Source organism: Variovorax sp. HW608 (assembly GCF_900090195.1).
Taxonomy (GTDB): Bacteria; Pseudomonadota; Gammaproteobacteria; order Burkholderiales; family Burkholderiaceae_C; genus Variovorax.
The window spans coordinates 2,773,406-2,885,874 of record NZ_LT607803.1 but is presented as its reverse complement, the minus strand read 5'-3'; the positions used below and the strand labels follow the sequence as shown (position 1 = coordinate 2,885,874).

98 protein-coding genes and 2 pseudogenes (2 of these 100 running past the window's edge) are annotated in these 112,469 nt (G+C 66.4%); 35 read left to right on the top strand and 65 right to left on the bottom strand.

Features of this window, described 5'->3' with window-relative positions; genetic code table 11:
• The 4 genes from VAR608DRAFT_RS13490 to VAR608DRAFT_RS13475 form a co-directional block, all read right to left on the bottom strand.
• A protein-coding gene (locus VAR608DRAFT_RS13490) for an AMP nucleosidase (protein WP_088954521.1) crosses the window boundary here: on the bottom strand, positions 1–1,067 show its 5' portion. The gene continues 451 nt to the left of window position 1, outside the view; only the first 1,067 of its 1,518 coding nucleotides appear in the window; the start codon lies at positions 1,065–1,067; the stop codon falls past the left edge of the window.
• Between the two features lie 29 nt (positions 1,068–1,096).
• Positions 1,097–2,452, bottom strand: a complete 1,356-nt coding sequence (gorA, locus tag VAR608DRAFT_RS13485) for a glutathione-disulfide reductase (RefSeq protein WP_088954520.1) — start codon at positions 2,450–2,452, stop codon at positions 1,097–1,099.
• A 63-nt stretch (positions 2,453–2,515) separates the two neighbouring features.
• Entirely contained in the window at positions 2,516–4,780 is a 2,265-nt protein-coding gene (locus VAR608DRAFT_RS13480) for a DUF6600 domain-containing protein (protein ID WP_088954519.1), read from the bottom strand.
• Between the two features lie 147 nt (positions 4,781–4,927).
• Positions 4,928–5,911: an extracellular catalytic domain type 1 short-chain-length polyhydroxyalkanoate depolymerase gene (locus tag VAR608DRAFT_RS13475; RefSeq protein ID WP_231973489.1), complete on the bottom strand. Its 984-nt coding sequence runs from the start codon at positions 5,909–5,911 to the stop codon at positions 4,928–4,930.
• A gap of 167 nt (positions 5,912–6,078) precedes the next feature.
• On the opposite strand from VAR608DRAFT_RS13475, the gene VAR608DRAFT_RS13470 reads away from it, so the two are divergent.
• Entirely contained in the window at positions 6,079–6,540 is a 462-nt protein-coding gene (locus tag VAR608DRAFT_RS13470; RefSeq protein WP_157730911.1) for a rhodanese-like domain-containing protein, read from the top strand.
• Here VAR608DRAFT_RS13470 and lysM read toward each other — a convergent pair.
• Positions 6,537–7,004, bottom strand: a complete 468-nt coding sequence (gene lysM, locus VAR608DRAFT_RS13465; RefSeq protein ID WP_088954518.1) for a peptidoglycan-binding protein LysM — start codon at positions 7,002–7,004, stop codon at positions 6,537–6,539. The genes VAR608DRAFT_RS13470 and lysM overlap by 4 nt on opposite strands.
• A 125-nt stretch (positions 7,005–7,129) precedes the next feature.
• Between lysM and VAR608DRAFT_RS13460 the strand changes: the two genes are divergently transcribed.
• Positions 7,130–7,903 (top strand): type III pantothenate kinase, encoded by a 774-nt coding sequence (locus VAR608DRAFT_RS13460; protein WP_088958772.1) that lies wholly within the window; start codon positions 7,130–7,132, stop codon positions 7,901–7,903.
• A 4-nt stretch (positions 7,904–7,907) separates the two neighbouring features.
• On the opposite strand, the gene VAR608DRAFT_RS13455 is transcribed toward VAR608DRAFT_RS13460, so the two are convergent.
• Genes VAR608DRAFT_RS13455 through VAR608DRAFT_RS13445 form a run of 3 tightly spaced genes read right to left on the bottom strand, consistent with a single transcriptional unit; the run spans position 7,908 to position 11,481 of the window.
• Positions 7,908–9,008, bottom strand: coding sequence for a M14 family metallopeptidase (locus VAR608DRAFT_RS13455; RefSeq protein WP_088954517.1), 1,101 nt, complete (start codon positions 9,006–9,008; stop codon positions 7,908–7,910).
• Positions 9,005–10,219, bottom strand: a complete 1,215-nt coding sequence (locus tag VAR608DRAFT_RS13450; RefSeq protein WP_088954516.1) for a M20 aminoacylase family protein — start codon at positions 10,217–10,219, stop codon at positions 9,005–9,007. The genes VAR608DRAFT_RS13455 and VAR608DRAFT_RS13450 overlap by 4 nt, the downstream gene beginning before the upstream one ends.
• Positions 10,220–10,272: 53 nt before the next feature.
• Positions 10,273–11,481 carry a glycerophosphodiester phosphodiesterase gene (locus VAR608DRAFT_RS13445; RefSeq protein WP_088954515.1) on the bottom strand — a complete coding sequence of 403 codons (1,209 nt, stop codon included), beginning with the start codon at positions 11,479–11,481 and terminating at the stop codon, positions 10,273–10,275.
• Between the two features lie 105 nt (positions 11,482–11,586).
• Between VAR608DRAFT_RS13445 and argE the strand changes: the two genes are divergently transcribed.
• Positions 11,587–12,795: an acetylornithine deacetylase gene (gene argE / locus VAR608DRAFT_RS13440; protein WP_088954514.1), complete on the top strand. Its 1,209-nt coding sequence runs from the start codon at positions 11,587–11,589 to the stop codon at positions 12,793–12,795.
• A gap of 13 nt (positions 12,796–12,808) precedes the next feature.
• Positions 12,809–14,032, top strand: a complete 1,224-nt coding sequence (locus tag VAR608DRAFT_RS13435; protein WP_088954513.1) for a DUF445 domain-containing protein — start codon at positions 12,809–12,811, stop codon at positions 14,030–14,032.
• Here the strand turns inward: VAR608DRAFT_RS13435 and VAR608DRAFT_RS13430 are convergent.
• Positions 14,029–15,150, bottom strand: a complete 1,122-nt coding sequence (locus tag VAR608DRAFT_RS13430) for an ABC transporter substrate-binding protein (protein ID WP_088954512.1) — start codon at positions 15,148–15,150, stop codon at positions 14,029–14,031. The genes VAR608DRAFT_RS13435 and VAR608DRAFT_RS13430 overlap by 4 nt on opposite strands.
• A gap of 74 nt (positions 15,151–15,224) precedes the next feature.
• Between VAR608DRAFT_RS13430 and VAR608DRAFT_RS13425 the strand changes: the two genes are divergently transcribed.
• Positions 15,225–17,258, top strand: a complete 2,034-nt coding sequence (locus VAR608DRAFT_RS13425) for a molybdopterin-containing oxidoreductase family protein (RefSeq protein ID WP_088954511.1) — start codon at positions 15,225–15,227, stop codon at positions 17,256–17,258.
• 1 nt (position 17,259) lies between these two features.
• Entirely contained in the window at positions 17,260–18,360 is a 1,101-nt protein-coding gene (locus VAR608DRAFT_RS13420) for an aminopeptidase (RefSeq protein WP_088954510.1), read from the top strand.
• A gap of 31 nt (positions 18,361–18,391) precedes the next feature.
• On the opposite strand, the gene VAR608DRAFT_RS13415 is transcribed toward VAR608DRAFT_RS13420, so the two are convergent.
• Positions 18,392–18,646 carry an acyl-CoA-binding protein gene (locus VAR608DRAFT_RS13415; RefSeq protein WP_088954509.1) on the bottom strand — a complete coding sequence of 85 codons (255 nt, stop codon included), beginning with the start codon at positions 18,644–18,646 and terminating at the stop codon, positions 18,392–18,394.
• A 96-nt stretch (positions 18,647–18,742) separates the two neighbouring features.
• Here VAR608DRAFT_RS13415 and VAR608DRAFT_RS13410 point away from each other — a divergent pair, with 96 nt between their 5' ends.
• Positions 18,743–20,038, top strand: a complete 1,296-nt coding sequence (locus tag VAR608DRAFT_RS13410) for an O-antigen ligase family protein (RefSeq protein ID WP_231973488.1) — start codon at positions 18,743–18,745, stop codon at positions 20,036–20,038.
• Between the two features lie 12 nt (positions 20,039–20,050).
• Here VAR608DRAFT_RS13410 and VAR608DRAFT_RS13405 read toward each other — a convergent pair whose 3' ends face one another.
• The 9 genes from VAR608DRAFT_RS13405 to VAR608DRAFT_RS13365 all read right to left on the bottom strand — a co-directional run bounded on the left by VAR608DRAFT_RS13405 (position 20,051) and on the right by VAR608DRAFT_RS13365 (position 29,183).
• Positions 20,051–20,968: a 4-deoxy-4-formamido-L-arabinose-phosphoundecaprenol deformylase gene (locus tag VAR608DRAFT_RS13405; protein ID WP_088954508.1), complete on the bottom strand. Its 918-nt coding sequence runs from the start codon at positions 20,966–20,968 to the stop codon at positions 20,051–20,053.
• A gap of 5 nt (positions 20,969–20,973) precedes the next feature.
• The gene (locus tag VAR608DRAFT_RS13400) at positions 20,974–22,014 is read right to left on the bottom strand and encodes a bifunctional UDP-4-keto-pentose/UDP-xylose synthase (RefSeq protein ID WP_088954507.1); all 1,041 of its coding nucleotides are present in this window, start codon (positions 22,012–22,014) and stop codon (positions 20,974–20,976) included.
• Positions 22,015–22,042: 28 nt separating this feature from the next.
• The gene (locus tag VAR608DRAFT_RS13395; RefSeq protein WP_088954506.1) at positions 22,043–22,990 is read right to left on the bottom strand and encodes a formyltransferase; all 948 of its coding nucleotides are present in this window, start codon (positions 22,988–22,990) and stop codon (positions 22,043–22,045) included.
• Positions 22,987–23,925: a glycosyltransferase gene (locus VAR608DRAFT_RS13390; RefSeq protein WP_088958770.1), complete on the bottom strand. Its 939-nt coding sequence runs from the start codon at positions 23,923–23,925 to the stop codon at positions 22,987–22,989. The genes VAR608DRAFT_RS13395 and VAR608DRAFT_RS13390 overlap by 4 nt, the downstream gene beginning before the upstream one ends.
• A gap of 63 nt (positions 23,926–23,988) precedes the next feature.
• Positions 23,989–25,119 (bottom strand): DegT/DnrJ/EryC1/StrS family aminotransferase, encoded by a 1,131-nt coding sequence (locus VAR608DRAFT_RS13385; protein WP_088954505.1) that lies wholly within the window; start codon positions 25,117–25,119, stop codon positions 23,989–23,991.
• A 25-nt stretch (positions 25,120–25,144) separates the two neighbouring features.
• Entirely contained in the window at positions 25,145–26,755 is a 1,611-nt protein-coding gene (locus VAR608DRAFT_RS13380) for an ArnT family glycosyltransferase (protein ID WP_157730909.1), read from the bottom strand.
• A 251-nt stretch (positions 26,756–27,006) separates the two neighbouring features.
• Complete coding sequence (locus tag VAR608DRAFT_RS13375; protein WP_231973487.1) at positions 27,007–27,807, bottom strand: hypothetical protein; 801 nt, start codon at positions 27,805–27,807, stop codon at positions 27,007–27,009.
• 47 nt (positions 27,808–27,854) lie between these two features.
• Positions 27,855–28,532, bottom strand: coding sequence for a TetR/AcrR family transcriptional regulator (locus tag VAR608DRAFT_RS13370; RefSeq protein ID WP_088954503.1), 678 nt, complete (start codon positions 28,530–28,532; stop codon positions 27,855–27,857).
• A gap of 138 nt (positions 28,533–28,670) precedes the next feature.
• The gene (locus VAR608DRAFT_RS13365) at positions 28,671–29,183 is read right to left on the bottom strand and encodes a phasin family protein (protein WP_088954502.1); all 513 of its coding nucleotides are present in this window, start codon (positions 29,181–29,183) and stop codon (positions 28,671–28,673) included.
• Positions 29,184–29,418: 235 nt separating this feature from the next.
• On the opposite strand from VAR608DRAFT_RS13365, the gene VAR608DRAFT_RS13360 reads away from it, so the two are divergent.
• Entirely contained in the window at positions 29,419–31,101 is a 1,683-nt protein-coding gene (locus VAR608DRAFT_RS13360; protein WP_157730907.1) for a hypothetical protein, read from the top strand.
• 308 nt (positions 31,102–31,409) lie between these two features.
• Here the strand turns inward: VAR608DRAFT_RS13360 and VAR608DRAFT_RS13355 are convergent, their stop codons facing one another.
• Positions 31,410–32,555, bottom strand: coding sequence for an IS110 family transposase (locus VAR608DRAFT_RS13355; protein ID WP_088954500.1), 1,146 nt, complete (start codon positions 32,553–32,555; stop codon positions 31,410–31,412).
• A gap of 385 nt (positions 32,556–32,940) precedes the next feature.
• Here VAR608DRAFT_RS13355 and VAR608DRAFT_RS13350 point away from each other — a divergent pair, with 385 nt between their 5' ends.
• Positions 32,941–34,680: an IS1634 family transposase gene (locus tag VAR608DRAFT_RS13350; protein ID WP_088954499.1), complete on the top strand. Its 1,740-nt coding sequence runs from the start codon at positions 32,941–32,943 to the stop codon at positions 34,678–34,680.
• 102 nt (positions 34,681–34,782) lie between these two features.
• Here VAR608DRAFT_RS13350 and VAR608DRAFT_RS13345 read toward each other — a convergent pair whose 3' ends face one another.
• Genes VAR608DRAFT_RS13345 through VAR608DRAFT_RS13330 form a run of 4 tightly spaced genes read right to left on the bottom strand, consistent with a single transcriptional unit; the run spans position 34,783 to position 38,841 of the window.
• Positions 34,783–36,843, bottom strand: a complete 2,061-nt coding sequence (locus VAR608DRAFT_RS13345) for a hypothetical protein (protein ID WP_088954498.1) — start codon at positions 36,841–36,843, stop codon at positions 34,783–34,785.
• Between the two features lie 8 nt (positions 36,844–36,851).
• Positions 36,852–37,448 carry a hypothetical protein gene (locus VAR608DRAFT_RS13340; protein WP_088954497.1) on the bottom strand — a complete coding sequence of 199 codons (597 nt, stop codon included), beginning with the start codon at positions 37,446–37,448 and terminating at the stop codon, positions 36,852–36,854.
• On the bottom strand, positions 37,445–37,855 hold the full coding sequence (locus tag VAR608DRAFT_RS13335; RefSeq protein WP_088954496.1) for a GtrA family protein: 411 nt from the start codon (positions 37,853–37,855) through the stop codon (positions 37,445–37,447). The genes VAR608DRAFT_RS13340 and VAR608DRAFT_RS13335 overlap by 4 nt, the downstream gene beginning before the upstream one ends.
• Positions 37,852–38,841 carry a glycosyltransferase gene (locus VAR608DRAFT_RS13330; RefSeq protein ID WP_197700520.1) on the bottom strand — a complete coding sequence of 330 codons (990 nt, stop codon included), beginning with the start codon at positions 38,839–38,841 and terminating at the stop codon, positions 37,852–37,854. Before VAR608DRAFT_RS13330 ends, VAR608DRAFT_RS13335 begins: the two co-directional genes overlap by 4 nt.
• A gap of 289 nt (positions 38,842–39,130) precedes the next feature.
• On the opposite strand from VAR608DRAFT_RS13330, the gene rfbB reads away from it, so the two are divergent.
• The 8 genes from rfbB to VAR608DRAFT_RS13290 all read left to right on the top strand — a co-directional run bounded on the left by rfbB (position 39,131) and on the right by VAR608DRAFT_RS13290 (position 50,267).
• The gene (gene rfbB / locus VAR608DRAFT_RS13325; RefSeq protein WP_088954495.1) at positions 39,131–40,210 is read left to right on the top strand and encodes a dTDP-glucose 4,6-dehydratase; all 1,080 of its coding nucleotides are present in this window, start codon (positions 39,131–39,133) and stop codon (positions 40,208–40,210) included.
• Positions 40,207–41,097 (top strand): dTDP-4-dehydrorhamnose reductase, encoded by an 891-nt coding sequence (gene rfbD, locus VAR608DRAFT_RS13320; protein ID WP_088954494.1) that lies wholly within the window; start codon positions 40,207–40,209, stop codon positions 41,095–41,097. The genes rfbB and rfbD overlap by 4 nt, the downstream gene beginning before the upstream one ends.
• Positions 41,098–41,118: 21 nt before the next feature.
• Positions 41,119–42,006 (top strand): glucose-1-phosphate thymidylyltransferase RfbA, encoded by an 888-nt coding sequence (gene rfbA / locus VAR608DRAFT_RS13315; RefSeq protein WP_088954493.1) that lies wholly within the window; start codon positions 41,119–41,121, stop codon positions 42,004–42,006.
• Entirely contained in the window at positions 42,003–42,551 is a 549-nt protein-coding gene (gene rfbC, locus VAR608DRAFT_RS13310) for a dTDP-4-dehydrorhamnose 3,5-epimerase (RefSeq protein ID WP_088954492.1), read from the top strand. The genes rfbA and rfbC overlap by 4 nt, the downstream gene beginning before the upstream one ends.
• A gap of 291 nt (positions 42,552–42,842) precedes the next feature.
• Positions 42,843–44,234 carry a class I SAM-dependent methyltransferase gene (locus tag VAR608DRAFT_RS13305; protein WP_088958767.1) on the top strand — a complete coding sequence of 464 codons (1,392 nt, stop codon included), beginning with the start codon at positions 42,843–42,845 and terminating at the stop codon, positions 44,232–44,234.
• 3 nt (positions 44,235–44,237) lie between these two features.
• A complete protein-coding gene (locus VAR608DRAFT_RS13300) occupies positions 44,238–46,766 on the top strand; it encodes a glycosyltransferase family 4 protein (protein ID WP_088954491.1) in 2,529 nt (842 codons plus the stop codon).
• A gap of 16 nt (positions 46,767–46,782) precedes the next feature.
• Positions 46,783–48,027, top strand: coding sequence for a class I SAM-dependent methyltransferase (locus VAR608DRAFT_RS13295; protein ID WP_088954490.1), 1,245 nt, complete (start codon positions 46,783–46,785; stop codon positions 48,025–48,027).
• A 368-nt stretch (positions 48,028–48,395) separates the two neighbouring features.
• Positions 48,396–50,267 carry a hypothetical protein gene (locus VAR608DRAFT_RS13290; RefSeq protein WP_088954489.1) on the top strand — a complete coding sequence of 624 codons (1,872 nt, stop codon included), beginning with the start codon at positions 48,396–48,398 and terminating at the stop codon, positions 50,265–50,267.
• A gap of 260 nt (positions 50,268–50,527) precedes the next feature.
• Here the strand turns inward: VAR608DRAFT_RS13290 and VAR608DRAFT_RS13285 are convergent.
• Positions 50,528–51,532: pseudogene (locus VAR608DRAFT_RS13285) on the bottom strand (IS1634 family transposase); the annotation flags it as partial.
• A 271-nt stretch (positions 51,533–51,803) separates the two neighbouring features.
• On the opposite strand from VAR608DRAFT_RS13285, the gene VAR608DRAFT_RS13280 reads away from it, so the two are divergent.
• Positions 51,804–52,445: a hypothetical protein gene (locus VAR608DRAFT_RS13280; RefSeq protein ID WP_231973104.1), complete on the top strand. Its 642-nt coding sequence runs from the start codon at positions 51,804–51,806 to the stop codon at positions 52,443–52,445.
• Between the two features lie 64 nt (positions 52,446–52,509).
• Here the strand turns inward: VAR608DRAFT_RS13280 and VAR608DRAFT_RS13275 are convergent, their stop codons facing one another.
• Genes VAR608DRAFT_RS13275 through VAR608DRAFT_RS13265 form a run of 3 tightly spaced genes read right to left on the bottom strand, consistent with a single transcriptional unit; the run spans position 52,510 to position 56,140 of the window.
• Complete coding sequence (locus tag VAR608DRAFT_RS13275) at positions 52,510–53,511, bottom strand: tyrosine-type recombinase/integrase (protein WP_088952378.1); 1,002 nt, start codon at positions 53,509–53,511, stop codon at positions 52,510–52,512.
• Positions 53,508–54,875: a tyrosine-type recombinase/integrase gene (locus tag VAR608DRAFT_RS13270; protein WP_088952377.1), complete on the bottom strand. Its 1,368-nt coding sequence runs from the start codon at positions 54,873–54,875 to the stop codon at positions 53,508–53,510. The genes VAR608DRAFT_RS13275 and VAR608DRAFT_RS13270 overlap by 4 nt, the downstream gene beginning before the upstream one ends.
• Positions 54,872–56,140, bottom strand: a complete 1,269-nt coding sequence (locus VAR608DRAFT_RS13265; RefSeq protein ID WP_088952376.1) for a site-specific integrase — start codon at positions 56,138–56,140, stop codon at positions 54,872–54,874. Before VAR608DRAFT_RS13265 ends, VAR608DRAFT_RS13270 begins: the two co-directional genes overlap by 4 nt.
• Before the next feature lie 146 nt (positions 56,141–56,286).
• Here VAR608DRAFT_RS13265 and VAR608DRAFT_RS13260 point away from each other — a divergent pair.
• Positions 56,287–57,210 (top strand): annotated as a pseudogene (locus tag VAR608DRAFT_RS13260) (Mu transposase domain-containing protein); the annotation flags it as partial.
• 56 nt (positions 57,211–57,266) lie between these two features.
• Entirely contained in the window at positions 57,267–58,046 is a 780-nt protein-coding gene (gene istB / locus VAR608DRAFT_RS13255) for an IS21-like element helper ATPase IstB (RefSeq protein WP_088954487.1), read from the top strand.
• A 117-nt stretch (positions 58,047–58,163) separates the two neighbouring features.
• Here istB and VAR608DRAFT_RS13250 read toward each other — a convergent pair whose 3' ends face one another.
• Positions 58,164–58,577 carry a DJ-1/PfpI family protein gene (locus VAR608DRAFT_RS13250; RefSeq protein ID WP_157730905.1) on the bottom strand — a complete coding sequence of 138 codons (414 nt, stop codon included), beginning with the start codon at positions 58,575–58,577 and terminating at the stop codon, positions 58,164–58,166.
• Positions 58,578–59,177: 600 nt separating this feature from the next.
• Complete coding sequence (locus VAR608DRAFT_RS37010; RefSeq protein ID WP_157730903.1) at positions 59,178–60,242, bottom strand: hypothetical protein; 1,065 nt, start codon at positions 60,240–60,242, stop codon at positions 59,178–59,180.
• Positions 60,243–60,585: 343 nt separating this feature from the next.
• Between VAR608DRAFT_RS37010 and VAR608DRAFT_RS13240 the strand changes: the two genes are divergently transcribed.
• The 5 genes from VAR608DRAFT_RS13240 (at position 60,586) to VAR608DRAFT_RS13220 (ending at position 67,514) form a co-directional block, all read left to right on the top strand.
• Positions 60,586–62,043, top strand: coding sequence for a cytochrome P450 (locus VAR608DRAFT_RS13240; protein ID WP_088954485.1), 1,458 nt, complete (start codon positions 60,586–60,588; stop codon positions 62,041–62,043).
• 131 nt (positions 62,044–62,174) lie between these two features.
• A complete protein-coding gene (locus VAR608DRAFT_RS13235) occupies positions 62,175–64,073 on the top strand; it encodes an FAD-dependent oxidoreductase (RefSeq protein WP_088954484.1) in 1,899 nt (632 codons plus the stop codon).
• 58 nt (positions 64,074–64,131) lie between these two features.
• A complete protein-coding gene (locus tag VAR608DRAFT_RS13230) occupies positions 64,132–65,976 on the top strand; it encodes a 2-oxoacid:acceptor oxidoreductase subunit alpha (RefSeq protein ID WP_231973486.1) in 1,845 nt (614 codons plus the stop codon).
• Positions 65,973–67,028: a 2-oxoacid:ferredoxin oxidoreductase subunit beta gene (locus tag VAR608DRAFT_RS13225; protein ID WP_088954483.1), complete on the top strand. Its 1,056-nt coding sequence runs from the start codon at positions 65,973–65,975 to the stop codon at positions 67,026–67,028. Before VAR608DRAFT_RS13230 ends, VAR608DRAFT_RS13225 begins: the two co-directional genes overlap by 4 nt.
• A 45-nt stretch (positions 67,029–67,073) precedes the next feature.
• Positions 67,074–67,514, top strand: coding sequence for a CBS domain-containing protein (locus VAR608DRAFT_RS13220; RefSeq protein WP_088954482.1), 441 nt, complete (start codon positions 67,074–67,076; stop codon positions 67,512–67,514).
• 11 nt (positions 67,515–67,525) lie between these two features.
• Here the strand turns inward: VAR608DRAFT_RS13220 and VAR608DRAFT_RS13215 are convergent, their stop codons facing one another.
• From VAR608DRAFT_RS13215 to VAR608DRAFT_RS13190, 6 genes are all read right to left on the bottom strand, one after another.
• Positions 67,526–68,182, bottom strand: a complete 657-nt coding sequence (locus VAR608DRAFT_RS13215) for a zeta toxin family protein (protein ID WP_088954481.1) — start codon at positions 68,180–68,182, stop codon at positions 67,526–67,528.
• Between the two features lie 10 nt (positions 68,183–68,192).
• Positions 68,193–68,564, bottom strand: a complete 372-nt coding sequence (locus tag VAR608DRAFT_RS13210; protein ID WP_088954480.1) for a prevent-host-death family protein — start codon at positions 68,562–68,564, stop codon at positions 68,193–68,195.
• Positions 68,565–68,653: 89 nt separating this feature from the next.
• Positions 68,654–69,265 (bottom strand): LysE family translocator, encoded by a 612-nt coding sequence (locus VAR608DRAFT_RS13205; protein ID WP_088954479.1) that lies wholly within the window; start codon positions 69,263–69,265, stop codon positions 68,654–68,656.
• Positions 69,266–69,274: 9 nt separating this feature from the next.
• Complete coding sequence (aspA, locus tag VAR608DRAFT_RS13200) at positions 69,275–70,699, bottom strand: aspartate ammonia-lyase (RefSeq protein ID WP_088954478.1); 1,425 nt, start codon at positions 70,697–70,699, stop codon at positions 69,275–69,277.
• A 100-nt stretch (positions 70,700–70,799) separates the two neighbouring features.
• On the bottom strand, positions 70,800–72,410 hold the full coding sequence (locus VAR608DRAFT_RS13195; RefSeq protein ID WP_231973485.1) for an MFS transporter: 1,611 nt from the start codon (positions 72,408–72,410) through the stop codon (positions 70,800–70,802).
• A gap of 79 nt (positions 72,411–72,489) precedes the next feature.
• Positions 72,490–73,140 (bottom strand): dihydrofolate reductase family protein, encoded by a 651-nt coding sequence (locus VAR608DRAFT_RS13190; protein ID WP_088954477.1) that lies wholly within the window; start codon positions 73,138–73,140, stop codon positions 72,490–72,492.
• A gap of 117 nt (positions 73,141–73,257) precedes the next feature.
• On the opposite strand from VAR608DRAFT_RS13190, the gene VAR608DRAFT_RS13185 reads away from it, so the two are divergent.
• Entirely contained in the window at positions 73,258–74,718 is a 1,461-nt protein-coding gene (locus VAR608DRAFT_RS13185) for a metal-dependent hydrolase family protein (protein ID WP_231973484.1), read from the top strand.
• 1 nt (position 74,719) lies between these two features.
• On the opposite strand, the gene VAR608DRAFT_RS13180 is transcribed toward VAR608DRAFT_RS13185, so the two are convergent.
• From VAR608DRAFT_RS13180 to VAR608DRAFT_RS37595, 8 genes are all read right to left on the bottom strand, one after another.
• A complete protein-coding gene (locus tag VAR608DRAFT_RS13180) occupies positions 74,720–75,352 on the bottom strand; it encodes a DUF2894 domain-containing protein (RefSeq protein WP_231973482.1) in 633 nt (210 codons plus the stop codon).
• Positions 75,349–75,993 (bottom strand): OmpA family protein, encoded by a 645-nt coding sequence (locus VAR608DRAFT_RS13175; RefSeq protein ID WP_088954475.1) that lies wholly within the window; start codon positions 75,991–75,993, stop codon positions 75,349–75,351. The genes VAR608DRAFT_RS13180 and VAR608DRAFT_RS13175 overlap by 4 nt, the downstream gene beginning before the upstream one ends.
• Positions 75,993–78,083: a DUF802 domain-containing protein gene (locus tag VAR608DRAFT_RS13170; protein WP_088954474.1), complete on the bottom strand. Its 2,091-nt coding sequence runs from the start codon at positions 78,081–78,083 to the stop codon at positions 75,993–75,995. The genes VAR608DRAFT_RS13175 and VAR608DRAFT_RS13170 overlap by 1 nt, the downstream gene beginning before the upstream one ends.
• 9 nt (positions 78,084–78,092) lie before the next feature.
• Entirely contained in the window at positions 78,093–78,800 is a 708-nt protein-coding gene (locus tag VAR608DRAFT_RS13165; RefSeq protein WP_088954473.1) for a DUF3348 domain-containing protein, read from the bottom strand.
• 94 nt (positions 78,801–78,894) lie between these two features.
• Positions 78,895–79,329 (bottom strand): hypothetical protein, encoded by a 435-nt coding sequence (locus VAR608DRAFT_RS13160; protein WP_088954472.1) that lies wholly within the window; start codon positions 79,327–79,329, stop codon positions 78,895–78,897.
• 72 nt (positions 79,330–79,401) lie between these two features.
• Positions 79,402–80,580 (bottom strand): amylo-alpha-1,6-glucosidase, encoded by a 1,179-nt coding sequence (locus tag VAR608DRAFT_RS13155; protein ID WP_088954471.1) that lies wholly within the window; start codon positions 80,578–80,580, stop codon positions 79,402–79,404.
• Between the two features lie 80 nt (positions 80,581–80,660).
• Positions 80,661–80,831, bottom strand: coding sequence for a hypothetical protein (locus tag VAR608DRAFT_RS38525; RefSeq protein ID WP_443082950.1), 171 nt, complete (start codon positions 80,829–80,831; stop codon positions 80,661–80,663).
• Complete coding sequence (locus VAR608DRAFT_RS37595) at positions 80,771–81,196, bottom strand: putative Ig domain-containing protein (protein ID WP_443082949.1); 426 nt, start codon at positions 81,194–81,196, stop codon at positions 80,771–80,773. The genes VAR608DRAFT_RS38525 and VAR608DRAFT_RS37595 overlap by 61 nt, the downstream gene beginning before the upstream one ends.
• A gap of 314 nt (positions 81,197–81,510) precedes the next feature.
• Here VAR608DRAFT_RS37595 and VAR608DRAFT_RS13145 point away from each other — a divergent pair, with 314 nt between their 5' ends.
• Both VAR608DRAFT_RS13145 and VAR608DRAFT_RS13140 read left to right on the top strand, forming a co-directional pair.
• On the top strand, positions 81,511–81,783 hold the full coding sequence (locus tag VAR608DRAFT_RS13145; RefSeq protein WP_088954470.1) for a type II toxin-antitoxin system TacA family antitoxin: 273 nt from the start codon (positions 81,511–81,513) through the stop codon (positions 81,781–81,783).
• The gene (locus tag VAR608DRAFT_RS13140; protein WP_088954469.1) at positions 81,780–82,274 is read left to right on the top strand and encodes a GNAT family N-acetyltransferase; all 495 of its coding nucleotides are present in this window, start codon (positions 81,780–81,782) and stop codon (positions 82,272–82,274) included. The genes VAR608DRAFT_RS13145 and VAR608DRAFT_RS13140 overlap by 4 nt, the downstream gene beginning before the upstream one ends.
• Before the next feature lie 27 nt (positions 82,275–82,301).
• Here the strand turns inward: VAR608DRAFT_RS13140 and VAR608DRAFT_RS13135 are convergent, their stop codons facing one another.
• Genes VAR608DRAFT_RS13135 through VAR608DRAFT_RS13085 form a run of 11 tightly spaced genes read right to left on the bottom strand, consistent with a single transcriptional unit; the run spans position 82,302 to position 95,967 of the window.
• On the bottom strand, positions 82,302–84,086 hold the full coding sequence (locus VAR608DRAFT_RS13135) for an IlvD/Edd family dehydratase (protein ID WP_088954468.1): 1,785 nt from the start codon (positions 84,084–84,086) through the stop codon (positions 82,302–82,304).
• A complete protein-coding gene (locus tag VAR608DRAFT_RS13130) occupies positions 84,083–84,847 on the bottom strand; it encodes an SDR family NAD(P)-dependent oxidoreductase (protein ID WP_088954467.1) in 765 nt (254 codons plus the stop codon). The genes VAR608DRAFT_RS13135 and VAR608DRAFT_RS13130 overlap by 4 nt, the downstream gene beginning before the upstream one ends.
• A 32-nt stretch (positions 84,848–84,879) precedes the next feature.
• Positions 84,880–86,064, bottom strand: coding sequence for a fumarylacetoacetate hydrolase family protein (locus tag VAR608DRAFT_RS13125; RefSeq protein ID WP_088954466.1), 1,185 nt, complete (start codon positions 86,062–86,064; stop codon positions 84,880–84,882).
• Between the two features lie 8 nt (positions 86,065–86,072).
• Positions 86,073–88,487 (bottom strand): glycoside hydrolase family 3 N-terminal domain-containing protein, encoded by a 2,415-nt coding sequence (locus VAR608DRAFT_RS13120; RefSeq protein ID WP_088954465.1) that lies wholly within the window; start codon positions 88,485–88,487, stop codon positions 86,073–86,075.
• Between the two features lie 32 nt (positions 88,488–88,519).
• On the bottom strand, positions 88,520–89,161 hold the full coding sequence (locus VAR608DRAFT_RS13115; RefSeq protein ID WP_088954464.1) for a ThuA domain-containing protein: 642 nt from the start codon (positions 89,159–89,161) through the stop codon (positions 88,520–88,522).
• A 31-nt stretch (positions 89,162–89,192) separates the two neighbouring features.
• A complete protein-coding gene (locus tag VAR608DRAFT_RS13110; RefSeq protein ID WP_088954463.1) occupies positions 89,193–90,290 on the bottom strand; it encodes a Gfo/Idh/MocA family protein in 1,098 nt (365 codons plus the stop codon).
• An 11-nt stretch (positions 90,291–90,301) separates the two neighbouring features.
• Positions 90,302–91,762, bottom strand: a complete 1,461-nt coding sequence (locus tag VAR608DRAFT_RS13105; protein ID WP_088954462.1) for a glycoside hydrolase family 5 protein — start codon at positions 91,760–91,762, stop codon at positions 90,302–90,304.
• 18 nt (positions 91,763–91,780) lie between these two features.
• On the bottom strand, positions 91,781–92,842 hold the full coding sequence (locus tag VAR608DRAFT_RS13100) for an ABC transporter ATP-binding protein (RefSeq protein WP_088954461.1): 1,062 nt from the start codon (positions 92,840–92,842) through the stop codon (positions 91,781–91,783).
• A 13-nt stretch (positions 92,843–92,855) separates the two neighbouring features.
• A complete protein-coding gene (locus VAR608DRAFT_RS13095; RefSeq protein WP_197700519.1) occupies positions 92,856–93,668 on the bottom strand; it encodes a carbohydrate ABC transporter permease in 813 nt (270 codons plus the stop codon).
• A gap of 31 nt (positions 93,669–93,699) precedes the next feature.
• Positions 93,700–94,647 (bottom strand): carbohydrate ABC transporter permease, encoded by a 948-nt coding sequence (locus VAR608DRAFT_RS13090; protein WP_197700518.1) that lies wholly within the window; start codon positions 94,645–94,647, stop codon positions 93,700–93,702.
• 42 nt (positions 94,648–94,689) lie between these two features.
• Positions 94,690–95,967: an ABC transporter substrate-binding protein gene (locus tag VAR608DRAFT_RS13085; RefSeq protein ID WP_088954459.1), complete on the bottom strand. Its 1,278-nt coding sequence runs from the start codon at positions 95,965–95,967 to the stop codon at positions 94,690–94,692.
• 179 nt (positions 95,968–96,146) lie between these two features.
• On the opposite strand from VAR608DRAFT_RS13085, the gene VAR608DRAFT_RS13080 reads away from it, so the two are divergent.
• Positions 96,147–97,430 carry an ROK family transcriptional regulator gene (locus VAR608DRAFT_RS13080; RefSeq protein WP_231973478.1) on the top strand — a complete coding sequence of 428 codons (1,284 nt, stop codon included), beginning with the start codon at positions 96,147–96,149 and terminating at the stop codon, positions 97,428–97,430.
• Positions 97,431–97,452: 22 nt separating this feature from the next.
• On the opposite strand, the gene VAR608DRAFT_RS13075 is transcribed toward VAR608DRAFT_RS13080, so the two are convergent.
• The 6 genes from VAR608DRAFT_RS13075 to VAR608DRAFT_RS13050 all read right to left on the bottom strand — a co-directional run bounded on the left by VAR608DRAFT_RS13075 (position 97,453) and on the right by VAR608DRAFT_RS13050 (position 104,846).
• Positions 97,453–98,640: a phosphoglycerate dehydrogenase gene (locus VAR608DRAFT_RS13075; protein ID WP_088954457.1), complete on the bottom strand. Its 1,188-nt coding sequence runs from the start codon at positions 98,638–98,640 to the stop codon at positions 97,453–97,455.
• Positions 98,633–99,715 (bottom strand): 3-phosphoserine/phosphohydroxythreonine transaminase, encoded by a 1,083-nt coding sequence (gene serC, locus VAR608DRAFT_RS13070; protein ID WP_088954456.1) that lies wholly within the window; start codon positions 99,713–99,715, stop codon positions 98,633–98,635. Before serC ends, VAR608DRAFT_RS13075 begins: the two co-directional genes overlap by 8 nt.
• 91 nt (positions 99,716–99,806) lie before the next feature.
• Positions 99,807–101,492 (bottom strand): SulP family inorganic anion transporter, encoded by a 1,686-nt coding sequence (locus VAR608DRAFT_RS13065; RefSeq protein ID WP_088954455.1) that lies wholly within the window; start codon positions 101,490–101,492, stop codon positions 99,807–99,809.
• A 5-nt stretch (positions 101,493–101,497) separates the two neighbouring features.
• Positions 101,498–102,370: a polyphosphate kinase 2 gene (ppk2, locus tag VAR608DRAFT_RS13060; protein WP_088954454.1), complete on the bottom strand. Its 873-nt coding sequence runs from the start codon at positions 102,368–102,370 to the stop codon at positions 101,498–101,500.
• A gap of 23 nt (positions 102,371–102,393) precedes the next feature.
• On the bottom strand, positions 102,394–103,287 hold the full coding sequence (locus tag VAR608DRAFT_RS13055) for a DUF2950 domain-containing protein (RefSeq protein WP_088954453.1): 894 nt from the start codon (positions 103,285–103,287) through the stop codon (positions 102,394–102,396).
• 38 nt (positions 103,288–103,325) lie between these two features.
• Positions 103,326–104,846: a DUF3300 domain-containing protein gene (locus VAR608DRAFT_RS13050; RefSeq protein ID WP_088954452.1), complete on the bottom strand. Its 1,521-nt coding sequence runs from the start codon at positions 104,844–104,846 to the stop codon at positions 103,326–103,328.
• A 179-nt stretch (positions 104,847–105,025) separates the two neighbouring features.
• On the opposite strand from VAR608DRAFT_RS13050, the gene VAR608DRAFT_RS13045 reads away from it, so the two are divergent.
• Both VAR608DRAFT_RS13045 and VAR608DRAFT_RS13040 read left to right on the top strand, forming a co-directional pair.
• Positions 105,026–106,663: a 3-(methylthio)propionyl-CoA ligase gene (locus VAR608DRAFT_RS13045; RefSeq protein WP_172843847.1), complete on the top strand. Its 1,638-nt coding sequence runs from the start codon at positions 105,026–105,028 to the stop codon at positions 106,661–106,663.
• A 124-nt stretch (positions 106,664–106,787) separates the two neighbouring features.
• The gene (locus VAR608DRAFT_RS13040) at positions 106,788–107,141 is read left to right on the top strand and encodes a putative quinol monooxygenase (protein ID WP_088954451.1); all 354 of its coding nucleotides are present in this window, start codon (positions 106,788–106,790) and stop codon (positions 107,139–107,141) included.
• On the opposite strand, the gene VAR608DRAFT_RS13035 is transcribed toward VAR608DRAFT_RS13040, so the two are convergent.
• Positions 107,138–107,983 carry an oxidoreductase gene (locus VAR608DRAFT_RS13035; RefSeq protein ID WP_088954450.1) on the bottom strand — a complete coding sequence of 282 codons (846 nt, stop codon included), beginning with the start codon at positions 107,981–107,983 and terminating at the stop codon, positions 107,138–107,140. The two genes, VAR608DRAFT_RS13040 and VAR608DRAFT_RS13035, sit on opposite strands and share 4 nt — an antisense overlap.
• Positions 107,984–108,098: 115 nt before the next feature.
• On the opposite strand from VAR608DRAFT_RS13035, the gene VAR608DRAFT_RS13030 reads away from it, so the two are divergent.
• From VAR608DRAFT_RS13030 to VAR608DRAFT_RS13015, 4 genes are all read left to right on the top strand, one after another.
• Positions 108,099–109,040, top strand: coding sequence for a LysR family transcriptional regulator (locus tag VAR608DRAFT_RS13030; RefSeq protein ID WP_088954449.1), 942 nt, complete (start codon positions 108,099–108,101; stop codon positions 109,038–109,040).
• Complete coding sequence (gene trxC / locus VAR608DRAFT_RS13025; protein ID WP_088954448.1) at positions 109,037–109,474, top strand: thioredoxin TrxC; 438 nt, start codon at positions 109,037–109,039, stop codon at positions 109,472–109,474. The genes VAR608DRAFT_RS13030 and trxC overlap by 4 nt, the downstream gene beginning before the upstream one ends.
• Before the next feature lie 30 nt (positions 109,475–109,504).
• Entirely contained in the window at positions 109,505–110,053 is a 549-nt protein-coding gene (locus VAR608DRAFT_RS13020) for a nucleoside 2-deoxyribosyltransferase (RefSeq protein ID WP_088958760.1), read from the top strand.
• A 73-nt stretch (positions 110,054–110,126) separates the two neighbouring features.
• Positions 110,127–110,411 carry a hypothetical protein gene (locus VAR608DRAFT_RS13015; RefSeq protein WP_088954447.1) on the top strand — a complete coding sequence of 95 codons (285 nt, stop codon included), beginning with the start codon at positions 110,127–110,129 and terminating at the stop codon, positions 110,409–110,411.
• A 15-nt stretch (positions 110,412–110,426) separates the two neighbouring features.
• Here the strand turns inward: VAR608DRAFT_RS13015 and VAR608DRAFT_RS13010 are convergent, their stop codons facing one another.
• The 3 genes from VAR608DRAFT_RS13010 to VAR608DRAFT_RS13000 all read right to left on the bottom strand — a co-directional run.
• Positions 110,427–111,326, bottom strand: a complete 900-nt coding sequence (locus VAR608DRAFT_RS13010; protein WP_088958759.1) for a LysR family transcriptional regulator — start codon at positions 111,324–111,326, stop codon at positions 110,427–110,429.
• 101 nt (positions 111,327–111,427) lie between these two features.
• Positions 111,428–111,940 carry a polyketide cyclase gene (locus VAR608DRAFT_RS13005; RefSeq protein ID WP_088954446.1) on the bottom strand — a complete coding sequence of 171 codons (513 nt, stop codon included), beginning with the start codon at positions 111,938–111,940 and terminating at the stop codon, positions 111,428–111,430.
• 95 nt (positions 111,941–112,035) lie between these two features.
• Positions 112,036–112,469 carry the final stretch of an aldehyde dehydrogenase gene (locus tag VAR608DRAFT_RS13000; RefSeq protein ID WP_088954445.1) on the bottom strand. It continues 1,006 nt past the right edge of the window, so the window shows 434 of its 1,440 coding nt (coding positions 1,007–1,440); its start codon lies beyond the right edge, outside the window; it ends in the stop codon at positions 112,036–112,038.

The following is a 112,469-nucleotide window of genomic DNA, read 5'->3' as shown; positions in this document are numbered from 1 at the left end:
AGCGGCAGCTCTTCGTCCAGCACGTGATCCTCGCGCACGTAGGCATGCGCCAGCACGTAGTCGCCGAGCTGCTGCCCCTGCCGCAGTCCGGCGCAGTGGCCGAGCATCATCCAGGCGTGCGGGCGCAGCACCGCGACGTGGTCGGTGATGGTCTTGGCGTTGGCCGGGCCGACGCCGATGTTGACCATCGAGATGCCGGTGCAGTCCTCGCGCACGAGGTGGTAGCCGGGCATCTGCGGCAGGCGCGCGGGCGGCGTGCCCTGCGTGCCGTCCAGCAGGCTGCCGTAGAGCTCGCTCGCGCCGGCCGAGAGGCCCCGGCGGCGCGTGATCACGTTGCCGGGCTCGATGAAGGCGATGTATTCGCTGTTCGCGTCGGCCATCGCCTCGTGGCCGAGGCGCACGAATTCGTCGATGTAGAACTGGTAGTTGGTGAAGAGCACGAAATTCTGGAACCAGTCCGGCGCCGTGCCGCTGTAGTGGCGCAGGCGGTGCAGCGAGTAGTCGACCCGCGCGGCTGTGAAGAGAGACAGCGGCTGCGCCTCGCCGGGCCGGGCTTCGAAGGTGCCGTTGGCGATGCCGTCGTCCATCGCGCCCAGGTCCGGCAGGTCGAACACGTCGCGCATCAGGGCTCGGCGCTCGGCGCTCATCGTGCCTTCGATGTGGTCGTTCTCGGCAAAGGAGAAGTGGATCGGGATCGGCTGCGTGCTGGTGCCGATCTCGAGTTCGACCCGGTGGTTTTCGAGCAGCAGCCTGAACTGCTCGCGGTAGTAGCGCCGGAACAGGTCCGGCCGCGTGAGCGTCGTCTCGAAGCGGCCCGGCCCCGAGACGAAGCCGTAGCTCAGCCCCGCATTGGCCGCCGGGGTCTGCCGCGTGGCGGTGTGCGTGTGCACGCGCACGAAGGGGTAGCAGGCCCGCACACGCCCCGGCAGGGTCTCGCCGGCGACGAAGCGCTGCATCGCGTCGCGCAGATGCTGCAGGCCCCCGGCATAGATGAGGCGGACCTGTTCGAGGGCGGCGTCCGGGTCGGTGAAGCGGGAGGGCGCGATGAAGGCGGGCATGTACGGCATCGCTGCATTGTGCAGCGAGCCGATGACAGTCAGCCGGGCATCGGTTCGCGCATGGTGACGAATTCTTCGGCGACGGTCGGATGGATGCCGATCGTGCTGTCGAACATCGCCTTGGTGGCGCCGGCCCGCATCGCGACCGCGAAGCCCTGCACCACCTCGCCGGCCTCGGGGCCGACCATGTGCAGGCCCACCACGCGGTCGCTGGCGGTGTCGACGACCAGCTTCATGAAGGTGCGCTCCTTGCGGCCCGAAAGCGTGTGGCGCAGCGCGCGGAACTCGCTGGAGAAGATCGTGACATCGCCGAACTTCATGCGCGCGCCGGCCTCGGTGTAGCCGCAGGTGCCGACGTTGGGGTGCGTGAACACGGCGGTCGGCGTGAACTCGTAGTCGAGCTGCCGCTCGCCCTGGCCGAAGAGGGTGTCCACCACCACCATCGCCTCGGCCAGCGCCACCGGCGTGAGCTGCTGCCGGGTCGACACATCGCCGACCGCGAAGATCGAAGGCACCGAGCTTCGGTAGCGCGCGTCGACGAGCACGCCGCCGCGCGCGTCGAGCGCCACGCCCGCGGCTTCGAGGCCGAGGCCCTGCGTGTTGGGCACCCGGCCGGTCGCGAAGAGGATGGCGTCGGCTTCCACGCGCTGGCCGCGCGAGAGCAGGGCGCACAGGCCGCTCTCGAGCCGGCTGACCATCGTCACCTCGCTGTTGTAGCGGATGTCGATGCCGGAGCGCTCCATCTCCCGGCCGAGGAAATCGCGCACGTCCTCGTCGAAGCCGTTGAGCAGGTGCGCGCCGCGCTGCACCTGCGTGACCTCGGCGCCCAGGCCGTTGAAGATCGAGGCGAACTCGCACGCGATGTAGCCGCCGCCCACGACCAGGAGCCGCTTGGGAAAGGGGTCGAGGTCGAACATCGCGTCGGACACCAGCACATGCTCGCGCCCCGGCAGGTCGGGCACGAAGGGCATGCCGCCGGTGGCGATCAGCACGTGCTTCGCGGTGAATCGCTTTTCGCCGGCCTGCACGGTGTGCGCATCCGCGAGCTGCGCCCAGGCCTGGACCAGCGTCACGCCCGCGCCCTCGAGCAGGCTGCGGTAGACGCCGTTGAGCCGATGGATCTCCTGCACGCGGTTGGCCTTGAGGCGCGCCCAGTCGAAGCGTGTCTCGCCGACATGCCAGCCGTAGCCCGGCGCTTCCTCGAAGGATTCGGCATAGCCGGCCGCGTAGCTGTAGAGCTTCTTGGGAATGCAGCCGACGTTGACGCAGGTGCCGCCGAGCTCGGCGCATTCGGCGACTGCCACGCGGGCGCCGCGCTGGGCGGCCATGCGCGCCGCGCGCACACCGCCGCTGCCGCCGCCGATCACGAAAAGGTCGAAGTCGAAGGTGCGCATCGGGAACTCCTTGGGTAGCCGAGACTTTAGCCGGCACCAAGGAGAAGCCGATGAGCGCTGCGGTCAGGGCCTGTCCGGTTGACCCTGTTCCTGTCCGGGGCGGCCCATGCCGCGCTGCCGCGCTTCCTGCGCCTGCCGCATCGCCTGTTGCTGCTGCGCCTGGAGCATCTGCTGTGCCTGCTGTTGCTGGGCCCGCATCGCCGCCTGCTGTTGCTGTTGCTGCTGCTGCTGCTGCTGGAGCTGCTGCATCTGCTGGGCCTGCGCCTGTGCCGCGCGCTGCTGCATCTCCATCTGCTGGCGCTGCTGCTGCGCCTGCATGGCCTGTGCGGCGGCGCGTTGCTGCGCCTCCATCTGCTGGCGCTGCGCCTCCTGCTGCTGGCGCTGTGCCTGCTGCATCTGCTGCGCCTCCATCTGCTGGCGCTGCAGCTGAAGCTGTTGCGCTTGCTGGGCCTGGGCGGCTTGTGCGGCCGCACGCTGCTGGGCTTCCTGCTGCTGGCGCTGGGCCTGCATGGCCTGCGCGGCGCGCTCCTGTGCTTCCGCCTGCACGCGCTGCGCTTGCTGGACCTGCTGCGCCTGCTGGGCTTGCAAGGCCTGTGCGGCAGCGCGCTGCTGGGCTTCCTGCTGCTGGCGTTGGGCCTGCACGGCTTGCGCCGCGGCGCGTTGCTGGGCTTCCGCCTGCGCGCGCTGCGCTTGCTGGACTTGTTGGGCCTGCTGGGCCTGCAACGCCTGTGCGGCCGCACGTTGCTGCGCCTCCTGCTGCTGGCGCTGCGCCTGCTGGAGCTGCTGCGCCTGTACCGCCTGCGCGGCGGCGCGCTGCTGGGTTTCCAGTTGCTGCCGCTGGGCCTGCTGCATCTGCTGCGTCTGGGCCTGCATGGCCTGCGCGGCGGCGCGCTGCTGCATCTCGGTCTGCTGCCGCTGAAGCTGCTGCGCCTGCAAGGCCTGCTGGAACTGATGCTGCTGCGCCGCCTGGATCGCCGCGGGTGGCGGCGCGACCGGCCGGCCGAAGCCGCCGCGCTGCTCGCCGCTGCCACCTCCGCGCAGCGGAATCGGCGCGCCCATGCCGACCGGCACGCCCGTGAGCCGGTCCTGCGGAACCTGGACCAGGTCGCGCCGTCCGACCGGGCCACGCCCGAAGACATCCGCCGGCACGACCGTGACTGCGCCCGGCATCTGCCGGTTGGCGAACGCGACGTTGGTCGCCGGCACGCGCGATGCGAGCGCGGCGCGGTTGACAGCGTCGACATAGCGCTGGCTCGCGCGGTACCCCGGCCGCCAGGCTTCGCCCGGTGCAAGCGGGAACCAGCCCACGCCCTGCCGGCCGCCGCTGATCGCGATATTGGCGCCGGCGACGCCGCCGCCCACGAAGCCCACCAGCGCGGGCGCGTACACCGGCCGCGCATGGTGTCGGCCCGGCACCCAGCACCAGCGTGTGCCGATGCGCGCCCAGCGGCCGTAGTGCATGGGCGCGAAGCCCCACGGGGCGGCGTCGACCCAGGTCCAGCCCCAGGGGGCGATCTCGACCCACTGGCCGTACTGGTACGGTGCCCAGCTCGCATCCACGCCGCGCGGATACCAGACGTCGCCATAGGTCGGGTCGCTCTGCCAGTCGCCATAGGCGTCGAGCTGCTGGTAGCCGAGCATGTCGCGCGGCACGTAGCGCGCGGAAACCGATTGATCGTCGAGGCGGTCGCGCTCCGCGACCCAGCGATCGAAATCGCCCGAACCGCGCGGCGGCGCGCCGTTGTCCGCCGCCAGATTGCGGCCCGACACCGTCAGCTGCTGGTGTGCGTCCAGTGGCATCGATTCGCCGTTCTCGCCGAACAGCATGACGCTGCCCGCCGCGACGGCCACGCGCGTCGTGCCGGCGCCCGGATCGGTGTCGATACGGTAGTCGCCGGGGCCCTCGATGACCGCGGCCAGGTTCGCGGTGCCGACCTCGATGCGCTGGCCGGCGAGTTCATCGCGCACGCGCATCTGCAGGTCGCCCTGCGTGGCGGTGATGCGAAGCGTCTGGTCGTCGAGTTCGGACAGGGTGACGGCGGTCTGCTCGTCGAGCCGGACCGCGGTCGATCCGACGTAGATCTCGGCGCGCGAGCTGCGGTCGGTCCACAGCCGGTCGCCCGCGATCAGCGGACGGTTCGGGTCGGCCCGGTACCAGTTGTCGTCACCGGCCGGCGACACGCTCACGGTGCCCTGCTGGAAGTTGAGCCGGCCCACACGCCCCGGCGGGTCTTGCTGCGCTGCGGCATTCAGGCCGACGAAGAGCATCGACAGTCCCAGCAGCCAGCCGGCCGCGCGGCGTGGAAGGAGGGAATTGCGTGGATTCATGGGGGCTCCCTTGGTTGCTAGCCATTCAACGCGCCAGGTCCGCCCGGCGCTGTCGTCCGCGATGCAAACCAAGGTGAATATCCCACGCAGGAAGAAACCGGATGTAAGCGCAGCGCGCGCTCGTGCGTGGGCTGAGCGGCTCTCGTTTCAGGCCGCGTTCGCGGCCTGGCGATCGCTGCGCGGATGGGCCAGGAAGAAGCGCAGCATCTCCGCGCTCGCGTCGGGCCCCGCCGGATCGGTGAACGAGCCTTCCGGGCTCCCGCCGGCCCATGCATGGCCGCCGTCGTGCAGCATCCAGTGCTCGACGGTGGCGCGGCCGTGCGCGTCCGCGTAGGTGCGGCGTGTCACGCTGCGGCCATTGCGCGATTGCGTGCGCGATTCCCCGGCGCGCGATGCGCCCTCCTGGCCCGCGAGCGCCGCAGCGACCACATGCTCGCCGTTGCGCGGATGGACGGTCTTGTCGGCATCGCCATGGAACACGATGGTCGGCATCCGGGGGCGTTCGCCGGCGCCGGCGCGGCCGGCCTTCATCGCCGCCAGTGCCGACACGAGATCGCTCGCGGCGCCCGCGGGCACACCGGAATGGACGCCGACCGCGGCGAACAGATCAGGGTGCGTGCGCCCGAGGATGTCGGCCATCGCGCCGCCGGCCGAGAGACCCGCGACGTACACGCGCGCCGGGTCGACCTCGCGCTCCGACATCACGAATCGGGTGAGCGCCGCGAGCAGCGCCGGCTCGCCGCGATCGCGCTGCTGGTGCTGGGGCTTGAACCAGTTCCAGCAGCGATGCGCATTGGCATGCCGCGTCTGCGCCGGGTACAGCACCAGAAAGCCATGCGCGTGCGCGAGCCGGTTCATCCGCGTGCCGGTGGCGAAGTCCTCCGGATTCTGGTTGCAGCCGTGCAGCATGAGCACGAGCGGACGCCGCTGGCCCGTGTTCCTGCGCGGCACGAAGAGCTTGTAGGCGACGGAGCGGTGCTGGTGCGCGAAGAGCCCATCGACCCACTCGTCGGCGGCGGGTTCGTGCGCGGCGTGCGGCGTCTGCGCGAGGCCCATGCCGTGCAGCGCGCGCCCGGCACGCCAGGCGAGGCGGCGCGCGGTGCGCGCCAGTCGATCGAGAAGCGAATTCACTGCCCCATGCTAACGGGATTGCGTTGCACGATCCGGACGGCCGGACCCTGTCATCCCTGGAGGCGAACGTTCGCGAAAAGGAGGGTTTTCGCGAACCGAGGAGAATTTCAGCGAAGCGGCTGCGATCGCGCCTCTACCAACCCGAGGATCCAAAGGAACCCATCAAGATGACCCAACCGGAATCGAACTCGCCATCGGCCCATCCATCCGCTCAGGAGCGATTCGGCGTCAGGCCCGCGGCAGGCTATGCCGGCGACGTGACGCCCGAGCAGGCCGCGCAGTGGTTGACGAGCGGCGAGGGCGTGCTCGTCGATGTGCGCACCGACGCGGAACGCGAGTGGGTCGGCTACGTGCCGGGCGCCGTCGGGCTTGCGTGGAAGCAGTGGCCGGGGATGGCGCTCAACAGCGGCTTCGACGAAGGCGTGCGCGCTTCGGTGCCGGCAGGCAAGAAGGCGCTGATGCTGTGCCGCAGCGGCGTTCGCTCGATCGCGGCCGCCAGGCGCGCGACCGAACTCGGCATCGAGGCCTACAACATCCTCGAAGGCTTCGAGGGCGATGCCGATGAAGAGGGCCATCGCGGCCGCAAAGGCGGCTGGCGCCTGCGCGGCCTGCCCTGGAAGCAGAACTAGAGTTTTGGAATCCGCAGCTTCTGGCCCGGATAGATCTTGTCCGGGTTCGAGAGCATGGGCTTGTTGGCCTCGAAGATCGCGTTGTACTTGTTGGCGTCGCCGTAGTACTTCTTCGAGATGGCCGAGAGGGTGTCGCCCCTGACCACGTCATGGTATTGCGCCGGTTCGGCGGGCGGCGCGACGAGGTTGTTGTCGACCTGCGTCACGTTCGCCACGTTGCCCGCGGCGAGCGAGGCCTTCTCGCTCGCTTCCTGCGAAGGCGCGCTGCCCGACAGCGTCACCAGGCCGTTCGCGGCCGAATAGGTCACCCCGAGGTCCGTGAGCCCGAGATTCTGCGTCTCGATGTAGGTCTTGATCGCCGCAGCAGCGGCCTGCTCCGCATCCGGCGTCGCAGTGGCGGCCTCTGCCGCCGAAGCGCCGAACAGCTTTTCTCCTGCTTCCTTGATGAAACTCAGCAAACCCATGGTGCTCTCCTTTGCTGCAGTGATGAAAAAGGGGCACTTTACCGGCGGCGGATGACGGTGCGACGTAGGCCGGCGCCGGATGTGCAAGCGGCCGTAAACGCGGCTCGCAGTTAATAATGCCGCGCATGGCATTCCTCGCGATCGACATCGGCAACACCCGCCTCAAGTGGTCACTCTATGACGCGGCGCGACCCGGCGCCGGCCTGCTGGCGCATGGCGCGGAGTTCCTCGATCACATCGAGCGCCTCGCCGAAGGGCCCTGGGCCGATCTCCCGGCTCCCGCGTCGATGCTCGGCTGCGTGGTGGCCGGCGACGCGGTGCGGCGACGCGCCGAAGAGCAGGTGGTCGAGCGCTTCGATTGCTCGCCGCGCTGGGTGGTGTCGAGCGCCGCGGAAGCCGGCATCGTCAACGGCTACGACCATCCGACGCGCCTGGGCGCCGACCGCTGGGTCGCGATGATCGGCGCGCGGCATCGCATGCTGTCGCAGGGCCCGGCGCGGCCGATGGTGGTGGTGATGATCGGCACCGCGGTCACGGTCGAGGCCGTCGACATCAACGGCAAGTTCCTCGGCGGGCTGATCCTTCCGGGGCACGGGATCATGCTGCGTGCGCTCGAATCCGGCACCGCAGGCCTGCACGTGCCGACCGGCGAGGTGCGCGAGTTTCCGACCAACACCAGCGATGCGCTCACCAGCGGCGGCACGTACGCGATCGCGGGCGCGGTGGAGCGCATGGTCCAGCATGTGCGCGCGCACTGCCATGCGGAGCCGGCCTGTTACATGACCGGCGGCGCGGGATGGAAGATGGCGCCGAGCATGAACGGCGAGTTCGAGCTGGTCGACAGCCTCATCATGGATGGGCTGCTCGTGATCGCTGAAGAGCGCATGCTCCCCGGCTGAGCGCTCAAGCGCCTGCGGTCAACCCATCGACAGCCTGGAACATCGCCTGCCGCGCCTGGCTGACGATCTGGCCGCGCCACGCATCGGTGTCGGTGTAGAAGGCCTGCAGCATCGCGGCGCGGATCGAGGTCGCGAGTTCCTCGGGTGCATGAGGATGGTTGTGCAGCCAGTGGTCGCCGCGCAGCGCGGCCATGACTTCGAGCAGCGGCTCGGTGCCGTATTCGAGCGCCATGCCGGTGTATTCGGCCTTCGGACATTCTTCGTAGATCGCGCTCCAGTTGAGCCCGGTCAGGAAGGCGGAGGCCGACGAGCCGTCGTAGATCGAGGTCACCGGCGTGCCCGGCGAACCCCACCATGCATCGGCACGCGCGAAGGCCTGCTTGTCGTCGCGGCAGGCGAAGATGCGTTCGCCGATGCCGTTGGGCCCGAGTCCGGTGTGGATGTCGATCCAGGCGAGCCGGCGCGCGCGCTGGCCGTGCGTGCGCAGCACGTCGCGGAAGGTCTTGTTGCTCCACGTCGGTGCGTTGCCGCCGAAGAACAGGCCGTCCTCGAACTGGTACTGGCCGCGCGTGACCGCCGCCTGATAGGCCGCGGGGCCATGCTGCGCGATCCACGCCGCGATCGCCGCGTTGTTCTCTTCCGTCGGCGGCCACGCCTCGGGCAGCAGCAGCGGATGCAGGCTCGCATAGGCCTCGTTCACCGGCAGCGGCTGCTCGAAGTCGAAGAAGTTGCGGTTGAGGTCGACGTTCTCGTTGGTCACGCGCCGTCCGTGCGAAAACCCGTGCGGGTTGAGCGCATGCACATAGAGCACCGCGACACCCTGCGAGCGCGCCTTCTCGCGCCACTCGTCGTCGTGCAGCGCGAAGACCTGCACGCCGCTGCCGCAGTGGCCCTCGACGCCGTGGCAGCCGCTGGTCACGAGCAGCATGCGTTCGGCACTCGGATTGCCCTCGAGCGCCACGTCCATCGAAAGCTCCTCGCCGTCGCGGCCCTTCAGCGGATGCACATGCGAACGCACCGCGAGCCCCGCGCTCGCGCAGGCCTGCAGGAACTTCTGGCGCGCGAGGAAGTAGCGCGAAGAGAAGGCTTCGCCGATGCCGATCACGCCGGCTTCCCTCCAGGCGCCCTGGGTGTGTTGAGGTATTGCTCGGCCAGTTGCACCCACATCGTCGCGCCGAGCGGGATCAGGTTGTCGTTGAAGTCGTAGCTCGCGTTGTGCAAGGTGCAGGGGCCGGCGCCGTGGTGCATGTCGCGGTGCGTGCCGTCGCCGTTGCCGATGAAGGCATAGGCGCCCGGCCTGGCCTGCAGCATGAACGAGAAGTCCTCGGCGGTCATCGCGGGTTCCTGCACCAGCACGTTCTCGGCGCCGACGATGCCGGCCACCACGCGCCGCGCGAAGTCGGCTTCGGCCTTCGTGTTGATCGTGGGCGGGTAGGTGCGGATGAACTCGAAGTCCACCTCTGCGCCGTGCGCCGCGCAGATGCTCTCGGCGATCTGCCGCATGCGCGACTCGATGAGGTCCAGCACCTCGATCGTGAAGGTGCGCACCGTGCCGCGCAGCTCGGCATCGTTCGGCGTCACGGTCGGGGCTTCGCCCGCATGGAACATCGTGACCGAGATGACGCCCGCATCCACCGGCTTCATGTTGCGCGTGAGGATGGTCTGGAAGGCCTGCACCATCTCGCAGGCGATCGGCACCGGGTCGATGCTGGTGTGCGGCAGCGCCGCATGGCCGCCCTTGCCGCGCACGACGATGTGGAACTGGTTGCTCGACGCCATCACCGGCCCGGGGCTGACCGCGAACTGGCCGGCCTCCATGCCGGGCCAGTTGTGCATGCCGAAGACGGCCTCCATGGGGAACTGCTCGAACAGCCCCTCCTTGATCATCTCGCGCGCGCCGCCGCCGCCTTCCTCGGCCGGCTGGAAGATCAGGTAGACCGTGCCGTCGAAATTGCGGTGCTTGGCCAGATGCTGCGCCGCGGCGAGCAGCATCGTGGTGTGGCCGTCGTGACCGCAGGCGTGCATCTTGCCGTGGTGCTTGCTCGCATGCTCGAAGGTGTTGAGCTCGGTGACCGGCAATGCGTCCATGTCCGCGCGCAGCCCGACCGCGCGGTCGCTGGTGCCGTTCCTGACGATGCCGACGACGCCCGTGGTGCCGAGCCCGCGATGGATCGGGATGCCCCACTCGGTCAGCTTGGCCGCGACCACGTCGGAGGTGCGGACTTCCTGGAAGCAGAGTTCGGGGTGGGCGTGCAGGTCGCGCCGCACCGTGGCCATGCCGGGGGCCTGGGCGACGAGGGAATCGAGAAGTTTCATGGGCAGAGTCTAGGCTTTGCCGGACGTGCCCGCAAAGCCCGTGCCTGCCCGGATCAGCGGCCCGCTTCCTTCGCCCAGGCCGAGCGCGCGGCCAGCGCCGTATCGGTGAAATCGGTGAACACGCCGTCCACGCCCAGGCGGTAGAAGACGAGGTATTCGTTCGTGCCGTCGCCCTTGTAGTCGGACGCGAGCCTGCGCGACTCGTTGCGGAAGGTAAAGGGGTGCACGAAGAGCCCCGCCTTGTGCGCATCCGCGACCAGGCTGGTCGGGGCCATCGAGGTGGCGTCCGCGTCGTTGATCTTGCCGTCGTGGTTCACGTCCACCGGCTTGCCGTCCGGGCCGATCGTGCCCTTGACGCTCACGATGTAGCGCTTCCACGGGCCGATGCCATCGGCATAGGTCTTGATCTCGGCCAGGCCCGCCGGGGTGACCATGACGTCGAAGTTGCGCCTGTCGCCCGCCTTGGTCCATTCATAGGGCCGGTCGGCCGGCACCGCATAGGTCATCGCGCCGGTCTTCATGTCGATGCCGTCGCCGTCGATCAGCTGGACGACCTTGGTCTTCAGCCCCTTGCTGCGCATGTACTTTAGGCTGCCGGGCTCGAAGGACTGGACGAAAACCGGTGCGTTGCGGCTGTTCCAGCCGGCCGCCTCGAGCAGGGCGATCAGCTTGTCTTCCAGCGGCAGGCTCAGGTCGCGGAAATAGGTCGGGTTCTTGGTCTCGGGATAGACCGCGATGGTGCGGCCGGTCTCGCGCGACTTCGCCTTCGCGAGATCGATCGCTTCCTGGAAGGTCGCCACCTTGAAGCGTCCGTTGAACTGCTGCGGCCGCTCGGCGTCGGTCGAAATGGCGCCAAGCCGCTTGATCTCCTCGAGCGTGAAGTCGTTGCTGAACCAGCCGGTCTGTGTCTCGCCATCAACCTGGATGGTCTTCTTGCGTGCCGCGAATTCGGGCCGCGTGGCCACGTCGGTGCTGATGGCGAGATTGGGGTCATGACGCATGATGAGCACGCCGTCCTTGGTGGAGATCAGGTCCATCTCGATCACGTCGGCGCCCAGTTCGATGGCGCGGGTGTAGGCCTCGATCGTTTCCTCGGGCAGGTAGCCCGAAGCGCCGCGATGCGCCACCACCAGCGGCGGCTGGCCGTCGAGCGTGGCCAGCCGGGACGACGGCCCGGTGGCGGAGGTGCTGCAGGCAGCGAGGCCGAGGGCGGTGAAGGCAATCATTGCGGTTGCCGCCGCCGGGATCTGCAGTTTCGACATGGACTTCGACTCCTTTCGAGGCTGAAAAGGGCCGAGGCTACCGCACCGTCATGACAGTTTGGCGGCCACGGCGCGCGCCGCCGGACTTCCGGGACAATGGATCGCATGTCACATGTGCTTTCCACCCGCAGCCTCGAACTCGCGCAGACGCTCGTGCGCATGAACACGGTGAGCGCGAACAGCAACCTCGAACTCATCGATTTCGTGCGCGACCACCTGGCCGGTCTCGGCGTCCGCAGCCGGCTCACCTATAACGCCGACAGGACCAAGGCCAATCTCTTCGCCACGCTGGGTGCGGGCAAGAAGGCCGGCATGATCCTCTCGGGCCACACCGACACGGTGCCGTGGGACGGGCAGGCGTGGAGCGTGGACCCGCTCTCGGCCATCGTGCAGGACTGGCCGCAGACCGACGCCGATGCGGAGCGCGTCGTCGATGAACCGCGGCTCTACGGGCGGGGATCGGCCGACATGAAGAGCTTCATCGCGGTCGCGCTCGCCAATGCCGAGCGCTTCATCGAGAGCGAGTCGCCCTTCGCGGTGCACTTCGCCTTCACTTACGACGAGGAGATCGGCTGCTTCGGCGTGCGGGAGCTGATCGCCGACATGAAGGACCAGGGCATCAAGCCGCTGGCCTGCATCGTGGGCGAGCCGACGATGATGGTCCCGGCGATCGCGCACAAGGGCGTGTACCGCTTCAAGTGCTGCGTGCGCGGCAAGGAGGCGCATTCCTCGCTCACGCCGCAGTCCGTCAACGCGATCGAGATGGCGGCGCGCGTCGTCGGCAAGCTGCGCGACATGGCCGAGGGCTTCGAGCGCGACGAGCCGCGCTATGAAGGCTTCGACGTGCCTTTCAGCACCGCCAGCGTGGGCCAGTTCCACGGCGGCATCGCGGACAACGTGGTGCCGCGCGATGCGGAGTTCCGCTATGAATTCCGCAACCTGCCGACCGGCGACGTCGCCAGGATGCAGAAGGAGGTCGTCGCCTATGCGCAGCGCGCCGAGGCGGCGATGAAGAAGGTCGCGCCCGACGCGGGCTTTCGCTTCGAGCCGATCTGCGAGGTGCCGAGCTTCCTCGGCTCCGCCAGCGACGCGGTCACGCGCCTGGCCCAGCGGCTGGCCAGGGAGCCGCGCACCACGCTCGTGGGTTTCGGCACCGAGGCGGGCCTCTTCAAAAACGCCGGCATCCCCACAGTGGTGTGCGGCCCCGGCAGCATCACGCAGGCGCACCAGCCGGACGAATACGTGACGCTCGAACAGCTCGCGCGCTGCGAGGACTTCCTCTGCGGCCTGGCCGCCACGAAGGAGATCCGCTGAGTCCGCTGGCGCCATGAAGCGGATCGCGCTCGGACTGCTCTTAGCCGCCGCGCTGCTCTACGCAGTGGCGACGACGCTCGAGGCGCGGCATCCGGCCTGGGGCTACGTCGCTGCCTTCGCCGAGGCGGCGATGGTCGGCGCGATCGCGGACTGGTTCGCGGTCGTCGCGCTGTTCCGGCATCCGCTGGGGCTGCCGATTCCGCACACCGCGATCATTCCGGCGAACAAGGACCGCATCGGCGCGAAGCTCGCGGGCTTCATCTGCAACAACTTCCTGAGCACGCCGCAGGTGCTGGCGAAGCTGGAGGAATTCGATCCGTCCGCGCGGCTCGCCAACTGGCTCTCGAGGCCGGACCGTGCACAGAAGCTGGGCGAGCACCTCGTCGCCGCGGCGCGCTACGGGGTCAGCGCCTTCGATGACGAGCGGGTGCGCGACTTCCTCGGTCGCATGGCCTCGGCCGGGCTGGCGCAGATCGACATGTCGCGCCTCGCCGGCCAGGCGCTCGACGCATTGACCGCGGGCGGACGCCATCAGGCCCTGCTCGACGACGTGCTGGTGCAGGTCGCGCAGGTCGTCGAGGGCGACGAAGTGCAGGAGCGCATCACCGAAGCCATTGCGCGCGAGATCAAGGCGCTGCGCTACGTGGGGCTCGACCAGGTGGCGGCGCGGGTGGCGACCCGCAAGATCGTCGACGCGGTGGCGAGCACCATCGGCGAGCTGGCGGCGGACCCAGCGCATCCGCTGCGGCTGCGCTTCGACGGCTTCATGGCCGGCTTCATCGAGCGGCTCAAGGCCGACCCGGAATTCCGGCGGCGCGGCGAGGCCATCCGCGCCGAGCTGCAGGCGCATCCCGCGCTCGGCGATTACCTGCACGGCCTGTGGAGCGAACTGCTCGCCTGGCTGCACGGCGATCTCGCGCAGGACGATTCGAGCATCCGCCAGCGCATCGTCGCGATGGCCGGCACCCTGGGCGCAAGGCTGAGCGCGGACGGCGCGATGCGGCGCTGGATCAACGAACAGATCATGGATGCCGCCCCGCGCGCGATCGAGCGCTACCGCGAGGACATCCGCCGCTACATCATCGAACGCGTGGCCGAATGGAACGCCGACGAGATGACCGTCGAGCTCGAACGCCACATCGGCCGCGACCTGCAGTTCATCCGGGTGAACGGCACGCTGGTGGGCGGGCTGGTGGGGCTGGCCATCCACGCCGCCACCGAGCTGTTGAAGCCTTAGGTGCGAATCTTTCCTTCCGCCGTGATCATCGACAGCTCGACGAACTTCGACGCCACATGGTTCTTCGGCGAGAACGACACGTCGAAGCCGGCGAACTGCTGGCGCTCGATGCTTTCGAGCCCCGCGATCAGCCCTTCGCGCGAGGGCTTTCCGCTTGAACGCCGCAGGCCTTCGACCAGCACCTTCGCGGCCAGGTAGCCCTCGACGCTCGAGAAGTTGGCCTTGGTCGTGCTGTTGCTCTTGCGCACCGCCTCGTTGAACTCGCGCGTGATGCCGTTCGCCGCGTTGTAGGGCGAGGGCACGACCTGCGTGACCACCACGCCGGCGCCCTCCTTGCCGAGCTCGTCCGCGAGCGCCTGCGTGCCGACGAAAGACACATTGAAGAAGGTGCCGCCGTAGCCCGACTTGCGCGCCTCGCGGATGAAGGCCGCGCACGACTTGTAGGCGCTCACCTGGACCACCGCGTCCGGCTGCGCCGCCACGATGGTCTGGACCGCCGCCGACACGTTGACCGAGTTGCGCTCGACCGTGGCGAGCGCGACCGGCTTCAGGTCGAGCTGCGACAGCGCGAGCGTCACGCCGTCGAGGCCTGCCTTGCCGTAGGCGTCGTTCTGGTAGAAGACCGCGATCTTCTTGAGGCCGAGATGCGTGAGCTGCTTGACGATCACCGCGGTCTCGTCGTTGTACGAGGCGCGCAGGTGGAACACGTTGTGGTGGAGCGGCTCGCGCAGCGACATGGCGCCGGTGAAGGGCGCGATGAACGGCACCTTGGCATTCACTGCCTGCGGCAGCGCCGCCAGGCTCGTCGGTGTGCCGATGTAGCCGAAGAGCGCGAAGACGTCCTCGTCGATCAGCTTCCTGGTGTTCTCCGCGCAGCGATCCGGCTCGTAGCCGTCGTCCAGGTTCTTGATGACCACGTCGCGGCCGGGCTGGGCGTTGAATTGGTCGAGGAAGAGCTTGGCGCCCTCGTAGAACTGGATGCCCAGTTGCGCGGCCGGCCCGGTGAACGGCGCGGACTGGCCGAGCACCAGCGGCGTCTCGCTCTGGGCGCGCGCGAACTGGAAGCCGGCAAGCGCCGCGGCACCGGTGGCGATCGAAAACTGTCTGCGACTCAGCATCTTGAAAACCCCTCTGCGCGCTTTCCCGGCGCACAACTTAGACTCGACCGGTTCCTGCTGTCCCGGCTGATTTCATGACCTCCCCAACCCGCGTCCTCGGAGCCTGCCCGCACGACTGTCCTGATACCTGCGCGCTCGTCACCACCGTGCAGGACGGCGTCGCCGTCAAGCTGCAAGGCAACGAGGCGCATCGGCACACGGCCGGCGTTCTTTGCACCAAGGTCTCGCGCTACATCGAGCGCAACGAGCATCCGGAGCGTCTCGTCCAGCCGCTGAAGCGCTCCGGCCCCAAGGGGAGCGGCCGCTTCGAGCCCGTGAGCTGGGACGCCGCCCTCGACGACATCGCCGCGCGCCTGAATGTTCTGAGAAGTAACAATCCGGAAAAGATTGTGCCCTACAGTTACGCGGGCACGATGGGTCTGGTGCAGGGCGAGTCGATGGACCGTCGTTTTTTCCACAAGCTCGGTGCGTCGCTCCTGGACCGGACGATCTGCTCCACCGCCGGTGGCGAGGCCCTAGGTTTTACTTTGGGCGGCAAGGTCGGCATGCGGACCGAATTCTTCGCCGAATCCAGGCTGATCCTGATCTGGGGCAGCAACTCGATCGCGAGCAACCTGCATTTCTGGCGGCATGCGCAGGCGGCCAGGCGCGCCGGGGCGCGGCTGGTGTGCATCGACCCGCGCAAGACCGAGACGGCCGACAAGTGCGACGAGCACGTGGCGCTCTTGCCCGGCACCGATGCCGCGCTGGCCCTCGCCCTGATGCACGAGCTGATCGTCAACGACTGGCTCGATCACGACTACATCGAGCGCTACACCCTCGGCTGGCCGCAGTTGCGCGAGCGCGCGCTGCAGTGGCCGCCGTCGCGCGCGGCCGCGGTGTGCGGCGTGCCGGAGGAACAGATCGTCGCGCTGGCACGCGCCTACGGCACCACCAGGCCGGCGGCGATCCGCCTCAACTACGGCATGCAGCGCGTGCACGGCGGCGGCAACGCGGCGCGCGCGGTGGCCTGCCTGCCGGCGCTGGTCGGTGCCTGGCGCGAACGCGCCGGTGGCCTGCTGCTGAGCAGCTCGGGGCTCTTCCCGGTCGATCGCGCGGCCCTGCAGCGGCCCGACCTGCTTGCCGGCCGGCGGCCGCGCACCATCAACATGAGCACCATCGGCGATGCGCTGCTGGACAGCGCGAACCCGATCGAGGCGCTGATCGTCTACAACAGCAACCCGGTGGCGGTCGCGCCCGAGTCGGGCAAGGTGGTGGCCGGCTTCGCGCGCGAGGACCTCTTCACCGTGGTGCTCGAGCAGTTCCAGACCGACACCGCCGACTACGCCGACTACGTGCTGCCCGCCACCACGCAGCTCGAGCACTGGGACATCCATTTCAGCTACGGCCACACCGACGTGATGCTCAATCGACCGGCGGTCGCGCCGCGCGGCGAGGCGCGCAGCAACACCTGGGTCTTTCGCGAGCTCGCCAGGCGCATGGGCTTCGACGAGCCGTGTTTCTCCGATGACGACGAGGCCCTGTGCCGCACCGCCTTCCCCGCCGAAGCGGTCGATTTCGGGGAACTGGAGGCAAACGGCTTCGCCACGCTGAAGCTGCCGGATGCGCCGTATGCCGAGGGCAACTTCCCGACGCCATCGGGCCGCTGCGAATTCTTCAGTGCGCGGCTCGCGGCGCTGGGGCAGGACGGCTTGCCGGACCATGTGCCCAATCACGAAGCGGCGGGAAGCTCGCGTGAATTCCCGCTCGCGATGATCTCGCCGCCGGCGCGCAACTTCCTCAACTCCAGCTTCGTCAACGTGCGCAGCCTGCGCTCGATCGAAGGCGAACCTCTGCTGGAGATCAGCGAGGCCGATGCCAGCGCGCGCGGCATTGCCGACGGCGCGACGGTGCGCGTCTTCAACCAGCGCGGCGAATACCGCTGCCGCGCCGAAGTCTCGCGCCGCGCGCGGCCGGGCGTGGTGCATGGGCTCGGCATCTGGTGGCGCAAGCTCGGCCTGGACGGCACCAATGTCAACCAGCTGACCAGCCAGCGGCTGACCGACATCGGACGCGGCCCGACCTTCTATGACTGCCTGGTCGAGGTCGAGAGCGTGTTGGAGGGCTGACATGAAACGCGCGCGCTGGGCAATCGTGGCAGGCGCGGCCCTCGGCGGGCTGGCGCTGCTCGCGGGCTGCGCGGACATCCGCTACTACTGGCAATCGGCCAGCGGCCACATCGACCTGATGCGCGCCGCGCGTCCGGTGCCGGAATGGCTCGAAGACCCGGCCGCCCCCGAGGCGCTCAAGAGCAAGCTGGAGCTCACGCAGCGCATCCGCCGCTATGCGGTGTCCGAACTCGGCCTGCCCGACAACGACAGCTACAAGGCCTATGCCGACCTGCACCGGCCGGCCGCGCTCTGGAACGTGGTCGCGGCGCCGGCGCATTCGCTCACGCTCAAGACCTGGTGCTTCCCGGTCGCGGGCTGCGTCGGCTATCGCGGCTACTACGACGAGGCCGCCGCCCGGGCCGACGCCGCGGAGCTGACGGCCCAGGGCCTGGAGGTCGCGGTTTACCCGGTGCCGGCGTATTCGACGCTCGGGTGGATGAACTGGGCCGGCGGCGATCCGCTGCTGTCCACCTTCATCGGCTACCCCGAAGGCGAACTCGCACGCATCGTGTTCCACGAGCTCGCGCACCAGGTGCTGTACGTGCAGGGCGACACCATGTTCAACGAGTCCTTCGCGACGGCCGTGGAGCGCATTGGCGGCGCGCGCTGGCTGAAGTCGCAGGCGAGCGAGGCCGCGCGGCTCGAATACGCGCAGTTCGATGCGCGCCGCCAGCAATTCCGCGCGCTGGCGGCCGACACGCGGCGCGCGCTGCAGGAGATCTATGCCTCGGACGAGGCCAAGGCCCAGGACTGGAAGGCCGTCGATGCGAGGAAGGCCGCGGCGATGGACGAGTTCCGACTGCGCTATGCGGCGCTGCGCGCCACCTGGACCGGTCCGCGCCAGGGCGCCTACGACGCCTGGGTGGCACGCGCCAACAACGCGGCCTTCGGCGCGCAGGCAGCTTACGACGATCTGGTGCCCGGTTTCGAGGCGCTGTTCGAGCGTGAGGGCGAGGACTGGCCGCGCTTCTATGCGGCGGTCAAGGTGCTGGCCGCACAGCCCAAGGCGGGCCGCGACCAGGCCCTGCGCACGCCCGCGCCGGCGGCGGGCAATGCCTGACACCCGGAGCGCCGCCGGCGGTGCGCGCGTTTCAGCGCAGCGATTCGATCAGGTCGATGTATTGCTGCTTGGCTTCGTCGGCGCCGAGGCCCTTGCGCGAGGTCCAGGCGTCCCACTTGGCACGTGCGACGATGTCGCTGAAGCTGGGCTTCTTCTCGGTGTTGTCGCCCGCGGTGGCCTGCTTGAAGAGGCCGTAGATCTTCAGCAGCGTCGGATTGTCGGGGCGCTCGGCGAGCAGTTTGGAATTCGCCTGGGCGGCTTCGAAGAGGGCGTTGAGGTCGGACATTTCGACTGGGTTGGTATTAAAAGACGTCATATTAAGTGACGACGACGTTCAAATATCGCGCGGGGTCATGGTCCCGGGCGAGCAAAAGGTTCTTTCATGACGAGATCGATAGCCCATCCACCTGAAATCACGCGCGCGCTGACCGCCGCGGCGCCGCGAGCGCGATTCGTGCGCGCCGCCGCGCTGCTGTGGGGCTGCGTGGTCTTCATGCCGGTGGGGCTCAACTACGCGGCGGCGGGGCTGCTCGTCCTGGCGCTGCTGGCGTCGGGCGGCTTTCGCGAGCGCGCGGCGCGCTGGCAGGGCGACCCGCTGCGGTGGCCGATCCTGGCCTTCGTCGCCTGGGTGCTGGTGGTGCTGGCGCTGCGGCCGCACCATCCGGAGACCGGGCTGAGCCTCTGGCACGACGCGCGCATCGCGGTGACGCTGGCGCTCACGCTGCTGCTCTCGGTCGAGGAGACGGTGTGGGCGCTGCGCGGATTCGTGCTCGCGGCCGCGTTCGCGGTGCTGGTGATCATCCTCGGCCACACGGTGGGGCTGCCGACCCTGCCGATCTGGCACAACGTGCTGGTGATGAAGGGCAACAAGTCGATCAACGACGCGCTGCTGTTTGCCCTCATCGGCGCATCCGCCGCGGTCTGGGGGCTCGCCCATCTCAACGACACGCGCGACCGCTGGCACTGGGCCGGCCCGGCGTTCGCGGTCACCATCGTGACCGCGGCGATCGTGACCGTGACGCTGCCCAATCGCACCTCGCTGCTCGGACTGCTGCTGGCGGTGTTCGCGGCCTGCGTGCACCAGTGGCGCGGGCGCTTGCGGGTGCTGGCCGTGGCGCTGTGCGTCGGCGCGGTGGTGGCGGCCGGGCTGGTCTGGCAGGCGCCCTCGGTGCAGGAGAAATTCACGCTCGGCATTCAGGAACTCGAAGCCGCGCAGGCCGGCGCGGTCTCGGAAGGAAGCTGGGTGGTGCGCTTCCACATGTACCGCGAGACGACCGGGATGATGCTCGATGCGCCGCTGGCCGGCCTCGGGCTCGGAAGCTGGACGCCGGAATGGCACCGCCGCGGCCCGAAGCTGCTGTACGACTACAGCATGCCGCACAACGACTTCCTGTGGCTCGGCGCGGAGACCGGCGTGCCGGGGCTGCTGATCCTGGCTGCGCTGTTCGCCACCGGGCTGGTCATCGCCTGGCGGCGGCACGACATCACCGGCCGGCTGGCTTTCGCGGCGATGCTGATCCTGCTGGTGGCGACCTGCGTCAACTCGGCGATGCGCGATGCGGCGATCGGGCTCAGCCTGCCCTGGATCGCGTTCCTCTACCTGCACCTCGCGCGCGCACCCGGCAATCCGTGGGTCGGGGTGCTGCCGGGCGAGTGGGGCGCGGTGCTGCGCGGATAGGGCTCGCGAATCTCAGGCGGGGGCGTGCCAGGGCGCGCCCTGCACCGCGAGCAGGCCGGAGCGGCCCGGCACGCTGCCGAGCGCGATGCGATGCCGCGGCAGCGCCGCGTCGGGCGTGCCGTCGCGCAGCTCGCCGAGGTCCACCAATGAGTGGCCCTGCGCGCGCCAGCCGTCGATCAGCCGGCGGAACACCGGCAGCAGCTTCTGGCCTTCGAGCTCGGCATGCAGCGTGTAGACGTGGTCCTGCGTCGCGCCTTCGGTCAGCGCGAGCAGGTGCGTGTGCACGTTGTCGACGGTGAGTCCGTCGACGCCGATGAGTTCGTCCAGCGTCGGCAGCGTGGTCGGGTACTGCGCAGGGCCGAGCAGCGAACCGTTGTCGTCCACCGGCACGAAGGGATGGGTGCCGCGGGTGTCCGACGCATAGGTGATGCCGAGCAAGGCCTCGGCGCGCGCGGCGGCCGCGTTGAACTGCCAGCCCGCCGCGCCGTGCAGCCGCGGCGGCGTGCCGAAGATCTCGGCATGGCGCTCGGTGGCATTGCGCATTTCGCGCATCGCCCAGGCCTCGTCGCTTCCGATGAGATGGTCCTGCCAGCGCACGTGGTCCCAGCAGTGCACGCCGACCTCGAAGCCGGCGTCGCGAACGGCGCGTAGCTGGGCGGCTTCGCGCAGGCCGATATCGGGCCCGGGCAGCAGCACGCCGTACATCAGCGTCTTCAGGCCGTAGTGCTCGACCACCGAGGTGCGCGAGACCTTGCTGAGAAAGCCGGGCCGGAACACCCGCAGGATGGCGCGGCCGGTGTGGTCGGGGCCGAGGCTGAAGAGGAAGCTCGCACCGGCGTCCGAGCCGGTCAGGAGCTTCACCAGCGGCGGGACGCCTTCGCGCGTGCCGCGCAAGGTGTCGACGTCGACCTTCAGTGCGATGCGCGGCATCGCGCTCAGGCTTCCAGGTCGGCGGAGGCGACGTGGTCGCTGTAGTAGGCGAACAGCGCGCGCAGCGCTTCTTCCATGCCGACGGTGGGCTTCCAGCCCAGATCGGCCACCGTGTTGCGGATGTCCGGCACGCGCTGCAGCACGTCCTGGTAGCCGGCGCCGTAGTAGTCGGCGGCGGCGACGTCGATCAGCTCGACCTTGGCGGCCGCATCGCGGTACTCGGGCAGGGAGGCCGCCAGGCTCAGCATCATCTTGGCGAGCGCACGGATGGAATGGTTGTTGTCGGGGTTGCCGATGTTGTAGATCTTGCCGTCGGCGATGCCGTCCTTGTTGGCGATGATCTTCACCAGTGCCGAGATGCCGTCGTCCACGTAGGTGAAGGCGCGCTGCTGGCTGCCGCCGTCCACCAGGCGGATCGGCTCGCCGCGCACGATGTGGCCCAGGAACTGGGTGATCACGCGGCTCGAACCTTCCTTCGGCGCATGCAGGCTGTCGAGGCCGGGGCCGATCCAGTTGAAGGGGCGGAAGAGCGTGTACTGCAGCCCCTCCTGCTGGCCGTAGCCATGGATCACGCGGTCCATCAGCTGCTTGGCGCAGGCATAGATCCAGCGCGGCTTGTTGATCGGGCCGTACACCAGGTTGGAGGCCTCGGGGTCGAAGGCCGCGTCGCTGCACATGCCGTAGACCTCGCTGGTGGACGGGAAGACCACGCGCTTACCCCAGCGCACGCAGTGCCGGATGATCGGCAGGTTGGCCTCGAAGTCGAGCTCGAACACGCGCAGCGGCTCGCGCACGTAGGTGGAGGGCGTGGCGATCGCGACCAGCGGCAGCACCACGTCGCACTTCTTCACGTGGTATTCGATCCACTCCTTGTTGATCGTGATGTCGCCTTCGAAGAAGTGGAAGCGCGGGTTGTCGAGCCATGGTGCGACGCGGTCCGACTGCATGTCCATGCCGTGCACTTCCCAGTCGGTGGTTTCCATGATGTGGCGCGTCAGGTGATGGCCGACGAAGCCGTTGACGCCGAGGATCAGGACTTTGAGCATATTTTGGTTTCCTGGATAAATGGGAGATTCAGGCGTCGGCGGCAAGCCAGCTGCCCGAGGAAAGGGTTTCGAATGCATGGGCGTCGAGCGGCTGGCTGTCGCCATCGCGCCGCGCCGCCAGCACGCGCAGCGCGTGGCCGTCGTCCGCGATCAGCCACAGCGCCGCGCCGTCGTGCCACAGGCGCAGGCCGCGGCCGGGGGCGTCGGGCAGCGTGTCGGTGCGCAGGGTGCGCTCGATGTAGATGCGCTGCCCTCCGAACGACGCGAACGCGGGCGGGTAGGGCGGCGCGAGCGCGCGCACCAGGTCGTGGATCTGGCGAGCGCTCGCATGCGGCGGGATGCGCCCGTCTTCGGGCCGCCGACCGCCGAAGTAGCGGCCCTGCGAGAGGTCCTGCGGCCGCTCGACCGCGCTGCCGTCGAGCATCGCGGGCAAGGTGCGCGCGAGCACGATTTCCGCTGCCAGGGTCACCTTGCCGAAGACCTCGTGCGAAGTGTCGTCGGAGAGGATCGGCACCGCGAACTGGTCGACGATCGCGCCGTTGTCGGGCTTCTCGGTCATGCGGTGCAGGGTGGCGCCGGTTTCGCGCTCGCCGTGCAGGACCGCCCAGTTCACCGGCGCCCGGCCGCGATAGCGCGGCAGCAGCGAGCCGTGCATGTTGAAGGCGCCGCGCTTTGGCAGATCGAGCCAGTCGCGCTTCAGCATCTGCCGGTAGTAGAACGAGAAGAGGAAATCGGGCTGCAGCGCGCGCGTGGACTGCAGCAGCTCCGGATCGTGCGGGTCCGCGGGCGTGATGCAGCGCAGGCCGCGCTCCGCCGCCACCGTGGCCACGCTGCGGAACCAGATCGTCTCGCCGGGCGAGTCGGTGTGGGTCACCACCAGCGGCACGTCGACGCCGGCGTCGAGCAGCACGCGCAGGCAGCGCACGCCCACGTCGTGGTAGGCGAAGACGATCGCGCTCGGCCGGGCGGCGCTCATCGGCGCCGCTCCAGGACGGCGTTCACCTGGTAGCGCGGCCGGGCCCGGACCTCCTGGTAGATGCGGCCGATGTATTCGCCGAGCAGCCCGATGCCGAACAGCGCCAGGCCGACCAGCAGGAACACCAAGGCGAACAGCGTGAACACACCGCCCACTTCAGGCCCGAGGAAAAGCCGGCGGCCGGCCAGGATCACGAACAGCACGCCCGACAGCAGCGAAACGATGATGCCCAGCATCGAGAAGGCCTGCAGCGGCACCAGCGAGAAGCCGGTGACGAGGTCGAAGTTCAGGCGGATCAGGCTGTACAGCGAATACTTCGATTCGCCGGCGTGGCGCGCTTCGTGGCCGACTTCCACTTCGGTCGGATTCTTCGAGAACTGATAGGCCAGCGCCGGGATGAAGGTGTTCATCTCCTCGCACTGGTTGATGAGCTGCACGATGTCGCGGCTGTAGGCACGCATCATCGAGCCCTGGTCGTTCATCACGATGCCGGTCAGGCGAAAGCGCAGCCGGTTCATGGCGCGCGAGGCCCAGCGGCGCCAGGCCACGTCCTGCCGGTTGCGGCGGATGGTGCCGACGCAGTCGAAGCCCTGGTCCATGGCGGCCAGAAGCAGGCCGATGTCCTCGGGCGGGTTCTGCAGGTCGGCGTCGAGCGTGAGCACGCGATCGCCGCGGCAATGCTCGAAGCCCGCCAGGATCGCGCGGTGCTGGCCGAAGTTGCCGTTGAGCAGCACGACGCGCGTGACGTCGGGCCGAAGCTCGAACTGCTGCGCCAGCAGCGAGGCCGAGCGGTCGCGGCTGCCGTCGTCGATGAAGACGATCTCGTAGTCGATGGCCAGCGCGTCGAGCGCCGGATAGAGCCGGTCGAAGAGCGCGGCCAGGCCGAGCTCCTCGTTGTAGACCGGGATCACGACGCTCAGTATGGGGCGGTCCAGCGCGGGACTGCGCGGGGCGATGGCGGGGTGGGCTGCGTCGTACATGGTGGTCGTCGCCTCCTGTCAGGACAGTGCGGCGGTCACCGTGGCCACCGCGTCGCATACACGGTCGACGTCGGCGTCGGTCATCGCCGGAAAGAGCGGCAGCGTGATCGTGCGCGCGCCGATGTCCTCGGCCACCGGGAAGTCGCCGGCGGCATGGCCGCGCTGCCGGAACAGCGAAAACAGATGCATCGCCGGGTAGTGCACGCCGACGCCGATGCCCTGCGCCTTCATGCCGGCGATGAATTCGCCGCGGCGCGGTGCGAGCCGGGCCGGCAGCAGCGGCTGGAACATGTGCCAGTTGCCGTGCCCCTCGAGGTCCCGCGGCGGCAGCGTGAAGCCGAGCGCCGGGTCCCAGCGGGCGAAATAGCGCTCGGCGAGCTGGCGCCGCCGGCGGTTGAACTCATCGAGGTGGCGAAGCTGCCCGAGGCCGATGGCGGCGGCCACGTCGGTGAGGTTCGCCTTGCCGCCCCAGGCCTCGACCTCCATGCCGCCGTCCGGCAGGCGCGTCACGCCCTGCAGGCGCAGCTTCTCGAAGCGCCGCGCCTCTTCCTCGTTGTTCAGGACCAGGCAGCCGCCCTCGGAGGTCGTGAAGTTCTTGTTCGCATGGAAGCTGAACGAGACCAGGTCGCCGAAGCTGCCGATCTCGCGACCGCCCCAGTGCGCACCGAAGGACTGCGCCGCGTCCTCGATCACCCGCAGCCCGTGCTTCTTCGCGAGCGCGTAGAGCCGGTCGCGGTCGACCGGCAGGCCGGCCAGGTCGACCGGAATCAGCGCGCGGGTGCGCGGCGTGATGGCGCGCTCCACCTGGTTCAGGTCGATGTTGCGCGTGACCGGGTCGGCGTCGACGAACACCGGCGTCGCGCCGACCGCCAGCACCACGTTGGCGGTCGCCACCCAGCTCAGCGGCGTGGTGATGACTTCGTCGCCGGGCCCGATGCCGCACAGGCGCAAGCCGAACTCCAGCGAGACGGTGCCGGAGTTGACGAGGCGCACGGGCCGGCCGCCCAGCCGCTGCGACAGCGCGGCTTCGAGTTCGGCGCATTTCGGGCCGGTCGTGATCCAGCCCGAGCGCAGCACCTCGCCGACCTCGGCGATCGTGCGCTCGTCGATCGACGGGCGGGTGAAGGGGAGGAAGGGTCGCGTGCTCATGCACGGCTCCCGGTTGATTGACTTTTCATTTCTTGATGACGACGACGCGTCGCTGGTCCTCGAAGACGGTATGCATCGGCAGGCCGCGCTGCTGAAGCTCCAGCCAGGTCGGCTTCTCCATGTAGGCGGCGGCCTGGGGCAACGACTGCCACTTGGCGGCGAACTCGTCGAGCGTCTTGATCCACCGCTGCGGTTCCAGCGATTCTCCCAGGGCGAACTCGTCCGTGTACTCGACCAGCACCACATTGCGCCCCAGGTAGAACGGAAGCGTCTGATCGTACGCCCGGATGGCGAAGACCGGCGTTTCCGGCGTGATGTGCGGCTGCAGCGCGGCGGCCAGCGGCGCGGCGCTCTTGAGCTGTCCGTAGGTGTTGTGCGCCTGGATGACCGCCAGGGTAGCGACGAGATGGGCGAACGCGAGGCTCACCACGGCCGCCGTGAGTGCACGCCGTCCGAGCAACCACCACGCGGCCAGTGCACCCGCGAGGAAGATCACCGCGCCCAGCCGCACCGCGCCGGCGAGCGGCTCCAGCACCGCGACCGGCGTGCTGGCCGACGCGAAGCGCGCCGGATCGATGGCGAGGGCGAACAGGAGCACCCATGCGAGCACCGGCAGCAGCAGGTGCCAGCGCAGGGCCGAAGGGGCGGTGCGGCGCAGCTGCACGGTCACCAGCAGGGCCAGCGCCGGGAACATCGGCAGGATGTAGGACGGCAGCTTGGAGCCCGACGCGCTGAAGAACAGGAAGACGAAGACGCACCAGACGAGCAGCACGTCGCGCACCGTGATCCGCGAGCTGCCTTGCGTTGCGGGGTCCTTGCGCAGCAGCCAGGGGAGCGCGCCGGTCCAGGGCAGCATTCCGCCGATCAGGAGCGGCACGTAGTACCACCATGCGCCCTCGCGCTGGTGCACCTGCGTCAGATAGCGCGCGAAGTGCTCGTGGATGAAGAAGAATTCGGCGAAGGCCGGATTCCGCATCGAGACCAGCACGAACCACGGCGCCGCGAGCGCAAGGAAGATCACCAGGCCCGAAGCCCAGTGCATGCCGCGGCACAACCCCATGTCGCGCCGCCACAGGCTGACGAAGACCAGCACCGCGCCGGGGATGGCGAGGCCCACCAGCCCCTTGGACAGCACCGCCCCGGCCATGGCGGCCCAGGCCAGCCAGATCCAGCGGCGGCGCGCGCGGGGATCGGGGGTTTCAAGGGCCAGCAGCACGCCGCAGAGCGCCAGGGTCAGGAACAGCGTCAGGCCGCTGTCGAGCGTCAGGAAATGGCTGTTGCCGATGAGCCAGGTCATCGATGCCGCGACGGCCAGCGCCTGGACGCCGGCTTCGCGCCCCCAGAGGCGGCCCGCGGTGAAGCCGACGGCCAGCAGCGTCAGGAAGCCCGCCAGGCCCGGCCAGAGCCGCGCGCTGAACTCCGACACGCCGAGGCCGAGGAAGGCCAGCGCGCCGATCCAGTACTGCAGGATCGGCTTCTCGAAATAGAAGAGGCCGTTCAGCCGCGGCGTCACCCAGTCGCCGCTGCGCGCCATCTCGAGCGCCAGCGCGGCGTAGCGGCCTTCGTCGGGGCTCACCAGGGCCCGGGTGCCGAGCGTGGCGAACCAGACGAGGCCCAGCACGGCGAGAACCGCCACGAGGCCCAGCGAGGTCCGTGCGAAGACACTGCGTGAAGCCGGCGTGGCCGGAGAATTCCGTCGGGAGTCAGTCTCGGCGGCAGTTGCGCCCAAACCCTGATGGGCTATCGTTTTCATGAATCGTTGGCAGGCAGGAAATCAAAAGTGGCGTATCGAGACGGGACCTTGCCCTGCGAAGCCGCCCCGAAGGTGCCAAATCGGGATGAATCTCAGGTGAACACGCCCGCGGACGGGCGGAAATGGGCTGTCAGTCAGTCCGACAGCCCTGCGCGCGCCAGCTCCACGTCCAGGCGCTCGCGCGCATCTGCCGGTTCCAGACCCGCCGCCTTCTCGTAGAGCCGCGTCGCTTCGGCCATGCGCGAATCGCCGTCCAGCATCAACAGCCCGCGAGCATATTCCATCAGCGCGGCGGCCGAATTCGGATTGAGCTGCAGGCCGCGCTCGAACAGCTCCACGGACGTTTCCGCGCGCACCCCGTAGGTCATGCGGCCGACCAGGCTGCCGACCTTGTCGATCACCTCGGCATGGAAGGCCGCCAGCGCGATGTGGGCATCGGCATGGCGCGGTTCCAGCTCGATCACGCGCTCGAGCGCGCCCTTGACCTTCGAGCCCAGGCCCTGCGCCAGCGCGCGCGCCACGCTGATGCCCTGGCTGTAGCGGCCCAGCGCGTAGGCCTGCCAGTAGAGCGCCTGGCAGTTGTCCGGCTCGGCGGACGCCTGCGCCGCGGCGCGTTCGGTCACCTGCTTGAAGAGCGCGAGCCGCACCGACTCGCGCGGCTCGAGATAGTTGGCGTAGACCGCGGTGGCCTGGTTCGCGAGCGCCAACCCGTCGACACCCAGCTTCAGGGCCAGCGCCACCGCCTGCTCGAATTCCCCGCTGTGATAGAGCGCCCAGCCCTCCGTCATCGGACCCGTCGCGGGTGGCTTCACCCACTGGCCCGCATGCAGCCGGTCCCATTTCGCGAGCAGGCTGGCGCGATCGAAGCGCGGGCAGTCCCGGTAAGGAAGCCGGGTCCACGGTCCGGCGACATTGACGCCGCTGGGGACCTGCACTGTGGTGGGATGGAGATCCGAGGGCGTCATTCTTGGGGGGAGTGAGGTCAGATCGTGGCGGGTTGATGATCTTCGCCCGAATATGCGTTGCTGAGTGTCAGCAAATGCCTACGCTGCTCGGGGGCGAGATAGGGCGCGAGCAGGTGCAGCGTATGGTGTGCGCCGCGCAGCAGCGCCCCCTGCGCGTGCGCCGGCTCCAGCGCCTCGCGGGGATTGCGCACGTACTCGTAGCTGAGCCAGTAGGTCAGCACCACCACCATGCTCTGCGCGAGCGTGTCGACCTCTGGCGGGGCGATGCAGAGGTGTCCCGCGCGGCTCAGGCCGGCCAGAAGGGTGCGGATCGCGCGCGCTTTATTCTTTAGTACTACCTGGAACTGGGTTTCGAGATGCCGGTTCTTGCTCAGCAGATCGTTCAGGTCGCGGTAGAGAAAGCGGTAGCGCCAGATCAGCTCGAACAGGCTGTGCATGAAGAACCAGGCATCCTCGACATCGTGCACGCCCTCGCTGGCATGCAGCAGCTCGTTGAGCTCGCATTCATAGCCTTCGTAGAGCCGGTTGATCAGCTCGTCCTTGGCGGGGTAGTGGTAGTAGAGGTTGCCGGGGCTGATGTTGAGCTCGCCGGCCACGAGCGTCGTCGAAACGTTCGGCTCCCCGAAGCGATTGAACAGTTCAAGCGCTGCTTCGAGGATCCGTTGTGCAGTGCGGCGTGGCGCTTTCTTGGCCATGTCGTAGCCCCGGGGTGTGTCTCCGGCGGACACTCTAGCGCAAGTCCTCGAAAACGGGTGGATTCGCGCGCGACTCCGCGCGACTGTGCGCGACTGTGCGCGACTGGGCGGGGCCGAGGCAACGCCGCGCCGGGTCAGTCAGGCGCCGCCGGTGGACTTGTGGCGCTGCGAGGGCTTGGATGCCGTGTCGGCGGAGGCCTTGCGCGTCGTCGTCGTCTTGCGCGCTGCGGCACGTGCCGGCTTGGCCGCGCCGCCCTGCCGCCGCAATTCCGCTTCGAGCGCCTCGACGCGCGCCTGCAGCGCCGCGACCTCCTGCGCCGACGGCATGCCCAGCTTTTCGAGCGCGCGCGCGACGCGGTCCTCGAAGATGTTCTCGAGCTTGCCCCAGCCGCCGGCGGCCCGGTTGCTGAACTCGCTGGCGAAGCCCGCCATGCGCGCCTGGGCCTGCGCCAGCGTTTCCTCGGCCGCCTGCTGCGTCCGCTTCTGCACGCTGACGCCGTCCTTCACCAGCGCCTCGAATGCCTTGCTGCCCTCCTGCTGCATCTTGGCGAAGGCGCCGAGGCCGGCGAGCCAGATTTGCTGGGCGGAGTCCTTGATGCGGTCGCTTGCGGCGGAAGACGCGTCTTCACTGCTTTGGGATGGCTTTTCCATGGACGGATCTCCGAGTGTGAATGCTTCGAATGTAGACCACTGCCCGCCCTGGTTTTAGGGCTGCGCATCCAGAGCTCACTGGCGGTCTTGGTAAATGTCCTACACGACTCGGGTAATTCGGCTGACGATAATCAAGCCTGACTATGGTCTGACCAGGGCTGCGATATGCACGCCGTTCAATAAAAAAGTACTCATAGGCCGTCGCCCGTAGTCCTTCCCCACGCAATAAGAATTCATGAGCTTTCGTTTTCGCCGGGTCGTTTTCATGGACGACTTTTTTCGCTCCCCCGACAACGGGCTGCCTTCCAACCCTGTCAATCGGCGGTTCCTTCGCAAACTGTTCGAATCGGCCGCGACGCGACTGGGACTCGCCTGCGATGAAGCCTTTGCTTCCAGCGACGGCGGCTTGATGGACGTGGCGGCCGCGATGGAGGCACTGTCGTTGCCGTGTTCCGTCGAGGGCTGGGCGCAGTCGACGATCGCCGACATTTCGGCGGTCAGCGGGGCGGGCCGATTCCCCGATCTGGATTCGCGATGCCTCGTCATCGGCTGGGGGATGCCGCCCTCGCTGCTGAACTACATCGATGGAAGCGGGGCCGTGTTCATCGATCTCGAAATCGATCCGATCCGCTTCACGGCGCACCTGAAGTTTTGCGCGCGGACCAATGACCGTTCCACGGAAGAAGCGTTGCGCAAGCTTCGCATCGACGATGCGCACTCCTGGAATGACGCCGCGGCCCTGATGGGCTATTTCGCGCGTCGTGGCGGGCGGAGCCTGTTCGACGCCAGTGTCAGTGTGGGCCTCTTCGTTGGCCAGACCTCGGTGGACCTGGCGCTTGTCGAGAATGGAAGGCTGGTACGCCCCGTCGATGCAATCGACCGTGTCCGGGATCTTGCGAGCAGCGTCGATCTGCTGGTCGTCAAGCGACACCCGTACGAGCCTGGTGGTGCGCATCTGGCCGAGCTTGTGCGCGATATTCCAAACGCGCTGTGGACAAACGAGAACATCTACGCATTGCTGTGTGCCGACAACCTAAGTTTTGTCTCGGGCCTGTCTTCGGGCACCCTGCGGGAGGCAGAGTTTTTCCTGAAGCCCGCCCATCACTTGATCGAGGCAGATCGGAACAATCCGCGGCGACTGCCGCGAAGCTGTTCCCCGTGGTATTCCATGCCGGCCACGATTGCCTCGATCGAGACGATGACGGAGGTTTGCGTGTCGCAGGGATTCCTCGATCGCGCGGTTCGTGTCTTCTTCCCCAGGCGAGCCGACCTTGCACCGCCGAGCGACGGTTTCAGGGAGGATGCACTGGATCATGCCTTTGGCTTCCGCTGGGGCCTGGATGGCGCCCAGCAGGGGCTCCCGGTCCTGCCGCGTCTCGAACTCGATCGCGGCCTCGGTGCCTCCGAAAGCGTGCCGGCGACCGCATGGCTTGGCGAAGGCTGGTCGACCCCGGAGCCGTGGGGTGTCTGGTCACAGGGTGAGCTTGCCTCCGTCATCGTGCTGCTCGAGTCGCAGGCAGGCGCTTTGGCTGCTTCTGAAATTCAGCTGACAGGTCAGCTGTTCACACCTCAGGGACATCTTCCCGAGCTTCTGGTGAGCATTGATGGAGGCCCTGCCTGGCGCCCCGAGGTTCGAAGGACTGCGGAGGACGAAGGAGCAGTCACCTTGAGCGTGCCTTGGCCGAAGGCCAGCGATCGGAGCGTGCTGGTGGTCAATCTGCATATCCGGAATCCGATCAGTCCGTTGGATGCAGGGATGAGCGAAGACAGCCGGCGCCTGGGGTTCGGGTTGCGGCGACTGGGTATTGAGAAGCTCGCCGTTAATCGAGCCGCACGCGTTGGAGCGGGCGGGTCTTGCCGGGCGCAGTCCTTACAGCACATGGAGACCCATTGCAACTCAACGGCTGATATGGCTTGATCCTGTCAAGAGGACGAACCGATCTCTCCGGCTTGCGGATTGCAGAGTGGTTCGCGATGCCGGATAGGGAACGCGACGGAGCCGGGTGCGTAAGCGACGGTTGATCATGCTGATATGCGTGGATTGGCTACCGACACTTCATGTGTTCGTCGCGGGGCTGCCTGCTTTCTAGGGTCTGCGGTTGGTCACTTGAATGGCTGCGCAATAGCCGTGCCGAGGATTCCCCTGTGGCCGTGGCTGCGCCGCGTTCCCGATCCGGCCTCAAGAGGGGATGTTCGATAGGCGCCTCCTTGGCGGTGTCTGCCATGTCATCGCGGCTTCACGTAGGGTGCCGCAGGCGGCGTCACCTCGCACGCAATGGCCCACACGAAGCCCGAGAGTTCGCGCGCGATGGCCACGACGATCTTGTTGTGCGGCATGTGCCGCGCCCTCAGCCGCTTGAAGCGCGCACACAGCCGCAGCTGCGCCGTCCAGGCGATGTCGGTCACGGCCTTGGGCAGTTCCGACTGGCGCTTGGCGATGTCTGCGCTGACGCGAGCCGAATAGCGGTACAGGTGCGCCACCTCCACCAGCATGCGTCGTGCGGCCGAGTTGCCGGCCTTGGTGATGGCCCCCTGGCGGCGGCGCTGGCCGCTGGAGTCCTCGCTGGGCACCAGGCCCAGGTAGGCCATCAACCGGCGCGGATTGTCGAAGCGGTGGAAGTCCTGGATCTCGGCCACCAGCGTGACCGCGGCGACGAGCTGCACACCGCGCAGCGCCTGCAGCGCAGCCACCACCGGTGCCAGAGACCAGTCCACCAACGCATCGCGCAGCGATTGCTCCAGCCGTGCGATGCGTGCCCCCGACTCGCTCACCGCGTGCAGGTACTCCTGGAAGGCGATCTGCTGCGCGGCGTGCGGCAGCGCCAGGCCGGCCAGCCAGCGCAGATGCGCCGCCGTCCATGCACTCTTGCCCGCGTACACCACGCCGCTGCGCAACAGCAGTGCCTTCAGCCGGTGGCGCGCGTTGCGCTGCTCGCGCACGGCGTCCTCGCGCGCTCGCACCAGGTCGCGCAGCGCCTCGTCCACGGCGTCGGGCACTCGCACAGCATTGAGTTCACCCGCGCGCGCCAAGCGCGCCAGCATCAACGCATCGCGGCGGTCGGTCTTCACCCGGTCGCCTGAACGCTTGGGGATGGACGAGGGCGCCACCACCTCACAGTGGTAGCCCAGCGCGGCGAGGTGGCGCTGCAGCACAAAGCCGCAGGGGCCCGCTTCGTAGACCACCTGCACACAATGGCCCCGGCTGACCAGGCGGCGCAGCGCCTTGCTCACGGCAACGAGGCCGCCGGCGACCGCACCCAGATGGCGCACTTCACCGTCACGACCGGCCTCGGCCAAGGCAATGTCGATGCTGTCCTTGTGGACGTCCAGGCCAACGTAAACGGTGGCCGCAGTGGTGGTAGATTGACTCATGGCCCGTCTCCTTGCACGTTGCAGGCTGTCCGCCCCTCGGGGTACAGCCTTGTGGCTCGGCGCACCCCACGGTGCGCAACCCACGGTAGTCCCGGAGACGGGCCTCCTCAACGGCTCAAGCCATTCTGTCTAGGCGTGGCGCTGTTGAAAGAGGGTCTGAGGGTCGCCACGAAGCGTGCTGACGCCAATGGAAAGGGCCGAGGCGTGGGCCTCCTCCTTCGCGCGCTATCCCATTGAGCCATGCGCTAACCCGAGCTTTGAAGACTGAAGCTCGGCAGAGCGAGCATTGGCGCGGGTTCGCGCCTTTTTTTGGGCCGATTGTGTTCCCATGTAAATGGTGTATGTTTTCCTTGTAAATACGGCTTCATTGAATACCATGTAACGCATGTACATCGAGACCGTCCCCAACCGCAACTCCCCGCCCGCCGTGCTGCTGCGCGAGGGCTATCGCGAAGGCGGCAAGATCGTCAAGCGCACCCTGGCCAACCTGTCGCACTGGGATGCGCAACTGGTCGAGCACTTTCGCCTCCTGCTCAAGGGCGGCGTGGCCGTCGAGTCGCTCGACGCGGTCATGACCATCGAGCGCAGCTTGCCCCACGGCCATGTGGCCGCCGTGCTCGGCGCGGCGCGCGCCTGTGGGGCCGAGAAGTGGTTTGCCAGCGCGCCCGAGCAGTTGCGATCGGTGCTGCTGGCCATGCTGTGCGCACGCGTGCTGGGACCCGCTTCCAAGCTCGCCACGCATCGCATGCTGCACGACGACACCGCCACCAGCTCGCTGGGCCGCGTGCTGGGCGTGGGTCAATGCCAGGCCGATGACCTGTACCGCGCCCTGGACTGGCTGCACGAGGCGCAGCCCACCCTGGAGCGGGCCTTGGCGCGCAAGCACCTGGTGGGCAGCACGCTGGTGCTGTACGACCTCACCTCGACCTGGCTGACGGGACACTGCTGCGAGCTGGCCGCCCGGGGCCATTCACGCGACGGCAAGCGTGACGATCCGCAGATCGTCTTCGGGCTGGTGTGCACGAGCGAAGGCTGCCCGATCGCGGTGGAGGTGTTCAAGGGCAACACGGCTGACCCGGCCACGGTGGCCTCACAGGTGGCCAAGCTCAAGGAGCGCTTCGGCATCCAGCGCCTGGCCTGGGTGGGCGATCGCGGCATGCTCACCAGCGCACGCATCGAGCAGGTGCTCAAGCCCCAGGACATGGACTGGGTCAGCAGCCTGCGCGCGCCGCAGATCGCGCTGCTGGCCGCCGAGCAGGGCCCCTTCCAGCCATCCCTGTTCGACCAGCGCAACCTCATCGAGCTCACGAGCGAGCACTTCCCCGGCGAGCGGCTGATCGTGTGTCGCAACCCCGCACTGGCCGAGGAGCGTGCGCGCAAGCGCGGCGAGTTGCTTGCCGCCACCGAGGCCGATCTCGGCAAGATTGCCGCGGCCACGCAACGGGCGCGCAACCCGTTGCGCGGCGAACAGGCCATCGCCCTGCGCGTGGGGCGCGTCATCGAGCGCTTCCACATGGCCAAGCACTTGGAGCTGACCATCACCGACACCGCGCTGAGGTGGACGCGCAAGACCGACGCCATTGCCGCCGAGGCCGCGCTGGACGGCCTGTACGTGATCCGCACGAGCTTGGCCGCCACACAACTCGATGGCCCCGCCGCAGTCGCCGCCTACAAGAGCCTGGCCCATGTCGAGCGGGCCTTCCGCTGCATGAAGACCATCGACCTGCATGTGCGCCCGGTCTTTCACTACAACACCGAGCGCGTGCGCGCCCACGTCTTGCTATGCATGCTGGCCTACTACGTGGAGTGGCACATGCGCGAGTGCCTCAAGCCCATGCTATTCGATGACGAGTTCATCGAGCAGGCCCAGGCCGCTCGCGCCTCACCCGTGAACAAGGCGCTGCGCAGCGAACACGCCAAGGCCAAGGACGCCACCAAGCGAGGCGACGACGGCTCGCCCCTGCACAGCTTTCGAACGCTGGTGCAGGACCTGGCCACCGTGGCCTACAACATCACCTCCACCAGCCTCAACCCCAACGCCAAGATCGTCATCACCACGCGCCCCACGCCAGTCCAGGCCAAGGCCTTCAAGCTGCTCGGCGTGAACCCCGTCTGTTCCCAGTAGCACACCCACACATTTCAAGAATGTCTCGATGAATCATGGACTTGCGTGCGGCTGTCTTCAAAGCTCGGGCTAACGGTGGGCGAGCATAACTTTACCGCTGCTTCATCTTCCGCCGGCGGCTCCTTGTGTTTCGGGCACTTCGATGCGCGCGATAGGCATGTGAAGATCGTGAAGCCACGTGTCGCCCTCTGCAACCAGCGAGAACTGCAATTCGCGAGGGCCGGGGTCGCGTGGGACGTGAATGACCACCGGAACCGATGCCTCCTCGCCCGGCGGAATTGACAGGTAAATGTCCTGGCGACCGTCCCAGGGCGGGTCGGCGAGATCATCGGATGCTGGCATTCGTACGAAACGCCAGGCGATGCGCAGCGGATTCCCTGTACGCGAGAGCGTGTGAATCGTCGAGCTTCCGCCGTTATGGATCTTCAGCACGGCGTTGAGCGCGTCAGGCGCAGTAGCGGTCACGAGCGCGTCGAGCTCGATCGCCCGGGCCTGTTGCTCATCGGGCGGCGCGGCCGCGGCATCCGTCGCGACATGTCTGTCCGGACACTCTTCGAGCGGAATCCAGCGCGTGCGCGCCAGAACTTCTTCTGGCGTGGTACCGAACCGAATGAAGTGCAACCGGGGCATCGAATACAAGCGCACCGCAGGCGAGACGCACGGAAACGCATATCTGTAACCCGGCGGCTCGTACCCTGAATAGCCGTTGAGCGTCGGAACACGGTGGTCCTGGGCGAAGATCATTGCATCCAGTTCGGCCATCATGTATGGCTCTTCAGAGCGTCCGGTCACATATACGATGGATCCGCTCTTTAGCGACGCACCGGCGACGGCCTGCTCAAGGGGCGCGATGCGACTGCGCCATTGCTCGATGGACGCATTGCCCGGGCGGTACGCCAACGTTTCCAGCAGCAGTCCCAAGACCACGGCCGCGGCCGCGGCCGTGCTCGCAGGGGCCGGATTTCGACGCAAGCCTTCGGCACCGATGGCAGCCATGATGGCCACTGGCAGCATCATCACCAGGCCGATCCGGCTGACGGCCCGAATCGACGAAATCCCGGGCACCTTCAGAAGCATCGCGTAGAACGAGTGACCGTCCACATAGAGCGTCGCCGCGACCAGAATCGCGAGAGTCGCGAAGGAGAATGCCAGGAGGCGCCGCCGATGCAGAGGAGCCTTATTGTTGGCCGTCAGCAGCGCGCAAAGAACGAGCAGGATCGGGATGAACCCAAAAAACAGTTGATGCTCTCCGCGGGCCGGGATTTGCGCCCCCGTTTCCAGAATCTGGCGGTAGACCTCGGCGCGATCCGCCACCAAGTAGCTTTGCGGCCGGGGCAGCATGGACATGATTTCCGCGATCGACCGGCTGATTCCGTAGGAATGGCTGATCCGCAGATACCGCAGAAGCAACACGGCGACTGCGACGGCCGCCATGAGCGCCAGGACCAGGGGGCGCATGATGCCGCCGCGCATAGCCGGCATGCTGATTGAACTGGCCGGAAATGGCCTCAGGGCGGGCACGAGCATCGCCACCGCCGATGCCACCAGGAGGTAGCCGGTGAACACGCCCAGATATATCGAGCAGAAGAACTGAACCGCGACCCACGCCACCAGTCGGGCCAGATCCTGCGCGCTTCGCGTCTCGCTGAACTGGATGAACGCGAGGTAGGCGAACGGCAGGGCAAAGCGGTAGGTCAGTTGCGCATGTACTTCCTGCGCGAGGAGAGGTGGGGCGAATGTATAGACGAAGGCGCCTACGGCGGCAGCAAAGGAGTCGAACCGGAGCCGCCGTAAGACGACGTACATTGCGCCAAAGTTCAAGGCGAATCCGACAGCGAACCAGGCATCGAAAGCATGCTCCCGGCTCAGACCCAGGAAGCGGAACAGCACGTAGACCGGGCCGGTGCCGAAGTGGTTGTCGCTGAACGCAAGCGTGCCCCGCGCGGGATAGAAGAAGGTCGGCGACCACAGGGAGGCCGTGTCGCCGCGCACCCACTGGTACAGGTGCTCGAGGATGACGCTGTTGAAGCGCGCGTCGCCTATGTCGCCCGGCACGGCCCGGAACCAGTCCGTCGCCCGCAAGAGATAGCAGAAGACGCCGATGAGAAACAGCAGGAGGGCAGTGCCGGGCCAGTTCGAAGATTGCTTGCGGGTGGCGGTCATCGAACGGATCATTTGCAGAGGTAGTCCACCTGAGCGGTGCTATGGCGGAACGGGTCCGTCAAGTCATCGCTGTATTGGCCCATCAAGAGCCGCCGCTTGGGCAGCAGGTGCGTCCGAAAGAACCGGCTGAAGGTCGCCAGCCGATCTCCCTTGGCCGTGAGGCGAACGCACCCGTTGTCTATCTCGATGGTCCCCGACTCCATCTGCTCGGTCAGGCGCACGTCGACAAGCCGATGCTCCTTGACATATTCCTGCGTGAAGACCTCGGCGAATCGGGCTTGCTGGATGCCGCCGCCGCGCTGCTGAAGCTTTTCCAGAATGTAGAAGGAAAGCGATCGATCCAGCACCGCTGGCACCGAGATGGCGAGCGAATAGGCCGTGAGGACCCAGATGATCAGCATCTGGCACTTCTCGAACGAATTGAAGATCGCGAAGGACTCGACGCGCCACACAAGGGCAGCGGTGATGATGGCCGCCAGAACGCCGTCCACGATGGCGCTGTAGAAGACCACGTTGACTCGAAAGAACGCGATGTGCCCCCAGTAGATCAGGCAGGCAAGCACGACGAAGAACGTCGAGGCGGCGAGGAATTTGACTGCTTTCATGACGCGGAAAAGACCAGTAACTTGTTGCCCAGATAGCTCAATGCGGTCTGAAGAACCGTCGCAATCGCGAAGCCCACGGTGTAGTTCAGGTGGAACGTGTCGGTCCAGACGAAGAGCATCAGACCGTGGAGGCATGCAATGGAGGCGTAGAGCGCCAGAAATCTCGCCGCCTGGCGCAGCAACGGGGCTTCCTTGCGACGGAAGACAAAGAATCGGCTTCCGATGAAAGAGGCGGTGATGCCAAACCATGCTGCGATGAAGTTCGCCACGCCTGCCGACGGAATCCCGAGCACCTTGAGGTTGAAGCTCAGCACGCCGTAGTGGATGGCCGTGGCCGCCACACCGTTGACGACGAAGCGCCCGAGCTCCGCGACGTGGGGAGCGATGGGCTTGCGCCTGAGGGTCATGCCGGCACGCAGTCGGTGCGCTCGACCGATTCGACGAACAGTTCGTACGCGGCTTGCGCCGGTGCGCCCGACTTGCTGACACCCGTGAGCATGAGGCTCATCAGCGCGAGAGACCCGGTCTGCAAGAACACCAAGAGCAGGATGCCGAGAGCGACCGAAAACCAGCCCGGCGTGGCAAACCCCGACAGCTTCAGGACGACGGAAGCCAGCCCGGCGACGATGGCGAGCGCGCCCATCAGCGTGGAAGCAATGCCGACGCGGACGAGCACGTCCTCAGCGAACACCATGACGCCTCGAAAGCCGTGCAATGCGAGTCCGACGAAATTCATCTTGCTCTTGCCCGCGTAGCGGGGGCCGCGGTCCAGTGCGCAAGTCACGACTCGAAGGCGCGAATTCAGGACGCAACTCGCCACGTGCGTCCAGAGTTCCTGCATCGCGGCGAGTCGCTTGACGGCGCTCGGCTTGAGCGCCATGAAGTTGCCGAAACTGATCTGGCGCCCCGTCAACAACTTGAACAGTCTCTTGTAGACCGCATAGAAGGCCTTGAAGCGCAGGCTCTCGACGCGCGTCTTGCGCTGTGCAACCACGAGGTCCACCTCGGATGAGTCGAGGCCTCGAAGCAATTCGGAGATGGAGGCGGGGACATCTTCGCCGTCCGAATCCATCACGACGACAGGCATGGTTGCCATGTGGTCCGCCACGTAGCTCAGCCCGACCGCGATGGCGCGCTGGTGGCCGACGTTGCGGCGCAGGCGAATGACCGTCCCCCCCAGGCCGGCTGCGTTCAGCCGGCCGATGTCGACGGGTTGGCGCACCGATCCGTCATCCACAGCCACGACATGCACCTTGCTGCCGAAGATGGTCGCCAGTTCCTGGAACAGACGCGAGGAGGCCTCGGCGTCCTCGAAGACCGGGGTGACCACTACGAATGCGGAAGAATTGGCGCTCATCGTGTTGAGAAGTTGAGAGGCATCAATCGGAACCATGGGCCGTGTTCCAGGAGCCGGAAGCACAGGCGATGCCCCGGGAAAGTTGCCGGTCCACCGCCAGCGTGGTTGGTGGAGCCCCTGCCTGTTCCTTCCCGGAATGTCCCGCGGCCGGCATTGAGGTCAGCCATCGTCGACGCGGAATGATGGCCGACATTCTGCCGCAAGGGGCAGCGTCCCTCGTTTGCCGGACCTGACGCTGCGGCGGTCACCGATTCGCAATGGGATAATCCCTCCTTGCCGGCCAACTGCGGCCTTTTTTTCAAGTTAGTCATCAACGGGGGACCCCATGATCCTGGTTACCGGTGGCGCCGGTTTCATCGGCGCCAATTTCGTGCTCGATTGGCTCGCCCAGAGCGACGAAGCGCTGGTCAACCTCGACAAGCTCACCTATGCCGGCAACCTGGAGACGCTGGCATCGCTGAAAGACAATCCGAATCATGTCTTCGTCCAGGGCGACATCGGCGACGCCGCGCTGGTCGACCGGCTGCTTGCGGAGCACAAGCCGCGCGCGGTGATCAATTTCGCGGCCGAGTCGCACGTGGATCGCTCGATCCACGGTCCCGAAGACTTCGTTCAGACCAACGTGCTCGGCACCTTTCGGCTGCTCGAATCGGTTCGGGGCTATTGGAATGCGCTGCCGGCCAGCGAGAAGGCGGCGTTTCGGTTCCTGCACGTTTCCACCGATGAAGTCTACGGCTCGCTTTCGGCGAGCGACCCAGCCTTCACCGAGGAGAACAAGTACGAGCCCAACAGCCCCTATTCCGCGAGCAAGGCCGCGAGCGATCACCTCGTGCGTGCATGGCACCACACCTATGGATTGCCGGTGCTGACGACCAACTGCTCGAACAACTACGGGCCTTTCCATTTCCCCGAAAAGCTCATCCCGCTGATGATCGTGAACGCGCTCGCCGGCAAATCGCTGCCGGTGTACGGCGACGGCATGCAGGTGCGCGACTGGCTCTACGTCAAGGACCATTGCAGCGCCATCCGTCGCGTCCTCGAGGCAGGCCGGCTCGGTGAAACGTACAACGTCGGTGGATGGAACGAGAAACCCAACATCGAGATCGTCAATACCGTTTGTGCGTTGCTCGACGAACTGCGTCCGCGGGCAGACGGCAAGCATTACCGCGAGCAGATCACCTATGTGACCGATCGCCCGGGTCACGACCGCCGCTATGCCATCGATGCGCGCAAGCTCGAGCGCGAGCTGGGCTGGAAACCTGCCGAAACCTTCGACAGCGGCATCCGCAAGACCGTCGAGTGGTATCTGGCCCATGGTGAATGGGTCCGCAACGTGCAAAGCGGTGCATACCGCGAGTGGGTGCAGAAGCACTACGCCGGCCCATCCGCGAAGGCATCGGCATGAAGCTGCTGTTGCTCGGCAAGGGCGGGCAGGTCGGGTGGGAACTGCAACGCAGTCTCGCGCCCCTCGGTGAACTGGTGGCGCTCGACTTCGACAGCACCGAGCTGCGCGCCGATTTCAGCCGGCCCGAGGAGCTCGCCGACACCGTGCTCAAGGTGCGTCCGGACGTCATCATCAATGCGGCTGCGCATACCGCCGTCGACAAGGCCGAAGGCGAAGTCGAATTTGCACGCAAGCTCAACGCGACCTCGCCCGGCGTCGTCGCCGAGGCGGCACGGCAGGTCGGTGCGCTGATGGTCCACTACTCCACCGACTACGTCTTCGACGGCAGCGGAAGCACGCCGTGGAAGGAAGACGACGCAACGGCGCCGCTCAGTGTGTATGGCCGCACCAAGCTCGAGGGAGAGCAGTTGGTGGCGGCGAATTGTGCGCGCCACCTGATCTTCCGTACGAGCTGGGTCTATGCGGCGCGCGGCGGCAATTTTGCCAAGACCATGCTGCGTCTGGCCAAGGAGCGCGACCGGCTGACCGTGATCGACGATCAGTTCGGCGCGCCGACCGGTGCCGAATTGTTGGCCGACATCACGGCACACGCGATTCGCGATACCTTGCGTGATCCCGGCAAGGCGGGGCTCTACCATCTCGTGGCCGGCGGCGAGGCGACCTGGTACGGCTATGCGCGATTCGTGCTCGAACAGGCGCAAGCGGCGGGTGTCGAACTCAAGGCCTCGCCGAATGCCATCGATCCGGTGCCGACCAGTGCATTTCCGACACCGGCCACGCGTCCGCACAATTCAAGGCTGGATACCCGCAAGCTTCAGGCGACCTTCGGTCTCACGCTGCCGCCCTGGCAGGCCGGCGTTGCGCGCATGTTGCGCGAAACGCTCTGACCCTCGAACAGAGAAGAACACATGACGCAACGCAAAGGCATCATCCTGGCCGGCGGTTCGGGCACCCGGCTGCATCCGGCCACGCTGGCGATCAGCAAGCAACTGCTGCCGGTATACGACAAGCCGATGATCTACTACCCGCTGAGCACGTTGATGCTCGGCGGCATGCGAGACATCCTCATCATCAGCACGCCGCAGGACACGCCGCGCTTCCAGCAGCTGCTGGGCGATGGGAGCCAGTGGGGCATCAACCTGCAGTATGCGGTGCAGCCGAGTCCGGACGGCCTGGCGCAGGCTTTCATCATCGGCGACAAGTTCGTGGGCAATTCGCCCAGCGCGCTCGTTCTTGGCGACAACATCTTCTACGGTCACGACTTCGTGCATCTTCTTTCGGATGCCGACGCCAAGCAGACTGGCGCAACCGTGTTCGCATATCACGTGCAAGACCCCGAGCGCTACGGCGTAGTCGCCTTCGATGCCAACGGAAAGGCCAGCAGCATCGAGGAAAAGCCGGCCCATCCGAAAAGCAGCTATGCGGTGACCGGGCTCTATTTCTACGACAACGAGGTGGTCGACATTGCCAAGGCGGTGAAGCCGAGTGCACGGGGCGAACTGGAAATCACAGCGGTGAACCAGGCCTACCTGGAGCGCGGCTCGCTGAATGTGCAGATCATGCAGCGCGGCTATGCCTGGCTTGACACGGGAACCCACGACAGCCTCATGGAGGCCGGCCAGTTCATTGCGACGCTCGAGCATCGGCAGGGCCTGAAGATCGCGTGTCCCGAAGAGGTGGCTTGGCGCAACCGCTTCATCACGACCGAACAATTGGAGGCGCTTGCCAAGCCGCTGGAAAAGAGCGGATACGGCAGGTACCTGATCCACTTGCTTTCCGACGAGGTGCGCTCGTGAAGGTCACGCCGACATCGATCCCCGAAGTGCTCATCATCGAGCCGAAGGTGTTTGGGGACGCGCGCGGGTTCTTCTTCGAGAGCTTCAATCAGAGGACATTTGACGAGGCGATTGGCAGGCACGTCGAGTTCGTGCAGGACAACCATTCGAGGTCGGTGAGAGGGGTGCTGCGAGGTTTGCACTACCAGATTCAGCAGCCGCAGGGGAAGTTGGTGCGGGTGGTGCGCGGCGCAGCCTTCGATGTTGCCGTCGACATACGCAAGTCGTCGCCAACCTTCGGTCAATGGGTCGGTGTCGAACTGACGGAAGACAATCACAAGCAGCTATGGGTGCCAGTGGGATTCGCGCATGGCTTCCTAGTCCTGAGTGAATCCGCCGATTTTCTCTACAAGACCACCGACTACTACGCACCGGCGCACGAGCGATGCATCGTGTGGAACGACCCGTCGATCGGCATCACTTGGCCCGATATCGGTTTGCCGCCTCAGTTGTCTGTCAAGGACCGCGATGGCGCGACATTTTCGCGAGCAAGCCTTTTCGACTGAACAGCGTCGCCCGGCGGGACTCACTCGAGCGGAAGCAATCTTGGATTCCTCCGGCCTTGCACGCCGTCCGCGCATCGTGTTCTCGACGGCGGTAGTGACGAGCGGACAGGCTGTGTCCTTCGCCAAATGGCTTCTTGCCTCCTCTCGGAAGACCGTAGATTCGTTCCCTTCGACGGCGATGAAGCAGTTGTCCGACAAAGGCGCCTGGAGGAATCGTCTCGCCGTAGGGCAGAATCGACCGAGGAGTGGACTGCTATTTTGGGGAAGTTGACGGTGGGGGGTGCAGCTGACATGACTGACGAAAAACTGTTCTATCGGGCGTTCGAGGACCGCTATCGAGGCTCCCGTTCGATGATTAAGCAGCGGTTGGAGGTGTACGTACCGTTTCTGGAACCCTTGCGTAGGCTGCAAGCGGAGGTCCACGTTCTGGATTTGGGTTGCGGGCGCGGCGAGTGGCTCGAACTCATGAGGGAGCGCGGTTTTGCGGCAAGAGGAATCGACCTTGACGACGGAATGCTTGCAAGCTGCTCGGAATTGGGGCTGGATGCCGGGCAGGAGGATGTGCTCGAGGCGCTCCGCCAGGCAGCAGATGCCAGTCTCTCAGTCGTGAGTGCATTTCACGTAGTGGAGCACCTGCCCTTCGAGACTGTGCGGCAAGTACTTGGAGAAGCCTTTAGGGTGTTGATACCCGGCGGCCTTCTGATTCTGGAGACCCCGAATCCGGAGAATCTGGTGGTGGGCACGTCGAATTTCTATCTCGACCCCACACACGAGCGTCCGATACCGCCGCTTCTGTTGAGCTTCGCCACTGAGCAAGCAGGCTTCCTTAGAAATAAGGTGTTGCGACTTCAGGAAGAAGCTGGCTTGCTCGCGCGGGCGCTCAGCCTTTCTGACGTGATCGGCGGGGCTAGCCCGGACTACGGCGTGGTGGCACAGAAACCTGGCCCCGGCGATGTGTTGGTGTTGTTTGAAAGTGTATTTGCACCGGAGTTCGGGGTGTCGCTGGATGCGGTGGCGCAAGCCTACGAAAGCCAGCTTCGGGAGCGAGGAGTGAGGCACGAAGAACGCCTGCAAAGCGCCAATGTCGATCTCCAACAGATGCGTGAAGCTGTCGATCATGTAAGGGAGACGCTGGAGTTCGTCGGGTCGGTCGTCGAGGCGGCTCGGCAGGCCGAGGCCCGCGCGCTTCTAGCGGAGGCGCGTGCCAATCGCGCCGAGGAGCGCGCCAAGCGCGTCGAGCATATGGCGACGCATGCAATAGCCCATGCGAACGACGTCGATGCCCGTGTCGCCCAAGTCGCCGTGCTTGTCGAACGGGAGCTCAACGCGAATCCGTTGCGTTCGATCGCTGCATCAATTCGAAAGGTGCGGGTATCAATGGTCCGCGGCATCAAGCGGGAAACAAGACGAATGCTGGCAACGACGGCGCGCGCAATCGTGCGATATCCACGCCTCAAGAGCGGCGTGGTCGATTGCCTCAACCTAGCGCCTTCCTTCCGAAAGCGCCTCAGCGTTGTGTTGGCGCCCCCGGCGAGCGCGATGGGCACGCCGGCCTCCGCAGCCGACATTTCCGAAGCGAAGTTGGAGCCAATCGAGACCATTGGGCTCCACTCCGCCCTGTCACCCCATGCACAGTCGATCTACCGGGAGCTTCATTTGGCCTTAAACGTTCGGAGCCACTAGACGATGCGCATCGTCATTGATCTTCAAGGCGCCCAGACCGAGAGTCGACTCCGGGGGATTGGACGCTATAGCATCTCGCTGGCTAGCGCCATGATCCGCAACCGGCGCGATCATGAGGTTCTCATCGCTTTGAGTGGCCTGTTTCCCGAAACAATCGACCCCATTCGTGCTGCGTTCAAGGATTTGTTGCCTCAGCGCAATATACGGATATGGGCTGGTGTTCCCCCCGTTGCGGCCAACGACCCGAAAAACGACTGGCGACGTCACGCGACCGAGGTCATGCGCGAAAACTTTCTGGCCTCGCTGCGTCCGGACGTCGTGCATGTCTCCAGCTTTCTCGAGGGTTTCAGCGACGATGCCGTCCACAGCATCAGCGAACGGGGTGAGTCCCATCTCCTGACTTGCGCGACCTTCTATGACGCCATTCCCTTGGTGCATAAGGCGAAATACTTGGATCCGAATCCTGCGTTCGCCGTTGCCTACTTCGAAAAGCTAGGCCATCTTCGACGTGCTGATCTGCTGCTGGCGATATCCGAATCAGCGCGCGATGAGGCGGTGCGCTATCTTGGAATGCCGCGCGATCAAGTTGTGAATATCGGTGCCGCGGCTGAACCGATCTTCAAGGTTGTCGAAGTCGAGCCACACGAAAAGGAGTCGCTGGGCCGTCGATTTGGCTTCAAGGACGGATTCGTCATGTATTCCGGCGCTACCGACGAACGGAAAAACCATCTGCGGCTCATCGAGGCTTTCTCGCTGCTAGACGCCGATCTTCGCGCGTCCTTCCCACTGTTAATCGTCGGCGGCATGCCGTCGGCACATCGTGATCGATTCGCAGCACACGCCCGTACGCTCGGGTTGACGGAAAGCGAGGTCATTTTCACCGGTCGTATCAGCGATGATGATCTTGTTGCTCTGTACAACTTATGCTCGCTGTTCGTCTTGCCGTCGCTTCATGAAGGCTTCGGATTGCCTGCACTCGAAGCCATGTTGTGCGGTGCGCCCGTCATCGGGTCGAACACGTCGAGCGTTCCGGAAGTGATCAACTGCTCGGACGCGCTCTTTGACCCTTACCGTCCGCTATCGATCACGCGCAAGATGGCGCAGGTTCTTTCCGACAAGAGTTTTCGCCGCGAACTGGCCTTGCACGGCCTCAATCAGGCTGCGAGATTTTCTTGGGATGCGTCCGCGATCCTTGCGATCGATGCGCTTGAGAGGCTTGTGAAGTCGGCGAATACGAGCGCGGTGGCGCCATCTAATGAAGAACTGCCACCTCGCCAGCGTACATCGCTCCTGATCGCCGAGATCGCGCGAATCACCGAATCCGAATTCGACGAAGCAGACCTCCTACGAACCGCCGAGGCCTTAGCGTTCAATATCCGAGCAGAACGACCAACGCTGTTTCTTGACATTTCGACCATTGTTCATGGCGACGCCAAGTCTGGCGTCCAGCGTGTTGTGCGCAGTCTATTGCACGAATTGCTGAACGCCTCAAAGGAAGGGCAAAACGTCGTGCCGATCTACTTCGAAGACGGACAGTACAGAGCGGTGAATGTGCTGACCGATGACGACGCAGCGGATTCGCGATATCTTCGCACCCGGCAGGTCGTGCAGTTCAATCAGGGAGACAAGTACCTCTCGCTTGACTTGAATGCGCATCTCGCGGGGTCGACACACGAGTTGCTTCTTGGTTTGCAGCGGATGGGCGTAGAGATGTACTTCATCATCTATGACATCCTGATCATGAGACGTCCCGATTGGTGGGCCGAGCAGGTGGCAGCCTCATTTCGGGGCTGGCTTCGGAGCGTGGTCCAGATTGCAACCGGGCTGATCTGCATTTCGGCGACCGTAGCGCGGGAACTAGGCGCCTGGCTATTAGAGAATCCGCCGGATCGCAGTCTGCCGCCAGCGATTCGAAGTTTTCACCTCGGCGCCGACCTCGAGAGCAGTCACCCGAGCTTTGGCATGCCGGATGATGCGGGCCAAGTATTGGACTGGATTGCAGCCAGCACCAGCTTCTTGATGGTCGGCACCGTCGAACCCCGCAAAGGGCACGCGCAAGCACTGGCGGCGTTTGAGTTGCTGTGGCAGCAATCCATGAATGTTACCCTTGTCGTTGTCGGCAAGAAGGGCTGGCTCGTCGATGAATTCTATGAACGCCTTCTGAACCATCCTGAGCAAGGGCGGAGACTCTTCGTCCTCGGAGGCGCCAGCGATGAGTACCTCGATAAGATCTATGCAGCGTGTTCCTGCCTGCTGATGCCAAGCGAGGGCGAAGGGTTCGGCCTGCCGCTCATCGAGGCGGCCATCAAGGGTAAGCCGATCGTCGCGCGCGACATTCCGGTCTTCCGCGAGATTGCAGGGACGCATGCGCACTACTTCAAGGGCCTTGCAGCGGCCGACCTGGCTGATTGCATCCGGGACTGGATGGTCTTGCACGAAAAGGGCCTAGAGCCTCGCTCGATCGGCATGCAATGGCTGACTTGGCGCCAAAGTGCAGACCAACTCCTCGCCGCGATATCAGAAGACGACTGAACTTAGACGGCGCGAAATGGACATCATTCAAAGCCTGGACCAATTAGACGAGCGACTCGCGGCCTGTGACGCGGCTGCCTCCGATGCCGAGTTGCGGCGGATATTCTCTACATTCCGCATGGAGCCGGAACCCAGCGACCTTGATCCTTTCTGTGACGCATACCTTGCCGAGCAGATGAAGCTCTACAAGCGTATCGCTGGCAAAGACTATTCATTTTTGAACGAAGTTTCGACTTTCGACGTGGAGGCGGCTGTGCGCAGGCCGTTTCCCTTCATCACGCAGAACGCGGAAGTGACGGGCAACCAATTGCTCGCCATCGGCAGCCTCTTGCGCCGGCTGGACGTGCCCGTCGGAGGAAGGATTCTGGAATTTGGGCCCGGATGGGGCAACACAACACTGGCAATGGCCATGTGCGGCTTTAGCGTCACTGCTGTCGATATCGAGAAAAACTTCTGTGAACTGATCCAACGCCGGGCCGAGCAACATTCGGTGTCTATCGAAGTCGTGCACGGAGACTTCATGTGGGCCGAATCTGTAGAGGAGCCCTATGATGCTGCGGTCTTCTTCGAGTGCTTCCACCATTGCGCCGATCACATGCGACTGCTGAGGGCTCTAGGGAGCGCAGTGAAGCCAGAGGGTGCGATCTATTTTGCTGGCGAGCCGATCGACACGAGTTTTCCAATGCCTTGGGGATTGCGCATGGATGGCGAGTCGTTGTGGGCGATTCGTAAGAACGGTTGGCTCGAACTTGGCTTCCGTGACGACTACTTCTCCCGGGCGCTCAGATCATTGGGCTGGGACGCGATCAAGCATGCGTCTGGCGATCATTTTGGTGCCAACGTTTGGGAGGCGAAACGGGTCAATCGATTCTCTGTGTCGATTCCTGCCGACACACGCATGCTAACGATCGTGGGCGTTCAAGACGCCCGGGGAATTACGGTGGAAACTGCCTCTGACGGGTGGGCGTTTTACGGGCCCTACGTTCGAGTGCCGGCTGGTCAATGGGTGGCGACGGCGACGTTCGATTCCGAATACCGCCCCGTAGGGCGTGGCATGGTCGACGTTTGCCACGGAGCGGATGTGAAACGCGTTGCAGCGATGGAGATTGACTTCGCGCACATGGGTGTTTCGTCGATCGAACTCGCGTTCGAACTCGACGAGGCAGTGACACAACTGCAGATGCGCTTCCTATGCATTGAAGGCGTTTCATTCCGCCTCAAGCACTTCGAGTTGCGCGCCGCATCGGGCCTGAGGAGTTAGTCGCGGTGATTGCACAAACGCCTTATGAGCACCTCCTCGAATCGTACGAGCATCTCTGCAAACGTTGCCAAGATCTTGAGGCCAGATGCCAAGCACTTGCATCTGCGGCAGGTGCAGATCAAATCGAGCAACTCCGACGCGAAATCGAAACTGAACGTCGGTGTTCGCGAGAGATTCTCAGTTCTCGATCTTGGAAGATAACGGCGCCTCTCCGCTTGCTGGGTCGAAGCCTGCGCCGCAGTCGCTGAACTCATATCGCATATTGGGCGCCTAAGCTCGATGATCTAAAGCACATCGAAGGGCAGCGATGAAGCGGTAACTCTTCCGGAACCCGCTAGACTTCCCGGGAGATGATTGAACCTCGAAACATGAAAGAAGAATACATCCGGCGGGCGGGACCAGCGGTGCTTGCGACGTGCGTTCTGGGCTTGCTCCTTCTCCGCTTTGGTGGCTATCTTCAGGCGTTCAGTTACGACCTCGTCCAGCACTACCTGCTCGTTGATGAATTGAGCCGGAACGGTGCGGTGCGACCCGATGCCTTTGAGCGCATTGGAGCGATGGCGATCTATCCGCCGATAGCGCACTGGTTGGCGACCTTGATCGGTTGGATTGGGGGAAGTGGTCTGGTCGGAATCACTCTCGTCGCGATCTCGGGCGTATTCTTCAGTTACTGGTCGATTTGTCGGCTTGCTGGCGATGGCTCGCTGGCTTCCTTGGTCGTAGTCCTCGCGGCATTTATTCTTCTAGAGGGCACGCGCTCGTTCGTCGGATGGGAGGTCGTAGCAAACTTCTTCTTTCCGCAGATCGTCGCTGATGCAGTCTATTTTGGTGCGCTTATCTGGTTGACTACCCAACGGTCGACGATCATCCAGATTTTCGGAGTTCTGTTGGTTGGCGCGGTTGCCATGTCGATTCAACCGCTGGTTGCGATTCATCTATTGGCGGTCGGATGCGTGCTGGTCTCTTTCGAGACTTTGCAGGTACTGAGGTCCCCCCTGGGGCGGGATTGGCGCCGGGCCTGTGGGCTTTGGTTAGTCATCCTGGCGGCCTCCATCGCCATCGTCGTACTGCATCCTGCCTTCAAGACTATGCGAGAGATTTCCTCCAACAACGGGTATCTCGAATTCGGCTACACACACGTGCTTCGCCTCGCGGTAGCGTGTGGTGCGATTGGCGCGTTTTGTCTCTGGAGGTGTTGGCGCGGGCGGGGAACCCGGACAGACGTTGTGCTCTCAAGCGCGTTGGTCGGAGCGGCTGGCCTCTGTCTGCTGCAATTTGCGCTGTTATTCATCCACGGCGACGGTTCGCTATATGCGGTCAAGAAGCACATGTTTCTCGTCGTCACTCTGACAGTCATCAACGCCGCGCGGGTACTCACCTCGCCGATTCAATTCAAGCGCGCCGACCTCCAATGGGTGGGCTGGCTCGCCCCGCTGACTGCGGGATTCATGTCAATGTCGCCGTTGGCCGGATTCAATACGCCTGTTGTCCCGATTGTGCGAGCGCTGGCTTATGCCAATCACGCCGCTGACTATGCGTTGCCGGGCTTTCGGCCTGGCAATACCGTAGCGGATGTCGCCGGCTTGCCTACGCTTGGCAACGTGCTTGTTTCGGTCACTGCATTTCAGCACCGATTCGATGCCACGGTCATCTCCTGGCAGCAAGGCGCGAATATCCGGAGCGGTGCCGAACTTGCCATGATCAGACGGTCACCCAATGTCGTTCGAAAGTGTCCGATGCGAAGCGCCGAGAGCGCCTCCTACGTCGTGGTGGATCCCGCGTGCCTGCACTCCTACCGTCTCGGAGACGTACTCCGGTTCGCAGAAGGCGGGAACGGATGGGACTACGTATCGAGCGGCTGGGGTGCTGCGGAACCGTGGGGGGCATGGACTTTTGGGGACGTCGGCGCGGTGCTCGAACTTGAGTTGTCCGAGCGGGCTCTCCCATCGGGTTTGCGGGTGGACGTTGAAGGGATGGCGTGGCTGCCGCCTGAGCATCCGACGCAAGCAATAGCCATCGAAATCAACGGGCGAGAAGTGGCGCAATGGAAATTTAGCCAGGAGTCGTCGCAAGGAACGCGCACCGCCCATATTCCACCGGATCTCGTCCGTGGCGGACGATTGAGGATCGTGCTAAGGGCACCGGGTGCCGTGTCGCCGCTGCAACTCGGCATTGCTCCCGATGCGCGAGTCCTCGGGATGGGCGTAAAGTCATTCTCGGTGAGGGCCGAGGGCGAATAGATTCCTGATCGAAGCGATCCAATCGACTGAAACCGGCCAGCCTAGACCGCAACCTCGTGATCAGGCCCTTTTTTCCGGGGCAGCAGCGGGTTGCCACTTTGGAGCACCCGCCGTTCGGACTTGTGATCGGCGGAGGTCGGGTTCCAAGTTTCGTCTTCACACGGCGGAGTGAAAGAGAAACGGTCGCCTAGTCCGAGCTTTGAAGACAGCCGCACGCAAGTCCATGATTCATCGAGACATTCTTGAAATGTGTGGGTGTGCTACTGGGAACAGACGGGGTTCACGCCGAGCAGCTTGAAGGCCTTGGCCTGGACTGGCGTGGGGCGCGTGGTGATGACGATCTTGGCGTTGGGGTTGAGGCTGGTGGAGGTGATGTTGTAGGCCACGGTGGCCAGGTCCTGCAGCAGCGTTCGAAAGCTGTGCAGGGGCGAGCCGTCGTCGCCTCGCTTGGTGGCGTCCTTGGCCTTGGCGTGTTCGCTGCGCAGCGCCTTGTTCACGGGTGAGGCGCGAGCGGCCTGGGCCTGCTCGATGAACTCGTCATCGAATAGCATGGGCTTGAGGCACTCGCGCATGTGCCACTCCACGTAGTAGGCCAGCATGCATAGCAAGACGTGGGCGCGCACGCGCTCGGTGTTGTAGTGAAAGACCGGGCGCACATGCAGGTCGATGGTCTTCATGCAGCGGAAGGCCCGCTCGACATGGGCCAGGCTCTTGTAGGCGGCGACTGCGGCGGGGCCATCGAGTTGTGTGGCGGCCAAGCTCGTGCGGATCACGTACAGGCCGTCCAGCGCGGCCTCGGCGGCAATGGCGTCGGTCTTGCGCGTCCACCTCAGCGCGGTGTCGGTGATGGTCAGCTCCAAGTGCTTGGCCATGTGGAAGCGCTCGATGACGCGCCCCACGCGCAGGGCGATGGCCTGTTCGCCGCGCAACGGGTTGCGCGCCCGTTGCGTGGCCGCGGCAATCTTGCCGAGATCGGCCTCGGTGGCGGCAAGCAACTCGCCGCGCTTGCGCGCACGCTCCTCGGCCAGTGCGGGGTTGCGACACACGATCAGCCGCTCGCCGGGGAAGTGCTCGCTCGTGAGCTCGATGAGGTTGCGCTGGTCGAACAGGGATGGCTGGAAGGGGCCCTGCTCGGCGGCCAGCAGCGCGATCTGCGGCGCGCGCAGGCTGCTGACCCAGTCCATGTCCTGGGGCTTGAGCACCTGCTCGATGCGTGCGCTGGTGAGCATGCCGCGATCGCCCACCCAGGCCAGGCGCTGGATGCCTGCGTATTTCGGTTCATCGTGACCGCCGATTTCGGCATCGTGACCGCGCATTTCGGTCATCGTGACCGAACCTGCATTTCGGCTCATCGTGACCGACCGTTTCGGGATCGTGACCGGCCATTTCGGCGATCGTGACCGCCGTGACGGCGCCCCATAACAAGGGCGCTGGTCCCACCGGCAGTGCTGCGTAGAGAACGCAACCCCGGGCCTCCTACCCTCGACGGTTTTTGCCCTCGAGCCGCGGATGCCCAAGCAACAACTCTCTCTACGCATGATCAAAGATGTTCTCCGCCTGAAGTGGCACGCGCAGCTCTCGCACGAGCAAGTCGCCGCCACGTTGAAGATCTCCAAGGGCGTCGTGGCCAAGTACGTCGGACTGGCCACCGCCGCCGGCCTCGACTGGGACACCGTCCAGCACTGGGGCGAACAGCACCTCTCGACGGCACTGCAACCCCGCTCGCAAGCCGCTTCGCCCGTCGTCGTTCCCGACTGGGGCCGCATCCACCGCGAACTCGACCGCAAGGGCGTCACGCTGATGCTGCTGTGGCAGGAATACGTGGAGGCGAATCCGCAGGGCCGCACCTGGCGCTACACGCAGTTCTGCGAGCACTACAAGGCCTTCGCCGCCACGCTCAAGCGCTCGATGCGCCAGCACCGGCGCGCTGGGGAGAAGATGTTCATCGACTACGCCGGCTCCACGGTGGCGCTGAGCGACGGCGCCCGCGCCCAGGTCTTCGTCTCGGCCATGGCCGCCTCCAGCTGCGTGTTCGCCTGCGCGACGCCCACGCAACGCCTGGACGACTGGATCGAGGGCATGGTGCGGGCACTGCATTTTTACGGCGGCGTGCCGGCGAAATCAGCAGCTACTGATTTCGCCGGTAATCGTGAGGACCGTTTAATGCGAAGGAACTGATGTGGTCCCTGGATCCGAACACGCCCAAGACGGACAGTTCCTTCGCATTGGTGGCTGCACGCAGTCAGAGCGATTCCAGCCAGGCGAGCAGGCTGGCATCGCGTCGCCAAGGCGCAGACTTCTTGGTCGGTGGTGGCTGCAGCCGCTCCAGTGCTTCGCGCTTGGTGTCCAGGTTGGCTTGGGCGTAGTGATAGGTGGTCTCAAGGCTCGCATGGCCCAACCAGCTGCGGATTACGGCGACATCGACTCCAGCGGCGAGTAGATGAACCGCGGCAGCGTGCCGAAACGCGTGCGGCGAAACCTTCTTCAATGCCAGCGTTGGCATCACTTGGGTGGCGGCACGGACGTACTGCGCGAGCTTGAACCGCACGCCTGATGCGCCCAGAGGTGCCCCGTAGCGGTTGACGAACAGTAGTTCATCACCGGTGCGTGGCTGGCGCTCGAGCAGTGCTGAGAGCAAGTCGACCGTCTCCGGCCACAGCGGACAAATGCGTTCCTTGCGGCCCTTGCCGAACAGGCGAACGCAACGTGGTGTATCGAAGCGAACATCGGCGACACGGACATCGAGTGCCTCCTGAATACGTGCACCAGTGTTGTAGAGGAACCATAGCAACGCGTGGTCGCGTTGACCCTCCAGTCGGCCACGGTCGGGCTGCGCCAGGATCGCCTCGATCTCGTGCAGCTCGAGGTCCCGGTGGGCTGGCCTGGGTGCCTTCTTGGTGGGGATTCGCAGCACCTCGGCGCACTGCGCGACGGCCGCAGGCTCGCGCTCGGCGACAAAGGCGAAGAAGCTGTGTAGCGCCGCGAGCCGGCAGTTGCGCGTGCCGATCGACACCTTCCGATCGCACTCGCTGTACTGCAAGAATGCAGCCACTTCGCCGGCGCTCAGCGCCGGCAGAGTGAGGTCGGTGACGCGGCAGTGTCGGTGCGCGGCGACGAAGCGCAGGAACAGTCGCCACGCGTCGCGGTACGAGCGTATCGTGTGCACGGAGGCGTTGCGCTGTTGGACCAGCCGCTCATAGAAGAAGGCGTGCAGCAATGCAGGGAACGGATCGACCGGCTTCATCGCGCTGCTCCCGTCGTGGCGTGCAGCTTGCGCAGTGCCAGTTGCCGGAACCGCTCGCTGGCCAGTTGCAGAAGCTCTTGAGTCACCGTCAGGTACACCAGCGTCGAATGGATGTCCTTGTGGCCGAGATAGGTCGCCAGGTACGGCAGCCGCGCCTGCGGATAAATGCCCTGTCGATACCACGCCAGCATGCGATAGACGACGAATACGTGACGAAGATCGTGGATGCGGGGTCCGCACCTGCCCCGATCCGGCTTGAGCCCGGCTCGCCGAAGAACCCGGACAAGTAGCTTCTCGATCATCACTCGCGAGTAGCGGCCCGCGGCCTGCTGATGCCAGAACAGGCCGCTGCTGCCGTCCTGCGGTGCGCCGGCCCGGCGCCGGGCGTCGAGATACTCGCGCAAGACGGCCATCACGCTGCCGCTGAGCGGCAGCACTCGGGACTTGAAGAACTTCGTCTCGCGCACTTCGAGTAGACCGGCGTCCAAGTCGACGTCGCGCAGATCGAGGCGCGCGAGTTCGCCCAGCCGCAGCCCGGCGCAGCCAGCGAGCACGAGCATGGTGTGAAGCGCGTGCGGGCGCAGGGGTGCGCACGGGGACGGAAAGCTTCCCGCGGTGTCGAGCAATAGGCGTAGCTCCTGCGGGGAGTAGATGTAGGGGCGGCGCTGTTGCTGCTTGGCGCAACGCTTGAGCCGCCGATCCGGCGGAGGCAGATCGATGGTCGGATCGAGTCGTCGCCAGGCGCGCGCGACTGTGCGCGCCGTCTGTTCGCACTCCCAGGCGTCGTTCAGCGTCCGGCTCTGTGCCGCCCACTGCTGCAGCAGCACCTTCGGCGGTTGGCCGGCGAGCTCCGGGCGGCCTTGCAGGAAGCGATCGAAACGCAGCAGGCGCGCCGACTGCGTCTCATAGCGGTAGCCGATGGCGCGCATCAGCTCGACGTGCCGGCGCAGCATGTCGCCCAGAAAGCTGGCGAACCGTGGCGGCGGGCGCAGGGCTTCGAGCGTGCCGTGTGGATCGGCCGCAAACAGCGCACGCACGACCGGGGTGCTCCATCGTTGAGCGTAGCGCTCGCGCAGCTGGGCAAGGGGGTTGATCGGGATCGCCGCTTCGGACTGCAGGAAGTCGAGGAAGCGATCGACGATGCGCGCCCTATGCAGCACCAGATATGACTGCCAGTGCGCCGTACGATCGCGCAGCCAGGCCTGCAGCGTCGCGATGCCGACGCTCGGGTCGTCACGCTCGCGCACGAAGCGCTGAAACCCGCGTAGCACGCACCGGTAGACCGCTACTGTGTCGCGGCTGCGCAGCTTCAGGTGCTTCAGATGCCGCTCGATCGCAGAGTCGTCGTCAGGCCAGGTGTTCATCGCGCGCCCTCCCCAATGAGTTCATCGATCTCCAGAGCCACATCGCGCAACTCGTCCACAGCGAGCTTCAGATACGGCGCTGTCGATGCTGCGGATCGATGTCCCAGCACATCGCCAATGACCTTCGGTGGGACTCCACTGCGCAGCAGGCTGACCGCGCGCGCGTGCCGGAAGGCATGAGGACCCCGCTTGCCGTCGGTTTGCACGCCGGCGGCGTTGAGCCGTCGTTGGAGCTGCGCGTACAGACTGGATCCGCTGGCAAAGCGCCGATAGGGTGCACGTGCGCGAATGAAGATCTCGCGAGCACCTGTTGCGGGCCGACCGTGGCGCAGATAGGCGAGCAGCGCGGATCCGACCGCCGGCAGCAGCGGCAGCACCGATTGCGCGCCGGTCTTGGAATGCCGCACGAACAGTTGATCGCCTCGCCAGTCGATGTCTTCCAGCCGCAGCCGAACGATCTCCCCGGCACGCAGCCCATAATTAGCGAGCAGCAATACGATGGCGTGGTCGCGCAGCCCTGTCGGCGAGCGGTCGGCGCGGCAGATCCGCACGACGTCGTTGATCTGCTGCACCGATAGCGCCGAAGGGATCGACTCCAGCGCGTAGAGTGTCGGCGCCAACACGCGGCTGGCCAGCTCGTCGGGCGTTCTACCACTGGCGTGCAGGAAGCGCAGAAAGCTGCGCAACCGCTGGGCCAGCGACTTGCGTGAGACGCGCCGCAACGAAGGCGCCCGCGCCTGCTGGTACGCGTCGATGTCAGCGGTGCTCAGCGAACGCAGCTCGTCGGCCAACGACTGTTGGCCGTGACGCCAGCACATGAACCGCCGCGCCTCGGCGACCAGGTCGTCAATGGTCTCGGCGGCCATCCCCCTGTCCTGCTCGAGCCACTGAGCGAACTCATCACAAAGCGAGTGGGCAAATGCCTCGAATTCATTGCCTGGCGAGGGCTCAGGCGGCCATCGGCCCATGACCATCCGCATCAGTTGGTGGATGCCTGCGCTGTGCGAGCCGCGCCAGCTTCCCATAGACCGCGGCGCGTGTCCGTGGCGTCGCTGGAATCGTCGTTGCTCGCAGCGCAGGTACTGCTCCTCGTGCAGCGGCTGCAGATCTGCGACAGCGAGCTTGCGCCGCTCGAGGTAGCGAAGGAAGTTCGCAGCGACGGCGCATTGGCGTCGGATCGCGCCTGAGCTGTAACCGGTGTCAACGAGTTGGTGCTTAAGTTGCCTCAGCAGCGCAGCATGCTGTGGCGAAACGCGGTCAAACATGGCGTGTCTCCTTGATCGGGATGCATCCCGATCAAGGGCATAGACGAAACCGCCAAATGACGAGCAGGTGACCTTCTGATGGAAGGGGTGTTCAGAGTGGTGCCGCAGTGGGGGTGACTCTGCTTCGCATTAAACGGTCCTCACGATTACCGGCGCTCGTCGTGCCTGACAACGCCACGGCCGTAATCGCCTCGGCCGACCGCTACGAGCCGCGCGCAAACGACACGGTGCAGGACTTCGCCCGCTACTACGGCACCTCGGTTTTACCGGCGCGCCCGCGTTCGCCAAAAGATAAAGCTTCCGCAGAAAGTTCGGTGCAAATCATCGGCCGCTGGGTGCTGGCGCGGCTGCGTCACCACCGCTTCGACACCGTCGCCCAGGTCGACGCGGCCATCGCCAAGCTGCTGCCCAGCGTGAACGAGCGCCCGTTCCAAAAGCTGCCCGGCAGTCGCGCCAGCGTGTTCGCCGAGCTGGACGCACCGTCCTTGATGCCGCTGCCGCCGCAGCGCTATGAACTCGCCCGCTTCAAGACGGTGAAGGTCCACATTGACTATCACGTCCAGCTGGACGGCCACCACTACAGCGTGCCCCACGCGCTGGTGGGGCAGACGCTGGAGGCACGGCTGACGAAGCACGCCGTGGAGCTGCTGCTGCGCGGCCAGCGGGTGGCCGCCCATGTCCGCAGCGACCGGCGCGGCGGCTACACCACGGTCGAAGCACACATGCCCGCAGCGCACCGGGCACAGCTGCAATGGACGCCCCAGCGCCTGATCGAGTGGGGCCGGCAGATCGGCATGGCCTGCGGCGAACTCATCACCCGGCTTCTGCAGACCTACAAGCATCCGGAGCACGGCTATCGCTCCTGCCTGGGGCTGCTGAGTCTGTCGCGGCGCTACGGCAAGGAACGGCTGGAGGCGGCGTGCGAGCGCGCCCTGGCGCTGGGGACCGTGCGCTACAGACACGTGCGTGATCTGCTGGCCAACAACCGGGATCGCGTCGCCCAGGAAGCGCCCGCCGAATGGACCAGCCCGGCGCACGCCAACGTGCGCGGCCCGGGCTACTACCAATGATGCAACCCGCCATGACGCCTTCGCTGCCTGTAAACCACCAAACAACGCTGATCCCCATGCTCAATAACGCCACCATCGCCCAACTGCGCTCCCTCAAGCTCCAAGGCTTCGCCGACGCGCTGCAGCAGCAACACGAGCAGGCCGACTGCCTGGGCCTGTCCTTCGACGAACGCCTGGCCCTGCTGGTTGAGCGAGAGGTCTATGCCCGCAACGACCGCAAGCGCACCCGACTGCTGCAGCGGGCCCAGCTGAAGTACACGACCGCGACGCTGGAGGACGCGAGCTTCGAGGGCATCCGCGGCATCGATCGCTCGACGTTGATGGGTCTGGCGCTGTCCACGTGGATCGAGCGCGGCGAGACGGTCTGCTTCGCCGGGGCCACGGGCCTGGGGAAGACCTGGTTGGCGTGTGCCCTGGCGCAATACGCCTGCCGCCAAGGGCACTCGGCGCAGTACCTGCGCGTGCCGCGCCTGGCCGAGGAGCTGCGCATCCTGCACGGGGCGGGCAGCTTCCGGCGTTGGCTGCAGCAGCTGGCCAAGGTGGACGTCCTTGTGCTGGACGATTGGGGAACGGGTGCCATCGATGCATCCACCCGTGCCGACCTGCTGGAGATCATCGACGACCGCAGCGCGCAGCGCGCCACGGTCATCACGCACCAGTTGCCCGTTGAGCACTGGCACGCATGGCTGGGAGATCCGACCCTGGCCGACGCAATCCTCGACCGCTTGATGCAGCACTGCCGGCGCTTCACGCTCGAAGGCGAATCACGTCGCACGGGACGCAACGCAGGTGTGGCAAGCAAGACGAAAAAGACAACTCAGGAGGCCAAATCCTGACCTGACCCCACGCCCCGACCCTACACTTCACCCCCTACGCAGTACCCGCCGCCGGCCCGGCGGTCACGATCGCCGAAACGGGCGGTCACGATACCGAAACGACATTTGCCGACGCCCTCATCGGCGTCGGTCACGATGACCGAAATGATCGGTCACGTTGGCCGAAATACGCAGCAGGCCGGCTGCGGCAAGAAGAAGGGTTCCGGTGCAGGCCGACGAAACGATGCGTGCGGTCTTGGCTGCGCGCTGGAGAAACTCGATGATCTCCGGGTCGCCCATCGCATCTTCGACACCAAAACCGCCGGGGACGAGCAGAACATCGATGTTCCCGTCGTACTCTGCGAACGTCGTGGTCGGGACCAGTTCGGGCCCGTTGTCTCCGCGGACGGGATTCTTGTCTTTCCAGAACAACAGGGTGTTGCCTTGGTTGCCGATCGCGATCTGCGGCCCCGCAAGGTCCAGAAGTGTGTAACCCGGATACAGCAAGATCCCAATGGTCGGGCGGTAGTCGGGGTCGTTCGAATAAGCCATGTCGGTATTCCTTGATATTGATGCGGCCCCAGTGGCCGCGTCGCTATCAAAGGTAGGGCCGACTGCCTCTGGCAGCAATGACAGACACCCCTCGATTTGTGCCATCCAATGGATCGCTCGATACGGCCGCACCACCTCGCTCCACAATGCAGGCCCTTTTGCTCTGCCGGGGCTCCCATGGACCAAGACGTCGTATTCCTGCGCAACCTCCGAATCATGGCCATGATTCAAACAGTTCAGCCTTGCGATCGGCCGTCACGCGCTGCGCACTCGCCCGCTGTCCGACCATCCGTGCGTACGTCTTCCAGTCGATGCCGGCGTCCTCAAGTACATCCATGCCGTAGACAAGCTTCGACGCCATCGCAATGACTGGCAAGCTAACGAAGGCCGCGCAGTCAGCGAGCGAGGGAGCCAACCTCGCCATTCTCGATGGCGCCGAATTGGGCCAAGCGCTTCGGGACCATCCTGATGACATCGAGGCTGCACTGGAGGTCTATGAACGGGCACTCTTTCCTCGCAGCGCCTCCTTCGCCCACCAGACCGCACAGAACCACCAGCGCTTCTTCGGCGACGAAGCTCCTCGAAGCGTGGCGAGTTGTCTCAGGGATACCCACAAAACCAACGGCGGGCGCAATCGAAGGTCCGGCGATACACCGCCTTATTTTTGTCCTGCAAAGCAGAGTAGGACAGTGCCCCCGTTGCGCCCATTTTATTGAAAATAGCGACGCGCTCCTCCACAGTCATGTCGGCCAAGGGTGGCTGTTCCACGGCTTCGTACGAAAAGCGGACCTTCTGAGTAGTGTCGCGAACATAGTAGCTGTTGAAAAACAGCTTATAGCCCGCTGCGCCCAATTCGTTTATCTTCTGGAGATACTCGTCGTCACCCACGGGATGATCTGTAAGCCATTCCTGAAATTCGCAGTACGCCGGATTCGCCTCAACGCGTCTTGCAACGCGCAAGCGGAGCCCCTCCATTGCGGTTAATAAACAAAACCCATTGCTACCAGCCACATTCAGCCGGCCCACAAGTTGCTCCAGTGGTTGAATGTCGATCAAAGCAGTCTCGACCACGAATGAATCACTGACAACAGGCCTTCTGAACAATACCGGCCCCTCATTTGCGAGAGCAACAATTTGCGTTTGGTTGTCGATGCTGTTCATCTCACTTCTGGGGCCGATCCAGTAGGTGTAGGCTACCCCCGGATCGGCCTTGACATATACCGGGCTTGCTAACGCCTGGTACTCATAGCCAAGCAATTCTGGCGTCGCCAAGGCGGCCATGACCTTTTGGGCCACGTCGGGATCGAAGAAATCTATATACGGCCCGACCTTGAATGCGTATTTGGTGAACGCCCCTGGGCTCGGGTCAGAACCCGGCCCTACGGATTCAACTGGCGTCGTATTGCCTGATGGGCTGCTGCCCGTAGAGGTGAGCAAATCGGTTGCGAGGCTTGATTGCGCGCCATTGGCAGCGGTGCTTGTCTGGCCCGTCTGGGCCTGACCGGCAGCACCGGATGGCGCCGACACAAGCGCTGCCCCGCCGCCACCACCACCACCACCACCGCAGGCAGCCAGTATCAAGGCCGCCGCACAACTCGCAAGCGCCCCACGGACAGGCGCATGACTTTTCCCGCCCATGCGGAACGACAACTCTCCTCTATCCATCTCCGACCCTCATCCGCAGTTAGTTACATTCAAATGTAACACTGAAGTGGTCATTTATAGTCAGTCGAGAGTCAGGTTGAAGAGGAATCCGTTCGCCTCCGCATCGAATTGAGCGACGCGATTGACCGGCTGGTTTTGGCCCGGCTTCCGGAAGTTCAGCTCCCATCGAGTGGATGACCGTTCGCAATCTCTGGTCGACATCCTCAGCCCTTACGCCCCTGGGGCTGAGCTGCACCCGGGTCGGGGCGGCCACGGGCAGAAGGGCCGGAAAAAACAGCGCGAGAATTCACGTCAATTCACGGATGTGAAATTGCTGACAATTGGTCCATCGCAAGAGGCTGTCTTGAGCACTCAATTGGAAACCCCTCCCGGGCCGACGCGCCGCATTGACGACCTGCCAGGGCCGCGCGGGCTGCCCGTCGTCGGCAACCTGCTGCAGATAAAGCCGCAGCGCATGCATCGCCAGCTCGAGGACTGGTGCGCGGCCTATGGGCCGTATTTCAAGGTCAGGTTCGGCAGGCGGCCGATGCTCGTCGTGGGCGAGCACCAGGTGATCGCGACGATCCTGCGCGACCGGCCGGAAGGCTTCAGCCGCACCAGCCGGCTCGAAGCCGTCGCGAAGGAGATGGGCCTCAGGCCCGGCGTCTTCGGCGCCAACGGCGACGACTGGCGGCGGCAGCGGCGCATGGTGATGGCGAGCTTCGATCCTGCGCACGTCAAGGCCTACTTCCCGTCGCTGCGCAAGGTCGCCGACCGGCTCGCCGGACGGTGGGCCGCGGCGGCGCGCGAGGGCCACGACATCGACCTGCAGGCCGACCTGATGCGCTACACCGTCGACACCATCGCGGGGCTGGCCTTCGGCGCCGAGGTCAACACGCTGGAGTCCGGCGCCGACGTGATCCAGCAGCACCTCGACAAGATCTTCCCGGCGCTGCTGCGGCGCGTGCTGGCGCCGTTCCCGACCTGGCGCCTGTTCCCGACGGCGAGCGACCGCGCGCTCAAGCGGGGCGTGATCGCGGTCAACGAGGCGGTCGATCGCTTCGTCGCCGAAGCGCGGCAGCGGATGCAGGCCGACCCCGACCGGCGTGCGCATCCGCGCAACCTGCTCGAAGCGATGATCGCGGCCGCGGACCAGCCCGAGAGCGGCATCAGCGACGAGCAGGTGGCCGGGAACGTGATGACCATGCTGCTCGCGGGCGAGGACACCACCGCCAACACCATCGCGTGGATGATCGACCTGCTGTGGCGTCATCCGGCCGAGCTGGCCCGTGCGACCGAGGAGGTGCGACGCCTGCTGCCCGACGGGCCCGGCGGCCCGTTGCCCGACTTCGCCCAGGTCGCCGACCTCGACTTCGTCGAGGCTTGCGCGCTGGAGACCATGCGCCTCAAGCCGGTCGCGCCGCTGCTCTTCGCGCAGGCCATACGTGACACCGTGGTGGGCGATGTCGAGGTGCCGACGGGCTCGGTCGTTGCCGCGCTGATGCGTCGCGACAGCGTGAGCGACAGCCATGTGCCCGACGCCGCCACCTTCGCGCCCGCGCGCTGGCTGGCCGATGGACCGGAGGCCTTGAGCAGCGCCGCGAAGCGCACCTCGATGCCCTTCGGCGCGGGCCCGCGCATCTGCCCGGGCCGCTACCTCGCGCTGCTCGAGATGAAGATGGCGATGGCCGTGCTGCTGGGCCGCTTCGACATCGCGTCCATCGACACGCCGGACGGCCAGCCGGCGCGCGAAATGCTTGCCTTCACCATGACCCCGGTCGGGCTGCGCATGCGGTTGCGCGAGCGCGTCGCCAGCATGTAGCACTCAGGCATTCCTTGCCCCTTGGTGCTGCGGGATTCCACCAAGGTTGCGCGCGCACGCGTGCGGCGCATACTGGCGGCAGACCCGCGAAGCCTTCTCCCGGGCCAGCGGGCGGCATCCAGGAGACCGCATTGCAGCGAACCAACATTGCGAATCCGGCCTATTTCCACAAGGTCGTCGATTGCCAGTACGCCTGTCCCGCGCACACCCCCGTCCCCGAATACATCCGGTTGATCGCGCAGCGTCGCTACGACGAGGCCTACATGATCAACTGGGTCTCCAACGTCTTCCCCGGCATCCTCGGCCGCACCTGCGACAGGCCCTGCGAGCCGGCGTGCCGACGCGGGCGCGTGGAGGAAGGTAATGCGCCCGGCGACGGGCCGCCCCTAGCCGGGACCGCCCCCTCGGGGGGGCGGGGCGAAGCCCCTGGGGGGCCATTTCACCCCGAGCCGGTGGCCATCTGCCGGCTCAAGCGCGTGACCGCCGACATGAAGAGCGACGTGCGCGCGCGCATGCCCAAGGTCGAGCCGCGCAACGGCAAGCGCATCGCCTGCGTGGGCGCGGGGCCGGCCTCGCTGACCGTCGCGCGTGACCTCGCACCGCTGGGGTATGAAGTCACGGTGTTCGACGAAGAGCCCAAGGCGGGCGGCTTCATCCGCACGCAGATCCCGCGCTTTCGGCTGCCCGAATCGGTGATCGACGAGGAGACCGGCTACATCCTCGATCTCGGCGTGACTTTCCGCGGCGGCAAGCGCATCGATTCGATGAAGGCGCTGATGGCCCAGGGCTGGGACGCGATCTTCGTCGGCTGCGGCGCGCCGCGCGGGCGCGACCTCGACGCGCCCGGACGCAAGGACGCGGCGGACAGCATCCACATCGGCATCGACTGGCTGGCCTCGGTCTCGTTCGGTCACATCACGCGCATCGGCAAGCGCGTGATCGTGCTCGGCGGCGGCAACACCGCGATGGACTGCTGCCGCTCCGCGCGCCGCCTCGGCGGCACCGACGTGAAGGTCATCGTGCGCAGCGGCTTCGACGAGATGAAGGCTTCGCCGTGGGAGAAGGAAGACGCGCAGCACGAAGGCATCCCGATCATCAACTTCCACGTGCCGAAGGAATTCGTGCTCGAAAAGGGCAAGCTCACCGGCATGCGCTTCGAGATCGTGCGCGCCGAGTACGACGACCAGGGCAACCGCAAGCTGGTGCCCACCGGCGAGCCCGATGCCTTCTTCGAGTGCGATGAAGTGCTGGTGGCGGTGGGGCAGGAGAACGCCTTCCCGTGGATCGAGCGCGACTGCGGCATCGAGTTCGACAAGTGGGGCCTGCCGAAGCTCGAGAAGACGAGCTTCCAGTCGACCGTGCCGAACGTCTTCTTCGGCGGCGATGCGGCCTTCGGCCCGAAGAACATCATCGAGGCGGTGGCCCACGGGCACGACGCGGCGGTGTCGATCGACAAGCTGCTGCACGGCGAGCCGGTGACGCACCGCCCGGCGCCGATGACCAACCTCGTGTCGCAGAAGATGGGCATCCACGAGTGGAGCTACGACAACGACACCTCGAACGACCTGCGCTACAAGGTGCCGTGGGAAAAGGCGGAGAGGGCGCTTGCGAGCATCCGCGTGGAGGTCGAACTGGGCTTCGATGCCGCCACCGCCTTCAAGGAAGCGCAGCGCTGCCTCAACTGCGACGTGCAGACGGTGTTTACCGAGACCGTGTGCATCGAGTGCGATGCCTGCGTGGACATCTGCCCGATGGACTGCATCACCTTCACCACCAACGGTGACGAGGCCGATCTGCGGCAGCGGCTGAAGGCGCCGGCGCTCAACCTGGCGCAGGACCTGTACGTTTCCGGCGGCCTCAAGACCGGCCGCGTGATGGTCAAGGACGAGGACGTGTGCCTGCACTGCGGCCTGTGCGCCGAGCGTTGCCCGACGGGTGCCTGGGACATGCAGAAGTTCCTGTTGAAGACCACGCCCGCCGGCCCGAGGGCGCGCGAGAAGCGCGTCGCGCCCGAGGGAGTGCCCGCATGAGCGCCGCCCGGCCGCCCGAAGGCGCTCGCACCGCAGTGCGAAGCACGGAGGTTTCGGAATGAGCGCTACGCTTCCACCCAAGGGCATCGTGCGGCAGATCGAGGCCGTCAACGACTTCGTCATCAAGTTCGCCAACGTCAACGGCTCGGGCTCGGCATCGGCCAACGAGCTGTTCGCCAAGGCCATCCTGCGCATGGGCGTGCCGGTGAGCCCGCGCAACATCTTCCCGAGCAACATCCAGGGCCTGCCGACCTGGTACGAAGTGCGCGTGACCGAGGCGGGCCACCTGGGCCGGCGCGGCGGCACCGACATGATGGTCGCGATGAACCCGCAGACCTGGGACGCCGACGTGGCCGAGCTCGAGCCGGGCGGCTACCTGTTCTACGACAGCACGCGCGCGCTGCCGCCCTCGAAGTTCCGCGACGACATCCGCGTCATCGGCATGCCGCTGACCGAGATCTGCAATGCGGTCTACCAGGACCCGCGCCAGCGGCAGCTGTTCAAGAACATCGTCTACGTGGGCGCGCTCGCGGTCCTGCTGGGCATCGAGCCCGAAGTGGTCGAGAAACTCTTCGGCGAGCAGTACAAGGGCAAGGAAAGGCTGCTCGCCTCCAACGTGCAGGCGCTGCACCTCGGCTGCGACTTCGCGCGCGAGCACCTGCGCGAGCCGATCGGCCTGAAGGTACGGCGCGCGGACCGCGTCCGCAACCGCATCTTCGTCGACGGCAACAGCGCCGCTGCGCTGGGCTGCGTGTACGGCGGCGCGACGGTGGCGGCGTGGTATCCGATCACGCCGTCGTCGTCGGTGGCGGAGGCCTTCCAGAAATACTGCTCGAAGTTCCGCGTCGATCCCGCGACCGGCCAGCAGCGCTTCGCGATCGTGCAGGCGGAGGACGAGATCGCCTCCATCGGCATGGTGGTCGGCGCGGGCTGGAACGGGGCGCGCGCCTTCACCGCGACCTCGGGGCCGGGCATCTCGCTGATGACCGAGTTCATCGGCCTCGCGTACTTCGCGGAGATTCCGGTCACGCTGATCAACGTGCAGCGCGGCGGGCCTTCGACCGGCATGCCCACGCGCACGCAGCAGGCCGACATCCTCGCCTGCGCCTATGCATCGCACGGCGACACCAAGCATGTGCTGCTGTTCCCCGAGGACCCGCACGAATGCTTCGTGCATGCGGCGGCGGCGCTCGACCTCGCCGACCGGCTGCAGACGCCGGTGTTCGTGATGACCGATCTGGACATCGGCATGAACCAGCGCCTGTGCGAGCCCTTCGAATGGGACGACAGCCGCGCCTACGACCGCGGCAAGGTGATGACCGCCGAGGAGCTGGAAGCGGGCCGCGACTTCGGCCGCTACAAGGACGTGGATGGCGACGGCATTCCGTGGCGCACGCTGCCGGGCACGCATCCGACCAAGGGCAGCTACTTCACGCGCGGCACCACGCGCGATGCCTATGCGCGCTACTCCGAGCGCGGCCCCGACTACATCTACAACATGGAACGGCTGCTGCGCAAGTTCAAGACGGCGGCCACGATGGTGCCGCAACCGGTGGTGCGGCTGGCGGCCCGGAAGACGCCGCTCGGCGTGATCTATTTCGGCTCCACCAGCCCGGCCATGCACGAGGCACTCGAATCCTTGCAGGAACGCGGCGTTCATCTCGATGCGATGCGCCTTTGCGCATTTCCGTTTCCGGACAGCGTCGCGCGCTTCCTCGCGCAGCACGAGCGGGTGTTCGTGGTCGAGCAGAACCGCGACGCGCAGATGCACAGCCTGCTGGTCAACGAGCTCGACGTCGATCCGGCGCGGCTGGTGCGCGTGCTGCATTTCGACGGCACGCCGATCACGGCGCGATTCATCACCGACACCATCGCAAAGCGCGTGAACCAGGAGCGTGCATGACCTACATCGCCAAGCCGCGCATGCGGCATCCCACGCTGGCCATCAACAAGGTGGGCTACACGCGGCGCGACTACGAAGGGAAGATCTCCACGCTGTGCGCGGGCTGCGGGCACGATTCGATCTCGGCATCGATCATCGAGGCCTGCTGGGAGCTGGACATCGAGCCGCACCGCGTCGCCAAGCTCTCGGGCATCGGCTGCAGCTCCAAGACGCCGGACTATTTCCTCGGCGCCTCGCACGGCTTCAACACGGTGCACGGCCGCATGCCCAGCGTGCTGACCGGGGCCAACCTCGCGAACCGCGACCTGCTGTATCTGGGTGTTTCGGGCGACGGCGATTCGGCCTCCATCGGCCTCGGGCAGTTCGCGCACGCGATGCGGCGCGGGGTACGCATGGCTTACATCGTCGAGAACAACGGCGTCTACGGCCTCACCAAGGGCCAGTTCTCGGCCACCGCCGACCAGGGCTCCAAGAGCAAGAAGGGCGTGGTCAACACCGACAGCCCGGTGGATCTGGCGGCGATGGCGCTGCAGCTCGGCGCGACCTACGTGGGGCGCGGCTTCTCGGGCAACAAGGCGCAGCTCGTGCCGCTGATCAAGGGCGCGATCAGCCATGGCGGCGCGGCCTTCATCGACGTCATCAGCCCCTGCGTGGCCTTCAACAACCATCCGGGCAGCACCAAGAGCTACGACTACGTGCGCGAGCACAACGAGGCCGTGAGCCGCATCGACTTCATCAGCGCGCGCGACGAGATCAGCGTCGACATGGCGCCGGGCGAGGTGATGGACGTGCGCCAGCACGACGGCACGCTGCTGCGCCTGCGCAGCCTGCATCCGGACTACGACCCCTGCGACCGCTACGCCGCGATGGCGCACATGCAGCGGCACCAGGAAATGGGCGAGATCGTCACCGGCTTGCTCTACGTCGACCCGCTCGCGACCGACCTGCACACCGCGCTCAACACGGTCGACCGGCCGCTCAACACGCTCGGCCCGGCCGAACTCTGCCCCGGCGAGCAGGCGCTGGAGCGGCTGAACGCCACCTTGCGTTAAGCGACGGCCCGTCGCACCATAGCGCGTTTCCGATGGAGGCGGATCATGGCTGAACGCACAGTTTTCCAGTCCATCTCGCGCAAGCACGTGACCAGCCTGGGGCCGCAGGCCACGGTGCGCGACGCTGCGTGCGTGATGACGCGCGCCAACTGCGGCAGCGTGCTCGTCATGGAGCCCCCCGACAGGCTGCTGGGCATCCTCACGGAGCGCGACCTGATGACGCGCGTGCTCGCGCGCGGGCTCGATCCCGACGCCACCAGCGTGCGCGCGGTCATGACACCCAACCCAATCTGTGTCGCGCCTGAAACATTGGTATCCGATGCCGTCGTGCTGATGCTCGAACGCGGCTTCCGGCACCTGCCGCTGATATCGAAGAACAGCAAGGTGCTCGGCGTGTTCTCGGTGCGCGATGCGCTGCCGCGGGAAATCGGCGTGGCGCTGAGCCAGGCCGAGTTCAACGAGCAGGTGAACGACGTGCTGGGCTAGCCGCGAGGCGCTCAGTGCCGCGGCTGCCTTGCGGCTTTCTTCTTCGTCGCCTCGAACGCCGCAGCCACTACCGGCTTGGCCCACTGCGGCACCTGCTCGAGCGCGATGTGCGAGACGATCTGCCCGCTTTCCATGTGCAGCACCAGCACGGGCTGCGGCCGGGCGCCGGCCTTCGGGTCGCCGTCGATGCTGTTGTCGTACACGCGCAGGCTCGCGAGGTGCGGCAAGAGCCGGATGAGGTTCGCGCGGCTGCTGACGTAGCGCGCGCGGATCTTGTCCTCGGGAATGGCGTGGCCGCCGGCGAGCACGCGCTCCTTGACGCGCTCGATGTGCTTCTCGGGCGATTCGAGCCCCGCGTACCAGACGTGCACCTGCGCGCCCTTGCGCGCGCCGGCGAGCAGCATGTCGGGAAGGGTGCGCGCGCCCAGCGTGGTTTCGAAGGCGAAATTGAGGCCCTCGGCCAGCGCGCGTTCGAGCCCGGCGCGGCCCATTTCCCAGGCCTGTGCGTTGGCCGCCGCCTGCGTGAGCGCGGGATTGGCGCCCTGCAGCGTGCGCGCCGCGAGATCGGGGTTGAAGTAGGGGACCTTGCGTGCCTGGAGCGCCGCGCCGCCGATGCTGCTCTTGCCGGCTCCGTTGACGCCCGCGAGAACGAAGATGCGCGCGACCATTACCCGCGGATCACCTCTTGGCGGACTTGCCGCCGCCGGCGGCGCGGACCGCCGCCTTGCCCAGTTCGGCCGGCGTCATTGCGAAGGCGCTCTCCATCGCCTCGGCGGCTTCGTTGCCCTGCATGCGGGCGAACATGTCGTCGAACTGCTGCGTGAGGGCGTCCAGATCGGGCTCGGCCGCCTGTTCGAGCGCGAGGTAGCGGTCGATCGACATCAGCACCATGGCCGGCTCGTCGTGGCGGGTGACGACCACGGCGCCGTGCGTCATGACGGCGCTGGTGACCTTCTGCATCCCCGCGACCAGCTTGGTGGCCGAGACGGCCGGCAGACCGCGCGTGAAACGGTCGATGGCTTCGGGACGCGAAATGCTGGGGCTGGACATGGCGGGCTCCGGTGGATATCCAATCCGGCCAATATGGCCGATTTGGGGATTTTAGCCATTTTGCCCAAATTGGGTGGGCGCCAGAGCTCTCAGCTGCGCAGCGGCAGCGCCACCCCGATCGCCACGAACACGCCGCCGCAGGCCTGGTTGAAGCGCCGCCCGACTTTTCGCAGCCACGGGCTGATCCGGTGCGCCATGCTGGCGATCAGCAGTTCGGTCGTGATCTCGATCGCCGCGAAGGTCCCGGCCATGATCAAAAACTGCACCCAGAGGCTGCGCGCCGGGTCGATGAACTGGGGCAGGAAGGCCGCGAAGAAGAGAATTCCCTTCGGGTTGGTCAACGCCGACAGCGCTCCCTGCCCGAACATCGACCGGCCCGAGCGCGATTCGGCCGGCGCGCTGGCCTCGATGCCGATCGGCGGCGCGCGCCACACCTGGATGCCGAGCCACACGAGGTAGGCACCGCCCAGCCATTTCATGACCGTGAGCCAGGTCAGCGAGGCCTTGAGCAGCGCGCCGATGCCGAACATCGACAGCGCGATCACGATCACGAAGCCCAGCGCCCCGCCGGAGATGGTGTAGAGCGTCTTGCGGCGCCCGTGCAGCGCGCCGTGCGTCAGCGCCAGGAGCCCGTTGGGGCCGGGGGACAGCGACAGTCCGGTGGCCGCCAGCAGGTAGATGAGCCAGGTGTGGAGATTCATGCAGGAATGCTAAGCGTCCTTGCGCCGCGCCGCCTCGTACACGTGCGGATGCGTCAGCACCTCGTGGCGCAGCGCCTCGTTGAGTTCGTCCTCGGTCATCAGCTTGCGCCCCAGCACCACCTCGCGCACGTTGGTGCCGTTGGCGAAGGCCTCGGCGGCGACCTCGGTCGCCTGCTTGTAGCCGATGATCGGATTGAGCGCGGTGACCAGCGCGATCGAGCGCTCGATGCTTTCCTCGAGCTTGGCCGGATTGGCCGTGATGCCCTTCACGCAGAGGTCGGCCAGCGTCATGCAGCCGTTGGTCAGGTGCTTGAAGCTGCGGAACAGCGCATTGGCGATGATCGGCTCGAAGGCATTGAGCTGCAGTTGCCCGGCCTCGGCCGCGAAGGTCACCGTGACGTCGTTGCCGAACACTTCGAAGGCCACCTGGTTGACCACCTCGGGGATCACCGGATTCACCTTGCCGGGCATGATCGACGAGCCGGCCTGCATCGGCGGCAGGTTGATCTCGCCGAGCCCCGAGCGCGGGCCGCTCGACAGCAGCCTGAGGTCGTTGCAGGTCTTCGACAGCTTGACCGCGATGCGCTTGAGCACGCCCGACAGCTGCACGAAGGCGCCGCAGTCCTGCGTGGCCTCGATGAGGTTCGGCGCCGTGGAGAGGTCCAGCCCGGTGATGTCGCGCAGCGCGGCCAATGCCTTGCCCGCATACTCCGGGTGCGCCGTGATGCCGGTGCCGATGGCGGTCGCACCGAGGTTGATCTCGCGGATCAGCGCCGAGGCTTCGGTCAGGCGCGCGATGTCCTCCTCGATCATCACCGCGTAGGTCGAGAACTCCTGGCCCAGCGTCATGGGCACCGCGTCCTGCAACTGCGTGCGGCCGATCTTCAAGAGGTGCGCGAACTCCTCGGCCTTGGCGGCGAACGCGGCGCGCAGGTACTCCATCGCCTTGAGCAGCCGCTCGATCGCAAAGCAGGTCGCGATGCGGATCGAGGTCGGGTACACGTCGTTGGTGCTCTGCGCCATGTTGACGTGCTCGTTCGGATGCAGGTACTTGTACTCGCCGCGCTGGTGGCCGAGGATCTCGAGCGCGCGGTTGCAGATCACCTCGTTCGCATTCATGTTGGTGGAGGTGCCCGCGCCGCCCTGGATCACGTCGACCACGAACTGGTCGTGCAGCGAGCCGCGCCGGACCTCGCGGCAGGCGGCGACGATCGCGTCGCGCAGTTCGGGGGGCAAGAGGCCGAGCTCGGTGTTGGCCTCTGCCGCCGCCTGCTTGACCGAGGCGAGCGCGCCGATCAGGTCCGGATAGGCCGAGATGGTGGTTCCGGTGATCTGGAAGTTCTCCTTGGCGCGCAGCGTATGGACGCCGTAGTAGGCGTCGTCCGGGACTTCGCGGTCGCCGAGCAGGTCGTGTTCGATCCGTACGTTGCTCATGTCTCCTCCTGGGTTCGTGGATGGAATGAAGCGCAATTGCGACGAGACCGCAGCCATCGTAGCGCGCAGTGCGCGCGCTGGCGAATGCCTTTTCGCCCGCTCAGGAGCTGCGTTCGGCGAGGTAGTGCCGCGTGACCACGGCCTCGCCTTCGACCTGGAAGCTGCGGGCGTTCGCCTCCAACTCCATGCTTGCCACGGTGGCGCGCGAACGCTGGCGCAGGTAGTCGGCCCAGGAGGTGACGATGAAGCGCTCGACGTAGCGCGTCGGATCGCCGAGGTCGCGGTAGATGCGCCAGAAGGTCGCGCCATCGCGCCGGCGCGGCACCGCGAGCAGCCGCACCGCATCGAGGAAGCGCGGGGCATCGGCCTCGCGGATGCGGTAGACCACCTCGACCGCGACCGGACCGGCTTCGAATTCGGGCTCGCTCGCGAGCGAGAGTTCGTCCGCTTGCGCGACCTGCGTGACTTCGTCGTCCGCGCCCATGCGCAGCGGATAGGGCCTGGCAAGCGCCACGCTCGCGAGCATCCCGGCGGCGGCGATACACAGCGCAGCCGGCAATCCCAGCAGGCTCGAGACCGCACCCCACAGCGCCGAGCCGAGCGCGAACGAACCGAGCGAGCACAGCGTGTGCATCGACGCCGCGCGCGCACGCACCCAGGGCGATGCGCTGGTCTGCGTGGCGGCGTTGAAGGTCGACATCATCGTCATCCACGCGGCGCCGCCGATCACGAAGCTCACGTACACCACGGCGTGCCATGTCACCAGCGCACCCACCAGCATCGCGGCGGCGAAGATCGCGCAGCAGGCCATCGCGAGCGTGTCGAGTTCATAGCGCGAACGCATGCGCCCGACGAAGAAGCCCGCCGCGACCGCGCCGCTGCCGAGGCAGGCCATCAGCAGGCCGAAGCCCGCCGCGCCGAGTTCGAGCCGTTGCTGCGCGATCACCGGCAGCAGCGCCCACAGCGCGGAGCCGAGGCCCGAATAGGCGGCGGTGCGCACGAGCTGCGCGAAGATCGCCGGCGAATGGCGCGCATAGCGCAGCGCGCTGACCATCCCGCCCCAGAGCCGCTCCGCCGGCAGCTTGCCGACCGTGGGCGGCGCGGGCGGCCAGCGCCGGGTGGCGTAGCTCATGCCGATGGCGGTGAGCACCGCGATCGCGAACACCGCGCCGCCTCCGGTCCACGCGAAGATCAGGCCGGCCAGCGCCGGCCCGACCGCGCGTGCGCCGTTGAAGGACATCGAGATCAGCGTGATGGCCTGCGGCAGCTGCTTGCGGCCCACCGCATCGCTGACCGCCGAGTTCCACGACGGCGATTGCAGCGCGCTGCAGACGCCGAGCACGAAGGTGAAGAAGAGCAATGTCGCCGGTCCGGCCCAGCCCGCGAACGCGAGCGCGGTCAGCAGCAGCGCCGCAGCCGCATAGATGCCCTGCACGCGCAGCATCAGCTCGCGGCGATGCGTGGTGTCGGCCAGCACGCCCGCCGGAAGCGACAGGAGGAACATCGGAAGAAAGGACGCGGTCTGCACCAGCGCCGCAAGGAACGACGACCCCGTGACCTCGATCATCAGCCACGAGGCGGCCATGTTGAGCATGGCGTTGCCGACGAAGAAGAGGCTGCCGGCCGTCCAGAGCCCGCGAAAGGACCCGATCTTCAGCGGACTCCAGATGGATGGTGGCGCGGACGTGGCGGTGGCAGCGGGTGAGTTCAAGCGCGGGAATCCATCGGCGGGCTGCGCCGATTATCGGCGTGCACCGCGCGCCGGATGAGTCGCTCGGCGGACAGCGGCATCAGCCCCGCTTGCGCAGGAACATGTGCGTCGCGCGCTCGCCGGCCACGCTGCGATGGCATTCGTAGCCCAGCGAATGCAGGTCGAGGCCCTGGAAGAGGTTCTCGCCCGAACCCATCAGCACCGGCCGCAGCGCGAGATGCAGCTCGTCGATCAAGCCGGCCTGCAGGTACTGCCGGACGGTCGAAACCCCACCGCCGACGCGCACGTCGCGGCCGCCCGCCGCGGCCTTCGCCTGCGCGAGCGCTTCGTGGATGCCCTCGGTGACGAAGCGGAACTCGGTGCCGCCCTTCATCGCGAGCGGCGGCCGCGGATGGTGGGTGAGAACGAAGACGGGCGTGTGATACGGCGGCTCGTCGCCCCACCAGCCCTTCCAGCTGTCGTCGGGCCAGGGGCCGCGCACCGGGCCGAACATGTTGCGCCCGAGGATCCACGCGCCCACGTTCGCGAAGCCTTCTTCGGCCAGCGTGTTGTCGATGCCGGTCTCGCCTTCGCCCCCGCCGCCGTGCATGGCACGGAACAGGCGCGTGGGGAAGAACCACTCCATCAGTTCGGGCCCGCGAATGCCGAGCGGGTTCTGCAGGTCCTGGCCGGGCCCGGCGCCGTAGCCGTCGAGGGAGAGGGCGAAGCTTTGTACACGCAGTTTGGGCATCGGGTGATTCTTACAAGCGCTTGCGTACGGCGCAACCGGTCTTTCGACGCGGTTGACATGCCTTGCCTGGCAGGGACACGATGCGCGGACCCAGCCGATCCGAGAAGGAGCCCCGTCTTGTACGCCTGCTCATCCCTCACCGGCGACACGGTCGTCCGGCGCGCCGTGTGCCTGTGTCATCGCCCGGAGATCCATACGCTCACGAGCCGCATCAACGCGGACCTCAGCCGCCGCGGCTTCGTCGCCGGCATGGCTGCGTCGGTCGCGGCGCTCGGCCTGCCGTTCAAGGCGAAGGCGCAGAGCGCGACGCCTGCACCTCCCGGGTCGACACTGTTTACCAACGTTCGCATCTTTGACGGCCGCTCCGCCTCGCTGCGCGACGGCCTGCACCTGCTCGTCGAAGGCAACCGCATCAAGGCGATCGCCAGCGGCACGCCCGCGACGCCCGAAGGCGCGCAGCGCATCGACTGCCAGGGCCGCGTGATGATGCCGGGGCTGATCGACGCGCACTGGCACTCGCTGTTCGCGGCCCTGCCGCTGCCGGTGCTGCTGCAGGGCAACATGGGCTACATCCACCTGGCCGGCAGCGCGGAGGCCGAGCGCACGCTGTTGCGGGGCTTCACCACCGTGCGCGACCTGGGCGGCCCGGTGTTCGCGTTCAAGCAGGCCATCGATGAAGGACTGATCGCCGGGCCGCGCATCTATCCGTGCGGCGCGATGATCACCGGCAGCGGCGGCCATGGCGACCTGCGTCCGCTGTCCGATGTGCCGCGCACGCCCGGCGTCCAGAGTTTCACGGAGCGGACCGGCGCGGCCGCGATCGTCGACAGTCCCGACGAGATTCGCATGCGCGTGCGCGAGCAGCTCACGCAGGGCGCATCGCAGATCAAGATCGTGGGCGGCGGCGGCGTCTCGTCGCCCCGTACCCCACTGGACCTGACGACCTTGAGCGAGGCCGAAGTGCGCGCCGCCGCCGAGGTCGCCAAGGACTGGAACACCTACATCGCAGTGCACGCCTACGCACCCGCCACGGTGCAGCGCGCGATCAACGCGGGCGCCCGATGCGTCGAGCACGCGCACCTGATGGACGATGCAACCGCCAGGCTGATGGCAGACAAGGGCGTCTGGCTCAGCACCCAGCCCTTCCTGTCCGATGAGGACACCGGGCGGCTGACCGGCCCCAACCTCGTTTCCGCGCAGCAGGTCTTCGGGGCCACGGACGGCCTCTACAAGCTCGCGAAGAAGTACAAGATCAAGACGGCCTTCGGCTCCGACATGCTGTTCTCGCCCGCGCTCGCGCGGCGCCAGGGCACGATGCTCACGCATCTCACGCGCTGGTTCTCGAACAGCGAGATCCTCACGATGGCGACATCGACCAATGCGCAACTGATGGGCCTCTCGGGGCCGCGCAATCCCTATCCGGGCAAGCTCGGCGTGCTGGAGGAGGGCGCGTATGCGGACCTGCTGCTGGTGGACGGCAATCCGCTGGACAACATCGCGCTGCTGGCCACGCCGGAGACGAGCCTCATGATCGTCATGAAGGACGGCAAGGTGCACAAGAACACCTTGAAGGGCTGATTCAGCGCGACTTGCCGCGACCGCCCTTCTTGCCCGTCTCGGCGCCCGGCGCGCCCGCAGCGGCGGGGCCGCGCGCGTTCGCGTCGTCGAGCCACAGGAGGCCATCGACGTACGACATGAATTTGTTGAGGTACTCCGGCGACACGTCGCGCATCAGCGTCAGCGCGCGATGCACCAGGTGGTGCGAGTTCAGCGGCCCCGCGTTCTCCGGCACCTTGGCCAGCGATTGATGGAGCCTGCGCTCGGCGCTAAGCCGCGACCAGGTGCTCTTGAAGTAGCGCAGCGTCTTTAGTTCGCCCGCAGGAGCCGGTGTCGTTGCAGAACCGATGGCGGACGGCGATGCGTGCTGCCCGATGTGCGCCACGAGTTCAGCGAGTGCGCTGCGCGCAGCCGGCGCGGGCTCGTTGTCCGGTGCATGCGACGCCTCGCGGGACGTCTGCAGCGCCTCGGCATACGCCGCCATGTGCGTTTGCAGACGCTCATCCAGCAGCCGCCGTGCATCGCCCTGGTAGCCGGCCGCGCGACGCGCGAGCGCCTCGATGAAATGGAAGCGCACCGGATCGAAGCGGTGGTCGCCGCGCTGGCGCCATGCCCCGATGGTTGCGCTGCTGTCGCCGCCTGCGTCGTGACTCACGATGCCCCGGGGATCTTGTTCGAAGGCCGCGGCGTCGGCGCCATCTCCACGCGGCGATTGCGCGCGCGTCCCTCCGCATCGGCGTTGGATGCCACCGCCTGCTCGGAGCCGAAGGCCGCGGCGAACACCGATGACGACGGCAGCCCTTCCTCGATGAGCGTGCGCGTCACCGTCAATGCGCGCTGGGCCGAGAGTTCCCAGTTGTCGGCGAACTGCTTGCTGCCGCCGCGCACCTGGCGGTCGTCGGTGAAGCCGCTCACCATCAGGATCTCCTCGCGCGCGCGCAGGTAGGCTGCGAGCGGTCCGGCAAGGCTTCTGAGCAGCTGCCGGCCTTCGGGCTGCAGATCGGCGGAGCTGACCGCGAACAGCACGCTGCCGCTGATGCCGATGCGGCCGTTGTTCAAGGTCACGCGGCCGGCGGCGAGCGGGCCCGCAAGGGCTTTTTCGAGCGCCTCGCGGCGCTGGGCCTCGATGCGGCGCTTCTGGACCTCGTTCTCCAGTTTCGATGTGAGGTCGAGCTGCATGCCGATCGCGCACACGAGGATCAGCACGAAGGCGCCGAGCAGGCCCGCCATCAGGTCGCCGAAGACCGCCCAGACCGGCACCTCCGGCTCGAGGCCGGCATCGACGTCTTCGCGCATCACGCTTCGCTGCCCGCGGTGGCCTGCCGGTTCGCGATCTGCTGGAGGTCCTCGACCACCTGCTTCTGCGACATGATGCTGAGGTCGATCACCTCGCGCGCCTGCGCGACGTAGTAGGCGAGCTGTTCGTCGCTGCGCGCGATCGACTTGCCGAGCGCCGCCTCGATGCGCTGCAAGTGGCCGACCAGCTTGTCGTTCGATTCGCTGAAGAGTCCGACCGCATGGCCGAAGGCTTCGCCGAGGCTCGCCACTTCGACCGCACTGCCGGTGAGCTGCGCGGCGACTTCGCCCATCTTGCCGGTCTCGGCTTCGAGCTGTTCGGTGAAGCGGCTGCCGACGCGCTCCAGCAGATCGGCCGAGGAAGCGACCAGCGCATCGATGGCGCCGCGTTGCTCGGTGGACGCATGGTTCACCGCATCGAGCAGGGTCCCCAGCGTTTCGAGGATGTGGCTGCGCTCCTCCAGCATCGCGTTGTCGCGCGCCATGCTGTCGGAGAGCTTCTGGCGCAGCTCGGCCACCACCTCGGCTGCGGCCTTCGGGGCTTCCGATGCGGCCTCGAGCAGACGGGCGGTCTCGGCGATGGTGTGGGTCGCGTGCGCCTCGGACTGCGCGGCGATGTCGCGCGCGGTCCGGGCCAAGGCATCGCTCTGCTGCTGTTGCTGCGTCGCGGCGTGTGCGCCGGCCTGCTGCCATTCCTGCTGCAGCGAAGCGGCCATCGATTCGAGCGACTGGTTCCATGCCGACAGGCGCTGCTCGTCGCGCGCGGCAAGTTCGGTCTGGAGATTGGCATGCGACGCGTCGACCTTGGCCAGGAGGGCGGCCGAGTGTTGCTCGAAGCTCGCGGCGGCTGCGGCGAGTGCCTGTTGCGTGTCGGCCGAGAGCTTCTCGCTCGTGCGCTCGTGCTGCGCCAATGCGCCGCCCCAGGTGTCGGAGACGCTGCCGACCGTGCTCTGCAGACGGGTGGAGATGTCTTCGACCAGCGAGGCCGAGCGTTGCTCGAAGGTCTCGGTGAACTGGCCGAGCGTGCCGCGCAAGTCGGTGGAAAGCGCTTCGTTGGTGCGCTGCTGCTCCACGAGTGCGGTCCGCCATGTGTCGGCGACGTCGGTGGTCATCGTCTCGAAACGGCCCGAGAGCCCTTCGAGCTGCAACTGCACCGTGCTCGCGACCTTGTCGTGCAGCGCCGTGGTCTCGCGCGCGATGCCGGCCATGGTCGTCTCGACCACCGGCTGGATCGTTGCGCCCGCGATGCGTGCGCTTTCGGTGAGGCTCTGCCGGAGCGATTGACCGACCGATGCGGCCAGGCCGGCATAAGCGGCTTCTGCGCGCGCGTGGAAATGATCCTGGCTCGCGGTAAGGCGCTCGCTGATCGCCACGCTCTGCTGTTCCATCGTCGTCATCACGGCGTGCAACTGGCGGACCAGATCGGGCATCACCTGCGCCTGCTGCTGCAGCAGCCTGAACGATTCCTCGCGCTGATGCGCCAGCGAGTGCACGCGCAGGCTGGTCGCGATGCGGGTGTCCAGCAGTTGGCCGGCACGCAGCCGTTCGCGCCGGCACAGCGCCGAGGCGAGGCCCAGCATCGCCGAGGCGGCCACGCCGGCGACCGAGGTGCCGAAGGCCAGTCCCAGGCCCTTCACCGGTGCGGAGAGCGATGCACGCACCGCTTCGAGGTCCGTCGCGCTGTCGAGCGCCATGCCGGTGCCCTTGAGCGTGGCCACCATGCCGACGAAGGTGCCCAGCATGCCCAGCAGGACCAAGAGGCCCACGAGATAAGGTGTCAGCGCCGGGCCGGGCAGGCCCACGCGCTCGCCCTCGACGCGAAGGCGCACCGCGTTGCGCAGCGAGGGGTGCAGGGTGTCGAGCCAGTCGGCGAGCGTCGCCGGCGGTTCGGAGAGCGCGGCTGTGGCGCGCGCCAGGGTGGCGGTGGCCTCGTGGAAGCGGTGCAGCTCCACTGCGCCCACCCCGTAGAACACGGCGATGAGCCCGGCGACGAACAGCGCCAGCGCGTTCGAGCCGATGTAGCCCATGCCCACCCAGCCCACGGCCGCCAGGCCGGCCACGAGGACGGCATGTAGAAGAGATCTGTTCATGAATGCGGGTTACTTCATGCGAAGGGCATCGAGCAGCCCTTCGACGGGTTGAAATCGAAAGTCCAGCTCGGCGAGCAGCACGTCCCGTGCGTCCCGGCGGAAGATGTCGAGCCACGCGCTGCTTTCGGTGGATTCGGCATCCTGGCGCAGCCGCCCGAAGTGCTTCTCGAGCATCGCGGGCACGCTCGACAGCAGGCTGCGCTCGCGCGCGCCGAGCACCTGTTCCATCACGACATCGACCGCGGCGAGCTTCGCCATCGCGGGCGACCGGGCTGCGAGCCTGGACCGCAGCTTGCCGCGCAGCGCGCCGACACCGGCCTCGATTGCTTGCTGGCGGGCCATGTAGCGCTGGCGATAGGGCGAGAAGTCGGCTCCGGCGCCTTCCGTTTCCGCGCGCGCCGGCTGGGGCGCGGCGAAAGCGCTGTCGTCGGCGATGGCCTTCGCGAGCGAGGTCCGCACGCGGTGGCATTCGCCTTCTTCGGCGCTGGATGAGCTTCTTGCGCCCGGTGCATTCGACACGGGTACGCCGTCAAGCGCGGCGGACAGCGAGATGGCGTCCGTCCAGCTGAACCATTGGCTCAGCCGATCCGACGTGGATGCGCCGGATTCGCGAACATCGGGGCCGGCCAGTCGATCGAGCAAGCGAATGAGCGCCGAGCCGGTCAAACCCCTGCGCGAACCCGCGCGCAAATCCGTGCGATTTGCCACTTGCACCATACCGCCAGCTGGAAAAACCCGCGAGTCTAACTGATGAGTCCCTCCGCGCTGCCCTGGGCCGGGGGGCCGACCGTAAGCAGCTGCAACGCGCCGCTCAATCGAACCACTGCAGCCCGTTGACGGCGATGTCGTAGCGTGCGCTTTCCTGCGGCGTCATGGCGGCCTCGAGCTGCGAGAGCTCGAGGCGCTCGTCGTCGTGCGAGACCCACTCGAAGAGATGCGAAGGCGGCATGCCGGTCACCTCGTCCTGGTCGCTCCAGGCCTGCAGGCGAGCGGGCGCACTTTCGAGCAGGAGGCGCAGGAACAGCGCGCGCTGCAGCCGCACATGGGCGCGCTCCTCCGCGCTCATCGCACCGGCGAGCTGGTCGATCCGCTCCTGGTACAGGCTCATGCGCAGCCAGAGTTCGTCGCACGAGAGGTCCGGGTAGCGCCACACCTTGGGCGACAGCCGCTTGCACCCGAACTGGATGCGAGCGCAGGCCAGCGCCTGCAGGAGCCGAAGGACCAGTTGCTGCGTGGACGCGCCCATCGTGAGCGCATGAGAGCCCAGTTGCCGGGCGTGCGGCGTAGGACGATCCGCCGTCCTGAAGCGGGGCTCGGTCTACCGCGAGCGGGGGTGCAGCGCGCGATGCGCGAGCAGGAAGGTCGCCGCGTTCCAGCTCTGTCCGGCCATGCCCATCGGCTCGAGCGTGCGGCCGTGGAACCATTCGGTGAAGCGCCACTCGCCATGCGCATTCGCGCGCGCGAGCCCGGCGAGCGCGTGCCAGGCTTGCTCGCGCAGGCCGAGCCGGGCCAGCGCCAGCACCCAGTAGCCGCCCACGAAGGGCCAGATGCCGCCGTTGTGGTACTGGTGCATGAGGTTCTGCCGGTGCCGCGCCATGTACGGCCGCCACAGCGCATGCTGGCGCGACAGCGGATGCAGCACCACGCGCACCGGCCAGGGCTCGCCCGCCTGCGCGGCCGCGATGGTGTTGACGATGCTGTGCGACATCGCGTCGTCCGCGAGGCCGCTGTGCATCGCGAGCAGGTTGCCGAAGACGTCGCCCTCGTCGCCGACCACCGAGAGATTGACGAAGCTCAGGTAGAGCCCCGGATCGCGCCGGCCGCGCCGCGCGTAGTGCCCGAGCAGCCGCGCGCGGTGGTATTCGGGCAGGTCGCGCTGGAAGGGGTTGAAGAGATGGTTGAAGTGGTCGTGCGTCTCCTCCGCATGCGCGAGCGCGAAGCGGCGCTTGACCTCGTACCAGAGCGCGTTGGTGTAGAGCACGTAGCCCGAGCGCGGCATGATGTCGGCCCAGTCACTGGCCTCGTTCTGCTGCAGCAGGCGGAAGTGCTGGTGCTCCTGCGCGAGCAGCCAGCCGATCGCGCGATCGACGCCGTCCTGCCAGTGCGAGGCGTCGATGCTGCCCGCGCGGCGCACATGGTCCACCGCGATCAGCCACCACAGCGTGGCGTCGATGCAGCCGAGGTACCAGAAATCCGCGTCGAGTCCCTCCGGATCGACGTACTTGGGGATCTGGCCGTTGGCCGCCTGCTGCGCGGCGAGCGCTTCGAGGCTCGCGATCGCGCCCTGTTCGAGCGCAGGCACGCCGCTGCCGCACATCGCCATCACGCAGATCGCCGCATCGCGCCCGAAGATGCGCGTGTAGCGCCGCGCCACCGCCGCTTCGGTGCGGCTGGCAGCGAGGATGCCGTGCGGCGTGAGGTTGCGCTGGAGGAGGTCGAGCGAGGCCTCTGAGCAGGCTTCGATGAGGGCGAGATCGGCGGGGGCGAGGTGGGTCATGGTCGGTCGTGCCGCCTCCAGGTGCGGGCCAGGCATTCTCCCGTCGAATGCGGTCTTCGCGTCGACAACGTGGCAGGCCATCAAGGTCGATACAGCTCGGCCGAGGACAGATAGCTGGCGCCGAATCCCGCCACGACGAGGACCTTGCCGTCGGGCAGCAGCGTGGCGCCATGCTGATTTCGCCCCACGCTCATGCTGCCGGTCGACGACCAGGTGCCCGTGGCCGGGTCGTACAGCTCGGCCGAGGACAGCAGGGCGCTGCCGAATCCCCCCGCGACGAGGACCTTGCCGCCGAGCAGCAGGGTGTCGTTATGTCCGGGGTCACGGCTGCGGGCGAGCCGGTGATCACGCCGGATTGCGAGTCCAGCGCCAGCCCCACGGGCAACGCAGGCGACACGCCGTAATGCGTGATGGCTCCGCCGCTGCTGCTGGGCGAGTTGGGGGCGATCTCGACGCCCCGTGCGTAGACCACGGATGGATCGCTGTAGCTCAGTCCGGCCGGCGCGTCCACCAACGTGCCGACGAATGCCCAGCCGCTCCCTCCACCGCCGCATCCAGTCAGCAGGGTTGCGAGCGGAAGAAGAAGAGCAAGCAAGAATTTTGATATCCGGTTCATAGGAAGCCCCTTGGGCCACGCGGACCCAATCAACAAAGAAGAAGGAGAGACAAGAGAAGGGAGAGACGCGGGGGACGTTGATGACGACGACCCGGCGGCAGAACTCTTGCATTGTTGGTTTTGGTGGGCGTCCCGAGAATGGGAAGAGTCTGAAAATTCCCGGATGACAGCGAGCTCGTTCTGGTGCCCATCGATCGACACCCGATGGTCGTTCTTGCCAAGATAGGCCCTGTGCTCGTGCTTCCGTATTGACAACAGATACACGCCGCCGTACAGTTTGTGTATCTAATGTGTATGTAACCAAGGAGCGCCCCGTGCGTGACGCCGCCATCAATCTAAGAGCCCTGCCGGAACAGCGCGACCTGATCGACCACGCCGCCAGCCTGCTGGGCAAGAACCGCTCGGATTTCATGCTCGAAGCGGCTTGCGAGCGCGCGCAGGCGGTGATGCTGGATCAGGTGTTCTTTGGCCTGGACGCCAAAAAGTTCAGGCAGTTCACCGCCATGCTGGACGCGCCTCCCGCACCCAATCCTGGACTTGAACGCCTCATGGCTGTGAAAGCGCCCTGGAGCCCGGACGCCGCGTGAGCTTGGAACTGAGCGCGCCACAGCCTCTTGCGGCCACGCATCTCATTGACGGATTCGCCTGCGGGGAAGCCAGTCTCGATGAATGGCTCAAGCGCCGGGCGCTGTCGAATCAGATGAGCGGAGCGAGCCGCACGTTCGTCGTCACAGATCAGGAAAGGCGCGTCGTGGGCTACTACGCGATGGCCGCTGGGGCGGTCTCGCATCAGATGGCAACGAGTGGCGTGCGACGCAACATGCCCGACCCCGTCCCGGTGATGGTGCTGGCCCGTCTCGCCGTTGACCGTCGTGCCCAAGCTCTCAAGCTTGGAGCCGCGATGCTGCAAGACGCCGTCAATCGGGCCGTGACCGTGTCGCAGAATGCGGGCGTGCGAGCCTTGCTGGTCCATGCCCTCCATGAGCGTGCCAAGCAGTTCTATGAGCACTACGGCTTTCAGGAGTCGCCACAGCATCCGATGACATTGATGCTCCGCCTGAATACCACAAGGGCTTGAGGGGGTGCACCAACGGCGCCGGCAACATCAATGATTGTGACGGGGTGGGTCGCCCGCGACACCGCGGTACTTGACCGCCAGCTCCATGCACGCGCCCGACTCGAGTTGTCCGACGGTCGCGCGATAGACCTCCTGCCACGGCGTCTGGCTCGGCCGGATCGCCGGCAGCCCTTCGCTCTTGCGGCGCGCGATCTCCTCGTCGGACACCAGTGCGTTGCATTGCCCGGCGTTCAGATCGACGCGGATGACATCGCCCGTGCGCAGCCAGGCCAGCCCGCCGCCGATGGCGCTCTCGGGCGAGGCGTTGAGGATCGACGGACTGTCCGAGGTCCCCGACTGCCGCCCGTCTCCCAAGGTGGGAAGACTGGTGATCCCGCGCTTGAGCAGCGCATCCGGCGGCTGCATGTTCACGACCTCCGCGGACCCCGGCCAGCCGACGGGCCCTGCACCGCGTATCACGAGGATGCAGTTCTCGTCGATGGCGAGCGCCGAGTCGTTGATGCGTGCGTGATAGTCATCGGAATCCTCGAAGACGATCGCCCGGCACTCGAATCGTCCCTCCGAACCCGGACGGCTCAGGTAGCGCTCGCGAAACTCCGCCGAGATCACGCTCGTCTTCAGGATCGCGAAGTCGAACAGGTTGCCGCTCAACACGAGGAAGCCGGCGCGATCCTTGAGGGGGTGCGCGAATTCGCGGATCACCTCGCGGTTCACGCTTTGCCGGCCTTGGAGGTTCTCTTCCATCGTCTTGCCGGTGACGGTGGGCCGCGCGCTGCGCAGCAAGCCCGCCTGCTGGAGTTCCCACATCACGGCCGGCACGCCGCCCGCGCGATGGAAGGCCTCGCCCAGGTACTTGCCCGCCGGCTGCATGTTCAGCAGCAGCGGCACATCGAAGCCGAATTCGGTCCAGTCGCTCGGACGCAAGTCCACGCCCGCATGGCGCGCCATGGCCATGAGATGCGGCTGCGCGTTGGTGGAGCCGCCGATCGCGGCGTTGACGACGATTGCGTCGAGGAATGCGTCGCGCGTGAGGATCGACGAGGGCCGCCGGTCCTCGCAGGCCAGCTCGACGATGCGGCGACCCGTTTCGTAGGCGATCTGCCCGCGTTCCCGGTAGGGCGCGGGAATCGCGGCGCAGCCCGTCAACGACAGGCCCAGCGCCTCCGCGAGGGCGTTCATGGTCGAGGCCGTTCCCATGGTGTTGCAGTGCCCCACCGAAGGCGCCGACGCGGTGGCGATGTCCATGAACTTGGCTTCGTCGATCCGGCCCGCCGCGAGAAGCCGCCGGCTCTTCCAGATCGCGGCCCCGGAGCCGACGAGTTCGCCTTCGAACCAGCCGTCCAGCATCGGGCCGCCGGACAGCACGATGGCGGGGATGTCCACCGTCGCTGCGGCCATGACCTGCGAGGGCGTCGACTTGTCGCAGCCCGTCGTCAGCACGACGGCGTCGATCGGGTAGCCGTGCAGGATCTCGACCAGCGCCATGTAGGCCAGGTTGCGGTCGATGGCCGCGGTCGGCCGCCGGCAGTTCTCGAAGGTCGGATGCACGGGGAATTCCATCGGAATGCCGCCGGCGTCGCGGATGCCGTCGCGCACGCGCTTCGCCAGTTCGAGATGGACGCGGTTGCACGGATTGAGGTCGCTTCCGGATTGCGCGATCCCGATGATGGGTTTGCCCGAGCGCAGTTCCGCCGGCGTGATGCCGTAGTTCATGAAGCGCTCCAGATAGAGCGCCGTCATGTCGATGTGGTCGGGGTTGGCGAACCAGTCCTGCGATCGGAACCGGCGGGCGGTGCGGGTGGCTTCGGTCATGCGCCGTACCAGCCTGCGTCCACGAAGTACTCGCGCCCGGAGCATCGGGCCGCATCGTCCGATGCGAGAAAGAGCGCCATCGCCGCGACATGCTGAGGATCGATGCGTTGCTGCAGACATTGCGCCGCCACGACCTTCGCCTCGCTTTCGGGTGTTTGCCACAGCTGCATCTGGCGCGGCGTGCGCACCGCACCCGGAACGATGCAGTTGACGCGGATGTCGTATCTGCCGAGGTCGCGCGCCAGTCCCTTGGTCAGTCCCTCGATGCCCGCCTTGGCCGTCATGTAGATCGACAGGCTGGCCAGCGCGAGGTGCCAGGAGATGGAGCCGAGGTTCAGGATCACGCCGCCGCCCGCGGCCCGCATGCCAGCCGAAACGGCTTGTGCGCAGAAGAACTGGTGCCTCAGGTTGACGGCGATCCGCTGGTCCCAGTAGTCCGCCGTGACGGCGCCGACTTCATGTCGATCGTCATTGGCCGCATTGTTGACGAGGACGTTGATGGCGCCCCCCGATGCCTCGATCTCGGCGAAGCTCGCCTGGACGGCCTGGATGTCGGTCAGGTCACAGCGATGAAAGACCGGCGGCTGCACGGTGTCGCGCAGCTTCGATTGAAGCGCCCGGCCTTCCGCGTCGGCGATGTCCAGGAAGAACACCCTGGCGCCTTGCCGGGCGAAGGCCTCGACCATGGCCGCGCCGATGCCGGAGGCCCCTCCCGTGATGACGACGCGCTTGCCCGCAAGGCTCGGATAGATGGCAGACATGGATGGGTCCTTCTTGTTGGTGGGTTCGTGCTTCAGGAAGCGGCAATGCCGCGCAAGGACAGATTCCGGTAGAGCGCCCGGACGCCGAAGGTCCAGGGCGCGATGGCATCGGAGCGCTGCACGTGATTGACGAGCGCGCCCAGCGACGGCGTCGAGATCGTCACGCGGTCGCCGAGGCGGTGCGTGAAGCCCTTGCCTTCGGCGCCGCGGTCCTCGATGGGGGAGAACATCGTGCCGAGGAAGAGGAAGAAGCCGTCCGGATACTGGTGATGCGCACCGCAGGTCTGGCGCACCAGATCGGCGGGGTCGCGGCTGATCTCGGCCATGCGGCTGGCGCCTTCCAGCCTGAAGCCGTCGTCCTGCCCTTCGATGGCGAGGCTCACGGTGGCCGTGCGGATCGTGTCCAGCGTGAAGTCATCGTCGAACAGACGCACGAACGGTCCGATGGCGCAGGAGCCGTTGTTGTCCTTGGCCTTGCCCAGCAGGAGGGCGCTGCGGCCTTCGATGTCGCGGAGGTTGACATCGTTGCCCAGCGTGGCGCCGACGATCTGCGAGCGGCTGTTGACGGCCAGTACGATCTCGGGCTCGGGGTTGTTCCACGACGAGCCGGGGTGCAATCCGACGTTCGCGCCGAATCCGACCGCCGACATGGGCTGCGCCTTCGAGAACACTTCGGCGTCGGGGCCGATGCCGACCTCCATGTACTGCGACCACGTGCCCTGGCGGATGAGCTCGCGCTTGAGCGCTTCCGCTTCGGGCGAGCCGGGCCGGATGGCCGACAGGTCCGATCCGATCGTGCGCTGGAGCTCATGCCGGATCTGCGTGGCCTTGGCGGCATCGCCGCCGGCCTGCTCCTCGATGACGCGCTCCAGCAGGCTGACGGCGAAGGTGACGCCGCAGGCCTTGATGGCCTGCAGGTCGCACGGCGCCAGGAGCTTCTCGGCGCCCGCTTCCACCGAGGTCGTCATGGCCTTGTCGAGCCAGGCAGTGACCTTGCCCAGGGGTTCCCCCGGGCAGTTGCGGACGAATTCGAGGAGGTCCTGCCGCTCGAGAAGGTCGGAGACCGTGGGCGCCGAGGCGGTGATGTCCACCACTTGACCCTCTCGAACCAGCACGACGCAAGGGCCGTTGATGGGGGCCGCACGCCAGACCCGGCCGACGAGCAAGGCGCCCGAAGCGTCGGTGGGAAGAAACGATGAATGGAGGTGCGGTTGCATTGGAGGATCTACGGGAGGGGTGACGGGGGGAGGGGGTGAATCTCGCAGCTGCTTTCCATGCGCCAGCTCTTTTCGAGCGTGCGCGTGCTGCCGCCTACATCGACCTCGGCGCGCAGCCGGATGTCGGCGCTCGATGCACCGATCGCCAGCTCGAACTTGCCCGGCTCGATGATTCGCTTACCGGCCATGCCGGTGAAGGCCAGCATGTCCACCGGTACGCGAAAGCTCACGCGGGCGACTTCGCCGGCGCTCAGCTCCAAGCGGCCAAAGGCCTTCAATTCGCGCACGGGCCGCACCACGCTGGCCAGGCGATCGCGCACGTACAGCTGCGGGATCTCCACGCCCTTGCGCGGCCCCGTGTTGGCCAAATCGAAACTGAGCACGATCTCGCCGTCTTCGATGGGGATGGGAGAGGGGCTCACTTCCAGATTGCGATACTCGAAGCGCGTGTAGCCGAGGCCATGGCCGAAGGGATATCGGCTGCCGAAGTGCAGGGCGATCGGCGTGCCGCCGCTCTTGAACTTGTGGTTGTAGTAGTACGGCATGGCGCCGACGTTGTGCGGCACCGAGACGGTCAGCCGGCCCGTGGCCTCGGCGCGGCCCGAAAGAACGTCGGCGATGGCGGTGCCGCCCTGCTGGCCGCCGGAAAACGCCATCACGAAGGCTGCGATGCGATCTTCCAGTCCGCCAAGGTTGTAGGGCCGCCCGCTGGTCAGCACGACCACGGTTGGCGTGCCGGTATCGACCACGGCCTGCAGCAACTGCTGCTGCACACCGGGCAGGTCGAGCGAGTCGGCATCGGAGCCTTCGCCGATCGTGCCGGTTTGGAAAAGGCCGGCGAGGTCGCCGACGAAGACGAAGGCGACATCCGCATTGCGGGCGGCTTCGACAGCCTCGGGAATCCGATCGGTGCGAAGCGAAACGGGCGAGGTGGGCTTGACCGCCCCTGCGCGTACATCGCCCGGGAACACCGGCGCGCCCTTTTGGCGGACTTCGATGATCGAACAGCCCTTCGCGTAGCGCACGCGGTCTGCGCCATAGATCGCCTGCAGGCCCTGCAGCGGCGTCACGATGTGCCGCGTGTCTTCGACCTGGTTGTGGAGGACGACGTGGGCGGGGTAGCTGTAGCCGCTGAGCATGGCCAATGGATCGTCGGCCGTCGGGCCGATGACCGCGAGGCGGGGCGCGCCGGAAGGACTGAGCGGCAGCACGCCATTCCGGTTCTCCAGCACCACGATCGCCTGGCGCGCTGCTTCCAGAGCCGTTGCAACGACGTCGGGCGTGCGCAGCGCGGGTGGCGCCGGGGCGTCCTCGAAGGTCTTCTCGAACAGCCCCAGGCGAAACTTCTCCGTGAGGACGCGAGAGACGATGCGATCGACGGTCGCCATCGAGATCAGGCCGCGCTCGATCGCTGCGGCGAGGTGCTGCGCGCAATCGTCCGCGGGCAGTTCGACATCCAGCCCGGCGTTGAAAGCCAGCGCCGCCGCCTCGGCCGCATCGGCCGCCACCGCGTGGTGCTGGTAGAGCAGGCTCACGCCCACATAGTCGGCCACCACCAGGCCGTCGAAGCCCCATTGCTCGCGCAGCACCTCGGTCAGCAGGTGGTAAGAGCAGTGGGCCGGCTCGCCGTCGATGTCGTGGTAGGCCGGCATCACCGAGCCCGCGTTCGCCTGCTTCACGGCCATCTCGAACGGAAGCAGGAACACGTCGTTCAGCTCGCGCCAGCCGAGGTGCACCGGGGCATGGTTGCGTGCGCCCTCACTGAACGAATGACCCACGTAGTGCTTCAGCGTCGCCAGCACGTCGCGCCGAGGGCCCTGGATGCCGCGGACGTAGCGCGTCGCCATGACGCCGACGAGATACGGGTCTTCGCCGAAGGTCTCTTCCGTGCGTCCCCACCGCACATCGCGCGACACATCGAGGACGGGCGCCAGCCCTTGCTGGCATCCCAATTCCCGGCATTCGAAGCCGATCTTCTCGGCCACCCGCTCCACGAGTGCGGGATTCCAGGTGGCGCCGAGGGCCAGCGGCGACGGGAACAGCGTGCCTTCGCGGGTCATCATCCCGGCGAGGCACTCTTCATGCGAGATCGCGGGAATGCCCAGGCGGGTCTCGTTTCGCAGATAGCGCTGCAGTTTGTTGAGCGCGCGCAAACCGCTGCCGGCCTCGACACTGCGCGTGCCCAGGGGCCGGGTGATCTGCCCGATCCCGTGGGCCAGGCGCCGCAGCACCGATTCGGCATCGCTGGCAACGACGAAAGCCTCGCCGGGACGCACGCGGTGTTCACCGCTTTCGGACAGGATCAGCCAGAAGGCGTGCATCTGGGCGATCTTTTCCTCGAGCGTCATGCGTGCGAGCAGGTCGTCCACGCGCGCCGCCAGCGGCTGCGCGGGGTCCTTGTAGAGGGGCGTGGAAGAAGTCATGGGTTGGGTGGGTATGGGGCGTCGGGCTTGTGTCAGCGTGCCGCCCAGAGCATTCCGCGCTCGAGGATCGTGCGCATCTGCGGCACCTCGAATTCGCTGGCGACATGGCCGAGCGCGCTGTAGAAGACGCGGCCCTTGCCGTGCCGGCGCTTCCATGCCACCGGCATCACCACGCCTTCGATCCATGGCGCATGCTCGCCGCTGAAGGTCGTCGTCGCCAGCACTTCGTTCGAGGGGTCGACGTGCATGTAGTACTGCTCCGAGCGATAGTCGAAGTCGCCGATGCCCTCCATCACGGGATCGTCGGGCTTGGCAATGTTCACGCGGAAGTCGATGACGTTGCCGGGATGGGCGACCCACTGGCCTCCGGTCATGAACTGGTAGTCGACCGCCTCGCGAAAGGCATCGCACATCCCGCCATGAAAGCCTGCGAGGCCGACGCCTTCGCGCACCGCAGCGGTCAGGTTGGCGAGTTCGTCCTTCTCGATCTTCGCCATCGTGATGATCGGAACGATCAGGCTCAGGTCCGCAATGGCGGGGTCGGCGAAGGCCTTCGTCGAGGTTTCGACGCGGACCTCGAAGCCGTGCCTCGTCAACATGTCCGAGACGATCTTCGCGGCCTGGTCGGGCTCGTGCCCCATCCAGCCGCCCCACACGATCATGGCTTCACGCATTCGTTTGCCTTTGTTCAGTTCACGGATGGATTCAGCCGAGACCGCCGGCCGAGAAGGCGGTCGGCAGGATCTGCGGCCGTTCCGGTCGGGTCTCGATGCTCACGTGGCGGCCGAATCGAGACGAGGTCTCGAACGCCTCCATCACCTCGAGCACGTGAAGGGCCAGTTCGCCCGATGCGCGGTGCGGACGGCCGGCCCGAATGGCATGCGCCATGTCGGCCACGCCGATGCTTCGATAGTTGCCGTCTCCGTAGGCGTGTCCGATCGGCTGGTCGGCCCACTCCTGCCCGGCCTGGGCGAGCTGGATGGTGCCGCCGAAATGATTCGGATCGGGCACGATCATGCTGGCCTCGGTGCCGTAGAGCTCGATCGGCACATGCCGGTGCTTGGGCACGTCGAAGCTGGTGGCAATCGACACGATGGCGCCCGACGCGAACTCCATCGTTCCGGCCACATGGGTGGCCACTTCGACGTCGATCTTCGTGCCCTTCTGTGGCTCGCTGGTGATGAGGCGTTCGCTGCGCACTCGCGAGGTCGATCCGGAGACGCGAGCGACCGGTCCGATGAGGTTGACCAGCGCCGTGATGTAGTAGGGCCCCATGTCGAGCATCGGCCCGCCGCCCGCGGCGTAGTAGAAGGCGGGATTCGGATGCCAACGCTCATGGCCGGGACACATGAAGGTCGCCGTGCCGGCCACGGGCTTGCCGATGGCGCCTTCATCCACGAGCTTGCGGCACGTCTGGTGCGCCCCGCCGAGGAAGGTGTCGGGCGCACAGCCGACGCGAAGGCCGCGCTTGTCGGCGGCTTCGAGCAGCGCGCGCGCATGCGATGCCGTGAGGCCCAGCGGCTTCTCGGAGTGCACATGCTTCCCGGCGGCGATCGCCATCAGGCCGACTTCGACATGCGCTGCCGGAATCGTGAGATTGACGATGATCTCGATCGCAGGGTCGCGCAGGAGTGCGTCGACAGAAACAGCCTTGAGTCCGAACTGCGCGGCACGCGCTTGCGCCGCCTCGGGCTTCAGGTCGGCAACGCCCCGGATATCGAGGATCGGAAACTTCGCTGCGGCCTTCAAGTAGGCCTCGCTGATGTTCCCGCAGCCGATGAAGCCGATTCCAACCTTGTCCATGAAGTGATCCTCTACGCGGAATACTTCTTCACGATGCCGGCGAGTTCGTTGTTCACCTTGCACTGCTTGAGCGAGAACGAGGAGAGCACTCGATCGATCTGCGATTCGGACAAGTCCTTGAACAGGCGGGCGTAGGTCTGCTGCATCAGCGCGCTGGTGTAGAAGCAGAGCACCGCCGAGCTGAAGCACTTGCGGTTGTAGACCTGGGTGATCTCGTCGTCGCCGATGACGTCGTAGATCTGCTGCGCCAGCTTGCCGGTTTCCTGCTTGACCGATGTCTGTGGCATCCACACCATCCAGTCGTCCGCGCCCAGTTGTTCCTTCTTGCGGATGAAGTCGCCCACCCGTTGCCGGTACTCCGATTCGGGGTCGAGGGTCACCAGGCCCATCACGCCGACGTCCTTGTAGGTCCAGGTGGTCCAGTGCGCGCCATGGCGCTCGAAGATGCCGATCTGGTCGTCCATCGCGCGCAGGCGATCGGGCACTGCTTCCAGCCCGCCGTTGTAGACCGAGCCGAACTCGCCGACCCACAGGGGAACGTCGTGCTTCTTCGTGAAGACGGTGCCTTCGTGGTTCGTGAACTCGAGTTCCTGCCTTGCGAGGTCCCAGTGCTCCGGGCCATCGCTCCGGGGCTGACCCGCATCGATCGTGCCGGGGTACTGGCCCGGGCCGAAGCCCGCGATGGTGTAGTTGTGGCTGCTGTAGACGAGGTTGTCTGCGAAGGGCGCTTCCAGGCCGTCGAAGAGGTAGGAATAGCGATCGCCTTCGAGGAAGATGATGTGCTTCGAATCAATCTCCCTCACTGCGGCGACCGCCCGTCGATAGACCGCATTCATCAGGTCCCAGTCCGGACGATAGTTCTTGTGGATGTTCCACGGCAGGTCGCCGAACTGGTTGTTCACGCAGGGCTCGTTCATCAGGTTGAATCCCGCGACGACGGCCTCGTCCCTGTATCGCGTGGCGATCTCCTTCCACAGCGCAATGAACCGGTCCTGGTAATGCGCATGGTTCCAGAACAGGCTGTGCCGGTTGGCGTTGTCCGAATGCCAATGCACGTTCTGCCAACCCTGCACCGCGTGCAGGTCGAGGATGGCGTAGAGGCCGTGCTTCTCGCACCACCGGAGCACCTGCGTCAGCCGCTGGAATCCGGCTTCCTTGTAGACGAAGGGCCTGTTGTCGTCCTCGAAGTGCCGGTAGTTCAGCGGCAGCCGGACCACCGTCGTGCCAAGGCTCTTGAGGTATTCGATGTCGGACTCGTTGAAGAAGTGATCGTGGAAGCGCTCGAAGAAGAATTCGGCCTTCGACTTGCCCAGCACCTCGGCCATCTCGTAGCGCAAGGTGTGCTCCGCGCCGGAGAACCCGTTGATGAAGTCCTCCATGTTCATCCAGCCGCCGACACAGGTGCCCTTGAGCCGCACGCTCTTGCCTTTCGCATCGACGATCTGGTTGCCCTTCACGCTCAGAAATTCCATTGCTTTCGCTCCTGTTGATCAGTTGATTCGTTGCTCGGTCGCCGCGTCGAACAGATGCGCGTGTTCGCCCTGTGCAGCGATGCGGATGATTTCGCCGGGCCCGGCCGTGACTCGCTCGCGGAAGACCGCAGTGATCGGCTGTCCGCCGATCTGCGCCATCACCTGCGTCTCCGAGCCGGTCGGCTCGACCACTTCCACCGTGATCGGGAATCCCGCGTCGTCGAGCATGAAGTGCTCGGGCCGGATGCCGTAGACCGCCGGCAGTCCCGGCCTCGCTGTCGGTGCGTTCGAGAAGGGGAGGGTGAGGCTGCCCGCTCCGTCGACCACGAAGCCTTCGCGCTCGACCTTGCCCTTGAGCAGGTTCATCGCGGGGCTGCCGATGAAGCCGGCAACGAAGAGGTTGGCCGGACGGTCGTACAGGTCGAGCGGGGCGCCGACCTGCTCGACCACGCCGTCGTGCAGGACCACGATCTTGTCGGCCATCGTCATGGCCTCGACCTGGTCGTGGGTCACGTAGACGATGGTGGTTCCGAGGCGCTGGTGCAGCGCCTTGATCTCGGTGCGCATCTGCACCCGGAGCTTGGCGTCCAGGTTGGACAGCGGCTCGTCGAACAGGAACACCTTGGGGTCGCGGACGATCGCCCGGCCCATCGCGACTCTCTGGCGCTGGCCACCGGAGAGTTCCTTCGGCAGGCGGCCCAGCAGCGGCTCGAGGCTCAGGATCTTGGCCGCACGCGCGACCTTCGGGTCGATCTCGCTCTTCTTCGCGCCAGCCATCTTGAGCGAGAAGGCCATGTTCTGCTCGACCGTCATGTGCGGATAGAGCGCATAGCTCTGGAACACCATCGCGATGTCGCGCGCCTTGGGTTCGAGATCGTTGACCACCCGCTCGCCGATGCGGATCTCTCCGCCCGAGATGTCCTCCAGTCCGGCGATCATCCGCAGCAGCGTCGACTTCCCGCAGCCGGAGGGGCCGACCAGGATCACGAACTCGCCGTCGTCGATCTCGACATCGACGCCGCGAATGACGGACACCGGGCCATAGTCCTTCTGGACCTTTCTGATACTCACCGAAGACATGGATGGATCCTTCTCAGCCTTTGACAGAGCCGGAGGTCAGGCCGGCAACGATGTGCTTCTGAGCGGCAAAGAACATGATCACGGCCGGAAGGATCGTGAGCGTGATGAATGCCAGCACCAGGTTCCAGTCGGTCGAGAACTCGCCCTGGTAGGCCATGATCCCGAGCGGCCAGGTGTAGAGCGTCTCGCGGTTGAAGACCACCAGCGGAAGCAGGTACGAATTCCAGCTGTGCACGAAGACGATCACCGCCACGGTCGCCAGGATGGGGCGCGACAGCGGCAGCACGATGTGCCAGAAGAACCTGAAGTAGCCGCAGCCGTCGATCAATGCCGCTTCGAACAGTTCGGCCGGCAGCTGCTTGAAGTAGTTGCGAAACAGCAGGATGCTCGACGCCAGGCCGAAGGCGACCTGCGGCAGGACCACGCCCCAGTAGTTGTCGAGCAGGCCCAGGTCCCGGATCTGGATGAAGAGCGGCAAGATTGCGGTTGCCGCCGGGAACATCAGTCCGAGAAGCAGGTAGTTGATGAGGAAGGTCGAGCCGAAGAACTTGATGTGCACGAACACGAAGGCCGCCATTGCCGAGACCATCACGGTCAGGATGACCGTCAGCACCGCGATTACGGCGGAATTGCCCATCAGCTGCCAGTAGCGGCTTCCGCCGAGGATGTCCCAGTAGTTGCGCCACTCCCATTGCGCCGGGAATCCGAACGGATTGACCCGCAGGTCCCCGAGCGTCTTGAATCCGCCCAGCACGGTGGCGATCAGCGGGATCAGCACCAGGCCGGCGACGAGGAAGAGTGCCGCGTAGCGAACGACCGGCGACATGGCGGCGGACTTCGGCGCGGATGAATCGTGACTAGTCATGGCGCATCAGGACCCGCTTGTAGCCAAAGGCGAAGACCACGCAGATCAGGAACAGGACGACGCCCACGGCACTGCCGAATCCGATCTCCATGCGCGTGACGCCGTAGCTGTAGAGGAAGGTCACCATGGTCTGCGTGCTGTCGGACGGACCGCCCTTGGTCAGCGGCATGATGAGATCGAACAGCTGGATCGATCCGAGGATCGCGAAGAACACCGACAGCCTGATCGTCGAGCCCAGCAATGGCACCGTGATGCGAGTGAAGATCTGCCAGCGCGACGCGCCGTCGATGCGGGCGGCCTCATAGAGGCTTCGATCGATCTGCTGCAATCCGGCGATGTACAGGATCATGTGGAAGCCGAAGTACTTCCAGATCACGACGACCAGGATGGCGTACATGGCTAGCTCGGGTTCGGACAGCACGTAGGGCGCGCTCGCTCCGAACCATTCCCAGACCTTGGCCAAGAGGCCGTAGTCGCCGTCGTAGACGAAGCGCCAGATCAGCCCGGCCGCGATCTCCGCCAGGATGTACGGCAGGAAGAAGATCAACCTGAAGGTGTTCGTGCCGCGCACCTTGTCGGCAAGCAGCACCGCCATCGCCAGGGCCAGTGGCAACTGCACGGCCAGGGACCCCACGATGATCAGCAGGTTGTTGCCGAGGGCCGTGTGGAACGCGGGGGTCCGGAACAGGTCCACGAAGTTCCGCAAGCCGACGAAATTCGTCGGGACGCCGTAGCCGTTCCAGTTGAAGAAGCTGTACCAGCCGGCCGCCCCCATCGGAAAGGCAACGAACAAGGTGAACAGCAGGATCGCCGGCGGCAGAAAGAACAGCACCACGGTCGTCGTGCCGCCGACTCGTTTGGATGGCTTGCGGCGCCAGGCCCGCGCCAAGCCCGTCGGGGCAGCGGGCATGGCGCCAGCACTGTGATCGATCGTCGTCACGTCTGATTCCTCCCTGCGCCTGTGTCGTGGTCGCGCGGTCGCTCAGTTGGTGCTGTTGGCGCGCTGCCAGGCGGCCTGCACGGCGGCCGCGGCATCCGCCGGCTTCATCTTCCCGGTGGCGAGATCGACCGAGATGTCGTTGACGACCGCTCCGACCGACGGGCCAAGCATCTGGTCGTAATAGATCTGGTGGTAGTGGGACTTCGCGACGTTCTCCGCCAACTGCCGAAGGATCGGGTTGGCGATGGCATCCTGGGTTCCGTTCACCACGGGGATATAGGAGCCGCGTTGAGCCGGGATGCGCTGGTTATTTGCCTCCGAGAAGAAGCGCAGGAACTCTGCGGCCTCCTTCGGCGAGCCCTTGGTGACCAGCCAGCCGTTCATTCCGCCCAGGGTGTCGCTCGGGTCGCCCTTGCCGCCCGCCACGGCCGGGAAGGGGAACCAGCCCAGCTTGTCTTCGGGAATGCCGAGCTTGTTCGCGGAGTTCGCCTTCATCGAGCCGAGCATCCCGTTCAGCTGCAGGACCATGGCACCCTTGCCGTCGCCGAACTGGCCGGACGACTGGGGAAAGGTGGCGCCAAGGTAGCCCGGCTGGAACGGCTTCAGGTCGGTGAGCTGCTGGAACAAGGTGCCCGCCTGGACAAAGGTGTCGCTCGCAAAGCCCTTGCCTTCGCCTTGCATGGCGGAGTCGAACGCACCCTTGCCTCCGATCCGCAGGGCCAGATGCGACCAGTAGAAGTGCAGCGGCCACTTGTCCCCGCCGCCGACGATGATCGGGGTGGTTCCCGACTCCTTGATCTTCTTCACAGCACCGAGCAGGTCGTCCCAGGTCTTGATCGACGCAGCATCGACGCCGGCCTTCGCGAAGAGGTCCTTGTTGTAGAAGAACCCGACCTGGCCCAGCTGCAGCGGCACGCCGTACACCTTGCCGTTGACGGTAAAGGCCTGCAATGCAGCCGGCATGAAGCTCTCGCGCCACTTCGCGTCCATCGGCGCCGAGAGGTCCTCGACGACGCCGGCCTTGATCTGGTCCCGCATCGTCCCGCCACCCCAGCTGTACAGGATGTTGGGCCGGTCGGGCGACTGGAGGAGCGTGGTCAGTTTCTTCTTGTACGACTCGTTCTCGAGGTACTGGATCTCGACCTTCACACCGGGGTGCGTCGATTCGAAACGGCGTGCCACGTCGTTGTAGAAGGCGCCGGTATCGGGGTTCTGGTCGACATGCATCAGACGAACCGTCGTGTCGGCCAGGGCACCGGCAGAGGACAGCCACATCCCCGCGGCGACGAGCGCAGAAGAAACCAACTTGATGCTTCTCATCGTGTCTCCAATTTGTTTGATGGCCAAACAAATGTGCCATCGGGCGATGGCGAGGTCACTAGGGAATACACTGACGGTGCCAGAATTCCCCATTGGCGCTACGCTTGCACCTGTTTCCGCTGAGCCAACGACGGCCAAGGATCGCCATGTCCCATCTGAAAAATCGAAACGAGAGAGCATTGATTCGACCATCAGTCATAAGGCGCAAGAGCGCGCTGAAAGACCAGGCCGCGTCGCCTGAGCCGACGCCGGTGAAGGGAGACCAGGCGCTCGTCAAGAGCATCAATCGCATTGCCTTGCTCCGCCTGCTTCGCGAGCATGCCGGCATCTCGCGCGCCGGGTTGTCCGAGCGCAGCGGCCTGACGCGGTCGACCGTCAGCCTGCTCATCAAGGAACTCATCGATGAAGGCTGGCTGGTCGAGGCGGATGCGTTCGTCACCGGCACCGTCGGACGCCGGCCAACGCCCTTGCAGCTCGCCGGGAAGGACATGGTCCTGCTCGGCGTCGACCTCGGACCCGACGCAGTGCAGGTCGTCGCGACTTCGATCCACGGGGAAATCCTCGAGGCGAGCCAGGCCGCGCTTCGGTCGAAGGATCCGGACGAGGCATGCCACCAGCTCGTCGAGATGGCCACGGCGCTTTCCGCCAAGATGGCCCGCGGCGGCTTGCGCCTCCTGGGTATCGGCGTCGGGCTGCATGGCCCGGTCGACAAGCGTTCGGGCATGCTGGAATTCGCGCCGAACATCGGCTGGCGGCATGTCGAGATCGGCCGCCGGCTCGGCGCCGAACTCGCACAGGCGGGCCTGGCGGACGTCCCTGTCTACTATCACAACGAGGCCGACCTGGCGGCAGTCGGCGAGACCGAGTTCTGCGAGAGACCGGTCGACGATCCGCTGGTCTACGTCAGCTGCGGCGTTGGCGTCGGCGCGGGCATCATCCTCAACCACGCGCTGTTCACGGGCGCCAGCGGTTCAGCCGGCGAGATCGGCCACACGACGCTCGTGATCGAAGGGCAGCCCTGCTCGTGCGGTCGCCTCGGATGTGCGGAGGCGTACATCGGGCTCAAGGCCATCGCAGCCGCGGCGGGTTGCTTCCAGGACGACGTGATCGACCGGCGTGCGCTGCGCGCGCGCATGAGCAGCCGCGATCCTGCCACCCGGGCCGCCTTCGCGAGAGCAGGTGCCTATCTCGGCGTGCTGCTGCAGAATGCCTGGACCACCTTCAACCCGCAGGTGATCGTGCTGGGCGGCGAGACCGTGACCCTTGGCGGAGACACGCTCCTCGACGCGGCCACCGAAGTGCTTTCCCGGTACGCGCAAAGGGCCGGCCTCACGGCCCCCGTGGTGAAGACGGCGCGCTACTCCGACCTTGCGACCGCCGTTGGCGGCGCCGCCTACGCCTTGCACGCGATGCTCAATCCACACCAGCCTGCGCTTCATTCGCAATACGTTCCGGCCAGTTAGTTCGATACCCGCATCAATTGGGTCAGCCGCTCGCGTGCGGCAGATAGCGCACCGACAGCACCCCCTCGATCGCCCCGATTTGGTCCAGCACTTCGCCGCTCACCGCGCTGTCCACATCGACCAGCGTATAGGCCATGTCGCCGCGCGACTTGTTCACCATGTTGTGGATGTTGAGCCCGGCCTGCGCCATCGCGGTCGAGATCTGCCCCAGCATGTTCGGCACGTTGGCGTTCGCGATCGCGACCCGGTAGGCCGACTCGCGCGCCATCGTCACGCCGGGGAAGTTCACTGCGTTCACGATGTTGCCGTTCTCGAGGAAGTCGCTGAGCTGGTCGGCCACCATCACCGCGCAGTTCTCCTCGGCCTCGCGGGTGCATGCGCCGAGGTGCGGCAGGCAGATCACGCGCGCATGGCGATGCAGCAGCGCACTCGGAAAGTCGCACACGTAGTGCCCGAGGCGCCCGGCCGAAAGCGACGCCAGCACCGCCGCGTTGTCCACCACGCCGTCGCGCGAGAAGTTCAGCAGCACGGTGCCGGTGCGCATCAGGCCGATGTTGTCGGCATTGACGAGGTTGCGCGTGGCCGGCATCAGCGGCACATGCAGCGTCACGAAATGCGCGCTGCGCAGCACCTCGGCGACGCTGGCGGCCTTCTTCACCTGCGAGGGCAGGCTCCAGGCCGCATCGACGGTGATCTCGGGGTCGTGCCCGAGCACGTTCATGCCGAGCTTGATCGCCGCATCGGCCACGAGGCAGCCCACCTTGCCGAGCCCGACGACGCCGAGCGTCTGGCCTGCGAGCTCGAAGCCCGCGAAGGCGCTCTTGCCGCTTTCCACCGTCTTGTCGAGATCGGCGTGCGCGGTGTCGAGCTCGTCGACGAAGCGCAGCGCGCCCGAGAGCTGCCGCGCGGCCATCAGCATGCCCGCGATCACCAGTTCCTTGACCGCGTTGGCGTTCGCGCCCGGCGCGTTGAAGACCGGCACGCCGCGTGCGCTCATCGCATCGACCGGGATGTTGTTGGTGCCGGCGCCGGCACGGCCGATGGCGCGCACGCTGGCGGGGATCTCCATCTTGTGCATGTCCGCCGAGCGCACCAGCACCGCATCGGGCAGGGTGAGGTCGGTGCCGGCGAGGTAGTGTTCGGCCGGCAGGCGGGCCAGGCCCTTGGAGGAGATCTGGTTGAGCACCAGGATCCTGAGGCGCTCAGCCATGGCTGGCCTCGAACTCCTTCATGTAGGCCACCAGCGCCTGCACGCCTTCGATGGGCATCGCGTTGTAGATCGACGCGCGCATGCCGCCGACCGAGCGATGGCCCTTGAGCTGCAGCATGCCGCGCGCGTCCGCGCCCTTGAGGAAGGCAGCGTCGAGCGACTCGTCGCGCAGCTTGAATGGGACGTTCATCAGCGAGCGGTCCTCGCGCGCCACCGGGTTGTAGAAGAACGAGGTGGTTTCCAGATGGTCGTAGAGCACCGCCGCCTTGCGCCGGTTGTTCGCCTCGACCGCCGCGAGACCGCCTTGCTGCTCGATCCAGTTGAACACCAGCCCCGCGATGTAGATCGCGTAGGTGGGCGGGGTGTTGAACATCGAATCGTTGTCGGCCTGGATCTTGTAGTCGAAGGCCGAGGGCGTGATCGGCAGCGCCTGCCCGATGAGGTCGTCGCGCACGATGACCACCGTGACGCCGGCCGGCCCGATGTTCTTCTGCGCGCCGCCGTAGATGAGGCCGTAGCGGCTGACGTCGACCGGCTTCGACATGAAGTTGCTCGACATGTCGGCCACCAGCGGCACGTCGCCGGTGTCGGGCGTCCAGTGGTATTCGACGCCGCCGATGGTTTCGTTCGAGCAGATGTGCACGTAGGCGGCCTTCGGGTCGAGCTTCCAGGTCTCCTGCCTCGGCACGCGGGTGTAGCCGTCCTTCTCGCTGCTGGCGGCGACGTTGACCCGGCAGTACTTCTTCGTTTCCTTGATCGACTTCTTCGACCACTCGCCGGTGTCGATGTAGTCGGCGCTCTCGCGGCCGCGCAGCAGGTTCATCGGCACGATCGCGTTCTCGGCGATCGCGCCGCCCTGCAGGAAGAGCACCTTGTAGTTCTTCGGCACCGCAAGCAGCTCGCGCAGCCGCCGCTCGGCTTCGGCGTGGATGGAGATGAATTCCTTGCCGCGATGGCTCATCTCCATCACCGACATGCCGCTGCCGCGCCAGTCGAGCATCTCGTCGGCGGCCTGCCGCAACACCGATTCGGGCAGCATGGCCGGGCCTGCGCTGAAGTTGAAGACACGGGTCATCGTGAAATCTCCAGAAGGTGCGGGCGAGCACCCTATCGCATCGCCGGGCGTCCCACAAGAGCCGTTAGCCCGGGTGACAAAACGGTCCGGTTCAGCCCCGCTGCTCGTACGCCGCGACGGCCTCGTCCACCGTCGCGTAGAAGGTTTCGGCGCCGAAGCGGGCGAAGATGCCGAAGCGCTTGAGCTTGTCCTTGACCGGGTCCTTCATCTCGGCGAAGCAGAGCTCGATGCTTGCGGCCTGCAGGCTGTCGTCGAGTTCCGCCACGATGTCGGCGGCGGTCACGTCCACGCTCGTGACCGGCTCGGCGGCGACGACCACCCAGCGCACCGGCGTGGGCGAGGTCTGCACCGCATCCATGACACGGTCGCGGAACAGTTCCGCATTGGCGAAGAACAGCGGCGCGTCCCAGCGGAAGATCACCAGCCCGGGAATGCGCCGCGCCTGGGGATAGCGCGTGATGTCGTGAAAGCCCTGCACCCCCTCGGGCTGCCCGAGCACCGCCGAGTGCGGCCGCCAGCCGTCCCAGAGAAATTCGGCGATCGCGATCACCAGCGCCATGCCGATGCCAGGGATCGCGCCGAACACCGCGACGCCGATGAAGCAGACGATCGACAGCCAGAACTCCCAGCGCTGGATGCGGTAGATGCGGCGCAGGTCGGTGACCTCGAAGAGGCCGATGGCCGATGCGATCACCACCGCCGCGAGCGCCGCGGTGGGCAGGCTCTGCATGAGGTTGGGCGCGGCGATCAGCAGCACCGCGATCGCGATCGCGCCGACGATGCCCGTGACCTGCGTGCGTGCGCCGGCCGCCTCGGCCACCGGCGTGCGCGACGAGCTGCTGCTGATCGGCATGCCCTGGAAGAAGCCGGTGGCGAGGTTCGCGATGCCGAGGCCGACCATCTCCTGGTTCGGATCGACAGGGGAGCGCATGCGCGCGGCATACACGCGCGACAGCACGCTCGTGTCGGCAAAGGAAACCATCGCTACCGCGAGCCCGCCCAGCAGCACCGGGCGGATGTCATCGAGCTGGATGATCGGCACCGAAGGCAAGGGCAGGCCGTGCGGCAGCGGGCCGAGCACCTTGAGGCCGGTTCGCGTCGCGAGGTCGAGAAGGCCGGCGGCGATCGTCGCGCCCACCACGCCGATCAGCACCGCGGGCGCACGCGGCACCCGCTGCAGCAGCAGGATGGCGACGAGCGTGCCGGCGCCCACGAGCAGCGTCACCCCATGCGTCTTGCCTTCGGCGATGCCCTGCAGCAGCGCCCAGGTCTGGCGCAGCGGGCCGTCGCCGTCGACCGAGAAGCCGAAGAGCTTCGGCAACTGGCTCAGGAGCACGGTGAGCGCGATGCCGTTCATGTAGCCGTAGCGGATCGGCTTGGACAGCAGCTCGGTCACGAAGCCCAGCTTCGCGAGGCCCGTGCCGATGCACACCAGCCCCGAGACCAGCGCCATCGCGCTGGCGATCGTGATCGCGCGCATCGGATCGCCGGCCGACAGCGGCATCACCACCGCCAGGATCACGGCGACGAGCGCCGAGTCGGGGCCGAGCACGAGAATGCGGCTCGGCCCGAAGAGCGCGTAGGCCAGCAGCGGAACGATGGTCGCGTAGAGCCCGTAGATGCCCGGCACGCCCGAGGCCTGCGCGTAGGCGATGCCCACCGGCACCAGCATCGTGGTGAGCACGAGGCCGGCCACGAGATCGTGGCGCAGTGTGGAGGCGTCGTAGCCGCGCAGGTTCGCGAGGCCCGGAAGCCAGCGGGAAAGGGAGGTGGCCACTGCGGCTAATACACCTCGGGCACGTACTTCACCGGATAGCTCGTGTCGTGCGAGCCGCTCTTGATGTGGCGCTTGGGCAGCTTCACCTTCTCGCGCGGGGCTTCCTGGTAGGGGATCTGCGAGAGCATGTGGCGGATCATGTTCAGGCGCGCGCGCTTCTTGTCGTCCGAGCGCACCACGTACCACGGCGCCCATGAGGAATCGCTGCCCTTGAACATGTCGTCGCGCGCCTGCGTGTAGTCGTTCCAGCGGTTGTAGGACTTGAGGTCCATCGGCGACAGCTTCCAGATCTTGCGGCCGTCCTCGATGCGGCCCTTGAGGCGCCGGGTCTGCTCGTCGGGATTCACCTCGAGCCAGTACTTGAGCAGGATCACGCCCGATTCGACGATGGCGCGCTCCACCAGCGGCACGCCCATCAGGAAGCCCTTGGCCTGCTGCTCGGTGCAAAAGCCCATCACGCGCTCGACGCCGGCGCGGTTGTACCAGCTGCGGTCGAAGATGACGATCTCGCCGGCCGCGGGCAGGTGCACCACGTAGCGCTGCAGGTACATCTGCGACTTCTCGCGCTCGGTCGGCGCGGGCAGCGCGATCACGCGGAACACGCGCGGGCTCACGCGCTCGGTGATGGCCTTGATGGTGCCGCCCTTGCCGGCGCCGTCACGCCCTTCGAAGACGATGCACACCTTGAGGCCAGCGTGCTTCACCCATTCCTGCAGCTTCACGAGCTCGATGTGCAATTCCTTCATGGCCTTGTCGTAGGCCTTGGTGGACATCGGGCCCGATTCCGCCTTCGCCGCCGCGCCTTCGGGCGCCGGCTCCGTGGCCTTCGTCGCCACCGGCTCGGCCTCGCTGCGGCTCGACTTCTTGTCTCTCTGCATGGCGATCTCCTCGTGTCATGGAACTAGGGCTGCACGTTGACCTTCTGCCAGCTCGTGTCGGGATCGAAACGCGTCATGGCGCGCACGGTCGCGTCGGTGTTGGGGCCGAGGTTCTTCTCGTACACCACGCCGTCGTGGCTGACCATGAAGCTCATCACGCCGGTCTCGCCGTAGGCCACGGGCCAGGCGACGAGTGCGAAGCCGCCGCGCATGCGCTTGCCGATGACGTAGTCGTAGGCGCCGCCCGACGCGTTCGGGCCCTGCGCCTTCAGGATCTTGAAGTGGTAGCCGTGATAGCCCTCGCCGGGGCGAGCCGGTGCGTAGATCGGGCCCAGCGGGCTTTCGGCTTCGCCGGCGGCGGTGGGCCAGTACAGGCCGTCGTGCTTGCCCGGCGAGCTGGCGAACTTCTGCGCGTAGTCGAGCACGCCGTCGCCGTCGCGGTCGACCTGCGCGTATTCCTTCTGGGCGTCGAAGTAGGCCAGCACCGCGTTCATGGCCGCGAGCTCGTTGCGCCCGATGCGCCGGGTCTTCATCTGGTCCACGCCCGCGGGCGGATCGAAGTGCCAGCCGGCCGCGCTCTTGACGATGGGGATGGGCAGCGTCCAGTCGGCGTCGCCGGCCGAGAGCAGTGCGCGGTCGGCGCCCTCGGGCACCACCTTGTGCTGCTTGGCGTAGGCCGCCAGGAAGTCGTAGATGTCCTCGCGGTCGACTTCGCCGGCCGGCACGAAGCGCTTCCAGTCGGCGCCGAGCACGGCGCGCAGCGCGCTCTGGTCGTAGTTCGCGATCGCATCGAAGAAGGCCTGCGCCGCGGCGTCGGCGCTGGGATAGCTCTTCTGTGCGAACGCCGGGGTCGAAGCCAGGGCGACAGCCGCAACGGCCATCGCGACGGCATGCTTGATGCGGATGATTTGGGGCATGGTGTGTCCTCGTTCGGGGATGGATTGCTGCATGGCGATCAACGGCGTCCGCCGCCTCGACCGCCGCCGCCGCCCCCTCTGCCGCCACCGCCGCTGAAACCGCCGCCGCCGGCCCGGGCGCCGCCACCACCGCTGAAGCCGCTGCTGGCCCGTGCGCCACCGCCGCCTGCGCCGCCGCCCATGGACTGCCGGCTGGACGCGCCGCGATCCATCTGCTGACGCGCCTGGCCGCTGTTCGCGCCGCGCAGCGCGTTGTCGCCACCCCGGCTCTGGACCTGCTCGAAGCCTTGGCTGCCGCGCCCGCCTGCACCTGCACCAGCGCCACCGCGATCGCCGCCGCCGAACTGGCCGCCGCGGTCGCCGCCACCCGCGCCGCCACGGTCGCCAAGCTGCCCGCCACGGTCGCCGCCAGCGCCGCCACGGTCGCCAAACTGCCCGCCACGATCGCCGCCAGCGCCGCCACGGTCGCCAAACTGCCCGCCACGATCGCCGCCAGCGCCGCCGCGATCGCCACGGCCGGTTCCCTCGGCAGCCCGCTGGGCGCGATCGCGCGTGCCCGCGTCGTTGCGCAGGTTCTCGCGCCCCTGGCCGGGGTCCATGCCGCGCTGCTGCAGAGCCGATTGCGCCTGCTGGCGCTGCGCGTCACGCCCGGCGTTGTCCCGGCCGCGGAAATCGGCGCGGTTCTCGGCACCCGGCACGTTGCGGCCGAACTGCTGCTGGCTGCGCTGGTCGCGGTACGGCGTGCCACGGCGGTTGGCCGCGTTGTGCTGCCAGTTGTTCTGGTTGGCCGCGATCTGGCGGTTGGTGTTGATGCTGTTGTAGCGGTTGGTGTTGATGTTGACGTTGCCGCCGCCCCAGTTGCAATTGCCCCAGAGCGCGCCCACGGCTGCGACGCCGATGCCGAACGCGAGCCCCGTGGCGAGCGCTGCGCCCGGATACCAGTACGGGGCCGGCGCATAGGCGTAGGGCGGGTAGGCGGGGTAGGGCCACGAACCGTAGACGACCGCCGGGTTGTACGAGGGCACGTACACCACCTCCGGATTCGCGGGCTCGATCTTGATGACCGTCTGCTGGGTCTGCGGCTCCTGCTCGACGATCACCTTCTGCTGCTCGTTGCTCTTGAGCTGGCCCTGCTGCTGCGCCTTGGTCCGCAGCCGTTGCGCGGAGTCGAGCACGTCCTTGGAGGATGCGAGGAAGGCATCGCCGAGGTTCTGCACCCAGTCGGGCTGGTCGCCCATCATCTGCAGCACTTGCGGGAAGGCGACCAGCGACTGCACGCTCGGGTCCCAGGACTTGTCCTGCACCGCCTTCACGGCCGCATCGCCCTTCTGGTTGGGGTTGGCCTTGGCCCACTTGGCCGCGTCGGCCACGTCGGCCGGGTAGGTCGCTGCCATCAGCACCTGCGACAGCAGTGAATCGGGATAGAGCGCGATCGGCGCCATCATCTGATCGAGCTGCTCGCGGCTGAAGGGCTGCGACTGCTGCGCCATCACGGTTGACGTAAGCAGCGCCAGCATCAGCACGAGGGCCCGAAGGAGGCGGTTGGAAAGAAAACGCATGTGATTCGCTCCTCTTCCTGTAATAGCTCGCCGAAGCCGGGCCGAGGGTAGGGCCCGGACCGGCGTGCCAGCATACGTGGCTCCGGCAAACCCCGCAATTGGGTATTGGTGCATCGCGCCTACGATCGAAGCAGGCGGCAACGGCCGTTGCCAGCCACCCCGGGGACAAGGAGATACCCATGCTGGGACTGATGCAGGACCGACCGCTTCTCATCTCATCGCTGGTGGAGCATGCGGCCACTTTTCACCCCGAGACGGAGATCGTCTCGCGCCGCCCCGAAGGCGGGATCCATCGCACGAACTGGCGCGGCATCCGCGACCAGTCGCGGCGCGTCGCGGGCATGCTGCAGGGCCTCGGCGTGCGGCAGGGCGACCGGGTGGGCACGCTGGCCTGGAACTCGGACCGGCACCTCGCGCTGTACTACGGCGCATCGGGCTCGGGCGCGGTGCTGCACACGGTGAACCCGCGGCTCTTTCCGGACCAGATCGACTACATCGTCAACCACGCCGAAGACCAGGTGCTGTGCTTCGACGTGACCTTCGCGCCGCTGGTCGAGAAGCTCGCGCCCAGACTCAAGTCGGTGCGTCATTTCATCGCGATGTGCGGCCGCGAGCACCTGCCGGCGATCGGCGTGCCGAATCTGCAGTGCTTCGACGAACTGGTGGCCGCCCAAGGCACGGATTACCCGTGGCCCGAGTTCGACGAGCGCACCGCATCGTCGCTGTGCTACACATCGGGCACCACCGGCAACCCGAAAGGCGTGCTGTATTCGCACCGCTCCACCGTGCTGCACGCGCTGATGGAACTCGCGCCCGACACCTTCGGCCTCAACTCCGGCGAGACGCTGATGCTGATCGTGCCGATGTTCCATGCCAATGCCTGGGGTGCGCCGTACGGGGCCGCGATGGTCGGCGCCAGGCTGGTGCTGCCGAGCCAGTATCTCGATGGCAAGAGCGTGTATGAATTGATGCGGGACGAGAGGGTCACCTTCTCGCAAGGCGTGCCCACGGTGTGGCTGATGCTGTTCCAGTACCTCGATGCCAACCCCGATGTCGACGTGCGTGCGCTGTCGCTCAAGCGCGCGGGCATCGGCGGCGCGGCCGTGCCGCGCGCGATGCTGGAGCGCTTCGAAAACCAGTTCGGCGCCGAGGTCATCCAGGGCTGGGGCATGACCGAGACCAGCCCGATCGGCGTGATCAACAGGCTGCTGCCCAAGCATGCCTCGCTGCCGAACGAAGAGCTGGTGAAGATCAAGCTCAAGCAGGGCCGGGGCGTGTGGGGCGTGGACCTGAAGATCGTCGATGACGACGGCAAGCCGCTGCCGTGGGACGGCAAGGCCTTCGGCCATCTGCGCGTGCGCGGTCCGTGGATCGCGAGCGGCTACTACAAGGCCGAAGGCGGCGCGGTGACCGATGAGGAGGGCTTCTTCAGCACCGGCGACGTCGCGACCATCGACCCCGACGGCTTCCTGCAGCTGGTGGACCGCGCGAAGGACGTCATCAAGTCGGGCGGCGAATGGATCTCGTCGATCGACGTCGAGAACGCCGTCATGGGATGCCCCGGCATCGCCGAGGCCGCGATCATCGGCGTGGCGCATCCCAAGTGGGGCGAACGGCCGCTGCTGATCGCGGTCAGGCGGCCCGGTGCGGAGGTGGACAAGGCCGCGGTGCTAGAGGACCTCGCGGGCCGCATCGCCAAATGGTGGCTCCCCGATGACGTCGTGTTCGTGGGCGAGCTGCCGCACACCGCGACCGGCAAGCTGCTGAAGACCAAGCTGCGCGAGCAATATCGCGACTACAAGCTGCCGACTGCGTGAAAGCGCGGCGTCGCCAGCGCGACCCGCCCGACGGCGGGTCGCCGATGCGGACGAGGTACGATAAAAGGCTTCGTCGGCCGAGATGCCGCTCCCAAAAATCAACAATATTTATCAGTGAGCCGAGATGGGCAAGATCTTGCGTGCGTGGACATTCTGGATTCGAGCGGAACTGCGCGGGGAGTGCAGCGACCACCTGGATGCCACGGTGCTCAAGCGGCTGCGGGCGGCCAAGGGCAACAAGCGCGCCGCAGCGCTTTTCAGGGATCTGAACGACGGGACCACCGAAGTCGTGGTCGTGTCGGTCTGGGATTCCATGGAAAGCATCCGCGCCCACACGGGCGATCCGCACACCGCGCCGACCATCGATCCGGGCGACGTGCCCAAGCTGTTCGACCGCGAGCCGAGCGTGCGCCATTACGCGATCTCCGATCCGCACGTGGTCGCGACGCTTCCGGCCGAATGGACGGTGCCTGATTAAAGATCGAAGTCCGTGCCTCGGCTCACGGATTCCCATTCGGCCAGTTCCTTCAGCAGCGCCTGCGCGTGCGCGCGCACCGCATCGACCGCATCGCCGCCGAGCTGCAGGCGCAGCGGCGTGCGTTCGGCGTTCAGCGCGTGTTCGATCGCGGCCGCTGCCTTGCGCGGGTCGCCGGCCTGCGTGTCGTGCATCGCGCGGGCGAATTCGCGCGTTGCGCCGACCACCGACTGGTAGTCGTCGATGACGGGCATGTGCCGCATGCCGCTGCCGGCGAGTTGCGTGCGGAACTGGCCCGGCTCCGCGATCAGCACCTTGATGCCGAAGGGAGCGACTTCCTGCGCCAGCGCCTCGGACGCACCCTCGATCGCGAACTTGGACGCGGAGTACGCGCTGAAGCCCGCGAAAGAGAGCTGACCGCCGAGGCTGGAGATGTTGACGATCGCGCCCGAGCGCTGCGCGCGCAGGAAGGGCAGCGCCGCGCGCGTGACGGCCATCGCGCCGAAGAAGTTGGTATCCATCAGCGCGCGCAGTTCGGCATCCGATGTTTCCTCGAAAGCGCCGACCACGCCGTAGCCCGCGTTGTTGATGAGCACGTCGATGCGGCCGAAGCGCGCGATCGCGGCCTGGACCGCTTCTTCGGCGGCGCCGTGCGCATCGACATCGAGCGCGGCGGCAAGAACGCGCTGCGGCGCGAGCGCCGCCAGGTCGGCGAGCCGGCCAGGGTCGCGTGCCGTCGCGACCACGTTGTGGCCCTGGGCGAGGGCGTGTTCGGCAAACGCGCGTCCGAAGCCCGACGACGCGCCGGTAATGAACCAGGTGCGGGCTTGAGCGGAAGTGGTCATGGTGGAGTCCTTTCCTGCGAGTGGGGCCCGGCAGGGCATGGGAGCGACTATTCCGCAATCGGCATTCATCGACTAGACCGCACGATTAGCAAGCACTGTGCGATACGATGCATGAATGGACCGGCAGCTCCTTCCCCATCTCGCGATCGTCCTCGCGGTGCATCGCCGGGGCGGATTCGCGGCCGCCGCGGGCGAACTCGGCATGAGCGCATCGGCGGTGAGCCATGCGGTGAGGGCGGTTGAGGAGCAACTCGGCCAGCCGCTGTTCGCGCGCACCACGCGCAGCGTACGGCTCACCGAGGCGGGGGAGGCCTTGCTGCACGTGCTGGCCCCGGCGATGTCCGAGATCGCGGATGCGGTCGATGGCTTCGGCGCGAGCTTTGGCCGGGTCGGCGGCGTGCTGCGCATCAACGCGCCGCATGTGGCGCTGCCGATGGCCATCACGCCGCTGGTGGCCGAGATGTCGCGACGCCATCCCGGCGTGGAGGTCGAAGTGACTTCGGACGACGGACTGGCCGACATCGTGGCCGGCGGCTGGGACGCCGGCGTGCGGCTCGGCCACACGGTCGCGCAGGACATGGTCGCGGTCCGGCTCACGCCGCCTTTCAAGGCGATCATGGTGGCTTCGCCGGGCTATCTCGCATCGGCGGGCGTGCCGCGCAATATCGCGGCGCTCGCGAGGCACAACTGCATCGGGTTTCGCTTCGTGACGTCGGGCGGCGCCTACGCGTGGGATCTGGTCGAGCGCAAGGCCCATGTGGCCGTCGAAGTGAAGGGCACGGTGCGCGTCACCAACGCGCTGTATGCCAAGGATCTCGCGCTCGCCGGCGTCGGCATCGCCTACATCTTCGAACCGCTGGTGCGCGCCGAGCTCGCCGACGGGCGGCTGCGGCAGATCCTGCCGGCCTCGGCATTCGAGGAGCCCGGACTCTTCCTCTACTTCCCGCGGCGGGGCGCAGAGGCGCCCAAGCTGCGCGTCTTCGTCGATCTCGCGAGGGAGATGGCGGGGCTTGCGGGACTTGCAATGGCAGGCTCCGGCCCCAGTTCGGGGAAATGACCGATTCGCTGCACATCGTCTGTCCGCACTGCCACACCACCAACCGCGTGAAGAGCGACCAGCTCGGCAGCGCGCCGGACTGCGGCAAGTGCCATCAACCCTTGTTCACCGGCCACTCGACCGCGCTCGATGAAGCCGCTTTCGACCGGCACGTCGCGCGCAACGAGATCCCGGTGCTGGTCGATTTCTGGGCGCCGTGGTGCGGCCCGTGCCGCCAGATGGCGCCGGGCTTCGAGCAGGCCGCCGCGCAGCTGGAGCCGAACGTGCGGCTCGTGAAGGTCGACACCGAAGCGGTGCCGTCTTTGGGCGCGCGCTTCGGCATCCGCAGCATCCCGACGCTGGCGCTCTTCAGGGGCGGCCGCGAGATCGCGCGCCAGGCGGGCGCGATGGGTCCGGCCGATATCGTGCGCTGGACCGAAGCCCACGCGCGATAGCGGCCATTGCCGGCCGATACCATCGGCCGGATGACGCCAGAGAAACCCGCCTTCCGGCCGCGCATCTACCTTGCCGGCCCCGATGTCTTTTTTCCGAACCGCGACGGCATCTTCAGGGACCTGAAGAACCGCTGCGAACGCGCCGGGCTCGCCGGCGTCGCGCCGATCGATGCGACGATCCAGCGCAGCGCCGCAGACAGCGAAGACCAATGGGCGCAAGCCATCTACGACGGCAACGTCGCCCTGCTTCGCGATGCCGATGGATGCATCGCCAACCTGCAGTCCTTTCGCGGCCTGGAGCCGGATTCGGGCACCGTCTTCGAGGTCGGCTTCGCGGTGGCGCTCGGCAAGCCCGTGGTGGTGTACGGGGTGCCGCCCGGGACCTATGCGGAGCGCGTCGCCGCCATGCTCGCCTGCGAGCGGGATGCCGAGGGCGCGCTGCGTGAAGCAGCCAACGGAACCACGGTGGAAGGACTCGGCCAGCGGCTCAACCTCATGCTCACCCGGTCCACGCATCTCGCGCCGGATGCCGAAGCGGCGATCGCATGGATGGCCCGGCTGTTGGGCGGCGGTCCATGAAGGTGACGGCAGGGTTCAGCCCGCTTAAGCGTCGCGGCCGAGACTCAAGGGGCAGCAGAGAGAGGAATCCCCGATGTCGTCCCAACCACAAGTCCTGAACGCCCGGCAGATCGACCATGTGCTCGAACTGATCGAGATCAATCTTCTCGCACCCCGCGAGGCGATCCTCAAGCTCGAGGCGTTGACCGAGGCCGGCGAGTTCACCCAGGCGGAGTGCTACGCGATCCGCATGCTGCTCGTGCTCGACCATCGCGACATGGTCAAGGCGCTGCGCGAGGCGAGCGAGGACGACGAAGCGCTCGCGCTGGTGCGCGATCGCCTCGTTCACGAGGCGCGCGTGGTCTGCGAAGGAGGCTGAGCGCCCGCCGGCCTGTCAATCGGCGGCCGTGTCGAAGAGCAATTGGCGCAGCCACCGGTGAGCGGGATCGCGGTGCGTGCGATCGTGCCAGACGGCACTCTTGGTGAAGCCGGGAATGTCGATCGGCGGCGCAAAGAGCACGAGTCCCTCGACACCGGCAACGAGCCGGCTGGGAACGGTGGCCACCATGTCGCTCGCTCGAAGCAGGTCGGGCACGACCAGAAAGCTCTTGACCGACACGGTGACATTGCGCTGTCTGCCCAATGCATCGAGCACTTCGTCGGTGATTCCCCGGAAACTGCCGCCTGTGTAGGACACCAGCATGTGATCGAGCGCGCAGAACTTCTTGAGCGTCAGGCGCCGTCCTCCCGCAGCCGGATGATCCGCGCGCACTGCGCAGACATAGTGCTCCTTGAACAGCGCACGGGCATGCAGGTCGCCAGGCGCAGTTTCGGGCGTCAGCAGCGCAACATCGATCTCGGCGCGCTCCAGCTGCGTCTGCACCAAGGCATCGTCGACGCCGACGAGCGCCACCCTGATGTGGGGCGCGCGAGGCTTGAGCTTGGCGAGAAAAGGCAGTGCGACAGCCCGCAGCGCGTAGTCCGTGGCGGCGATGGTGAAGTTCATCCGCGCGGTCGAGGGATCGAAAGAGGGGGCTCGGAGCAGTCCGCCGATTTCCTCGAGCACCTGCCCCAGAGGCCGCGCGATGGCGAGTGCCCTGCGTGTCGGCACGATGCCGCGCTGGGCGCGAACGAAGAGGGGATCGTCGAAGGCGTCCCGCAGTCGGGTCAGCATCCCGCTCATGGCGGGCTGCGTGACGCCCAGCCGGGCTGCGGCGCGCGTCACGTTGCATTCGTCCAGAAGGACGTCGAGCGCCTTGAGCAGATTGAGGTCCAGGCTGCGGAGGTCTTTCATGTGGCCCGCGAGCTTACTGTGCGCAAGCAAGTCCTGCCCGCCGGCGCGCATCGTCCGTGAACGGCCTCCAGCGTTTCCGGAACGAGCCCGGCCGCTTCCTGTCAGGCCGACTTGCCGGCGCGCGCCGCAGCGACAAGTCCATCCAGCCAATCCTGATGTCCGTTGATCATCGGGTTGGGCTTGGCATGATGAAGTTCTTCGGCCGGCTTGCCCCTCTGGGTCTCCTGCGTGAGGATGCGCACCCGTCCTCCGGGCAGGTCCTCGACCAGCCATGCGTGGTGCACGTCCAGTCGGGTCTCGCCCTCGCCGGACCAGCCATGCCACGCCACGCGGCCGGGCTGGCCGGCAGATGGCGGCACGTACTCGTTGCACTGCGACTCGACGGGGAAGCCGAATGTCTCGAAGTAGAAGCGTGCGCCGCGTTCCAGCTGCGGGCCCTTGTCATCGTGAAAGCGGATGTTGGCCGAGTTGACGTAGTAGCTCGGCCAGCGCGAGGGCGTGTTCAGCAAGGGCCACACGTCCGCCGCACTCAATCCGGCGACGATGACCTCGTTGGAGGCGAAGTTCTCGGTGAAGCCCGGGACATAGCCGTCGGGCCAGGAAATGGAATTCATTTGTTGGGACATGCAGGAATGGTGGCGCCTGCGCAGAAATAAATCCAATCCTTGTTTCTTATTGGATCGATCACGCTGCGCAATATCAGGACTGCTCAAGCCATCACGTAGATCGACTTCTGCTGCTGATAGCTGGCGATGGTTTCCGGGGCAAATTCCCGCCCGATCCCGCTGGCCTTGATGCCGCCGAAGGGTGCGCCGACGGACGGCATGTAGCCATTGATGCCGATGGTCCCGGTCTGAACCTTGCGCGCCAGGGCCAGCGCCCGCTCGGCATCGCCGCTCCAGACCGATCCGCCCAGGCCGAAGCCGGAGTCGTTGGCGATGCGCACGGCATCGGCATCGTCCCGGTACCGGATGACGGAGAGCACCGGGCCGAAGATCTCCTCCTGCGCGATCACCGACTGGTTGTCCACATCCGCGAACACGGTCGGCTCGACGAACCAGCCGCTCTCCAGCCCCGCGGGCCGGCCGCCGCCCGCCACCAGCCGCGCCTCTGTCTTGCCCTTGGCGATGTAGCCTTCGACGC

What these genes read in the sequence shown, in the direction of transcription:
- istB (WP_088954487.1), top strand. Translation starts at nt 57,267, where the DNA reads ATGCTCAATAACGCCACCATCGCCCAACTGCGCTCCCTCAAGCTCCAA.
- VAR608DRAFT_RS13290 (WP_088954489.1), top strand. Translation starts at nt 48,396, where the DNA reads ATGAAAGAAGAATACATCCGGCGGGCGGGACCAGCGGTGCTTGCGACG.
- VAR608DRAFT_RS13230 (WP_231973486.1), top strand. Translation starts at nt 64,132, where the DNA reads ATGAGCGCTACGCTTCCACCCAAGGGCATCGTGCGGCAGATCGAGGCC.
- VAR608DRAFT_RS13335 (WP_088954496.1), bottom strand. Translation starts at nt 37,855, where the DNA reads ATGACCCTCAGGCGCAAGCCCATCGCTCCCCACGTCGCGGAGCTCGGG.
- VAR608DRAFT_RS13220 (WP_088954482.1), top strand. Translation starts at nt 67,074, where the DNA reads ATGGCTGAACGCACAGTTTTCCAGTCCATCTCGCGCAAGCACGTGACC.
- ppk2 (WP_088954454.1), bottom strand. Translation starts at nt 102,370, where the DNA reads ATGCAGAGAGACAAGAAGTCGAGCCGCAGCGAGGCCGAGCCGGTGGCG.
- VAR608DRAFT_RS13410 (WP_231973488.1), top strand. Translation starts at nt 18,743, where the DNA reads ATGACGAGATCGATAGCCCATCCACCTGAAATCACGCGCGCGCTGACC.
- VAR608DRAFT_RS13130 (WP_088954467.1), bottom strand. Translation starts at nt 84,847, where the DNA reads ATGTCTGCCATCTATCCGAGCCTTGCGGGCAAGCGCGTCGTCATCACG.
- VAR608DRAFT_RS13010 (WP_088958759.1), bottom strand. Translation starts at nt 111,326, where the DNA reads ATGAAAGACCTCCGCAGCCTGGACCTCAATCTGCTCAAGGCGCTCGAC.
- VAR608DRAFT_RS13425 (WP_088954511.1), top strand. Translation starts at nt 15,225, where the DNA reads ATGACCTCCCCAACCCGCGTCCTCGGAGCCTGCCCGCACGACTGTCCT.
- VAR608DRAFT_RS13215 (WP_088954481.1), bottom strand. Translation starts at nt 68,182, where the DNA reads ATGGTCGCGCGCATCTTCGTTCTCGCGGGCGTCAACGGAGCCGGCAAG.
- rfbD (WP_088954494.1), top strand. Translation starts at nt 40,207, where the DNA reads ATGAAGCTGCTGTTGCTCGGCAAGGGCGGGCAGGTCGGGTGGGAACTG.
- VAR608DRAFT_RS13125 (WP_088954466.1), bottom strand. Translation starts at nt 86,064, where the DNA reads ATGCAACCGCACCTCCATTCATCGTTTCTTCCCACCGACGCTTCGGGC.
- VAR608DRAFT_RS13420 (WP_088954510.1), top strand. Translation starts at nt 17,260, where the DNA reads ATGAAACGCGCGCGCTGGGCAATCGTGGCAGGCGCGGCCCTCGGCGGG.
- VAR608DRAFT_RS13035 (WP_088954450.1), bottom strand. Translation starts at nt 107,983, where the DNA reads ATGACCACTTCCGCTCAAGCCCGCACCTGGTTCATTACCGGCGCGTCG.
- argE (WP_088954514.1), top strand. Translation starts at nt 11,587, where the DNA reads ATGTCACATGTGCTTTCCACCCGCAGCCTCGAACTCGCGCAGACGCTC.
- VAR608DRAFT_RS37010 (WP_157730903.1), bottom strand. Translation starts at nt 60,242, where the DNA reads ATGGATAGAGGAGAGTTGTCGTTCCGCATGGGCGGGAAAAGTCATGCG.
- VAR608DRAFT_RS13445 (WP_088954515.1), bottom strand. Translation starts at nt 11,481, where the DNA reads ATGTCGAAACTGCAGATCCCGGCGGCGGCAACCGCAATGATTGCCTTC.
- VAR608DRAFT_RS13460 (WP_088958772.1), top strand. Translation starts at nt 7,130, where the DNA reads ATGGCATTCCTCGCGATCGACATCGGCAACACCCGCCTCAAGTGGTCA.
- VAR608DRAFT_RS13250 (WP_157730905.1), bottom strand. Translation starts at nt 58,577, where the DNA reads ATGGCTTATTCGAACGACCCCGACTACCGCCCGACCATTGGGATCTTG.
- VAR608DRAFT_RS13385 (WP_088954505.1), bottom strand. Translation starts at nt 25,119, where the DNA reads ATGAGCACGCGACCCTTCCTCCCCTTCACCCGCCCGTCGATCGACGAG.
- VAR608DRAFT_RS13105 (WP_088954462.1), bottom strand. Translation starts at nt 91,762, where the DNA reads ATGGAATTTCTGAGCGTGAAGGGCAACCAGATCGTCGATGCGAAAGGC.
- VAR608DRAFT_RS13085 (WP_088954459.1), bottom strand. Translation starts at nt 95,967, where the DNA reads ATGAGAAGCATCAAGTTGGTTTCTTCTGCGCTCGTCGCCGCGGGGATG.
- VAR608DRAFT_RS13055 (WP_088954453.1), bottom strand. Translation starts at nt 103,287, where the DNA reads ATGCCCCAAATCATCCGCATCAAGCATGCCGTCGCGATGGCCGTTGCG.
- VAR608DRAFT_RS13300 (WP_088954491.1), top strand. Translation starts at nt 44,238, where the DNA reads ATGCGCATCGTCATTGATCTTCAAGGCGCCCAGACCGAGAGTCGACTC.
- VAR608DRAFT_RS13225 (WP_088954483.1), top strand. Translation starts at nt 65,973, where the DNA reads ATGACCTACATCGCCAAGCCGCGCATGCGGCATCCCACGCTGGCCATC.
- VAR608DRAFT_RS13275 (WP_088952378.1), bottom strand. Translation starts at nt 53,511, where the DNA reads ATGAAGCCGGTCGATCCGTTCCCTGCATTGCTGCACGCCTTCTTCTAT.
- VAR608DRAFT_RS13210 (WP_088954480.1), bottom strand. Translation starts at nt 68,564, where the DNA reads ATGTCCAGCCCCAGCATTTCGCGTCCCGAAGCCATCGACCGTTTCACG.
- VAR608DRAFT_RS13045 (WP_172843847.1), top strand. Translation starts at nt 105,026, where the DNA reads ATGCTGGGACTGATGCAGGACCGACCGCTTCTCATCTCATCGCTGGTG.
- VAR608DRAFT_RS13400 (WP_088954507.1), bottom strand. Translation starts at nt 22,014, where the DNA reads ATGCTCAAAGTCCTGATCCTCGGCGTCAACGGCTTCGTCGGCCATCAC.
- VAR608DRAFT_RS13450 (WP_088954516.1), bottom strand. Translation starts at nt 10,219, where the DNA reads ATGAAACTTCTCGATTCCCTCGTCGCCCAGGCCCCCGGCATGGCCACG.
- VAR608DRAFT_RS13040 (WP_088954451.1), top strand. Translation starts at nt 106,788, where the DNA reads ATGGGCAAGATCTTGCGTGCGTGGACATTCTGGATTCGAGCGGAACTG.
- VAR608DRAFT_RS13190 (WP_088954477.1), bottom strand. Translation starts at nt 73,140, where the DNA reads ATGCCCAAACTGCGTGTACAAAGCTTCGCCCTCTCCCTCGACGGCTAC.
- VAR608DRAFT_RS13110 (WP_088954463.1), bottom strand. Translation starts at nt 90,290, where the DNA reads ATGGACAAGGTTGGAATCGGCTTCATCGGCTGCGGGAACATCAGCGAG.
- VAR608DRAFT_RS13405 (WP_088954508.1), bottom strand. Translation starts at nt 20,968, where the DNA reads ATGCCGCGCATCGCACTGAAGGTCGACGTCGACACCTTGCGCGGCACG.
- VAR608DRAFT_RS13075 (WP_088954457.1), bottom strand. Translation starts at nt 98,640, where the DNA reads ATGGCTGAGCGCCTCAGGATCCTGGTGCTCAACCAGATCTCCTCCAAG.
- VAR608DRAFT_RS13205 (WP_088954479.1), bottom strand. Translation starts at nt 69,265, where the DNA reads ATGAATCTCCACACCTGGCTCATCTACCTGCTGGCGGCCACCGGACTG.
- VAR608DRAFT_RS13305 (WP_088958767.1), top strand. Translation starts at nt 42,843, where the DNA reads ATGACTGACGAAAAACTGTTCTATCGGGCGTTCGAGGACCGCTATCGA.
- lysM (WP_088954518.1), bottom strand. Translation starts at nt 7,004, where the DNA reads ATGGGTTTGCTGAGTTTCATCAAGGAAGCAGGAGAAAAGCTGTTCGGC.
- VAR608DRAFT_RS13005 (WP_088954446.1), bottom strand. Translation starts at nt 111,940, where the DNA reads ATGAATTCCATTTCCTGGCCCGACGGCTATGTCCCGGGCTTCACCGAG.
- VAR608DRAFT_RS13365 (WP_088954502.1), bottom strand. Translation starts at nt 29,183, where the DNA reads ATGGAAAAGCCATCCCAAAGCAGTGAAGACGCGTCTTCCGCCGCAAGC.
- VAR608DRAFT_RS13345 (WP_088954498.1), bottom strand. Translation starts at nt 36,843, where the DNA reads ATGACCGCCACCCGCAAGCAATCTTCGAACTGGCCCGGCACTGCCCTC.
- VAR608DRAFT_RS13135 (WP_088954468.1), bottom strand. Translation starts at nt 84,086, where the DNA reads ATGACCGAAGCCACCCGCACCGCCCGCCGGTTCCGATCGCAGGACTGG.
- serC (WP_088954456.1), bottom strand. Translation starts at nt 99,715, where the DNA reads ATGACCCGTGTCTTCAACTTCAGCGCAGGCCCGGCCATGCTGCCCGAA.
- VAR608DRAFT_RS13435 (WP_088954513.1), top strand. Translation starts at nt 12,809, where the DNA reads ATGAAGCGGATCGCGCTCGGACTGCTCTTAGCCGCCGCGCTGCTCTAC.
- rfbA (WP_088954493.1), top strand. Translation starts at nt 41,119, where the DNA reads ATGACGCAACGCAAAGGCATCATCCTGGCCGGCGGTTCGGGCACCCGG.
- VAR608DRAFT_RS13265 (WP_088952376.1), bottom strand. Translation starts at nt 56,140, where the DNA reads ATGTTTGACCGCGTTTCGCCACAGCATGCTGCGCTGCTGAGGCAACTT.
- VAR608DRAFT_RS13050 (WP_088954452.1), bottom strand. Translation starts at nt 104,846, where the DNA reads ATGCGTTTTCTTTCCAACCGCCTCCTTCGGGCCCTCGTGCTGATGCTG.
- VAR608DRAFT_RS13165 (WP_088954473.1), bottom strand. Translation starts at nt 78,800, where the DNA reads ATGGTGCAAGTGGCAAATCGCACGGATTTGCGCGCGGGTTCGCGCAGG.
- trxC (WP_088954448.1), top strand. Translation starts at nt 109,037, where the DNA reads ATGACCGATTCGCTGCACATCGTCTGTCCGCACTGCCACACCACCAAC.
- VAR608DRAFT_RS13430 (WP_088954512.1), bottom strand. Translation starts at nt 15,150, where the DNA reads ATGCTGAGTCGCAGACAGTTTTCGATCGCCACCGGTGCCGCGGCGCTT.
- VAR608DRAFT_RS13095 (WP_197700519.1), bottom strand. Translation starts at nt 93,668, where the DNA reads ATGTCGCCGGTCGTTCGCTACGCGGCACTCTTCCTCGTCGCCGGCCTG.
- VAR608DRAFT_RS13295 (WP_088954490.1), top strand. Translation starts at nt 46,783, where the DNA reads ATGGACATCATTCAAAGCCTGGACCAATTAGACGAGCGACTCGCGGCC.
- VAR608DRAFT_RS13115 (WP_088954464.1), bottom strand. Translation starts at nt 89,161, where the DNA reads ATGCGTGAAGCCATGATCGTGTGGGGCGGCTGGATGGGGCACGAGCCC.
- gorA (WP_088954520.1), bottom strand. Translation starts at nt 2,452, where the DNA reads ATGCGCACCTTCGACTTCGACCTTTTCGTGATCGGCGGCGGCAGCGGC.
- VAR608DRAFT_RS13155 (WP_088954471.1), bottom strand. Translation starts at nt 80,580, where the DNA reads ATGACCCACCTCGCCCCCGCCGATCTCGCCCTCATCGAAGCCTGCTCA.
- VAR608DRAFT_RS13470 (WP_157730911.1), top strand. Translation starts at nt 6,079, where the DNA reads ATGACCCAACCGGAATCGAACTCGCCATCGGCCCATCCATCCGCTCAG.
- VAR608DRAFT_RS13330 (WP_197700520.1), bottom strand. Translation starts at nt 38,841, where the DNA reads ATGGTTCCGATTGATGCCTCTCAACTTCTCAACACGATGAGCGCCAAT.
- VAR608DRAFT_RS13360 (WP_157730907.1), top strand. Translation starts at nt 29,419, where the DNA reads ATGAGCTTTCGTTTTCGCCGGGTCGTTTTCATGGACGACTTTTTTCGC.
- VAR608DRAFT_RS13355 (WP_088954500.1), bottom strand. Translation starts at nt 32,555, where the DNA reads ATGAGTCAATCTACCACCACTGCGGCCACCGTTTACGTTGGCCTGGAC.
- VAR608DRAFT_RS37595 (WP_443082949.1), bottom strand. Translation starts at nt 81,196, where the DNA reads ATGAACCGGATATCAAAATTCTTGCTTGCTCTTCTTCTTCCGCTCGCA.
- VAR608DRAFT_RS13395 (WP_088954506.1), bottom strand. Translation starts at nt 22,990, where the DNA reads ATGAGCGCCGCCCGGCCGAGCGCGATCGTCTTCGCCTACCACGACGTG.
- VAR608DRAFT_RS13100 (WP_088954461.1), bottom strand. Translation starts at nt 92,842, where the DNA reads ATGTCTTCGGTGAGTATCAGAAAGGTCCAGAAGGACTATGGCCCGGTG.
- VAR608DRAFT_RS13020 (WP_088958760.1), top strand. Translation starts at nt 109,505, where the DNA reads ATGACGCCAGAGAAACCCGCCTTCCGGCCGCGCATCTACCTTGCCGGC.
- VAR608DRAFT_RS13030 (WP_088954449.1), top strand. Translation starts at nt 108,099, where the DNA reads ATGGACCGGCAGCTCCTTCCCCATCTCGCGATCGTCCTCGCGGTGCAT.
- VAR608DRAFT_RS13270 (WP_088952377.1), bottom strand. Translation starts at nt 54,875, where the DNA reads ATGAACACCTGGCCTGACGACGACTCTGCGATCGAGCGGCATCTGAAG.
- VAR608DRAFT_RS13480 (WP_088954519.1), bottom strand. Translation starts at nt 4,780, where the DNA reads ATGAATCCACGCAATTCCCTCCTTCCACGCCGCGCGGCCGGCTGGCTG.
- VAR608DRAFT_RS13170 (WP_088954474.1), bottom strand. Translation starts at nt 78,083, where the DNA reads ATGAACAGATCTCTTCTACATGCCGTCCTCGTGGCCGGCCTGGCGGCC.
- aspA (WP_088954478.1), bottom strand. Translation starts at nt 70,699, where the DNA reads ATGAGCAACGTACGGATCGAACACGACCTGCTCGGCGACCGCGAAGTC.
- VAR608DRAFT_RS13175 (WP_088954475.1), bottom strand. Translation starts at nt 75,993, where the DNA reads ATGCGCGAAGACGTCGATGCCGGCCTCGAGCCGGAGGTGCCGGTCTGG.
- VAR608DRAFT_RS13120 (WP_088954465.1), bottom strand. Translation starts at nt 88,487, where the DNA reads ATGACTTCTTCCACGCCCCTCTACAAGGACCCCGCGCAGCCGCTGGCG.
- VAR608DRAFT_RS13340 (WP_088954497.1), bottom strand. Translation starts at nt 37,448, where the DNA reads ATGAAAGCAGTCAAATTCCTCGCCGCCTCGACGTTCTTCGTCGTGCTT.
- VAR608DRAFT_RS13015 (WP_088954447.1), top strand. Translation starts at nt 110,127, where the DNA reads ATGTCGTCCCAACCACAAGTCCTGAACGCCCGGCAGATCGACCATGTG.
- VAR608DRAFT_RS13160 (WP_088954472.1), bottom strand. Translation starts at nt 79,329, where the DNA reads ATGGGCGCGTCCACGCAGCAACTGGTCCTTCGGCTCCTGCAGGCGCTG.
- VAR608DRAFT_RS13415 (WP_088954509.1), bottom strand. Translation starts at nt 18,646, where the DNA reads ATGTCCGACCTCAACGCCCTCTTCGAAGCCGCCCAGGCGAATTCCAAA.
- VAR608DRAFT_RS13350 (WP_088954499.1), top strand. Translation starts at nt 32,941, where the DNA reads ATGTACATCGAGACCGTCCCCAACCGCAACTCCCCGCCCGCCGTGCTG.
- VAR608DRAFT_RS13370 (WP_088954503.1), bottom strand. Translation starts at nt 28,532, where the DNA reads ATGGCCAAGAAAGCGCCACGCCGCACTGCACAACGGATCCTCGAAGCA.
- VAR608DRAFT_RS13280 (WP_231973104.1), top strand. Translation starts at nt 51,804, where the DNA reads ATGATCAAAGATGTTCTCCGCCTGAAGTGGCACGCGCAGCTCTCGCAC.
- rfbB (WP_088954495.1), top strand. Translation starts at nt 39,131, where the DNA reads ATGATCCTGGTTACCGGTGGCGCCGGTTTCATCGGCGCCAATTTCGTG.